The following is a 114,013-nucleotide window of genomic DNA, read 5'->3' on the forward strand; positions in this document are numbered from 1 at the left end:
TTACGCCCATATCGGCTGCATGACTACCGCCACCGACGCTTTTATGCGCGATATCAAACCGTTCTTTGTCGCCGATGCGCTGGCGGACTTCAGCCGCGAAGAGCATTTGATGGCGCTGAAATACGTCGCCGGCCGTTCCGGACGGGTGGTGATGACCGAAGAACTGCTGCCGCTGCCAGCCTCCAAAGCGGCCCTGCGCGCACTAATTCTGCCGCTGCTCGACGAATCCGACGAACCGCTGGATGATGAAAACCTGATCGACTACGGGCTGGATTCGGTGCGTATGATGGCGCTGGCCGCCCGCTGGCGCAAAGTGCACGGCGATATCGACTTCGTGATGCTGGCGAAAAACCCGACCATCGACGCCTGGTGGGCTCTTCTTTCCCGCGAGGTGAAATAATGGCGGCTCTGGATTTTCACGGCCAGACCGTGTGGGTGACCGGCGCAGGTAAAGGCATTGGCTATGCCACCGCGCTGGCTTTCGTCGAGGCCGGGGCCAACGTCACCGGTTTCGACCTTGCCTTTGACGGCGAAAGCTACCCGTTTGCCACCGAAATGCTCGACGTCGCCGATGCCGACCAGGTACGCGACGTTTGCGCGCGTCTGCTCAACGATATCGAACGACTGGACGTGCTGGTGAATGCGGCCGGGATCCTGCGCATGGGGGAGACCGATCAATTGAGCGCGGAGGACTGGCAGCAGACCTTCGCGGTGAACGTCGGCGGCGCGTTTAATCTGTTTCAGCAGACGATGGCGCAGTTCCGCCGTCAGCAGGGCGGGGCGATCGTCACCGTCGCCTCCGATGCCGCGCATACGCCGCGTATCGGCATGAGCGCCTATGGCGCCTCGAAAGCGGCGCTGAAAAGCCTGGCGTTGACCGTCGGGCTTGAGCTGGCAGGCAGCGGCGTGCGTTGTAATCTGGTATCGCCGGGCTCCACCGACACCGATATGCAACGTACCCTGTGGGTCAATGAAGATGCTGAACAGCAGCGGATCCGCGGATTTGGCGAGCAGTTTAAGCTTGGGATCCCGCTGGGCAAAATCGCCCGTCCGCAGGAGATCGCCAATACCATTTTGTTCCTCGCCTCTTCTCACGCCAGCCATATCACGCTGCAGGATATTGTGGTCGATGGCGGCTCGACGCTGGGGGCGTAGATGGCCTGGAAACGAGAGCTCACGCTTGCGGCGCTGAACGCCAGCAGCGAAAACACCATGGTGGCGCATCTTGGCATCGTCTACACCCGGCTGGAAGAGGGGCTACTGGAGGCGGAGATGCCGGTGGATGCGCGCACGCATCAGCCGTTTGGCCTGCTGCACGGCGGCGCTTCCGCGGCGCTGGCGGAGACGCTGGGCTCGATGGCCGGTTGGCTGATGACGGAGGATGGGCAGTGCGTGGTGGGCACCGAGCTTAACGCTACCCACCATCGTCCGGTCTCCAGCGGTAAAGTGCGCGGTGAATGCCGACCGCTGCACCTTGGCCGCCAGAGTCAGAGCTGGGAAATTGTAGTGTATGACGATAAAGGGCGGCGCTGCTGCACCTGTCGTCTGGGTACCGCGGTGCTTGGCTAAGACGCCGCTATTTCCCCGGCTTGCGCTGCGCTGAGCCGGGCTACCAAATCGCACAGAGCTGTAGCCCCGGTAAGCGGTAGCGCCACCGGGGGTTTTGAGGCCGCCACCCGACAAAAAAACGGCACCGTTCACGGCAATCCTTTCATTAATTTTCCTGTCTTAAGTGATCCCGCTAGCAATGTGAGACAAATCTCCGCCGCGGCATGGCATCTGCGCTGTTTCGAAGTTGTTAAATTCTGCGTTGTGTTCTAGAAACAAACTGTAACATCCTGATTACCCTACCGGTGGACCACAACAATGAATAATTCAGGGAAATACCTTATCTGGACACTGCTCTCCGTAATCGGAGCCTTTGCCCTCGGCTATATCGCCCTAAACCGGGGTGAGCAGATAAACGCGCTGTGGATTGTCGTCGCGGCGGTCTGCGTTTATCTGATCGCGTATCGTTTCTACGGCCTGTATATCGCCAAAACCGTCCTCGGCGTTGACCCAACGCGGATGACGCCGGCGGTACGACATAACGACGGTCTCGATTATGTTCCGACCGACAAAAAAGTGCTGTTCGGTCACCATTTTGCCGCGATTGCCGGCGCAGGGCCGCTGGTTGGCCCGGTGCTTGCCGCGCAGATGGGCTACCTGCCGGGGATGATCTGGATCCTCGCCGGCGTGGTGCTGGCCGGCGCCGTGCAGGACTTTATGGTGCTGTTTGTTTCGACCCGTCGCGATGGCCGTTCGCTTGGCGAACTGGTTAAAGAGGAGATGGGGCCGACCGCTGGCGTACTGGCGCTGGTGGCCTGTTTTATGATCATGGTGATCATCCTCGCGGTACTGGCGATGATCGTGGTGAAAGCATTGACCCACAGTCCATGGGGGACATACACCGTCGCCTTTACCATCCCGCTGGCGATCTTTATGGGCATCTATATTCGATACCTGCGCCCGGGGCGCATCGGCGAGGTGTCGGTGATAGGCCTGGTGATGCTGGTGTTCGCGATTATTTCCGGCGGCTGGGTGGCGGAAAGCCCGACCTGGGCGCCGTGGTTTGATTATACCGGCGTACAGCTGACGTGGATTCTGGTGGGTTACGGCTTTGTTGCCGCGGTACTGCCGGTCTGGCTACTGCTGGCGCCGCGCGACTATCTCTCCACGTTCCTGAAAATCGGCACCATCGTTGGGCTGGCGATTGGCATCCTGATTATGCGCCCGACGCTGACTATGCCGGCGCTGACGAAGTTCGTCGACGGTACCGGCCCGGTCTGGACCGGCAACCTGTTCCCGTTCCTGTTTATCACCATCGCCTGCGGCGCGGTTTCTGGTTTCCACGCGCTGATCTCCTCCGGCACCACGCCGAAGATGTTAGCCAACGAAGGCCAGGCCTGCTTTATCGGCTACGGCGGCATGTTGATGGAATCCTTCGTGGCGATTATGGCGCTGGTGGCGGCCTGTATTATCGACCCGGGCGTCTACTTCGCGATGAACGGCCCGATGGCGGTGCTGGCGCCGGCGGGGACGACTGACGTCGTGGCCTCGGCGGCGCAGGTAGTGAGCGGCTGGGGCTTTAGCATTACCCCGGATACGCTGAATCAAATAGCCCATGAGGTCGGCGAACAGTCGATTATTTCACGCGCCGGCGGCGCGCCGACGCTGGCGGTGGGGATGGCTTACATTCTGCACGGCTCGCTGGGCGGGCTGATGGATGTCTCTTTCTGGTACCACTTCGCCATTCTGTTTGAGGCGCTGTTTATCCTGACGGCGGTTGATGCCGGCACCCGCGCGGCGCGATTCATGCTGCAGGATCTGCTGGGCGTGATTAGCCCCGGGTTGAAAAAAACCAGCTCGCTTCCGGCTAACCTGCTGGCGACCGCGCTGTGCGTCCTGGCGTGGGGCTACTTCCTGCATCAGGGGGTGGTTGACCCGCTGGGCGGCATCAATACCCTGTGGCCGCTGTTCGGTATCGCCAACCAGATGCTGGCGGGAATGGCGCTGATGCTGTGCGCGGTGGTACTGTTCAAGATGAAACGCCAGCGCTATGCGTGGGTGGCGCTGCTGCCGACAAGCTGGCTGCTGATTTGTACGCTGACTGCCGGCTGGCAGAAATCGTTTAGCCCGGATACCAAAGTCGGTTTCCTGGCCATCGCCAATAAATTCCAGGCGATGATCGACAGCGGCGCCATTCCGCCGCAGTATACGGAATCGCAGCTGGCGCAGCTGGTGTTTAATAACCGTCTCGATGCCGGGCTGACTATCTTCTTTATGATTGTGGTGGTGGTTCTGGCGCTGTTCTCGATTAAAACCGCGCTGGCGGCGCTGAAAGAGGATAAACCGACGGCGAAAGAGACGCCGTATGAAGCGATGCCCGCGGATGCGCAGACCTTAACGGCGCAGGCGAAGCGCGCGCATTAACCTGTTTGGCCTACCTTTCTTCTCCTCCCTCTCCCTGTGGGAGAGGGCTGGGGTGAGGGGAATAAGCGAGAAACTCATTATGTTCGACACCCTTTCAAAAGCAGGAAAATATTTAGGCCAGGCGGCGAAGATGATGATCGGCGTGCCGGATTACGACAACTACGTCGAACACATGCGGATCACGCATCCGGACCAGACGCCGATGACCTATGAAGAATTCTTCCGCGAGCGCCAGGACGCACGCTACGGCGGTAAGGGCGGGGCAAAGTGCTGCTAGCCTTCTTTCGGTAAATAAAGGCTGATTTGCTCCTGGGTACAGCCGTAAATCGCCGCCAGTTTTTCGCGGGTTCGCTTCTGCGGATGGGAGTTCAGCGCTTCCAGCTGTGACACCGCGGACTTCCTTGATGTACTGAATAGTCATATTCGGTATGTTCCTCATGAAGGTAGGTGGTGGTGGTTCGGCGTTTAACCGCCACTATCGATTTTAGAAAATTGCTTATCTGCCGTTTTTGACCAGACAATCTTCCTCCGTACCTCCACTGTAAGCCCGCTCATATCTGGACATCCAGATGGCTAATATTATTTGGTTTTATCTTATGCTTTTTACGCAGTTGTCAGGCATCGGCAGCTGTGAAAAATTCGTTAAATCAGAATATTAATTGCCCTGGGGAGGGTGATGAGCGTGAATCGCCTTGAGATGCATAACATTAGCCTGGCCTTTTCCGGCTTTCAGGCGCTGAGCAAGGTGAATTTTACCCTTAAGGGCGGAACGGTGCATGCGCTGACCGGCGCCAACGGCGCTGGCAAATCGACGCTGATGGCGGTGTTGTGCGGGACGCACGCCGATTACGAAGGCGAAGTCGCGATCAATAACCAGCCGGTTAGCATTCGTTCGCCGCGCGATGCAAAGCAACTGGGCATCCATCTGGTACAGCAGGAGGTGGATGTTGCGCTGGTTCCGGGGCTGAGCATTGCTGAAAACATCATGCTGGACAGGCTGGCTGAACCGGGTGCGGTTTTTCGCTGGTCGCGGGTGCGTCAGCAGGCGCGCGAAGCGCTGGCGCAGCTTGATATTGCGCTGGATGTTCGACGTTCAATCGATAGCTGTACCCTTGCCGAAAAACAGCAAATTCTGCTGGCTCGCGCACTGTCGCACCATTGCCGCTTTTTGATTCTTGATGAACCCACCGCGCCGTTGGATCAGCACGAAAGCGAACGCTTATTTGCGGTAGTTCGTCGTCTGCAGCAGCAGGGGATCGGCGTGGTCTTTATTTCGCATCGTATTCATGAACTAAAAGCGATTTGCGACACCCTGACGGTACTGCGCGATGGCCGTTTAATCGAAAGCGGCCCGATGGCCGAGCTCAGCGGCGAGCAGATCGTCGAAAAAATGCTCGGCCACGAGTTGAGCGATATTTTTCCGCCTGCGCGTCCGCCGCATGGCGAAGAGGTGCTGCTGCAGGTTGACGGTTTGCATGACGAAGCGCTGTTGCAGGATATCTCGCTACGTCTGCATAAGGGCGAAATTCTCGGTATCGCCGGCTTAGCGGGCGCGGGGAAAACTGAACTTTGCAAAGCCTTATTCGGCGCCAGTAAAAGCCGGGTGCGCTACGGCGAACTAAACGGCCAGCCGTGGCGGCCGCGCGATCCGGGCGATTCCGTCCTCCAGGGGCTAGCGCTGGTGCCGGAAGAGCGGCGCAAAGAGGGGATATTCATCGATGAGGCGATCGCCATGAATCTGGCGGTCAGCGCCGATAACAGCTTTTCGCGCTGGAGCCTGTTCGGCCATCGGCAGGCGTGGCGGTGGGCGCAGGAGGTTATTGCCCGTATCGGCGTGCGCGCCACCGGGCCGGGGCAGACGCTGCGCCGCCTCTCCGGCGGTAATCAGCAAAAAGTGGCCATCGGCAAATGGCTGCGCAGCGGTGCAAACGTGCTGATTTTCGACGAGCCGACGAAAGGGGTGGACGTGAAAGCGAAAACCGATCTGTTTCAGTTGATTGATGGCCTGGCGCGGGAAGGCCGGGGCGTGATTTACGCCTCCGGCGAATTTTCCGAGCTGGTAGGCCTGTGCGATCGCATCTGCGTGCTGTGGGATGGGCGCATTGTGGCGGAAATTCCCGGCGCCGAGGCGCGGGAGGAGACGATTCTTTATTACTCCACCGGAGGAGCGGCAGCGTGAGTAAGGCCCTGGCAGTCAACGCGACGGTATCGGGCCGTCAGCGGTTTTTCGATTTTCTCTATAAATGGGGCATGTTGCTGACAGTGGTACTGCTGGTTGGCGTCTTTGGTTTAGCCTCGGATAACTTTCTTGACCCGTTTAACATCATCAACATTCTGCGCTCCATCGCTATTGTGACGGTGATTGCCATTGGGGTGTCGATTTCGCTCACCATCGGCGGCTTTGATCTGTCGGTGGGGTCGACGGCGTCGCTGGCGAATGCGTTAGTGATTTCGTTGTTTGTCTGGCACGGCCTGAACACCACTGAAGCCATTCTGATCACCCTCGCGCTCTGTACGCTGGTGGGGTTATTCAACGCGTTTCTGATCGTAGTGCTGCGCATTCCTGACATGCTCGCCACGCTTGCCAGCCTGTTTGTGATTCAGGGCGTGGCGATGACCTACAGCTACGGCGGCTCGATCACCGAAAATATGGTGCTGCCGAGCGGCGAGATGGCCGAAGGTACGATCCCGGCTGCGTTTGGCGCGCTGGGGCAGGTACCGACCATCGTCATTATCATGCTGGTGGTAACGCTAATCGCGCAGCTGGCGCTGTCGTTCACCACCCATGGGCGGCGGATGTACGCCATCGGCGGCAACCCGGAGGCGGCGCGACTCTCCGGCCTGCGGATCACGCGCTATAAAGTGGCGGCCTACGTGATTGCCTCGCTGTTGGCCGGGCTGGGCGGCATTCTGCTGGCATCTAGGATTGGTTCTTCCCAGGTGAACGCCGGGGGCGGTTACCTGATGGATGCGGTCGCGGCGGCGTGGATCGGCTTTTCGCTAGCGGGCTCCGGCAAGCCGAATGCGCTGGGTACATTGGTGGGTGCGGTGATCCTCGGCGTGCTTTCCAATGGCCTGGTGATGCTGTCGGTGCCCTATTACGCGATGGACATTATTAAAGGGCTGGTGCTGGCTGGCGCGCTGGCACTGACCTATTTTCAGCGCCGGACCTAACACTTTACAGGGTAAACAAAATGAAAAAGATAGCACTTTCTCTTATGGCGCTGGGCCTGCTGCAGTCGATGGCAGCGCTGGCGCAGACCCCGACGCCGGTTCCGGCGGCGATCGCTGAGCATAACGGCCCGATCCGCATCGCGGTGATTCGCAATCTCGGTTCTGACGATAACACTACCCAGTTTGTCGCCGGGGCGATTCAGGAAGGTAAAAAGCTCGGTTTTAAAGTTAGCGCCTTCCTGAGCAACGGTGATGACGCCAAATTCCAGGACTTCGTCAATCAGGCCATTAGCCAGAAATATGACGGTATTATTCTTTCCCAGGGGCGCGACCCGTACTCGACCGCGCTGGTGAAAAAGGCGGTCGATGCCGGGATCAAAGTCGCGGTGTTCGATACCGCGGTGCAGGGAGCCATCCCCGGCGTGACGGTTAGCCAGCAGGATGACGCCTCGTTGACCGAGCTCTCTTTTGGCCAACTGGTGAAAGATTTCAACGGCAAGGCCAACATTATCAAGCTGTGGGTGGCAGGCTTCCCGCCAATGGAACGCCGGCAGGCGGCCTACCAGACGCTGCTTAAACAAAATCCGGGGATTAAAGAGCTGGAATCTATCGGCGCCGTTTCATCCGACGTGCAGGGTGACACCGCTAACAAAGTCGGCGCGATTCTGGCCAAGTATCCGAAAGGGAAAATCGACGCCATCTGGGGCACCTGGGATGCCTTTAGCCAGGGGGCCTATAAGGCGCTGAAAGAAAACGGACGCAGCGAAATCAAACTCTACAGCATCGATATTTCCAATCAGGATTTACAGCTGATGCGGGAAGCCGGTAGTTCGTGGAAGGTTAGCGTGGCGGTCGACCCGAAACTCATCGGCGCCACCAACGTGCGCTTGATTGCCAATAAGATTGCCGGAGAAAGCACCCCGGCTACCTACGATTTCAAAGCGGCGGCGATCCCGCAGGCGCTGCTGGCGGCACAGCCTGGGGCGGTCAACGTGGCGTCGCTGGGGAAAATAATCCCAGGCTGGGGGCAGACCGAAGATTTTATTGCCCCGTGGTTTGCCACCCTGGAAGCCCAACATAAATAATCACGCGTTTAGCTGTACTGACGCACGCGGGCGATAAGTTCGTCCACGCTATCGATACGTTCGGCGATGACGATCAGCGCTTTGCCGAGCGTAATTGCGTGGCGCAGGCATTCGTGGCGCATGGCCGTGTCCTGAATAGAATCGATATCGGCGACGTGTGAAAGCCCGACGCTGCGGCGTATCAGTTCGGTTCCGCAGAATCCAATAGCATCGAACCAAACCTTTTTGAGGAATACTGAGGCGTAACCGGGGCAGGCCAGCGCGGTATCGCGGGTTTTCTCCGTCGCTAACGCCTGGAAACGCTCGCTAAAGGTGTGCCACAAGGTCTGAATATCGTTGAGCCGCTGTTCGCGCGCGGCGGCGGCATCGCGAATGCCGAGATGACCGGGCAAACCGCAGTAGTTAAGCAGCAAGTTGCCAATGGCGGTGCCGACGTCAAAACCGATTGGGCCGAAATAGCCAAATTCGGCATCGATGGCTTTAAGGCTATTTTCAGCGACGAAGATGGAGCCGCTATGAATATCGCCGTGCAGCAGGGCTTCGGCCTGTGAGAAAAAGCGGTGCTTCAGCGCCGCGACAGCCAGTTTAAGCTGAGCGTCCTCACGCAGGGCGGCAACCTCTTCTTCCAGCTCCGCCGGGTAGTTATTGCGCTCGTGGATCTGATACGGATCGTTAAAAAACAGATCCTCGGTGATCTCGCACATTTCCGGATTAATAAATTGCGCCACCTGCGCTTTTTTCTCATGCGGATGGAGATAGAAATCGCTGGTGTGGAACAGCGTCTGCGCCAGATATTCGCCCAACTGGCTTGCTGCCTGCGGATAGTAGACGTTGCCGATAAGCTCGCCGCGCCAGATACGGTGGTCGGAAAGGTCTTCCATTACCATCACCGCCAGAGCGGGGTCGAAATGAAGAATCTGTACCGTATGCTGCGGGCTGTGCTGATAGTGGGCGACCAGGGTCTGCGCTTCGAGGCGCGCGCGGTCCAGTGTCAGCGGCCAGGATTCGCCGACGCAGCGCACGTAGGGCAGCGCCTGCTTAACAATAATTCGGCTCACGCCCTGAGCATCGAAAATTTTGAACACCAGATTGAGGTTGCCGTCGCCTACCTCCTGCGCCGACACCAGCTCAGACGGATCGTCGAGTCCGCCAAATTGTTGTGCGTAAGCCACCGCATCGCTGGCCGTGAAGGTATGGTATTGCGACATTGCCTCGATCCTCAAAAGTGCTGAATTAAGCCGTTCAGACGTCTATACATCTGGATTTCATCCTGACACAATGTGATACAACAACGCAACAGGGATTTAACGATATGCAGACACTACAGACCACCAGCCTGCGGGTAAACGAAAATCAGCTTTTTATTCTCGATCAACAGGCATTGCCGCAGGAAAAACGCTGGCTGGCGGCGGATAACGTTGCGCTGCTGGTGGACCATATTCATGCTTTGCGGGTGCGCGGCGCACCGTTGATTGGTCTCTCCGCCAGCCTGTTGCTGGCGCTGTTGGCGCAGCGCGGCTTATCCCGCGACGAGCTCGCTCAGGCGCTGGAAACCCTGCGCGCGGCGCGGCCGACGGCGGTCAATCTAATGAATAATCTCGATCGTATGAAGCAGGCGCTGGCGCAGGAAGACTATCCGCAGGCGCTGGAGACTGAAGCGCTGCGTCTGATTGCCGAAGATAAACAGCTGTGCGCCAGCATTGCCGAAGCTGGCAATGCGCTGGTCACGCCGGGTAGCCGTTTATTGACCCACTGTAATACCGGTGGTCTGGCGACGGCGGGGGTTGGCACCGCGCTGGGGGTTATCGCTTTGGCCCATGAACAGGGCAAGGTGGTTAACGTCTGGGTCGATGAGACGCGGCCGCTGCTGCAGGGCGGGCGCCTGACCGCCTGGGAATTGGGGGAGCTGGGCGTGCCGTATCAGCTTATTACCGACTCAATGGCCGCCAGCCTGATGGCGCAGGGGCAGGTTGATGCGGTATGGGTCGGTGCGGATCGTATCGCCGCCAACGGCGACGTGGCGAATAAAATTGGGACCTATTCGCTGGCGGTGCTGGCTCACTATCATCGCATTCCTTTCTACGTGGCGGCGCCGCAAACCACTCTCGATCGCCACTGCCCGAACGGCGCGGCGATCCCGATTGAACAGCGTGCGGCGCAAGAGGTGACCGGCGTAAAAGGCAGCTTTGGCGCCGTACAGTGGGCGCCAGAAAACGCGCCGGTTTACAACCCTGCCTTTGATGTGACGCCAGCGTCGTTAATCAGCGGTTGGGTGCTGGATAGCGGCGTGGTCACGCCACAGCAGGTGGCGGACGGTATATTTGCGCCGCTGGCGTAACGGTTAACATCGATAAGGAACGATTATGTGGCAAGAGCGACTCGCACAACTGGTGACCACCTGTCACTGGATTGGCGCGAAAGGGTGGGCGCCGGCAACCGGCGGCAATATGTCAGTACGCGAGGATGCGCGCTGGTGTTGGTTAAGCGAATCGGGGCGCGATAAGGGCAGCCTGACCCGCGACGATTTTTTGCAGGTGGACATCGCCAGCAATCGCGCGCCGTCGGGACGTAAACCGTCGGCGGAGACCGGGTTGCATACGCTGGTTTATCGTCTGTTTCCGCAAGCGAACGTCGTGCTGCATGTGCATACCGTGCACGCCACGGTGCTCTCACGTCTTGAAACCAGCGATACCCTGCAACTGCAGGGCTATGAAATGCAAAAAACGCTGAGCGGGCAGCATAGCCATCTCGATAGCGTACCGGTGGCGATTTTTGATAACGATCAGGATATTGAGGCGCTGGCGGCGCGGATTGAAGCGTATGCCCGTAGCCATCCTTTACGTTATGGATTTTTGATCCGCGGCCACGGTTTAACCTGTTGGGGCAGGGATGTTAGCGAGGCGCGGCGTCAGCTGGAAGGGCTCGAATTTCTCTTCGAATGCGAGCTGCTGCGCCGCCGCTATGCATAAAGGTTAGGGTAAGCGCGGGTAGGCATCGGCGATAGCATCGCCGGTGAACTGCGCTATCCAGCCTTCCGGATTGTCAAAAATACGAATGGCGGTGAAATTCGGCTCCGAACCCATATCGAACCAGTGTGGGGTATTTGCCGGGACGGAGATCAGATCGTTCTTTTCGCACAGCACCTGAAAGACTTCATCGCCGATATGTAGGCAAAACAGCCCGGCGCCTTCGACAAAGAAGCGCACTTCATCTTCGCCATGGGTATGCTCATTGAGGAATTTTGCCCGCAGCGCCTCTTTCTGCGGATTATCCGCTCGCAGGCTAATGACGTCCCAGCTCTGATAGCCCTTTTCAGCCACCAGTTTATCAATCGCGTGCTGATAGGCCGCAATAACGGTTTCAGCGCTTGGCGCCGGGCCAAGGTTGCGATCGGCCTGCCAGCGCTCGAAGCGCACCCCTTTCGCGCGCAATTGCTGTTGGATCTCATCGGCGTTGCTGCTGTGCCAGCGTGGATGGCTGGCATCGTTAACGGAAAAAATAGTTAATGCGCTCATGAGGGAAGTTGCTCCGGGTCGATGTCGTCAAAACGCTGAACCTGTGGATGATGGCTGGCCGGATCGCGGTCGCCGCGTACCAGCTGCAGAGTGCGGAAACCCGCTTCTTCAGCGGCGTCCAGTTCCTGATGAATATCAGAGAGGAACAGAATGCGCGCCGGGCTATGCCCCAGTTGCTCAGCGATGGTGCGATAGGATTGAACTTCGCGTTTGGCGCCGACCAGGGTATCGAAATAGCCGCTAAAGAGATGAGTAATATCACCTTCGTCGCTGTAGCCAAATAACAATTTCTGCGCGGCGACCGAGCCTGAGGAATATACATATAAATCAATGCCCATTGCCTTCCATTTCTCCAGCGACGGCAAAACATCGGGGTAAAGATGGCCGGTAAAATCACCGTTCTGATAGCCTTCGCGCCAGATAATGCCCTGCAGCGCTTTCAGCGCCGTCGATTTACGATCCTCATCCATGAAGCGGAATAGCGTCTCGATAAGCGCTGCGGTGCTGGCTTCGGGGGCGGCGATTTCCGTACGCAGATTGTCGAGAATGGTACTGACCGGCTCGACATACTGCTGCGCGGTGACAAATGCGGCCAGCCGCTCGCGGGCGTAGGGGAATAAGACGTTATGGACGAAGCGAATGTCGCTGGTGGTGCCTTCAATATCGGTCACGATAGCGCGGATCATGGTATCTCCAGAGTGGATAGTGCGCCGTGCTGCCGGTGGCGTCGGTTTGCCGCCTGCCTGCGGCAAGCGAAATAACGTTAGCATTTAGACGTCTAAGCGTCTTGATTGCCAAATATTAACATCGTGTTATAGTGGCTTCAACAACAGCATTACAATCGGAACGAAGATAATGAGCAATAAGCCACTGATTCCTGAGAGTAAACTCCCTGCATTAGGCACCACCATTTTTACCCAGATGAGCGCGCTGGCGCAGCAGCATCAGGCCATCAATCTATCACAAGGTTTCCCGGATTTTGACGGCCCGCGCTATTTACAGGAACGCCTGGCGTGGCATGTCGCCCAGGGAGCCAACCAGTATGCTCCGATGACCGGCGTACCGGCGCTGCGCGAAGCCATCGCCGATAAAACCGCTGAACTTTATGGCTATCGCCCGGATGCGAATAGCGATGTCACCGTCACCGCGGGGGCGACCGAAGCGCTGTATGCGGCGATCACCGCGCTGGTGAGGGCGGGCGATGAGGCGATCTGCTTTGACCCGAGCTATGACAGCTACGCGCCGGCGGTAGAGCTTTCGGGCGGCGTGCTGAAGCGGATTGCTTTACAGCCGCCGCATTTCCGCGTTGACTGGCAGCAGTTTGCCGCCACGTTAAGCGACCGCACCCGTTTGGTCATTCTTAATACGCCGCATAATCCATCAGCCACCGTCTGGCAGCGGGAAGATTTTGCCGCGCTGTGGCAGGCGATCGCCGGGCGGGAAATTTACGTTATCAGCGACGAAGTGTATGAGCATATCTGTTTTGCAGAGCAGGGGCACGCCAGCGTGCTGGCTCATCCGCAGTTGCGTGAACGGGCGGTAGCGGTCTCTTCTTTCGGTAAAACCTTTCATATGACCGGCTGGAAAGTGGGTTATTGCGTGGCGCCTGCCGCCATCAGCGCCGAGCTGCGTAAAGTGCACCAGTATTTAACCTTTGCCGTTAATACGCCGGCTCAGCTGGCGCTGGCGGATATGCTGCGCGCGCAGCCGGAGCACTACCGCGAGCTGCCTGCGTTTTATCAGAAGCGCCGGGATCTGTTTATTGATGCGCTACGCGACAGCCGGCTGGAGATCCTGCCGTGTGAAGGCACCTACTTTCTGCTGGCGGACTATAGCGCCATTTCTGACCTTGATGACGTCAGCTTCTGTCGCTGGCTGACCACTGACGTCGGCGTGGCGGCGATCCCGCTATCGGTATTCTGCGCCGATCCGTTCCCGCATAAGTTGATTCGCCTGTGCTTCGCTAAGCAGCCGGAAACCCTGCTGGCGGCGGCAGAGCGTCTGCGCAGCCTGTAGCTATTTCACCGTCCACGCCTGGGAAAATTGACGGTCGCCGAACATCTCGGCCAGACCGTTAATTTGCTTCAGGCGCAACACTTCATCGGCATCCATCCCCAACTCTTTACTGATTTTTGCGTTGCTCCAGCCGAGATTGGCCAGCTCGCGGACAATTTCCGACATCGCGTGAATCTGATGGCGTCCGCGGGCCCGATTGTGACGAATAGTGGCGGCCATCAGGGCATCGCGCGGGTGGCTATTCTCCGTCAAACAGGTTACCGGTAAATATCCCTTGAGCCGCTTTTTTAATGACACTTTGCTGCTAACCAGTTCGTGGCGGTGAAAACCGTCAATGATGGTATAACGCTTTGGCTGCTGATGCTGCACCACGATAGGTTGCGTAAAGCCGTTGGCCTCCAGCGAAGTTAACAACAGTCGCTTTTCCGGCGGTGCAAGATTGTTAGGGTTGTAGTCATTGGGAACCACTTCTTCCTCTTTAACCCATAGCACGCAGTCAACCGGCTGGTTGCGAAAAGGGCTATGGCGGTGCAGAGCCTGGCGAAAGCGGTTCAGCGCGTCGATTTTTTCCTCTTCCGGCAGCGCGGCCAGATACTCTTCTATCTGGGTTATTAGTCGTTGTTGCATAACAGTCCCCATTGTTGGCGTTTTTTACTTATGCGCTCGCAGTAGTTTTTATAGCGGGTGGCCTTAGTTGGGCTAAATGAAAGCTGGCGACACCAGTAATCATTGTTTAATAACACTTTGCAGACGCGTCGCCATGAAGGGATATCCCGGGTGCCGATGTCGCTCTCCTGGCTATCGGGGATATCGTCCATTCCCTGTTTTTGATACCAATGCAGATAGACCGCGATTTTGTTGCGATAGTGCTCGGCGGTTTGCCGCGGCATGCTATCCAGCAGAAACAGGGCATAACTCTTCCAGCTGTGGTGCCCGGGTTTATCGAGCTTACGGTGACCATAGAATTTGTTGTCATATCCGGCATAAATACCGCCGCTGTGCACGCCGTTTACGCGCTGGCAGATGGCTGCCCAGCGCTCAGGTTCCAGCACGTGATACAGCCAGAGTCCCTGGCGCTGCTCCGGGCCAAAAGGTTCGCAGATGCGCATATAGCGTAGCGGCACCCCGGCCTGATACATCAGATCGTAAAGGGGGTTATAGGTATGGCCGCTTTTGCTAAACCACGTCCAGATATCGGCGGTTTTCCAGTCATAGATCGGGTAGATGTACCAGGTATGACCGCCCGGCGCCGATGTTGTCCATGGCTTGTCATCGGCAAAGCGCAGCTTGCGCTGCGATGAGATGGTCATAAAACGATTAAGCGATTCATCTGCCCGGATACCCACCATCATTGCCGCCGGGCGGTTTTGCGAAAACCAGTCGGCGAAATCACGAACGAACTCTTCAAAGCTCATTCCGCATCTATAAAACGGAAAATAGCCGGGATCGGTAATAGCGTCAGCGGGCGGCTGGCGTACCCAGTTGACGCCAGGTTCCCAGCATTGCCACTCCGGCGAAAACTGCGTCAGTGAGTTTTGCGTGGTGAGCGGTAGGGCCACCCAATAAAATTTTTCAATAACATCCTGGTATTCGGTGCGAATATTTTCGCAATGCTGAATGGTGCAGGAAAATTGCGCTTCCCAATCAATAAACAGCACGCTGAATTTCTTGCCCATTTGCCGGGCGCAAAGCGCCGCCAGGTGCAGCATAGTGGTGGAGTCTTTTCCACCGGAGAAAGAGATGCAGATGCGTGAAAAATTTTCTAATACCCACTGTATCCGCTGCTGGCTTGCTTGAAGAACGGACTCGGGTAATGGAATTTTTATTAATGACATTACCATTAATCCTTTAATGTGATAGGTACGATTTCACGGATAGTGTAGAACACATTAATGGTAAGGTTAATATATATTAGTAATGTTTCGCCTGGTTCATAAATGGAGGTCCACAATATATTTGTTATGTGAATATATTGTGGGTTTAATTAATCGGTGTTTTTATGTCTGCTGATAAAAGCAGCAAATTTAGGATTGTTAAGTGATGAACGATTGTAAATCATATATGTCTTGATGGGCGGTACGGGGTGTGGCTGAATGATTTCATGAAAATCAAATGAACCTTTAAAGTACTCCAGTACGTGTCTGGCCATATAACCGATAAAATCACTTTGATGAATCATGGTTAAAATAGCTATCAACGAGTTGCTTTGGAACGCAATTCTACGATTGGTAAATATATTTTCATTTTGATTTTGAAATAATTTCACACCTGGATCATTAGAAATATAATAAGTGAATCCTTCCTTCTCAATCGCTTCCTGTGTATTAAGTAACGCCTTTCTTGGGTGATCTTTACGGCAAATCAGAACCACCTCAATTTCCTGAAATGGTTGGCATACGACACTATGATTTGAGATTGGCGTTAGACTATAAACCAGATCCGCTTTTCGATAGGCCATCAAATCATCAGCGCTCTCCGAAGATAAAAGAAGATCGCGGTGTTCAATTTGGAGGTTTGGATCCTGATATAAATCATTGATCAAATCCATTGTACCAGGGGCAACAAACAATTGTGGGCTATAAATAACAAATCTTTTACTTAATTCAGAATGATTGGCAATATTAATCGTTTTTTCTAATTGATTGAGGTTCTGTTCCAGGTGATGATGTAAATTCACCCCAACGATCGTTGGCGTTATCCCCTTACCCGAACGGACAAATAGCGGATCGTTTAATTGATTGCGTAACCGCTGCAGCGACTGACTAACCGCAGAAGGGGTAATAAACAGCGTTTCTGCGGCTTTACTGATACTAAGATGTTGATAAATACACTCGAAGATAACCAACAGGTTTAGATCGAATTTTTTTAAGTCATAAAGGTTGGCCATGCTTAACGTCCTGTTTATGTTGCATCGAGGCGAACGGATTACTATTTCTTTCCGTTATAAATTTGGGGCGATGCCATGAATTATCATTATTATAGCTAAATCTACAATTAATCCCTACTAAATGTATACCAACCAATCGCTTTCCGCCAGATCCTTTTTTGTCCTTAAGACTCTGGCGGAAATACGTTATTTTTTAATGCTGTTTTTCACCCATCATCACCTGCAGTTTCTCTTTATCAGGTAACCCCACTACCTGCTGCAGCATGTTGTCTTTATTCATATAGTAAATAGCCGGGGTGGCATTAGCGCCGAGATCATCCATCAGCTGCTGGTTGACATTCAGTGTCCTCATCAACGCTGCAGGGATATCTGCCGGTACGTTTAGCTTCATTTTGCCGTTGGACTGTTCGTAATCATGCCAGGTTTGCGCCGGGTCTTTGCTGGCCAGAATGGCTGCCGCGGTGGCCGGGCTATCTGGTTTAATCACGCCGACCAATAAGGTGCGCAGCTGCACCTTACCGGATTCAACCCACGGTCGCGCCTGTTGCCAGAACTGTTTACAGTAAGGGCAGAAAGGGTCGGCAAACACATAAAGGACGATGGGCGCCTCTTTTTTGCCTTCCAGTAGCCAATTAGCGGATTCGAGTTTTTTCCACATCGCCTGTCCCGCTGGGGTATAGAGCTCTTTCTGGAAAAGCTGTTCGCTCAGATTGTTGCCTTTTTCGTCGTACATATAGCCGGAAATGGCGTGTTTACCGTCGGGGGTGAGATAGATAGCAACACCCATATCCTGATATTTTCCGAGCCAGCCTTTGACGCCACCGGGAGCTTCAAAGGGCTTAATGATAGTAATACCCTGTTTTTCTATCGCTTTTACGGGGGCGGGGAGGTCTTCGGCATAGCTGCACAACGGCAACAGGCTCAGGAAAAGCAGTCGTTTTAACATGAGTATTCCTTTTAAATCAGAAGCTAATGCGAAGTGGTGGTGAAACCTATCGCAGTCATAGATAAGACCTGCCGGGCGTTTGGTTGCCCTTTAGTTCGGCGAATGATGTAATCCTTCATGCTGTTACATTAAGGTGTAGAGCGCAACATATTGCCAGCCATTCTGGCGCTGAAGCTACCTGCGGGTATTTCAGGTAACGGGGCCGCCTGAGAGGGCGGCCTTTTTACTTTTAGCGAAATGAGGCGAAACACGGGTAAAAACCGCGATCGCGACGGCAGGTTCACAAAGTTGTCTTGTGGCGGTTGTTAGATAACGCTTATTGATTTGATAATGCAAACGCATTGGTCGAGTCAGGAAAAATTCGTTAACTTAGACCTCAACAAAAACACGGAGGAAGTATCGATGTCTTTAATTAATACCAAAATCAAACCTTTCAAAAACCAGGCATTCAAAAACGGTGAATTCATCGAAGTTACCGAAAAAGATACTGAAGGCCGCTGGAGCGTCTTCTTCTTCTACCCGGCTGACTTCACTTTCGTTTGCCCGACTGAACTGGGCGACGTGGCTGACCATTACGAAGAACTGCAGAAACTGGGCGTAGACGTGTACTCTGTATCTACCGACACCCACTTCACCCACAAAGCGTGGCACAGCAGCTCTGACACCATCGCTAAAATCAAATACGCGATGATCGGCGACCCGACTGGCGCCCTGACCCGTAACTTCGACAACATGCGTGAAGATGAAGGTCTGGCTGACCGCGCGACCTTCGTCGTTGACCCGCAGGGTATCATCCAGGCAATCGAAGTTACCGCTGAAGGTATCGGCCGTGATGCGTCTGACCTGCTGCGTAAAATCAAAGCCGCTCAGTACGTTGCTTCCCACCCAGGCGAAGTGTGCCCGGCTAAGTGGAAAGAAGGTGAAGCGACGCTGGCTCCTTCTTTAGATCTGGTTGGTAAGATCTAATTCGTTTTATTCCCGCTAATCAACGGGCGTACCCGCGCCCGTTTTATTCCAACACCATGATGCAAGCGCATTCAGGCTGCCTGATAAAGGCCGCTTGCATGATGATGTTTTAAGCCCAGGAGATAAAAATGCTCGACACCAACATGAAAACCCAGCTCAAGGCCTATCTTGAGAAGCTGACCAAACCTGTTGAGCTGATTGCCACGCTGGATGACAGCGCTAAATCGGCAGAGATCAAGGAACTGTTGGCTGAAATCGCTGAACTGTCAGACAAAGTTACCTTTAAAGAAGACAATACGTTGGCGGTACGTAAGCCATCGTTCCTGATTACTAACCCAGGTTCCAACCAGGGCCCGCGTTTCGCTGGTTCTCCACTGGGACATGAATTCACCTCATTAGTATTGGCGTTGCTGTGGACCGGCGGCCATCCGTCGAAAGAAGCGCAGTCGCTGCTGGAACAGATCCGCAATCTTGACGGTGATTTTGAGTTTGAGACCTACTACTCGCTCTCTTGCCACAACTGCCCGGACGTGGTGCAGGCGCTGAACCTGATGGCGGTGCTTAACCCGCGTATCAAACACACGGCGATTGATGGCGGGACCTTCCAGAATGAAATCACCGATCGCAACGTGATGGGCGTACCGGCGGTGTTTGTGAATGGTCAGGAATTTGGTCAAGGTCGTATGACGCTGACTGAAATCGTTGCCAAAGTGGATACCGGCGCGGAAAAACGTGCGGCGGAAGAGCTTAACAAACGCGATGCTTATGACGTTCTGATTGTGGGTTCCGGCCCGTCTGGCGCCGCGGCGGCGGTATACTCCGCGCGTAAAGGCATTCGTACCGGCCTGATGGGCGAACGCTTCGGCGGGCAGGTACTGGATACCGTAGATATCGAAAACTATATTTCCGTACCGAAAACCGAAGGTCAGAAGTTGGCGGGGGCGCTGAAAGCGCACGTCAGTGAGTATGATGTTGATGTGATTGATTCACAAAGCGCGGCAAAACTGATCCCGGCAGCCGTCGAAGGCGGCCTGCATCAGATTGAAACTGCCTCCGGCGCGGTGCTGAAAGCGCGCAGCGTGATCATCGCGACCGGCGCCAAATGGCGTAACATGAACGTACCGGGTGAAGACCAATACCGCACTAAAGGCGTAACCTACTGCCCGCACTGCGACGGCCCGCTGTTTAAAGGTAAACGCGTGGCGGTGATTGGCGGCGGTAACTCCGGCGTTGAAGCGGCGATTGATCTGGCGGGCGTCGTTGAGCACGTGACGCTACTGGAATTCGCACCAGAAATGAAAGCCGACCAGGTGCTGCAGGACAAAGTACGCAGCCTGAAAAATGTCGATATTATTCTCAACGCCCAGACTACCGAAGTGGTTGGCGACGGTAGCAAGGTGACGGGGCTGCAGTATCGCGATCGCGTCAGCGGCGATGAGCATCATGTCGCGTTAGCCGGTATTTTTGTCCAGATCGGCCTGCTGCCGAACACCAACTGGCTGGAAGGTACGGTTGAGCGTAACCGCATGGGTGAAATCATCATCGATGCCAAATGTGAAACCAACGTGAAGGGCGTGTTTGCGGCCGGTGACTGCACCACCGTACCGTACAAGCAAATTATTATCGCCACTGGCGAAGGCGCGAAAGCTTCTCTGAGCTCATTCGATTATCTGATTCGCACCAAAAGCGCATAAACATAAAAAGTCGTAAGACAATACCTGCATACAGCAAAGAGGCGACCATAGGGTCGCCTCTTTTTTTTTGCTTATTTCACCGTTTCGTTATCTCACGACCATCACCGGAATATGCGCATGACGGATGACGCTTGAGGCGTTTGAACCCAGCAAATGGGTGCTGATCGACGGATTGCGGGAACCAATTACTACCACGTCAGCTTTTATTTCATTGGCCAGTTCATTAACCATGTCGCGTACATTGCCGAAACGTACATGGCTCTTGATGCGTGAAGGGTCGATGCTGAAGTGGCCGACCATGGTCTGCAAGCGGGTTTCCGCTTCATGCTGCAAATGCTCTTCAAAGCGGCGTAGATCGGCGGTAAAACGGCTCATGGTGAAGCTGGATGAGCCGGGTAAGACGTGAAGTAAATGAATAATGCCGTCCTGTTGGGCAAGAAACTCTGCATGGCGGACAGCCTTGTCGCTCAGCTCCATTTCAAAGACATCAACCGGCATAATGATAGTTTTATACATATGCATTTCTCCTTGTTTGTCTGTTTCTATATCAACATATTATACAAGGATATTGTGGCATTCAGGTCGCAAAACTGTATACGCCGTCACGAGATGAGGTAAAACTTTGTCAAACAGGAAGGGAAAACAGAAAGAGGATGGCGAAGCATCCTCTGAATAAAGCGTCAAACGCCTCAGGCAGCGGAGAACTTAGCGGTGGAATTCGCCTGCGGCTTCCGGCTGGTACAGCAGCTCCAGCACTTCCAGATGCGCCGATGCGCCGCCAGGCAACTCCCAGTGAATGGAGGTGCCGACTTTCAGCCCAAGCAGCGCTGCGCCAACCGGCGCCAGAACCGAAAGCTGAGTGGCGCTATCGGTTGCCTGAGCCGGGAAGACCAGAGTCCGCACGCGTTCTTCGCCGCTGGTTAAATCGCGAAAGCGGACTTTGCTGTTCATGCTCACGACGTCGTGTGGCATTGCTTCCGGCGCGAGCATTTGCGCACGATCCAGTTCGTCGTTCAGGGCATCGGCGACCGGCGAATTAGCGTAAGCCGGTTGCTCAAGCAGTCTGTCGATACGTTCAGCATCGAATTCGTTAATAATGATTGCGGGTCTGGTCATTGCATACTCCATGTTATCCAGGAACCTTTTCCGTAAAAGAAAACCCTCGCCGAAAGGGGCAAGGGTTAATGTCCCTTCATCATACTGAGACTTGCCTGATGTTTGAAGTGATTAAGCGCACATTCAGCGCATCATGAGCAAAAGCAGATGAAGTGGGCGCATCGCCCTGTTATCAAGAACCGACTTTGTCCAGAACAAACTGCTTAGCGCAGTTGCCCGGATGCGGCTGCGGCAGGAACGAATCTGCGCCCAACGGAGAATTGATAGCGCCAGCTTTGATGGAAATTTGCATTTCCGTTAAATAAGCCGGGTTGCCGTCGCAGGTTAATTTAAAGGCTTTGACGTTTTGCGCGCCATACGCTTTGGCGACGGCGGCATCAAAATCGCTACGGCTAACGGTTTGTCCGTAGTGTTTTGCCAGAAAATCACCGATTGCGCTTTGCTTCACTTCGCCATTCAGGCGCACCATCGTACCGAAGTAGCTATCCGGATCGAAGCCGAAACAGACGCCATGCTTGGCATACTCATAACGTTCCAGACAAGAGTTCCCGCCAGAACCCGGCATCACGCTATTCAGCTTATTAGCCATTTCCAGCGACAGCCCGGTTTCCGCGGCCTGGCATTTACGTCCGGCTTTGACTTCCGGCATATTGGGGATCGGGCGCGTCGCGCAGCCGTAGCGCATCCAGCGGCGCTCGTCGACGCCGCGTGAGGCGATCGACTTCGGCAGGCCCGGCCATAGGCCGTGTACCGTCAGAAAATCGGCTTTGTTGCGTTCGTCCTGCTGTAGCCGGCACTCCTCGGGCTCATTACGGTTACTATCCAGCATGCTCTGACAAAAACCGGTTTGCCAGGACAGTGCCAGCACGTAACGATCGAAATCACCGTATTTCGTCGCGGTAAGCGGCTCTGCGCCAACCTGCGTTGCGCCGAGTAAAAGGGCAATGGCGACGACATCCTTCCTGAACATTTTTATTCCTGATAGTGGGAGATGATTAATTGCTGGGATTTATTAAAGCATAAAAAAGACGCCTGCTGGCGCCTTTTCACTGTGGTTTGTAGTTTATTGAACCGCGGCGCCGGGGACCAGAATCTCGGTGGCGACGATCACCACTAACAGGCCGACGATAACGGGGACCGAGGTGCGCTTAACGACTTCAAATGGCGAAATCTTCGCCATTCCCGCCACCGCCACCACCACGCCGGAAACCGGTGAAATAGTGCGTCCCAAATTCGACGCCTGCAACATAGGGATCGACAGGTAAGCCGGATTGATGCCGGAAGAGTGGGCAAGCTTCGGGATCATCTCTACGAAGGCATAAAATGGCGCGTTGCCGGAGCCGGTGGTCATCGCCGCCAGCATGGTCAGAATCACCAGCACCAGCATCAGAATGATACTGGCGGAACCGAACGAGGTGGCTATGGAGATAAGTCCGTCGATAAAACCGATAGTGCTCAGACCCTGGGCAAATACGCCGGCCGCGACCAATAGCATGACGACGCTGGCGAAGGCGTCAGCCATACCGCGATAGGCGGCTTCCAGCCCGGCGAAGACCTTTTTAGTGTCAAAACTGCGCAGGAATTCCAGTACCGAAGCCAGCACCATACAGAGCACCAGAATAGTGATGATGTGTAATTCAGGACCCCATTTGCCGTCGAAAATCAGCACCCCGATAATCGGCGTGAAAGGTAGAATAGCGTACAGCGCCGGCGCGGTGGTGGTTATCTCGTTGACGTCGAGCATTTCGTGCGAGGCGTTCTCTTTTTTATCGAGGTAGCGCTGCCAGAAGAAGTGAGCGATGGCCATACAGACGATAGCGGCAATCGAGATAGGCAAGGTGGTTTTGAACGCGAAATCGATTAGCGGCATTTCGGCAGCTTTGGCCGCCAGTACTACGTCACCGGAGGTCGGAGACAGGATCAACGCGGCAGGGGAGGCGCAAATCGCCGCCGCGGCGCCGCGGCTGATGCCGACGTTGACCATTACCGGGAACAGCGTCGCCATCAGCAGCACACCCAGGCCGGTCGCTGAGGAGACCGCCAGCGACATCAGACAGGCGAGGAAGTAGGCGGCAATCATCAACAGATAAGGTGAGTTAATATATCGCAGCGGTTTAGAGGCCAGTTTAACCACCATATCATTGGCGCCGATATGCGTCATATAGGTGGCGAAGCCGCAGAGCATCATAATCATCATGCCGAGGTCGCCGCCGCGGCTCATGAGCAGTATTTTAATATACTCGAAGATGTCGGTCGCGGTGTAACCCGTACTGGCGGCGCTGGCCGGGAGAACCTTATGCCCCATGATGGCGCTGGCGATAAGTAAGACTAAACCGCCGACAAACAGCACCCCTGTCGCGGAATAGCCTTTTATAATGTAGCGGGCGACGCCCACAATAACCACGACCCCGATTAGGATCTCAACAAGCGTAAGCATACTTTACCCCTAAGCCATTAACCCAAAGAATCTGCTGATATCTAAAGCACTACAAAAATTAAGTGAGGGAATGTGCCCAAAAAACGGACAGAACTTGCTGACCCAAATCAATAAACTACTGAGAATTGACTAATCGGAACCTGCGGCGCGGCTAACATCACAAAAGTCGTCTCCCAGGATGCGGTTTTTGCCATCGCGCAATTCAGGATTTTGCCTTATTCCGTTAACAGTCTATTAAGATTACATTTGTTACTTTACTTCGTTTTTAAAATTGAAATCGGTAATAGAGAAGTGTTGAAACTACGTCAATTTACATTGTTTATTCTTGCGCTGTCCGGCCTGCTGCTGTCGTCCGGTTATGCTAACGCCTCGTTCTCGTCAACGCTCCGCGATGGCTACAATACGCTGACGGACAATGTCTCGCAAACCTGGAACGAGCCTGAGCACTACGATCTGTACGTTCCGGCGATCACCTGGCACGCGCGTTTTGCCTATGACAAAGAGAAAACCGATAAGTACAACGAACGCCCGTGGGGGGCGGGATTCGGCGTGTCGCGTTGGGACGATAAAGGAAACTGGCACGGCCTGTATCTGATGGCGTTTAAAGATTCCTTTAATAAGTGGGAGCCGATTGGCGGCTATGGCTGGGAAAAAACCTGGCGTCCGCTGGCCGATGACAACTTCCACCTTGGCCTTGGTTACACCCTTGGCGTAACGGCGCGCGATAACTGGAACTATATCCCGATCCCGGTAGTGCTGCCGCTGGCCTCGATTGGCTACGGCCCGGCGACGTTCCAGATGACCTACATCCCCGGCACTTATAACAACGGCAACGTTTATTTTGCCTGGGCGCGCATTCAGTTTTAATCGTTATAACGTAGTGACAAAAGTGATAAGTTCTTCGTCTTGTTGAAAAACAACGACTAACGTAACTGCCGGCTATAAAGATAGAGACTTTTATCACTTTTTAAGAAAGTTACGCTGGACAAAAGGCATCACAATTGATGTACTGGTATCCGACACAGCATTAGTGTCGTTTTTTAATTTAAAGGTAATTTTGATGTCTAAGATTAAAGGTAACGTTAAGTGGTTTAATGAGTCCAAAGGATTCGGTTTCATTACTCCGGAAGATGGCAGCAAAGATGTATTCGTACACTTCTCTGCAATCCAGTCCAACGGTTTCAAAACTCTGGCTGAAGGTCAGCGCGTAGAGTTCGAAATCACTAACGGTGCCAAAGGCCCTTCTGCTGCAAACGTAATGGCTATCTAACCAACACGTCAGTAGAATATAAAAACCCGCTTATAGCGGGTTTTTTTTTGCCTGTTGTTAACGGGCGGCTGACTGTGAAAATAGCCAGAATGCCGTCGCGGTCATGGTGAAAGAACCAAGCAGGTTGACGAGAACGTTTAGCAACGCCCAGCTGAAACGCCCCTGCTGGAGCAGGAAGACGACTTCTGCGGAAAAGGTGGAGAAGGTCGTCAGGCCGCCGCAGAAACCGGTAGTGATGAGCAACTTCCACATAGGATCGACATGCGTCAGACGATTAAACCACGCCAGCCCGGCACCGATAATAAAGGCGCCCAGCAGGTTAGCGACTAGCGTGCCAATGGGAATCGCATGATGCATGGGGTTAAATTTCATGCCCAGCCACCAGCGCAACACGCTGCCGGTTCCGCCGCCAACAAAAACGGCTAAAAGGAGTTGTAACACGGTCATTTCCTGCTAATACGTTAGATAGAGGGTTGAGTGTAGCGCGATAAACGCGTTTTTGGCTATGGATTCGCAAGTGGGAGAAAGAGATGCGGGTAGCTGCGGGACAATTCGCCGTCACGGCGCAGTGGCAGAAAAATGCGCAGACCTGCGTTGAGCTGATGCATCAGGCGGCAGAATGCGGCGCTTCGTTACTGGTCTTGCCCGAGGCGTTACTGGCGCGAGCCGATAACGACCCGGATATGTCGGTAAAATCCGCGCAGGCGCTGGATGGCGGCTTTATGCAGCAGTTGCTGGCGGAAAGCCGGCGGAATGACTTAACCACGATATTAACGCTACACGTGCCCTCTGCTGAAGGGCGCGCGAGCAATACGCTGGTGGCGATATGCCGAGGGGCGATTTGCGCACAATACCAGAAACTCCATTTGTACGATGCGTTTAATATGCAGGAGTCACGGCTGGTGGATGCCGGCGAGCAAATCCCGCCGTTAATAGAGGTAAATGGGATGCGAATCGGCTTAATGACCTGCTACGATTTACGCTTTCCCGAATTAGCGCTATCGTTAGCGTTAAAGGGGGCTGAAGTGTTGGTGCTTCCGACAGCCTGGGTGCGTGGGCCATTGAAAGAACATCACTGGGCGACGCTGCTGGCGGCAAGGGCGCTGGATACTACCTGCTACATTATTGCGGCAGGCGAGTGTGGAACGCGTAATATCGGCCAGAGCCGGATTATCGACCCGCTCGGTACCACCATTGCTGGCGCCGCAGCCCAGCCGCAGCTGATTTTTGCTGAGATATCCGCAGATTATATTCATCAGGTGCGTGAGAGTTTGCCGGTGCTGCGTAATCGCAGATTTGCGCCACCGCAATTATTGTGACGTTTTTTTAAACAAGGCTTGATTCACCTTGTTACAGATTGCTATTGTGTCGGCGCGTCAAATAGCCGTTAATTGTATGCGTATATGTGTATGATGGCGTATTCGCAGCTTGAGCTTGTATAGAGAAGAAGGTTAGCTATGGGTGAGATTAGTATTACCAAACTGCTGGTAGTCGCAGCGCTGATTATTTTAGTGTTTGGTACCAAAAAATTACGCACGCTGGGTGGAGACCTGGGTTCGGCTATCAAAGGCTTCAAGAAAGCCATGAATGATGACGATGACAGTGCCAAAAAGACCAGCGCTGAGGAAGAAGCGCCGGCACAGAAACTCTCTCATAAAGAGTAATTAATCACGGGCTCCCGATAAGCGGGGGCGCGTCGCGGCCGGGTTTGAAGCTCTGGCGGCAAAGAGGCGGCAGCGTATTCGTTGTCGCCTTTTTTATGGTCGTTATTTGGGATGCGAAAAAGTTGCAACCAGGTGTGACGATAGAAAGGGGCGTTAGCAGGTAAATCTGGCCGCCGCGAACGGCGGCCAAAGAAAGGCAGAGGTTATTTTACTTCCATACCTTTTGCCTGCAGATCGGCATGATAGGAAGAGCGGACGAACGGGCCGCAGGCGGCATGGGTAAAGCCCATCGCCATGGCTTCAGCTTTCATCTCTTCAAACTCTTCCGGGCTAACATAACGCTGTACCGGAAGGTGGTGACGGCTCGGCTGCAGGTACTGACCCAGCGTCAGCATAGTGACGCCATGACGGCGCAGATCGCGCATTACTTCGATGATCTCTTCATTGGTCTCGCCAAGACCCACCATCAGACCCGATTTGGTCGGGATTTCCGGATGCGCTTCTTTAAAGCGCTCCAGCAGCTTCAGCGACCAGTTGTAATCTGCGCCCGGACGTACCTGGCGATACAGGCGCGGTACGTTTTCCAGGTTGTGGTTAAACACATCCGGCGGCGTCACTTTCAGGATATCCAGCGCGCGATCCATACGACCGCGGAAATCCGGCACCAGCGTTTCAATCTTGATGTTCGGGCTCTTTTCGCGGATAGCGCTGATACAGTCGGCGAAATGCTGCGCACCGCCGTCACGAAGATCGTCGCGGTCAACGGAAGTCACCACCACGTAGCGCAGACCCATATCGGCGATGGTTTGCGCCAGTTTTTGCGGCTCATTGGCATCAGGCGTCACCGGACGACCGTGGGCAACATCGCAGAACGGACAACGGCGAGTACAGATAGCGCCGAGGATCATAAAGGTCGCGGTGCCGTGGTTGAAGCACTCGGCAAGGTTCGGGCAAGAGGCTTCTTCGCACACGGAGTGCAGGCCATTCTTACGCATCGCTGCCTTGATCCCCTGAATACGGGACGAGTCAGCCGGAAGTTTGATTTTCATCCATTCCGGTTTTCTGAGCAGAGCTTCACGCTCAGTTGCCACGTTTTTCACCGGGATAAGGGCCATTTTATCGGCGTCGCGGTACTTAACACCGCGTTCCATCACAATGGGTTTACTCATAGCGTGCGTGTTCCAGTTGCGAGTCACGAAGGAAAGCGAATTAATTCAATCAAATGTTGTATTTATCAACTATTTTTGAACTAAGGACAGGCAGTATATCATTGATACGGGGTTGAAAGCAGCCTGGTTACCCGGCAAATTGTAAAATAGTTGTTGTTTTATCCTTTTCCCTCGCGTGCGGTTAGCAGGAATAAGTTTGCACAATAGTGTCGATAATCTCTTTCAGTAACGGCTCCTGGGCGCTTTGTCGGTTGTAATGGAGCGAAATATCAATACGCTGGTCCTGCAGCGGTGGAAAAGGAATCGCTTGTAAATCCCAGATCTTCGCCACCAGCGCGAACATGCTCTCAGGCGTCAGCCCCAGCAAATCGCTATTATTCATCATCGCCGCCTGGGTCAACAGGTTATAGCTGCTAAAACCGCAGCGGCGTTCGCCGATAAATTCATCAAGTTGCCGATGCAGGGTAGGGTAGCGCTGTCCTTCCGGCAGCAATAGCGCAAACTCAAACTGCTGTAGATTTTCCCGCGTCAGCGGAAGAGGCAAAATGGGATGATCTTTCCGGCAGAACATGACGACCGGTTCGGAAAACAGTACCTGGTGTGCAATGGCCAGCCCGCTATGGTTATAGCTGTCGATCAGCAAATCAACCTGCCGCTGGTTGAGCTGGCTGGCGGCATCGGTAATCGCAATGTTGTGCAGTAATACCTGAGGAAACCTCGGTTTCAACGCATTGGCGATCGTTGGCATCACCAGGGCGCCGATGGTTGGAGTGGTAGCGATGGTGAGCACGCGCTGTTGCTGCGAGCTGCTGCCCAAATCCAGCGCATTGAGAAAGGCTTCCATCCCCTGACTAATATACTGATGCAAGTGAGTGGCAAAAGCCGTCGGCGTCACCCCCTGTCCTTTACGAATAAAGAGCGGGTCAGGGAACAGAGCCCGTAATTTATTGATGGACTGGCTGATGGCCGAAGGGGTGATATTTAGCACCCTCGCCGCGTTGACGATGCCTTTATGCACGTACACCGCTTCGAAGATGGTCAGCAGATTAAGATCGATATTACGCAGAATACGAAAAATCTGCCGATCTTCAGGTTGTTCATTGAGTTCCGATGGGGGATGGTTTTCTGCCACTCAGCGTATCCGGTTGTCGGGTGTATAGCGCTATTATAGCGGGCCGTGGCATTGCGGAACGTGATAATTGATTGCAAATATAAAGTATTAATAATGACTTGCGCAATTTACAGGCGCTCTGAGATTTCAGAGCGCGAAGCTTCTTAAGCGGCTACATACTCATGCGGTGGGTTATTCAGCAGCGCCAGCAGGTTGGCGACCAGCCGCGGCGCGACGTTTTCCGTGGTGGCCTGCGGCTGCCACTGGCGCATTTGCGTCATCTCCATACCGGCATAGCCGCACGGGTTAATGCGCAGGAATGGCGTCAAATCCATTGCCACATTCAGCGCCAGGCCGTGGAAAGAACAGCCTTTACGAATACGCAGCCCCAGCGAACAAATTTTCTGTTCACCAACGTAAACCCCAGGCGCATCGGCGCGTGGGTGGGATTCAATCTGATACTCCGCGAGAGTATTGACCACGGTCTGCTCCAGCAGCGTCACTAATTCACGCACGCCGAGTTTACGCCGTTTAAGATTCAGCAATACATACATCACCTGTTGGCCAGGCCCGTGATAGGTCACCTGGCCGCCGCGATCGCTCTGAATGACCGGGATATCGCCTGGTACCAGCACGTGTTCGGCTTTACCGGCCTGACCCTGAGTGAAGACCGGGTGATGTTCTACCAGCCAGATTTCATCCAGCGTCGTGTCGTCACGGCTGTCGGTAAATTCATGCATTGCCTGCGAGATGGGTTCGTAAGGTTGCAGGCCAAGTTGTCGGATAAGAATGGTATTGTGCTGCAAAACAACGTCTCCGCCGAGAGGGATGACTTAAGTGGGGGAGAGTATATCACAGCGAAAGAAAGAGGATTACCCGGCGCTTGAGGCCGGGTAAGGCGAGGGATTACAGCACCATCCGCACGATTTCGATATTGCCCAGCTCTTCGTACAGGGCTTCGACCTGCTCAATGTGGGTAGCGTTAATGGTGATGGAGACCGAGTGGTAGTTACCTTTGCTGCTCGGTTTTACTGACGGAGAGTAATCACCAGGCGCATGGCGCTGTACCACTTCCACCACCTGATCAACCAGCTCAGGCAACGCCTGCCCCATTACTTTGTAAGTAAATGGAGTAGGGAATTCAAGCAGTTCGTTAAGTTTGGTTTTCATGTCAGCTCCGGTGTGACGACTAAAATAATAACTCCCACGTAATGTGGGAGTTATCAGGTTTCTTTGATGAATAGTATATGGGGATAGAAATCACACTTTCAAGTGTTCAATTTTTAACCAAACCAGTGATGGAACATTAACTTAATGTAATCAATGATTTTGCCGAAGAAATTACCTTCCGGAATTTCCTGCAGCACCACTAACGGACGCTGATCGATAGTTTTGCCATCTAACTGGAAGTTGATGGTACCGACCACCTGGTTTTTCTGCAGCGGCGCGTGCAGCTCGGTGTTATTCAACACATAGCTGGCTTTCAGATCTTTCATACGGCCGCGCGGGATAGTCAGATAGACGTCTTTATCTACGCCCAGAGAGGCGCGATCGCTATCCCCGAACCAGGCCGGTTCAGAGGCGAACTCTTTACCTGCTTTAATAGGGTTGACGGTTTCAAAGAAGCGGAAGCCCCAGGTCAGCAGTTTCTTGCTCTCGGACTCACGCCCTTTGTAGGTACGCCCGCCCATCACCGCGGAGATCAGGCGCATCTGGCCTTCGGTAGCAGAGGCAACCAGGTTGTAGCCGGCTTTATCGGTATGGCCGGTTTTAATGCCATCGACGTTGAGGCTGTTATCCCACAGCAGACCGTTACGGTTCAGCTGGCGAATACCGTTAAAGGTGAACTCTTTCTCACGGTAGATGGAATACTCATTCGGTACGTCGCGGATCAACGCCTGGCCGATCAGCGCCATGTCACGCGCGGAGCTGTACTGACCATCGGCATCCAGGCCGTGAACGGTCTGGAAGTGGGTGTTTTTCAGGCCCAACGCGTTAACGTAATTGTTCATCAGGCTGACAAACGCGTCCTGGCTGCCGGCAACGTAGTCGGCCATCGCCACGCAGGCATCGTTACCGGATTGCAGGTTGATGCCGCGGATCAGCTGAGAAACCGGTACCTGCATGCCCGGTTTCAGGAACATCAGGGAAGAACCTTTAAACACCGGGTTACCGGTTGCCCACGCGTCGTTACCTACGGTGACCAGATCGGATTCTTTGAATTTGCCCGCTTTCATGGCCTGGCCAATGACATAGCTGGTCATCATTTTGGTCAGGCTCGCCGGATCGCGACGGGCGTCGGCGTTGTTTTCCGCCAGCACTTTACCTGAGTTGTAATCGATAAGAACCCAGGATTCAGCATCGATCTGCGGAGCGCCTGGGATCATGGTTTTCATATTCAGGTCATCGGCGCGGGCAGCGGTAGACAGTGCCGCAACGGAGAGGGCCGTAACGAGTAAACGAGCGGTGAAAGAGGTCTTCATGGTTAGAACAACGGCATCCGTGATGAAATTAAAAAAAGTGCCTTACTATAACAAATGCGTTTCGCAGCGGCATCCGACATTGCATATGACTTTGTTAACGACTTTTACATATGCGGCGGCGGGAGATACCGCGGCGTTACGTTTAGTTGGCGCGAGTAATAAATGATTGCAGCTGCGCTTCGTTTTGCAGGCGCTGCTGTACCGTCGACGCTTGCGACTTACTGGTAAAGGGACCCAATTGGATTCGCCACACGGCGCCATTTTGCATCACTCGGCCCGGAACGGCGAACTGCTGGCTCAAGCGCTGCTGATATTGCTGGGCGCGAGCCTGGTCGCTAACGGCGCCGACCTGCACGACGAACTCGCCGCTGGTGCTGGCGCTTGGCGCGGCAACAGTCGCGGTTGCTGCTGCGGCCGCGGCAGGCGCAACGCTCCCCTGAATCGAGCCCGGCGCGGTGACTGGAGCGCTGGGTGTTGTCGGCGTCGCGGCGACGGCAGCAGGCGCAGCAGCAGGTTCGCTGCTTTCCAGCACGCCATTATTCAGCGGCGTCGGCGCGCCAAGGAATCCACTATTGCTGACCGGCGCGCCCACGTTATCCTCAGGCTTAAGCGTTGAGTTGCTGATGGCGTGAATGTTTGATTGGTCGGCCGGGGCGATGGCCGCGGAACCATCGCCATCAAGGTTTGGCCGTGAAGGCAGGGCATAGGTTTGTTTGGCGACGGTGGTACACGCCATACCCGGGCCCGACAAAGCGCCGTCCTGAGAGACGATAATAGGATCGATACGAACTTTAGTATTGTTCGAGGTATTCAGGCGGTCGGCGGACGCGCGGGACAGGGAAATGACCCGATCATTGCCGTACGGGCCGCGATCGTTAATGCGCACCACGATCATCCGGCCGTTGGCCAGGTTCGTGATACGCGCGTAGCTCGGGATGGGCAAGGTTGGATGCGCGGCGGTGAGCTGAGTTGGATCGAACGCTTCGCCAGAGGCGGTCAGATTGCTGTTCGGTTCGGCATCATAAATTGCCGCCAGACCGGTCTGGGTGAAGTTAGCCGGATCCTGAACGATTTTATAGCTTTTGCCGTCGCGCTCATAATCCTGATTGGCCGTGGCGTTCAGCGTTTCGAAACGCGGATCGGCGCCGCTAATTTCTACCGTCGGACCATTACAGACGGCCGGCTGCGGGACGCTAACCGTCTTCTGCTGAACGTCTTCACCCGAACATGCCGCCAGCAGCCCTGCTGCTATGCAGATCCCCAGCCATTGCTTACGCATTGCGAACCCCTTAAACGCTTTTCGACAACATTTTTCTGTGGGTATGGATCGACATCACGATACCAAACCCGGCCATCAATACGATCAGGGCTGAGCCCCCGTAGCTGACCAGCGGCAAAGGTACCCCCACCACCGGCAAAATACCACTTACCATACCAATATTTACGAAGACATAAACGAATAAAATCAACATTAAACCGCCCGCCATGACGCGGCCAAAGGTGGTTTGCGCCTGGGCGGCGATCCACAGTCCGCGCATGATAAGCAAAATGTACAATGCCAGCAGGATCAACACCCCGATAAGACCCAGCTCTTCCGCCAACACGGCGAAGATAAAGTCAGTATGGCGCTCCGGCAGGAATTCGAGCTGCGACTGAGTACCATGCAACCATCCTTTACCGCGTAATCCGCCGGAACCAATAGCGATTTTCGACTGAATAATATGATAGCCCGCGCCCAGCGGATCGGTCTCCGGGTCGAGCAGCATCATCACGCGCTGACGCTGGTAGTCGTGCATCAGGAAGAACCATAAAATCGGAATAAAGGCGGCGACCAGCACGACCGCAATACCGATCAAGCGCCAGCTGAGGCCGGAGAGGAACAGAACAAACAGGCCGGAGAGGGCGATCAAAATCGAGGTGCCGAGGTCTGGCTGCGCCGCAACCAGCAGGGTCGGCAGGAAGATCAGGACCAGCGCGATAGCGGTATTCTTCAATGACGGCGGACAGACATCGCGGTTAATAAACCGCGCCACCATCAGCGGCACGGCTATTTTGGCAATCTCCGAGGGCTGAAAGCGCACAATACCGAGATCCAACCAGCGCTGCGCGCCTTTGGAGATGGCGCCGAAGGCGTCTACGGCAACCAGTAAAATAATACAGAAAATATAGAGGTAGGGCGCCCAGCCCTCGTATACCCGCGGCGGGATTTGCGCCATCACGATCATAATCACCACGCCCATGGCGATTTGGCCGATTTTGCGCTCCATCATTCCCACATCCTGGCCGCTGGCGCTCCAGATAACCAGCGCGCTGTAGGTGAGCAGCGCCAGCAGGATGAGCAGCATCGTGGGGTCCAGATGGATTTTATCCCATAGTGATTTTTTGTTCGGATTATCGGTCATTATTGATCCTCCCCCGCCGTCACCGCCGGGCTTTCACTCGGCAGATTGGTGTTGTTATCACCCAGCATGATGTGATCGAGGATCTGGCGCATAATGGTACCGACCGCCGGGCCGGCGCCGCCATTCTCCAGGATCATCGCCACCGCGACCTGGGGGTTGTTGTAAGGCGCAAACGCCGTCATGAGTTTGTGGTCACGCAGACGTTCGGAAATTCGGTGCGCGTTATAGGTTTCGTTGGCTTTCAGGCCGAATACCTGCGCGGTACCGGACTTCGCCGCAATCTTATACGGCGCGCTGGCAAAGTATTTGTGCGCGGTACCGTTGCCGCGGTTAGCAACGCCGTACATCCCGTCTTTGGCGATTTCCCAATAGCCGGAATGAATATCGCCGACCGGCGGTTCATGCGGCTGTACCCACGGTACCTGTTTACCGTCTTCGAGAGTGCTTTGCAGAAGATGGGGCACTTTGACCACGCCGTCGTTTATCAGGATCATCAGCGCTTTGTTCATCTGAATCGGCGTAGCGGTCCAGTAGCCCTGGCCGATACCGACCGGGATGGTATCACCCTGATACCAGGGTTTCTTAAAGCGCTTGAGCTTCCATTCGCGAGTGGGCATGTTGCCGGAGCGTTCTTCCGCCAGGTCAACGCCAGTGTAGTCGCCGTAGCCAAACTTACTCATCCATTCGGAAAGGCGATCGATGCCCATATCATAGGCGACTTGATAGAAATAGGTATCCGCGGACTCTTCCAGCGCTTTGGTGACGTTCAGGTGTCCGTGGCCCCATTTTTTCCAGTCGCGATAGCGTTTTTCCGAACCAGGCAACTGCCACCAGCCGGGGTCGAACAGACTGGTGTTGCGCGTAATCACGCCGGCGCTCAAGGCTGAGACGGCGACGTAGGGTTTCACCGTCGATGCAGGTGGATAAACCCCCTGCGTCGCGCGGTTAACCAGCGGGGTATTCGGATCGTTGAGTAGTCCGGAATAATCTTTGCTGGAGATACCATCAACAAACAGGTTGGGATCGTAGCTCGGGGTTGAAACCAGCGCCAGAATCGCGCCGCTGCGCGGGTCGGTGACCACTACCGCCGCGCGGCTGCCCGCCAGCAGCGTTTCGATATACTGCTGCAGCTTCAAATCAAGGGTTAGGTAGATATCGCGTCCGGCCTGCGGCGGCACTTCTTTAAGCTGGCGAATAACGCGGCCGCGGTTGTTGACTTCAACCTCTTCATAACCGGTTTGCCCGTGCAGCACGTCTTCATAATAGCGCTCGATTCCAAGCTTACCGATGTCATGGGTCGATGCGTAGTTGGCCAGCTTGCCCTCTTTATCCAGGCGATCGACGTCTTTATCGTTGATTTTAGAAACGTAGCCGATAACGTGGGTCAGGGCGGAGTTATAGGGATAGTAGCGGCGCTTGTAGCCTTTGACTTCGACGCCGGGAAAGCGGTACTGGTTTACGGCGAAGCGCGCCACCTGGACTTCATTAAGATTGACCTTCACCGGAATCGAGGTGAAGCGGTGAGAGCGCGCGCGCTCTTTTTTAAAGCCGGCGATATCGTCGTCGGTCAGGTCGACGACGTCGCGCAGCGCATCCAGCGTCTGCTGCACGTTATCGACTTTTTCCGGCATCATCTCTAGCTGATAGATGGTGCGGTTCAGCGCCAGCGGCGTGCCGTTGCGATCGTAGATAATGCCGCGGCTGGGCGGAATAGGGACCAGCTTAATGCGGTTTTCATTGGAACGCGTTTGATAGTCGTTGAAGCGGACAATCTGTACGTTGTAGAGGTTGGCAATCAGCACGCCGGTAAGCAACAAAATGCCCGTAAAAGCGACCAGCGCCCGGCGTACAAACAGCGAGGATTCAGCCGTATAGTCGCGGAAAGAATTCTGTAATTTCATTCGCTGCTTAGTCTACCCAGGTCATCATTACTCACGGTGGTAAGGGTGGTTAGTCGTAATGCTCCACGCACGATACAGGCTCTCAGCGACCAGCACGCGAACTAACGGGTGAGGCAACGTGAGCGTGGAAAGCGACCAACTCTGTTCCGCTGCCGCTTTGCAGGCCGGAGAGAGACCTTCCGGGCCGCCAATGAGTAAACTGACGTCCCGGCCATCCTGCTTCCAGCGTTCCAGTTCTCGCGCCAGCTGCGGCGTATCCCACGGCTTACCGGGAATATCCAGGGTCACGATACGGTTCTTGCCTGCGGCCGCCAGCATCATTTCGCCCTCTTTTTCGAGGATGCGTTTGATATCGGCATTTTTTCCGCGCTTACCGGCAGGGATCTCTACCAGTTCGAACGGCATATCTTTTGGAAAACGGCGCAGATATTCGCTAAAGCCGGTCTGAACCCAGTCCGGCATTTTGGTGCCAACGGCCACCAATTGTAGCTTCACGCATTAACTCCAGAGTTTTTCCAGCTCGTACAGACGACGGCTCTCTTCCTGCATGACGTGAACCATCACGTCTCCCAGATCGACCACGATCCAGTCGGCGGCGGCTTCACCTTCAACGCCCAGCGGCAGCATCCCGGCGGCGCGGGATTCCTGCACCACATGGTCGGCGATGGACATCACGTGGCGCGTAGACGTGCCGGTGCAAATAATCATGCAATCGGTGATGCTGGATTTGCCATGTACATCAATGGCGACGATGTCCTGACCTTTCAGGTCATCAATTTTGTCGATAACAAAATCCTGGAGTGCTTTACCCTGCAAGTGTTCCCCCTGGGTGCGTGAAGAGTGATAACAATAACGAGCCTGACAGTATACCCGAAGTCATGGCAATGTCGGGAGAAAAGTCAGCTTTCAGCCCTTGAAAGCGGGCTATCATCCCATCCCTTGCCGACGAATGCATCGCCATTTTTGTAAAACAATTTCTGCAAGATGCGTATAGCGGGTGTAGCCTGGCTGCGGAGAATAACAGCCTGCATTTGGCTGTCAATGGGCGACGATTAATTCTTATTCCGCGCGCCACCGCGCCTGGCTATTTAATACCCGCAGGGTAGTAAAATCGTGGCGCCGTTCGATAAGGCTCCAGCTACCGTGGGCGAGGGGAAAATGCCACATTGCTGCCGCAGGCATCTGCAATAAAAGTGCGATTAACAGGCTTAAAGCGCCCTGGTGGCCGACGATCAATAGATTATCCCGCTGCTGATATTGCCCGAGGGTGGCGGCAAAAGCCGCGATACGCTGCGCGAAGGCCTGGAAACTTTCGCCGTTGGTCGGCGCAGCATGTTGCCAGTCTTTGCACCAGGCGGCGTAGTTCTGCGGGTCATCTTGTTGCAGATCGCGATGGTGGCGCATTTCCCAATCACCAAAAAACATCTCATTCAACGAAGGAATCACTTGCCGTGGGATTGGCCGTCCAGCGAGCAATAATTCGGCGGTATGCTGGGTTCTCTCCAGCTCGCTGCACAATACCAGCTCGAAAGGCACCGCCCGCAGATAGTCACCCAGCGAGCGGGCCTGCTGGATCCCGCGTTCGGTAAGGGGGGTTGGGGCATGACCGCTATACAGTCCGTCGACATTAGCCTGCGTTTCGCCGTGGCGAACCAGCCATAATTTCATGATGCACTCCGTGGAACTCGCGTAGCGTAACGATATCCCCGTAGCGGGTTCTCAGCAATAGAGCTTCTGCTGGTGAATGTAGTCCAGCACGGCTGCAGGCAGCATATCGGCGCAGGAGACGCCCTGCTGCAGACGCTGGCGAATCAGCGTAGCGGAAATATCGAACCACGGGGTTTCCGCCAGATAGATAGCTCCGGCGGGGCGGTTATGTAACTGCTCGACGTCGTGGGTGAGATGTTTATCGAGCCATTGCTGATCTTCTTCACGCTTCATCGCCAGTGGATATCCCGGGCGGCGGCAGACGATCAGATGGGCGTTATCGAGGATCGTGGCGTAGTTATGCCAGGTGGGGAAGGTCAGCAGCGAATCCTGGCCGATGATAAACGCCAGCGGCCGCTCGGGACCCTGTTCCTGCCGCCACTCCTGCAACGTTTGCGCCGTCCATGAGAGGGTATCGCGTCGCAGCTCGCGCTCGTCGAGGACAAACAGCGGTTTATCCGCAATCGCCAGCTCGAGCATATGTACGCGCTGGGCGCTGGTGGCCTCCGGCTGCGGACGATGCGGCGGGACATTATTGGGGACGATAATCACCCGGTTAAGACCGATCTGGTTAGCCAGAATTTCTACCGGCTTCAGGTGGCCATAATGCACCGGATCGAAGGTGCCGCCGTACATCGCCTGCAACTGAGTCATATCAACCATCAATGAAAACGTCTGCCAGCGCTTTATGGCAGAGCAGTAACGAAAGACTTTCCAGCTCGGGCCATATTGACTGGCCATAATCTTGTTTGAAGGTGAGCTCGGCGCGGGTTAATAACGTGACGGCCTGGCGCAGTTGCTCGGCGCTGAGGCGCGTGAGCGCGTCGCCAACCAGTTGACGGCGGTTCTGCCAAACCCGGTGTTTATCAAACAACGTGCGTAGCGGCGTATGTGCCGACTGGCGCTTCAGGTTCACCAGCAGCAGCAGTTCGCGCTGCAATGTACGCAACAAAATGGCGGGTTCGCAGCCCTCAAGCCTCAACTGCTGCAGGACGTGAAGTACGCGCTTGCTTTTGCCGGCCAGCAGGGCATCGACCCAGTGATACGGCGTGAAGTGGGCGGCATCATTCACCGCCTGTTCAACGCGAGGCAACGTCAGCTTGCCGTCAGGCCACAGCAGCGAGAGCCGCTCCAGCGCCTGCGCTAACGCCAGCAGGTTACCTTCATAGCAGTAGCACAGCAGCTGGCTGGCGGCGTCATCTAATTGCAGCTTGTTCTGTTTAGCGCGGGCGGCCAGCCAGCGCGGTAGCTGCGCATATTCCGGCGTTTGGCAGCTGACCTGTACGGCGCGACTGGCAAGCGCGGTCACCCATGCTGCATTTTCCTGGGCTTTGGTAAGCTTGTTGCCGCGGACAATCAGCAGCAAATCTTCATGCAGCATACCGACCAGCGTGGCAAGCTGTTCGTTAATCGCCGCATTCGGGCCGTTTTCCGGCAGAATAAGCAGAAGCGTCTGGCGACTGGAAAAGAGGCTCAGCGCCTGACTTAAAGAGAAAAGGGCGGGCCAGTCGGTGCTGGCATCGATGGTCGCGGTGTGATGTTCGGTAAAGCCCTGAGCGGCCGCGGCTTCGCGGATCGCATCCTGGCTTTCCTGTAACAGCAATGGATCGCTACCAAGCAATAAATACGCCGCGCGCAGCCCTTCAGTGAGCTGCGCGCGGAGTTGTTCCGGGTACAACCGAATCATCAGTTACCCAGCGTAGTGGAGACGCGGTTGCCAGAGGTCGAGATGGCCGGGGTTCCAGACACCGGCTGCTCAGCCTCTTTGGTGGCTTCGACATCCGCAACATGCACGCTCGGCAATTTGCGGATCAGTTGTTCCGCGGCCTTGTCGTACATCTCTCGAACAATCATGTCCTGCTCGGCATCTTTCGCCAGCGCCGCCTGCGGGTTATCGAAGAACGAACGATAAACCTTGGTATTGATTGGGTAAATGTCATGACCCGGTATCAATACGGTGGCGTTAACGGTCAGCACCATCTGGTATTCAGCAGTACGACCATCCTGGAAAATGGATGCCGTATCTTTCTGAATGGATGAGTTACCCAGACGCAGGGACGGAACGTCCTTACGCAGCGTATCGGCATCGATCAGCTCGACGCCATTCAGACGCAGCTGATTGCGTACCGCACGGCTTAACGGACCATTCGGATCGCTTGACTGGAAAATCATAGTTTTCATTGTGGTTGGAACCTGCGTATTGCTACGCAGATGCCAGCCGCAACCGGCGGTGATTAACACCGCCAGAGATAACAGCATTGTTGCCAGATATCGCACGCTTCCTCCCGCGCTTAGCCAACGACCAGATTGAGCAGTTTGCCCGGAACGTAAATCACTTTACGTAAGGTCACGCCTTCAAGGTATTTTGCGACCAGATGTTCCTGGCCTGCACGTTCACGAACCTGCTCTTCGGTTGCATCTACCGCAACGGTAATTTTACCACGAACTTTACCGTTTACCTGGACGACGACCAGAGTCGTGTTTTCAACCATTGCACTTTCGTCCGCTACCGGCCACGGCGCATTATCGATATCGCCTTCGCCGCCCAGTTCTTGCCACAAGGTGAAGCAGGCATGCGGGGTGAACGGGTTGAGCATACGTACCACGGCCAGCAGAGCCTCACGCATCAGCGCGCGATCCTGTTCGCCTTCCTGCGGCGCTTTCGCCAGTTTGTTCATCAGCTCCATCACCGCGGCAATGGCGGTATTGAAGGTCTGACGGCGGCCGATGTCATCGGTCACTTTGGCAATCGTTTTGTGCACGTCGCGACGCAGCGCTTGCTGATCTTCGCTGAGGCTTGCCACGTCCAGGGCGACAGCCGGACCCTGAGAGGTATGCTCGTAAACCAGTTTCCAGACGCGTTTCAGGAAGCGGTTTGCACCCTCTACGCCGGATTCCTGCCACTCCAGGGTCATTTCAGCCGGAGACGCGAACATCATGAACAGACGTACGGTATCCGCGCCATAACGTTCAACCATAACCTGCGGGTCGATACCGTTGTTCTTCGACTTGGACATTTTGCTCATGCCGGTGTACACCAGCTCACGACCCTGCGGATCGAAGGCTTTGACGATGCGGCCTTTTTCATCACGCTCAACGGTGGCGTCAATCGGTGATACCCAGTTACGCTCGCCGTTTTCGCCGACGTAGTAGAACGCATCGGCCAGTACCATGCCCTGGCACAGCAGCTGTTTGGCTGGCTCATCGGAGTTCACCATACCGGCATCGCGCATCAGCTTGTGGAAGAAGCGGAAATAGAGCAGGTGCATAATGGCGTGTTCGATACCGCCGATATAGATATCCACCGGCAGCCAGTAGTTCGCGGCATTCGGATCCAGCATGCCTTTATCGTACTGCGGGCAGGTATAGCGAGCGTAGTACCAGGAAGACTCCATAAAGGTGTCAAAGGTGTCGGTTTCACGCAGCGCCGGCATGCCGTTAACGGTGGTTTTCGCCCACTCAGGATCGGCTTTGATCGGGCTGGTGATGCCGTCCATAACCACGTCTTCCGGCAGGATAACCGGCAGCTGATCTTCCGGCGTCGGCATCACGGTACCGTCTTCCAGGGTCACCATCGGAATTGGCGCGCCCCAGTAACGCTGGCGGGAAACCCCCCAGTCGCGCAGGCGGTAATTCACTTTGCGCTCGCCAACGCCCATCGCGGCCAGTTTGTCGGCGATGGCGTTAAAGCCCGCTTCGTAATCCAGGCCGCTAAATTCGCCGGAGTTGAACAGCACGCCTTTCTCGGTCAGGGCCTGCTCTGAGAGATCCGGTTCAGAACCGTCGGCGGCGAGGATTACCGGCTTGATGTTCAGGCCGTATTTGCTGGCAAACTCGTAGTCACGCTGGTCGTGACCCGGAACGGCCATCACCGCGCCGGTGCCGTACTCCATCAGCACGAAGTTCGCCGCCCATACCGGGATGGCTTCGCCGGTCAGCGGGTGAATAGCTTTAAAGCCGGTGTCGACGCCTTTTTTCTCCATTGTCGCCATGTCAGCTTCGGCAACTTTGGTGTTACGGCATTCGTCGATAAAGGCGGCCAGCGCCGGATTATTAGCCGCAGCCTGCTGCGCCAGCGGGTGACCCGCAGCGACCGCCAGGTAGGTGCAGCCCATGAAGGTATCCGGGCGGGTGGTGTAGACGGTCAGCTTATCGGCGTAGTCGTTGACGTCAAAGGAGATTTCTACCCCTTCAGAGCGGCCGATCCAGTTGCGCTGCATGGTCTTAACGGTGTCAGGCCAGTGATCCAGATTATCCAGATCGTTGAGCAGTTCGTCGGCGTAGGCGGTGATTTTAATAAACCACTGCGGGATCTCTTTGCGCTCAACTTTGGTGTCGCAGCGCCAGCAGCAGCCGTCGATAACCTGTTCGTTAGCCAGCACGGTCTGATCGTTCGGGCACCAGTTGACCGCGGAGGTTTTCTTGTATACCAGGCCTTTTTTATACAGCTCGGTGAAGAATTTTTGCTCCCAGCGGTAGTATTCCGGGGTGCAGGTCGCAATTTCACGGCTCCAGTCATAGCCGAAGCCCAGCTTTTTCAGCTGGTTTTTCATGTAAGCGATGTTGTCGTAAGTCCACGGAGCCGGCGCGGTGTTGTTTTTCACCGCTGCGCCTTCCGCTGGCAGACCAAACGCATCCCATCCGATCGGCTGCAGGACGTTTTTGCCCAGCATGCGCTGATAGCGCGCGATGACGTCGCCGATGGTGTAGTTACGCACGTGACCCATGTGTAGTCGACCAGAAGGATAAGGAAGCATCGACAGGCAGTAATACTTCTCTTTGCTCTCGTCTTCAGTTACTTCAAATGTACGATTTTCGTCCCAGTGAAGCTGGACTTTCGATTCTATCTCTTCCGGGCGGTATTGCTCTTGCATGGCAGCCAGTGGTCCTGTTTTCAATACAGCTACAAAATGTAGCCAATGGATGTGTTGTTTCAGATCGGCATAGCATAGCCCAAACGTCCACGTCAAAACAGCCTTTCGCACATTAACATCGGCAAAAGCGACGTAGAATTTTTCACGAGTCTGTGGCGCGTCTGGCAATGCAAACCGCTGATAACGTCTATTATTAGAAGCAGTTAATCACACCGGAGGCGAAATGATGAACAAGGTTGCTCAATATTACCGGGAACTGGTCTCCTCGCTCAGTGAACGGCTGCGCAATGGAGAGCGTGACATTGACGCGCTGGTGAAGCAGGCGAGGGAGAAGATAGTCCAGGCCGGCGATCTGACGCAGAGCGAGGTTGAATCACTGATCGCGGCGGTAAAGCGCGATTTAGAAGAGTTCGCCCGCAGCTACGAAGAGAGCCATGAAGATGATAGCGACAGCGTCTTTATGCGGGTGATCAAAGAGAGCCTGTGGCAGGAGCTTGCTGATATTACGGATAAAACGCAGCTTGAATGGCGCGAGGTATTCCAGGATTTGAACCACCATGGCGTCTATCACAGCGGGGAAGTGGTGGGCCTTGGCAACCTGGTATGCGAAAAGTGTCATTACCATCTGGCGGTATACACCCCGGATGTGCTGCCGCGCTGCCCGAAATGCGGGCATGACCAGTTCCAGCGGCGGCCATTTGAACCGTAAACGCTAAAGCAGCGATGCGCATTGCGCTGCGCATCGCTGAGTCATTACAGAACGGTATTGATTTCCGCAATCTTAAAGTATTGATATCCGCCCATCTCGCTGGCGTATTTGTATGAGGAGTTGAGGATCATCTTGTCGGCATAGATAGTGCCGACGTCGCAGGTACTCAATTTTAACCAGCCGCAGCCGCGACCGCCGTTAACTACCTTTTTAGCCGTCATGGTTAAGGTGCCGTTCGCCTGCAGTAAAGAATAGTTGTAAATATTCGCTTTATTCTGCGTATCCAGCAGCAGATCGCCGGTGCTGAAGATGGTGCCTTCATTTACGATATCAAATCTGGATGTGATTGAAATGGTGTCACCTTTTATGGATCCCGTATTGTTGACCGGACCATGATCGGTAGTGATAGTCGCCGCCTTTATCGCGCCATTATTATTCAACCAATAGCTATGGGCGGTAAAAGCGTCTGTCGCTGTCATTTTGCCGTCAGTGCTCTGCGCCAACGTGCCGTCGGTTTGCATATCGATATTTGCGCCGCTAATACTGCCTAAGTTGTAAATCTCACCGGTGTTGAGGGTGCTGTCCTGATTTAACGATTTCACGGCGACATTACTGGTCGCGGCGATGGTTCCGGTATTTTTAAAATTAGTACCAATAAAATTCAGCGCGACGTTTTTACCTTTAATCGTACCGGCATTGGTGAAATTACCTAGCGACGTAGCGGTAATCTGCGCATCCGAGGTGATTTTCGCGCCGGCGTTGTTGGTTATCGCCCCGTTGCTGGCGGCCACCAGACTGGACGTCGCGCTAATCGTTCCGCTGTTCTGGATATTGCCGCTGGCATTGAGCACCAGCTGCTTTGTCGAACTAATCGTGCCCTTGCTGCCGTTGTTGAGAGCGCCATAGGTTGTAATCATGGTCATATTCTTGGTCGCCAGCGTACCGTTATTCGTGAAATTCCCGGAGGCGGCGATGCTGGTAAGGTAACCATTGCTGGCGATGGAGCCATCGTTGGTCAGTAATCCATTGTTGGTGATAGAAAGCGTCGAGTTGGCGGTGATTGACCCTTTGTTACGTACGCCAAAGCCCAAATTGTTGCCGACCATACTGATACTGTTGGCTTTAATGCCGCCCAGGCTACTGATATCAATGCTGTATACCGGACTTATCATTTGCAGGACGGTAGCGCTTTTACCTGCGCTAGTCATGGCGCCCGTGCTGTTGTCGAAGGTGAAGTTACCGCCGCCGACCGTGGCGTTACCTGCGTTGACCATGCCATTGATGGCGACGGCATCAGCCAGCAATGCGGCATAGCTGGTGGTGGCATCCATGCCCTTCTCGCCAATAGTAATTTTGCCATCGGTGATGGTATAGCTGCCGATAGCGCCTTCATCGGTCATATTGACCTGGCCTGTGGTTAATACCGCCTTGTTGGTATTAACGAAACTACAACCAGAGCAGGTAATGCCATTGGGGTTGGCAATCACGACATCAGCTTTTAGTCCGGCGACCTCAATAAAACCATTCAGGGAACTGGCTTTATTTGAGGTGACTTCATTGAGGATCACCGATGCGCCGCCGTTGGTCAGATTATTGTTTTTAGCAATATTGCCAAAAGTCGCGTGATTGATATCACTGTCGCTGTTGTTGAGTATTAATCCATTGCTACCTACGTTAAATTCGCGATACAGATTGTGCGAGACGCCGGAGGCGTTAGGGGCTTCAATATCTACAACCGTTGCTCCTGACAGATGGGTGTAAGTCGTTGGGTCGGCGTACGCTATCGTAGAACTTAACGCCGCTGCTAACGCAACATAGGTTAATTTAAACTTAAACATGAATTTATTCCTTTAAATATGATTGATAATACGTGGGTTTTAATACTTCCATTTCAATGCGAAGCCCAGATTAAGTGAGTCGCTCTGAAAGTTATCCGGTTTACTTAGCGGCGTGCCGATAAAAAGATCATATTGTGTGAACAATAGCTTGCCACGTAATCCGCTAACCGCACCTGAAATAACTTTTCCTTGCCGATATTGTTCACTGCCAGTAATACGACCAATATCTAATCCTAAATAAAATTGCTGTTCCGGGCCGGCGATATCCCAGATGAAATCATTACTCCAGTACCAGCCCTGATTGCCGGAGAGAGTATATTCGCCATCAAATCCACGGACCGTCCAGCGGTTGCCAATATTAAATTGGTTGTCCGAAGAGAGGATGTCCGGGCTATATTGCGCATTAACATGCGGTGCGTAACTAAATTTATCGCCGGTTACATCGAATTTCATCAAAGCCTGTAAATCGGCATGTACGACACGTGAACGCTTACTGAACAGGCCCGCTTTTTCTTCGGGCGTGGCGACGGAGCTTAGCCATGGAAGGCGGCGTTGCAGCCCCAGGCTGGCGGCGACGACTTTTTTATCGAAGTAGCGTTGCTGGCGGAGCGTCAGCTCCCATGTCGGGTTCTGTTTGCGCATCACCCCGAGCTCCTCTCCGCCAAAGTAGTAATGTGATGAGCTTTTGGCGATGCGTAAATCCAGCGACGTTTGCTGTTGACGAGTATGTGACAGGAGCCGCGACAGCGTCGCGCTGTAGTAGCGGTTTTTACTTTTATAGTCCGTTTGCGACCAGGCGCCTTTGAACAATTGCCTATATTGACTCTGCGAACCGTAAAGACTTAATGCCCAATAGCCGAAGGGGATCGAGTAATACAGACTCCCATTCTGGTTGCCGTCATTATGCTGATTAAATTCAATATCGCCGCCGCCGGAGACATAGAATATATCGTTGAGCGTGGTGATATCATAAAGATAGAGCGCGCCGCCGGCCTGATAGCGGCCGCTGGCGCGGCTGCCGGCATCATCCATCCAGGCGCCGACCTGCCACTTTTTATCCAGACGCCGCGTAAGCTGCAGATTGCTTTCCGCCTCTCGCTGTCCCGGCAATATTTGCATATTCGCTGAGCTTCCCGGCAGGCGACGCAGGTTTTCCATCCCCTGTTCGAGATCGGAGAGGCGCAGAATATCTCCCTTGCTGGCGGGGATATTGTTCCAGATGCTGGTGGTTTGCTCACTTGCGGTTGACCAGAGTATTTCACCGATTTTGCCATAAGCCAGCTCGAGCCTTAATGTCCCTTCCGCCAATGATTGTTCCGGGATGGTCACCAATGAAGTGATATAACCCCGGGCGATTAACTCATTTTGTAATGCCATGACGAGATGCTGAATGCCGTTAATCCCCAGACAACGATGCAGAGCCTGAGCTGTAAGGTTGTCCAGAAGCTGATGAGTGAGCTTCGGCTCGGCAGAATCGATATAAATATTATTGATGAGCCTGCAGTTTTCTTCCTCCGGAAAGGTGAGCGTTTGCCGGTCGGTATTAATTTGTGAAGCCTGGGCGGCCTGATGCTGTGGCGTCAGCGCCGCCTGACGCGCTTTATCCTGCTCGTTTTGATTCGTTGTGGCCGAGGCAATGGTGTTGGCAATAGCCTGATGCTGGCATAATAATAAAATTAGTAGAGCGTGAAGCAGATTGTGTTTATTAAACATGAAGCAAGATCCATTTGTTTCATTGAGTGTGTATGCCGTTGTTTAAGCGCGCTCAAGGCGTGGCGTAATTAAGCCCATAGGGTCATCTATAAAAATATTATTTTTATTGTTGATAATGTTATGTAGAGACGTATTCCCTGAGGTCGTTTTTAAAGGGGGGTATGTTAGCGGTGGCGGTAACGCTTAGCCATGCGAAGGAAACTGAATTTTATATGAATTAAACTAATTTAGAATGTGAATTATTAGGCGAGGAGGTTGAATTATTTATTTGCCTGATAGAAGGAAGCTTAAAATAAACCACTAATATATGTATGCAAATACCGCAGGGGAAGAAAGCGCGCACATGACGTGCGCGCTGGGATTTTAGTGCAGGATTTTGGCAAGGAAATCTTTAGCGCGTTCTGATTGTGGGTTGGCAAAGAAGGCTTCTTTATCGACATCTTCGACAATTTTACCTTCATCCATAAAGATGACCCGGTTGGCTACTTTACGGGCAAAGCCCATTTCGTGCGTCACCACCATCATGGTCATACCTTCGTTAGCCAACTCAACCATGACATCCAGCACTTCGTTGATCATCTCCGGGTCAAGCGCTGAAGTCGGCTCATCGAACAGCATCGCAATCGGATCCATGCACAGCGCGCGGGCGATCGCGACACGCTGCTGCTGGCCGCCGGAGAGCTGCGCCGGATATTTTTCCGCATGCGCCGCCAGACCCACGCGTTCCAGCAGCTTAAGTCCCTTTTTACGCGAAGATTCTTTATCGCGATTGAGAACCTTAATCTGCGCCAGCGTCAGGTTGTCGATGATCGACAGGTGCGGGAACAGTTCAAAGTGCTGGAATACCATACCGACGCGGGAACGCAGTTTAGCAAGATTGGTTTTCTTATCGTTAACCTGAGTGCCATCAACGATAATTTCGCCTTGCTGCACCGGCTCAAGGCCGTTAACGGTTTTAATCAGCGTCGATTTACCGGAGCCAGACGGCCCGCAAACTACCACCACTTCGCCTTTTTTCACTTCGGTGGAGCAATCGGTCAGCACCTGAAAGTGACCATACCATTTCGAAATATTTTTCAGGGTAATCATTACACAGTCCTTTTCTTCAACCAGCTGACCAACAGCGATGCGCTGAGACTAAATACAAAATAAACGGCGCCTGCGAACAGGATCATTTCCACCTGGGTTCCGTCGCGTTCGCCGATAGTGGAAGCGGTACGGAAGAAATCGGCCAGGCTCAGGACATACACCAGCGAGGTATCCTGAAACAGGACGATACCCTGGGTTAACAGCAGCGGGACCATTGCGCGGAAGGCCTGCGGCAGAATCACCAGCTTCATCGATTGCCAGTGGGTCATCCCCAGCGCCAGCGCGGCGCTCGACTGACCGCGGGAAATACTCTGGATCCCGGCGCGAATAATTTCCGAATAGTAGGCCGCTTCAAACATTGAAAATGCCACCATCGCCGAAATCAGGCGAATATCGGTTTTCGGCGACAGTCCCAGCACGTTTTGCAGGAAGCCGGGAACAATCAGATAGAACCACAGCAGCACCATCACCAGCGGAATCGAGCGGAAAACGTTAACGTAGGTCTTGGCGAACCACGCCAGCGGCAGGAAGCTCGACAGGCGCATCACCGCCAGAATCGTACCCCAGACGATACCGAATATAATCGCCGTGACGGTGATTTTCAGCGTAATGACCAATCCTGCCAGCAGGTAGGGCATGGAAGGGACAATTGAACTCCAGTCAAAATCGTACATTATTTGCCTCCCATATTGCCCGGCAGACGAACTTTACGTTCAACCACGTACATCACCAGCATAATGACGGCGTTGATGAAGACATAGGCGAGGGTGATCGCGGTAAAGGATTCCCAGGCGTGGGCAGAGTAATCCAGCAGCTTGCCGGCCTGCGCCGCCATATCCGCCAGGCCGATGGTAGAAGCGATGGCCGAGTTTTTTACCAGGTTCATCATTTCCGAGGTCATCGGCGGCACGATAACGCGATAGGCGTTCGGCAGCAGCACGTAGCGATAGGTTTGCGGCAGGGTCAGCCCCATCGCCAGGCCGGCATTTTTTTGCCCGCGCGGCAGAGACTGTATCGCGGCGCGAACCTGTTCGCAGACGCGGGCAGCGGTAAACAGCCCGAGGCACAGCATTGAGGAGACAAAGAACTGGATATTGGGATCCAGCTCTGACTTAAACCACATGCCGATGTTTTCCGGCAGAAATTCCGGAATAACAAGGTACCAGGTGAAAAACTGTACGATCAGTGGAACGTTGCGAAACAGCTCGACGTAGCAGGTGCCGATCCCGGCTAACCAGCGGTTAGGGACGGTACGCAGAATGCCGAACAGCGAGCCGACAAGGAAAGCGATAATCCAGGCGCTAATCGACAGCGCGACGGTAACCTGAAAGCCGCTCCATAACCAGCCTAAGTAAGTCGTGTTGCCGAACGGGGCGGGTTGCAGGAATATTCCCCAGTTCCAGTCTATTGACATAAATAAACTCCAGAAAAAAAAGGGTAGCAGCGCTACCCTCGAAGATTGTTGCCCTGCTTGTTTCGGTATTCGCGGCGGCTGGGGAACGACCAGCCACCGTATAGTCTGTCCGTGCGAAGGCAACAATCGGGAGGGCTACTTAGTCGAGCCCCTGTTTTTTTAATTAGTTAAGAGCTTTGTCATTCGGTGATTTGAACAGCGCCTTCATGTCTTCTGACAGTTCGAAGTTCAGGTTCAGATTTTTCGGCGGAATTGGGTTCTTGAACCACGTGTCGAACCATTTTGCCGCTTCGCCGGAGGTCTGCGCCTGGGCGACGGTGTCATCGACCAGCGTTTTGAACGATGCGTCATCTTTACGCAGCATGCAGCCATAAGCCTCTTTTGACTGCGGCGTACCGACGATTTCCCAGTTATCCGGTTTCTTCGCTTTTGCGCGCTCGCCGGCCAGCAGGGCATCGTCCATCATAAAGGCTACCGCACGGCCGCTTTCCAGAGTACGGAAGGAGTCACCGTGATCTTTCGCGCTGATGATGCGCATGTTCATTTTCTTCTCGTCGTTGAGCTTATGCAGCAGCACTTCCGAGGTGGTACCGGAGGTGACGACCACCGCTTTGTCTTTCAGATCCGGGAAGTCTTTAATCGGGCCACCTTTTTTCACCAGCAGACGAGTGCCGACGACGAAAATGGTATCGGAGAAGGCGGCCTGCTTCTGACGCTCAAGGTTGTTGGTGGTGGAACCACACTCGAAATCATAAGTGCCGTTCTGCAGCAGCGGGATACGGTTCTGCGAGGTGACCGGAATCAGCTTCACCTGCAGATCGGGTTTGTTCAGTTTTTTCTTGATGGCTTCAACGATAGCGTTGGAGTAATCCTGAGAGTAACCCACCACTTTTTGTTGGTTATCGTAATAGGAGAATGGTACTGACGATTCGCGGTGGCCGACGACGATCACCCCGTTTTTGGCGATTTTATCCAGCGTGCTCTGACCTGCGGCCGGGGCGGCATCTTCAGCGTGCGCCAGACCGGCGGTCACTCCCATGACCAGCATTGCGGCGGCCAGTTTACGTAATTGCATATCCAACTCCTTATCCTTAACGCCAGGGACGCTAGTGATACCCATTGTGATTGTGTGTATGTGTTGTTATTCCTGCCGGCACTGCGGTAAGGCGGCGCTTTCGGGAATCGTCTGCAATCTTAAAGTGCAGTATTTGTATGAGCTTGTTAGCATTTAGTTTGGCTTAATGTAAAGATTTTGATGCTTTATTGTTTATTTTTGCGAAGTGCTCCGCACCATTTGTGGGCAAAAATGGGTTGTTGCACCAACCTGGCGCGAAGTGCGAACGCTTTCGGTGCAACCCCGGTACAACCGCGGTCAAAATCGCCTACAGGGATGAAATTAAGCAATGGACGTGCCAGATTGGCGCTGGAGAGCGTAAAGCGGGGAAGACCCGCCGGCGACGAATGCCGCCGGGAGCAGGCCGGGCGGCTGCCCGGCGGAAAAGATTAGCGTCGACGCTGGCGCAGGCTCATCACCAGCGCGGCAAAGCCAAAGAGGGCGGTTAACGCCCACAGCGGCCAGTTGCCGGTACGGGCATATGGCGTCAGACCGGTGGTTGGCGTGACTTTGGTGGTCAACACCGCGCGGGTAAACTGCGGGATCATGTCCTGAATTTCACCTTGAGGGCCAATAACGGCGGTAATACCGTTGTTGGTGCTGCGCAGCAGCGGGCGCGCCAGCTCCAGCGCGCGCATCCGCGCCATCTGGAAGTGCTGCCACGGGCCTATCGACTTACCAAACCACGCATCGTTGGAGATGGTCAGCAGATAATCGGTATCCGGGCGGAAATTATCTCGGACCTGTTCGCCGAGAATAATTTCGTAGCAAATTGCCGCCGTAAGCTTCAGGTTATGCGCCACCAGCTGCGGCTGCACGTAAGGTCCGCGGCTGAACGAGGACATCGGCAAATCGAAGAATGGCGCCAGCGGGCGTAAAATCGACTCCAGCGGTACGAATTCGCCGAACGGCACCAGATGGTTTTTGTTATAGCGATTGCTCGAGTCGTAGCTGTACGGGTTATCTTTACCCAGCGTGATGATGGTGTTGTAGGTATCGTAGCGGTTTTGTTTATTGAGCCGCGCATCGACAATACCGGTAATCAACGAGCTATTTTTTGCCCGCATCAGGTCATCAACCATGCTAAGGAAATGCTGCTGATTGATTTCCAGATCCGGAATCGCCGACTCTGGCCAGATAATCAGCTGCGATTTACCCATATGCGGCTGGGTGAGATCGAGATAGGTTTTCAGGGTGTTTACCAGCTGGTTTTCATCCCATTTCATCGCCTGCGGAATATCGCCCTGCACCAAAGAGACTTCCGTCGCCCGTTCAGGCAGCAGTTGATACCACTGGATATAACGCAGCGGGAAGGGCAGGGCAAACAGCACTATCGCCACCAGCAGCGGTTTCCAGTGACGCTGTACGACTGCCAGCGCCAGCAGGCCGCTGACCATCATCAACAGAAAGTTTATCGCCTCAACGCCCATCACCGGCGCCAGCCCCTTCAGCGGGCCGTCAATCTGGCTATAGCCGAACTGCAGCCACGGGAAACCGGTCAGCACCCAGCCGCGGAGAAATTCGGTAATTTGCCAGATGACAGGCGCGGCGATGGCCAGACGGATCCAGTTGGTTTTCGGCCACAGTCGCGCGAGGATCCCGGCGAACAGACCGGTATACAGCGATAAATAGGCCGCCAGTAAGGCAACGAGGAAAACGTTAACCGGGCCCGGCATGCCGCCGAACTGCGCGATGCTAACGTAAACCCAATTGATGCCGGTACCGAATAGCCCCAGCCCCCAGAAGTAGCCAATCCAGGCGCTTTGTAGCGGGCGACGGTTGAGAGTGAGCGCCTGCAGGCCAAACAGCGAGACAATTGCCGCTGGCCAGAAGTCGTAAGGTGAAAAAGCCAGCGTTCCGCTGGCTCCGAATAACAGCGCCAGCAGCAGACGTACGCGCTGGCGTTCAAGTAAAGAGGCAAATACCATTTAGGTTAATCGTCCCGTTAAATTAGTCTTCCAGCTTCGGCTGCGGCGCATCATCAGGAAGCTTTACATGGACCTGAATAATACGTCTGCTGTCAGCCATTGCGACCTTGAATTGGTAACCATCAATGTCAATCGACTCGCCGCGGGCCGGGAGATGACCAAAGGCCTGCATCACCAGTCCGCCGATGGTATCGACCTCTTCATCGCTGAAGTGGGTACCGTAGGCTTTATTGAAGTCTTCAATCGATGCCAGCGCGCGTACCGTCCAGGTATGACGGCTTAGCTGGCGAAAATCGATATCTTCCTCTTCATCGTATTCGTCTTCGATTTCGCCGACGATAAGCTCAAGAATATCTTCAATAGTCACCAGGCCAGAGACGCCGCCGAACTCGTCGATGACGATCGCCATATGATAACGTTGCGAGCGGAACTCTTTCAGCATGCGGTCAACCCGCTTGCTTTCAGGCACGACAACCGCCGGGCGTAACACTTTTTCCATGCTGAAAGCTTCGGCGTCGCTGCGCATAAACGGCAGCAGATCCTTAGCCATCAGAATCCCTTCAATGTGATCTTTATCTTCGCTAATGACCGGGAAACGCGAGTGGGCGGATTCGATGATGACATCGAGGCATTCGTCCAGCGTCTGGTTGCGTTTCAGGGTAATCATTTGCGAACGCGGGATCATAATATCGCGGACGCGCTGGTCGGCGATATCCATTACCCCTTCGAGCATGTCGCGCGTATCTTCATCGATAAGCTCGTTCTGCCCGGAGTCACGGATCAGCGCCAATAATTCATCACGGTTTTTCGGTTCACCGTGGAAAAGTTGGCTGAGTAAGAGGGAGAAAAATCCCTTTTTGCTGTTTACTGTGTCACTACTGTGTGAATTGTCGTCGCTCATGGCGTCGTATGGGTTCTCGTGTTGATTTAATTGTCGCTCGTCGCGCGTAAACTCAGCGTCGTACGGCATGTTTCGCCTGATGGCGCTACGCTTATCAGGCTTGGGATACGCATGAATGTAGGCCGGATAAGGCGCTCGCGCCGTCATCCGGCAAGTTACTATTCAGCAATCTTCTCGGCAATGTACGGATCCTCATAGCCCAGAGCAAGCATTATCTCTGTTTCGAGGCCTTCCATTTCTTCCGCTTCGTCGTCTTCGATATGATCGTAGCCCAGCAGGTGCAGGCTACCGTGCACGACCATGTGCGCCCAGTGGGCCTCCAGCGGTTTTTCCTGCTCTTTGGCTTCCTGTTCAACCACCTGGCGGCAGATGATCAGATCGCCGAGCAGCGGCATCTCAATGCCCGGCGGGGCTTCGAAGGGGAAGGAGAGGACGTTAGTCGGCTTATCCTTGCCGCGATAGGTCAGGTTCAGCTCGTGGCTTTCGGCGACATCGACCAGGCGAATCGTTAACTCTGACTCTTCCTGGAACTGCGGGATGACGGCATCCACCCAGCGTTGAAAGAGGGCTTCGTCCGGTAGACCGCCGGTGTCTTCGCAGGCCAGCTGTAAATCGAGAATCACCTGACTCATTTTTGCTCCTGTTCCTGGGCTTCGCGTTTGCGCTCGGCGGCCAGTTCTGCTTTACGTTTTTGTTCGGCTTCTTCCCATGCCTCATAGGCATTGACGATGCGGGCGACTACCGGATGGCGCACCACGTCTTCGCTGTGGAAGAAGTTGAAGCTGATTTCATCGACTTCCGCCAGCACTTCAACGGCGTGACGCAGGCCTGATTTGGTATTGCGCGGCAGGTCGATTTGGGTAACGTCGCCGGTGATAACCGCTTTCGAGTTAAAGCCGATACGGGTCAGGAACATCTTCATCTGCTCGATGGTGGTGTTCTGGCTTTCATCGAGAATGATAAAGGCGTCATTCAGCGTACGCCCGCGCATGTAGGCCAGCGGCGCGACTTCAATGACGTTACGCTCAATCAGCTTCTCAACTTTCTCAAAGCCGAGCATCTCGAACAGCGCGTCATACAGCGGGCGCAAATACGGGTCAACCTTCTGGCTTAAGTCGCCCGGCAGGAAGCCGAGCTTCTCGCCTGCTTCGACCGCCGGACGGGTCAGCAGAATACGGCGAATTTCCTGGCGCTCCAGGGCATCTACCGCCGCGGCAACCGCGAGGTAGGTTTTACCGGTACCCGCAGGCCCGACGCCAAAGGTAATGTCGTGGTCGAGGATATTGGCGATGTACTGCGCCTGGTTTGGCGTACGCGGTTTGATGACCCCGCGTTTGGTTTTGATATTGATGGCCTTGCCGTATTCCGGCACGCTCTCGGCGCTTTGCTCGAGCACCCGGGCTTCTTTAATAGCCAGGTGGATTTGTTCCGGTTCAATATCCTGAATCTGGCCGCGCATTGGCGCGGTATCAACATACAGGCTTGTCAGAATATCTGCCGCGGCGTGCACGCAGATGGCGCGGCCGGTCAGTTTAAAATGATTGTCGCGGCGGTTGATCTCAATACCCAACCGGCGCTCCAGCTGTTTGATGTTGTCGTCAAACGGGCCGCACAGCCCTAACAGGCGGGCGTTATCCGCTGGCTCCAGGGTAATTTCACGGGTTTCTATGTTCAAACTGTTCCTCTTATTACGCGTGTTGCCGGAGGGCGTTCGTCATCCGGCCAATAAGGAAATTATTCACGTCACGGGAATATGGCGCAAGCATTGCTGTAGATATAGGGGCGAGGAGGGGAAATACAAGGCCTGTCAGAAGCGACAGGCCTGCGGGGATTACGGCTGATAGATGCCGACGCCCAGATCGTTTTCTTTACGCGTACGCGCAATGACCGATTCCGGCGATTCCACGACGCGCAGCCCCATCTCGTCTTCGGTGCGGACAATTTTGCCGCGCAGTGAGTTAGTGTAGACATCGACGATTTCCACGTCGACGAATTTACCGACCATATCCGGCGTACCTTCGAAGTTCACCACGCGGTTGTTCTCGGTGCGCCCGGAGAGCTCCATCAGGCTCTTACGCGACGTGCCTTCTACCAGAATACGCTGGGTGGTGCCGAGCATGCGGCGGCTCCACGCCATCGCCTGTTGATTAATACGCTCCTGCAGAATGTACAGGCGCTGTTTTTTATCGGCTTCAGAGACATCGTCGACCATATCCGCCGCCGGGGTGCCCGGGCGGGCAGAGAAGATAAAGCTGTAGCTGACGTCAAAGTTAACCTCGGCAATCAGCTTCATGGTTTTTTCGAAGTCTTCCGTCGTTTCGCCCGGGAAGCCGACGATAAAGTCGGAGCTAATCTGAATATCCGGGCGCGCTTCGCGCAGCTTGCGGATAATCGCTTTATATTCCAGCACGGTGTGGGTACGGCCCATCAGGTTCAGCACGCGATCGGAACCGGCCTGCACCGGCAAATGCAGGAAGCTCACCAGCTCAGGGGTATCGCGATAGACCTCGATGATATCGTCAGTAAACTCAATCGGGTGGCTGGTGGTGAAGCGAATACGGTCGATACCGTCGATGGCGGCGACCAGACGCAGCAGATCGGCAAAGTTGCCGGTCGTGCCGTCGTAGTTTTCGCCGCGCCAGGCGTTCACGTTCTGCCCGAGCAGGTTGACTTCACGCACCCCTTGCGCCGCCAGTTGGGCGATTTCAAACAGAATATCGTCGCACGGACGGCTTACTTCTTCACCGCGGGTATAGGGCACCACGCAGTAAGTGCAGTATTTGTTGCAGCCTTCCATGATGGAAACGAAGGCGGTCGGCCCCTCGGCGCGCGGTTCCGGCAGGCGATCGAATTTTTCGATTTCCGGGAAGCTCACGTCGATAACCGGTTTATGGTTGTTGCGCACCGCGTCGATCATCTCCGGCAGGCGGTGCAGCGTCTGCGGGCCAAAAATAATGTCAACGTAATGGGCGCGCTGGCGAATCAGCTTGCCTTCCTGGGAGGCAACGCAGCCGCCGACGCCGATAATCACGCCGGGTTTTTTCTCTTTCAGCAGTTTCCAGCGGCCAAGCTGATGGAACACTTTTTCCTGCGCCTTCTCGCGAATTGAGCAGGTGTTGAGCAGCAGCACGTCCGCTTCTTCGGCCACTTCTGTGAGTTGATACCCATGGGTGGCATCCAGCAGATCGGCCATCTTGGATGAATCGTATTCGTTCATCTGACAGCCCCAGGTTTTAATATGGAGTTTTTTTGTCATCGACTTGCTCATGCTCAATTATAAAGACGGGTATAAGTTAAGAATTAGAATTCGTTTGCAGGGTACGCATTGTAATGCTTTGGTTGCCACCTGACCAGTGCGACCACGATCCCCCGCAAGGCGCAAAAAATCCGGTAAACTTAAGGAAATCAGCTTTAAGGATAATTGCCATGACAATTCATGCAACAGATATCGCCATTGTCGGCGGCGGAATGGTCGGCGGCGCGCTGGCGCTGGGGCTGGCGCAACACGGGTTTTCGGTGACGGTGATAGAAAAACACGCGCCTCCGGCCTTTGATGCCGCTGCGGCGCCGGATGTGCGTATTTCGGCGATCAGCGCGTCGTCGGTCGGCTTGCTCAAAAGCCTCGGCGTCTGGGAGGCGGTGCGCGCTATGCGCGCGCATGCTTATCGTCGTCTTGAAACCTGGGAGTGGGAAAGCGCGCACGTTGACTTTAATGCCGCCGAACTGAAGCTGCCTGAGCTTGGCTATATGGTGGAAAATAACGTGCTACAGCTGGCGCTGTGGCAGGCGCTCGAAGCCCATCCGCAGGTGACCTTGCGGGTTGGCGTGACGTTAAGCGAGCTTAATCGTGAGCCGCAGGGCGTTTCGCTGCGCCTGAGCGATGAGAGCGTTTGCACGGCGCAACTGGCGATCGGCGCAGACGGCGCGAATTCTCAGGTGCGCGAACTGGCCGGCATCGGCGTTCAGGCGTGGCAATATCAACAATCCTGTATGCTAATTAGCGTGCAGTGCGCCGACGATCCCGGTGATAGCACCTGGCAACAGTTTACCCCCAGCGGGCCACGCGCCTTCCTGCCGCTATTCGATAACTGGGCGTCGCTGGTGTGGTACGACACCCCGGCGCGCATCCGCCAGCTGCAGGGGATGTCGATGTCCCAACTGCAGCAGGAAATCAGCGCGCATTTTCCGAAACGTCTGGGCGGCGTGACGCCGATGAGCGCCGGCGCCTTCCCGTTAACCCGCCGTCATGCATTGCAGTACGTGCAACCGGGACTGGCGCTGGTGGGGGACGCTGCGCATACCATTCATCCGCTGGCGGGGCAGGGGGTTAACCTTGGCTATCGCGACGTTGACGCGCTGCTGGATATTTTGGCGGAAGCCCGCGGGCGCGGGGAAGCCTGGTCCAGCTTGCCGGTGCTGAAGCGCTATCAGGCGCGGCGTCGGGCGGATAACTTTATTATGCAATCCGGCATGGATCTGTTCTATGCGGGCTTCAGCAACGATTTAGCGCCGGTACGCGTGTTGCGTAATATTGGCTTGATGGCAGCCGAACGTGCTGGAGTATTAAAGCGCCAGGCATTGAAGTATGCGTTAGGGTTGTAAAGAGGCATTTGCCGATGGGTGCTGCAGACTGAGGTTTTGCAGTACCTACATCGGCAATGTGACTATCCGCAGAAAGCAAAAAAGCTCACCGAAGTGAGCTTTTTTGTGAATAAGTGGCTGGGGTACGAGGATTCGAACCTCGGAATGCCGGAATCAGAATCCGGTGCCTTACCGCTTGGCGATACCCCAACAGGCTGCGTTCACAGAGGAACGTCTTTTGAATTTGGCTGGGGTACGAGGATTCGAACCTCGGAATGCCGGAATCAGAATCCGGTGCCTTACCGCTTGGCGATACCCCAACAAATTTTTACGGATTTACCGATGTTAACCGATAGTCCTGAATATGGTGGCTACGACGGGATTCGAACCTGTGACCCCATCATTATGAGTGATGTGCTCTAACCAGCTGAGCTACGTAGCCAAATTGTCATGCTGTTTCTTCGATGGCTGGGGTACCTGGATTCGAACCAGGGAATGCCGGTATCAAAAACCGGTGCCTTACCGCTTGGCGATACCCCAATACCGTCGCGGCTAACCGCAAATATCGAAGAAATATGGCTGGGGTACCTGGATTCGAACCAGGGAATGCCGGTATCAAAAACCGGTGCCTTACCGCTTGGCGATACCCCATCCGTGCAACGCTTTTTGGTGAATGGTGCGGGAGGCGAGACTTGAACTCGCACACCTTGCGGCGCCAGAACCTAAATCTGGTGCGTCTACCAATTTCGCCACTCCCGCAAAAAAGATGGTGGCTACGACGGGATTCGAACCTGTGACCCCATCATTATGAGTGATGTGCTCTAACCAGCTGAGCTACGTAGCCATCTTTTTTTCGCGTTACCTTATCGGCGTTGCGGGGCGCATTATGCGTATTGGGCCTGCGAGCGTCAACCACTTTTTCAAGGAAAATCGTCGTAATGTGACTGTTTGGTTAGGTTGCGAACAGCATGCTGCAATAATCGGCAAGAATTGATTATTTATCGTTTTTATTTGCCAATTTTGGCATAAAAAAAACGGACCCCGTAGGGTCCGTTGTTCGCCAGAATGGCTTATTTATAAGCTGACTGGTGCACGCCGACCGCGCGTCCTGATGGATCGTTCATGGTTTTGAACGCTTCATCCCACTCGATGGCTTTCGCTGAAGAGCAGGCGACGGACGGGCCGCCGGGTACGCATTCCGCCGCGCTTGGCAGCGGGAACAGCTCTTCGAAGATCTCGCGGTACAGATAGCCTTCTTTAGAGGTCGGCGTGTTGTACGGGAAGCGGAAGCTTGCCGTCTCCAGCTGCTGGTCGCTAATCTGTTTTGCCGCCACTTCTTTCAGCGTATCAATCCAGCTATAGCCCACGCCGTCGGAGAACTGCTCTTTCTGGCGCCAGGCGACGCTGGCTGGCAGATAGGACTCAAAGCATTCGCGCAAAATATGTTTTTCCATTTTGCCGTTGCCGCACATTTTATCCTGCGGGTTGATGCGCATCGCCACATCGAGGAATTTCTTATCGAGGAACGGCACGCGGGCCTCTACCCCCCAGGCAGACATCGCTTTGTTGGCGCGGGCGCAGTCAAACATGTGCAGCGCCTGCAGTTTACGCACCGTTTCTTCATGCAGTTCTTTGGCGTTCGGCGCTTTGTGGAAGTAGAGATAGCCGCCGAAGACTTCATCGGAACCTTCGCCAGAGAGCACCATTTTAATGCCCATGGCTTTAATTTTACGCGACATCAGGTACATCGGCGTCGAGGCGCGAATGGTGGTCACGTCATACGTTTCGATGTGATAGATAACGTCGCGGATCGCATCCAGCCCTTCCTGCACCGTAAAGTGAATTTCGTGATGCACGGTGCCGAGGTGGTTCGCGACTTCTTGCGCCGCTTTCAGGTCAGGGGAGCCTTCGAGGCCGACCGCGAATGAGTGCAGCTGCGGCCACCAGGCTTCGCTACGCTCCTGATCTTCAACGCGGCGGGCGGCGTATTTTTTGGTAATGGCCGAAATCACCGAAGAGTCCAGGCCGCCGGAGAGCAGCACGCCGTAAGGTACGTCGGACATCAGGTGGCTCTTCACCGACTCTTCCAGCGCCTGACGCAGTTCATTTTTATCCGTAACGTTGTCTTTTACCGCGTCGTAGTCGAACCAGTCGCGCTGGTAGTACTGACGAATTTCGCCATCCTGGCTCCACAGGTAGCTACCTGCAGGGAACTCTTTAATGGTGCGGCAGACCGGCACCAGCGCTTTCATTTCGGAGGCGACGTAGAAGTTGCCGTGCTCGTCGTGGCCCATATACAGCGGGATAATACCGATATGGTCGCGGCCAATGAGATAAGCGTCTTTCTCGCTGTCATATAGCGCGAAGGCAAACATCCCCTGCAGTTCATCGAGGAACTCCGGCCCTTTTTCCTGGTACAGCGCGAGGATCACTTCACAGTCTGAACCGGTCTGGAACTGGTAGCGGTCGCCGTATTCAGCGCGCAGCGCCTGGTGGTTGTAGATTTCACCGTTGACCGCCAGCGCATGGGTTTTTTGTTGGTTATAGAGCGGCTGGGCCCCGGCGTTGACGTCGACGATCGACAGACGTTCGTGGGCGAGAATCGCTTTATCGCTGGCATAAACGCCGGACCAGTCCGGTCCGCGGTGGCGCATCAGGCGGGAAAGTTCCAGTGCCTTTTTACGCAGTTCGCCTGCGTCAGTTTTGATATCCAGTACGCCAAAAATAGAACACATAGCCTTCTCCGTTACCCTGTCTTGTAGTGATGTTATGCAGACCTCGTCTCTTGCAAGGTCTTAGTGCGTGTTAAAGAAAATGCCGTAAAGGAGAGTGGGGCGCAAGAGATTTACTGGCAGGAAAGTAAAAAGTGCAATGCTGATTGCCGGATGTTGAAAAATGATTATGTTTAGCTCGGCTTTATTGATGATTGTTTAGTGATAAGCCATTTTCATTAGATGAATCTATTTTTGGCGGCACCAAAAATAAAAAACCACGTCCAGGGACGTGGTTTCGGCTCAAAAAACGTCGATTTCGGCGACCGATGGATAAATCCACGACGGGCGGAACGGCATGCTGTCGATATCATCCAGTGTGGAGACTCCGGAGAGCACCAGAATGGTCTCAAGGCCCGCCTGGAAACCGGCGAGGATATCGGTACGCAGGTTATCGCCGACGATCACCGTTTGCTCGGAGTGGGCCTGCATTTTGTTCAGCGCAGAACGAATAATCCACGGGCTCGGCTTACCGACATAAAACGGTTTACGGCCGGAGATTTTTTCGATTCCCGCACAGAGCGCGCCGCAAGCAGGGTAGTAGCCACGGCCGTGAGTATCCGGGTTGGTGGCGATGAAACGCGCGCCGTTGGCGACGAAGAAAGCCGCTTTATGCATCATTTCCCAGTTAAAGGAGCGGGTTTCGCCAACGATGACGAAATCTGGGTTAACGTCGGTGATGGTGAAGCCGGCCTTATACAGTTCGTGGATGAGCGCGCCTTCGCCAACCACATAGGCTTTTTTACCTTCCTGGCGACGCAGGAAATCAGCGGTGGCCATGGCGGAGGTGTAGAACGCGGTATCCGGCACTTCGATACCGGCGGTGGCGAAACGGTTGGCCAGGTCCTGGCCGGTTTGCGAAGGATAGTTGGTCAGCATCACCAGCGGCATGCCTTTATCCAGGATGCGTTTGATAAATTCAGCGGCGCCGGGAACAGCCACGTTATCGTGCATCAGCACGCCGTCGATATCACAAATTACGTTTTGAATGGTCATGGACAGTCCAACATCATTAACGAAAGGCGAAACTATAAAGCTGGATTAGCTTTCCAGCAAATGCTGTAGCAGGATGCCGTTGAGCATCGCGCGCTTGACCAGCGCGAAGGCGCCGATGGCCGAGCGGTGATCGAGCGTCGAACGTACCACGGGCAGGTTTTTACGAAACGCTTTCAGCGCCTGGCCGTTGATACAACCTTCAATGGCCGGCAGCAGCACCTTTTCCGCCTCGACGATTTCGCCGGCAATCACCACTTTTTGTGGGTTAAACAGATTGATGGCGATGGCGATGGTTTTACCCAGATGACGACCAACGTATTCGATCACTTCACAGGCCAGCGCATCGCCTTTATTTGCCGCTTTGCAGATGGTTTTGATATTACAGTCATCAAGCGTGATACGGCTTTGATAGCCCTGCTCAAGCAGATGACGGACGCGGTGCTCAATGGCGGCGTTCGCGGCGACGGTTTCCAGACAGCCGAAGTTGCCGCAGTGACAGCGCTCGCCTAATGGGTCAACCTGGATATGGCCAATTTCACCGACGTTACCGTTACGGCCGATAAAAATACGCCCGTTGGAAATAATGCCCGCGCCGGTACCGCGGTGTACGCGCACCAGGATGGAGTCTTCGCAATCCTGGCTTGCGCCAAAATAGTGCTCGGCCAATGCCAGACTGCGGATATCGTGGCCGACAAAACAGGTGACGCTAAAGCGTTTTTCCAACGCGCCGACCAGCCCCCAGTTCTCGACCTGAATATGCGGCATATAGCGGATAACGCCGCTTTCCGGATCGACCAGCCCCGGCAAAATGACCGAAATGGCGATAAGCTCGCGGATTTTGCGCTGACAATTTTCAATAAAGGTGGCGATGATATTCAGCAGCGCGTGCTCGAGGGTTTCCTGGGTACGCTCCGGCAGCGGGAAATGCTCTTCTTCCAGCGTCTTACTGCTTAAATCATAGAGGGTCAGAGTGGCGTCATAGCGGCCAAGCCGCACGCCGATGGCGTTGAAATTGCGGGTCTCCGCAATGATAGAGATGGCGCGGCGCCCCCCGGTGGAGGCCTGCTGATCGACTTCTTTGATCAGGCCGCGCTCAATAAGCTGACGCGTAATTTTGGTTACGCTGGCAGGGGCAAGCTGACTTTGTTCCGCTATCTGAATGCGCGAGATGGGACCATGTTGGTCAATCAGCCGATAGACGGCCGCGCTGTTCAGCTGTTTTACCAGATCGACGTTACCAATTTGAGCTTGTCCGCCTGCTGTCATACTTTTACTTACTCAGTGACGACCTCGTTACCATTAACGATGGTCTTGATGATTTTATAATCGCGGCTGAAAGCGGTCAGGTTAGCGACCATACCCGGCGCAATGCTGCCGAGCTGCTTGTCCACGCCAATCGCGCGCGCCGGGTAGAGCGTCGCCATACGCAACACTTCGTCCAGCGCCACGCCGCAATGTTCAACGAGGTTACGTACCCCTTCAATCATGGTCAGCGAAGAGCCGCTGAGGGTGCCGTTTTCATCCACGCACAGACCATTGCGGTAGTATATTGTTTTACCAGCAAAAATGAACTGGTCAATATTAGCTCCTGCCGGCGCGGTGGCGTCAGTCACCAGGCACAGTTTATCGCCTTTCAGGCGTTTAGCGTTACGCACGTTGGCGTAATCGACGTGCATACCGTCGACGATGATACCGCAGTAGACATCCGGCTCGTCGAAAATGGCGCCGGCCAGGCCCGGTTCGCGACCGGTAATATATGGCATGGCATTATAAAGGTGCGTCGCAAAAGTGATACCGGCGCGGAAACCGATTTTCGCCTCTTTCAGCGTAGCATTAGAGTGGCCTGCTGAAACGACGATGCCGGCGGCAACCAGTTTACGGATCACTTCCGGTTCGACGCGTTCAGGGGCCAGCGTCACTTTGGTGATAACGTCGGCGTTGTCGCACAGGAAGTCGACCAGCGCGGCGTCCGGTTTACGCACGTAGTCCGGGTTGTGAGTGCCTTTTTTAACGATATTCAACCACGGCCCTTCCAGATGCAGACCCAGCGCCTGGTTCGGGTGTTTTTGCAGGTATTCGCGCATCACGCGAATGCCTTGCTTCATCAGGTCATCGCTGGAGGTAATCAGCGTCGGCAGGAAGTTGGTGCAGCCGGAACGTTCATTCGCTTTCTGCATAATTTCCAGCGTTTCGACGGTGACCGCATCCGGACTATCGTTGAACTGCACGCCGCCGCAGCCGTTCAGCTGGACGTCGATGAAACCGGGGGCAATAATCGCGCCGTTGACCGAGCGTTGCTCAATTTCAGACGGCAAATCAGCCAGCGGACAGAGACGTTCGATACGGCCATTGGCGATAACAACCGCATGGTCATCGAGAATTTCATGACCGGTGTAAACCCGGCCCTGGGTTAATGCATACATTACGACCCCCGGTATATACGCCCCACCAGCTCAACTCGCATTGTTCTGGTGTGGCATACAAAGAAAAAGATGGTCCCACGCCAGGGCGCGGGACGGACTACATTACAGACCTTTAATATTTTCAGCTTCTAATTCGTTGAAATATTTCAGAGTCTTCACTTTCAGTTCCATCGTGGACGGCTCGTCGCAGACCACAACCGCTTTCGGATGCAGCTGCAGACAGGTGATGGTCCACATGTGGTTGACGTTACCTTCGACCGCCGCCTGCAGCGCCAGCGCTTTCTGATGGCCCAGCACCAGAATCATCACTTCTTCCGCATCCAGCAGAGTACCCACGCCCACGGTCAGCGCATATTTCGGCACCAGATCCACATCGCCGTCGAAGAAGCGGGAGTTGGCCACGCGGGTGTCATGGGTCAGGGTTTTAATACGGGTACGGGACGCCAGAGAAGAGGCCGGTTCGTTAAACGCGATATGACCATCGTTACCTACGCCGCCCATAAACAGGTGGATTTTACCGTAGGAGCGGATTTTTTCTTCATAACGACGGCATTCTGCATCGATATCCGGCGCATTACCATTCAGCAGGTTGATATTTTCAGCTGGAATATCAACATGGTCAAAGAAATTGCGGTGCATGAAGCTATGATAGCTTTCTGGATGCTCTTTCGGCAGGCCGACATACTCATCCATGTTGAAGGTAACAACGTGCTTGAAGCTAACCTGGCCTGCTTTATGCATTTCAACCAGCGCTTTGTAAGCGGTAAGAGGCGTACCACCGGTAGGCAGACCCAGTACGAACGGACGGTCCGCGGTCGGTTTGAACGCGTTAATGCGGTTAACGATATGACGGGCAGCCCATTTACCTACTTGTTCAGCTGTTACCAGGGGGATCAGTCTCATTCTTCACCTCTATAGTTAAATTAGAACCTGGCGGATTGGCGCCAGCATACTATGAAGAGTATTGCAGCAACTGCGCCGACCGGGGTCAATCCGTGTTGATTTTTTGAATGATAAAATAAGTTTTCGATGTTAGCCAGTCAAAGGGAGGGGGGAATACGATATTTGGTGATTATAGTCACAAAAAATACCCGTTTAATTTGCGATACGAATTAATTTTTCACACACTTTGCCGGTAAGTGATAAATCCGACCTTGTTACACAATAAAAAAGTGGCTTTGAAATGAGCCTCATCGGGGTCTCATAGGGGGAATAAGATGAATATTTTAGGTTTCTTTCAGCGGCTGGGTAGGGCGTTACAGCTCCCTATCGCAGTGCTGCCGGTCGCGGCCTTGCTGCTGCGATTCGGGCAACCAGATCTGCTGAACGTACCCTTCATCGCGCAAGCGGGTGGGGCAATCTTTGACAACTTAGCGTTGATCTTCGCCATCGGCGTGGCATCAAGTTGGTCCAAAGATAACGCGGGTTCTGCGGCGCTGGCCGGCGCGGTAGGTTATTTCGTGATGACCAAAGCGATGGTCACCATTAACCCGGAAATTAACATGGGCGTGCTGGCGGGTATCATTACCGGTCTGGTCGCGGGTGCTGTTTATAACCGTTGGGCCGGCATTAAACTGCCAGACTTCCTGAGCTTCTTCGGCGGTAAACGCTTCGTACCTATCGCTACCGGCTTCTTCTGTCTGGTGCTGGCTGCCATCTTCGGCTATGTCTGGCCGCCGGTGCAGCACGCTATTCATGCGGGTGGCGAATGGATCGTGTCTGCGGGCGCGCTGGGTTCCGGTATCTTCGGTTTCATTAACCGTCTGCTGATCCCAACCGGTCTGCATCAGGTGCTGAACACCATCGCCTGGTTCCAGATTGGCGAGTTCACCAACGCCGCGGGCGCGGTCTTCCACGGCGACATCAACCGCTTCTATGCCGGTGACGGTACCGCGGGGATGTTCATGTCCGGCTTCTTCCCGATCATGATGTTCGGTCTGCCGGGCGCTGCGCTGGCGATGTACATGGCTGCGCCGAAAGAGCGTCGTCCGATGGTCGGCGGTATGCTGCTGTCCGTGGCCATCACCGCGTTCCTGACCGGTGTGACCGAGCCGCTGGAATTCCTGTTCATGTTCCTGGCGCCATTGCTGTACCTCCTGCACGCTATCCTGACCGGTATCAGCCTGTTCATCGCAACGGCGCTGGGTATCCATGCGGGCTTCTCCTTCTCCGCGGGCGCTATCGACTACGTGTTGATGTACAGCCTGCCGGCAGCCAGCAAAAACGTCTGGATGCTGCTGGTGATGGGCGTGGTGTTCTTCTTCGTTTACTTCCTGTTGTTCAGCGCGGTTATCCGCATGTTCAACCTGAAAACGCCGGGTCGTGAAGATAAAACCGACGATGTCGTGACTGAAGAAGCTAACAGCAACACCGAAGAAGGTCTGACTCAGCTGGCGACCAACTACATCGCAGCCGTAGGCGGTACCGATAACCTGAAAGCCATTGATGCCTGTATCACCCGTCTGCGTCTGACCGTCGGCGACTCGGCGAAAGTCAACGATGCCGCGTGTAAACGTCTCGGCGCCTCCGGCGTGGTGAAACTGAACAAACAGACTATCCAGGTCATCGTTGGCGCGAAAGCGGAATCCGTTGGCGACGCCATGAAGAAAGTGGTTGCCCGTGGTCCGGTTGCCGCTACCGCCGTCTCGACTGACAGCGCGCCAGCCGCCGCGCCTGCGGTCAAACCGCAGGCGGTTGCAAACGCTAAAACCGTCGAAGCGCTGGTTTCCCCGATTACCGGCGAAGTGGTGGCGCTTGAACAGGTGCCGGATGAAGCCTTCGCCAGCAAAGCCGTCGGTGACGGTGTCGCGGTGAAACCGACCGATAACATCGTTGTCGCGCCGGCGGCCGGTACGGTGGTGAAAATCTTCAACACCAACCACGCATTCTGCCTGGAAACCGATAATGGCGCGGAAATCGTCGTCCATATGGGCATCGATACCGTCGCGCTGGAAGGCAAAGGCTTTAAACGTCTGGTTGAAGAGGGCGCACAGGTGAAAGCCGGCGAGCCGATTCTGGAAATGGATCTGGCGTTCCTCAACGTCAACGCTCGCTCGATGATTAGTCCGGTCGTCTGCAGCAACAGCGATGATTACAGCGCGCTGGTGATTCAGGCAACGGGTAACGTTGTCGCCGGCCAAACGCCGTTGTTCGAGATTAAAGGCAAGTAAGGCTCCTGAGTAGAGTTTTGCCTCAGCGGCGCAGCGAAACCTGCGCCGCTTTTTTTTGCTGCAAATACCCCCATATCCAACAACAGATACGTATTTTGCGTAACTAATAGTTGTCTCTGCGCCCTGCTTGTAAGATCATGTGCCGTTATACGTTGTTTACGCTTTGAGGAACCCGTGATGAGTGAGGCAGAAGCCCGCCCGACTAACTTTATCCGTCAGATCATCGATGAAGATCTGGCTACCGGTAAGCACACCACCGTTCATACCCGCTTCCCGCCGGAACCGAACGGCTACCTGCACATTGGCCATGCAAAATCCATTTGCCTGAACTTCGGCATCGCTCAGGATTACCAAGGTCAATGTAATCTGCGTTTCGATGACACCAACCCGGTGAAAGAAGATATCGAATACGTGGAGTCGATTAAAAACGACGTGCAGTGGTTAGGTTTCCACTGGTCCGGCGATGTCTGCTACTCCTCTGATTACTTCGATCAGCTGCATCAGTATGCGGTTGAACTGATCAACAAAGGTTTGGCCTACGTTGACGAACTGTCCGCAGACGAGATCCGCGAATACCGCGGTACCCTGAAAGAACCGGGTAAAAACAGCCCTTACCGCGATCGCAGCGTGGAAGAGAACCTGGCGCTGTTCGAAAAAATGCGCACCGGCGGCTTTGAAGAGGGTAAAGCTTGCCTGCGCGCGAAGATCGACATGGCGTCGCCGTTCATCGTGATGCGTGACCCGGTGCTGTATCGCATTAAATTTGCGGAACACCATCAGACCGGCAACAAGTGGTGCATCTACCCGATGTACGACTTCACCCACTGCATCAGCGATGCGCTGGAAGGTATCACCCACTCGCTGTGTACCCTGGAGTTCCAGGACAACCGTCGTCTGTACGACTGGGTGCTCGACAACATCAGTATTCCGGTGCATCCGCGTCAGTATGAATTCTCGCGCCTGAATCTCGAATACACCGTGATGTCCAAGCGTAAGCTGAATCAGCTGGTGACCGAGAAACACGTGGAAGGCTGGGATGACCCGCGTATGCCGACTATTTCCGGTCTGCGCCGTCGTGGTTATACCGCTGAATCCATCCGCGAGTTCTGCAAACGCATCGGCGTGACCAAGCAGGACAACACCATTGAGATGGCGTCGCTGGAGTCGTGCATTCGTGAAGATCTTAACGAAAACGCGCCGCGCGCGATGGCGGTAATCGATCCGGTTAAACTGGTTATCGAAAACTATCCGCAGGGCGCAAGTGAAATGGTGGCGATGCCGAACCATCCGAACAAGCCGGAAATGGGTAGCCGCGAGGTACCATTCAGCGCTGAGATCTGGATCGATCGCGCGGACTTCCGCGAAGAAGCCAACAAACAGTACAAGCGTCTGGTGCTGGGTAAAGAGGTGCGTCTGCGCAACGCCTACGTGATTAAAGCGGAACGCGTTGAGAAAGATGCAGAAGGTAATATCACTACCATCTTCTGTACTTACGATGCCGATACCCTGAGCAAAGACCCGGCCGATGGCCGCAAGGTTAAAGGCGTTATCCACTGGGTGAGCGCGGCGCACGCGCTGCCGGTTGAAATTCGCCTCTATGACCGTCTGTTTAGCGTGCCGAACCCGGGCGCGGCGGATGACTTCCTGGCGGTAATGAACCCGGAATCGCTGGTCATCAAGCAAGGTTTCGCGGAGCCGAGCCTGTCGAAAGCGCAGGCGGGTAAAGCATACCAGTTCGAGCGCGAAGGTTACTTCTGCCTCGACAGCCGCTACGCCACCGAGAGCCATCTGGTCTTCAACCGCACCGTTGGCCTGCGTGACACCTGGGCTAAAATCGGCGAGTAATGCTCACCGTCTTCATGAAACGCCGCGCACTGCGGCGTTTTTTTTATTTCAGAATCAGTGAATTAAGAATCGATATTTTTTCGATGCGAATTAATCTTATTAAAACGCAGTAATAATTCCCCATCTCTTCCTGCCTGCGTATTTACATTTAACCGTTTCAGCTTTGACGGATTTTCAATTTTTTTTCGATATAACCATGACTTATCGTTAAAAAAGCTGAGAAGTAAGTCTGTAACAAAACGACATAAATTATGTGCGCTTTGTCATAATCTTAAGCTTTGCTCTGCGAAAGAGATTGATAATTCGCGTCACGAAAAATAGTCTATCCATAGTGGTTTCGCGGACTTTTAACCGCACCGCTTTTAGTACTTTTTTATTTTTTTAGCGAGCTGCCTTTGGCAATCGCAATTTTAAAACGTCAAAGAGGATATGCACATGCGTACGTTTAGTGGCAAACGTAGTACGCTGGCGCTGGCTATTGCCGCCGTCACCGCGATGTCGGGTTGGGTTGTGGCTCCACAGGCCAGCGCAGCAGGCTTTATCGATGATTCTACCTTAACCGGCGGTATCTATTACTGGCAGCGCGAGCGCGACCGTAAAAACGTAGAAACCGACAAATACGAAACTAACCTTTCCCATTCTACCTGGAACGCCAACCTGGATTTCCAGTCCGGCTATGCCGCCGATATGTTTGGTCTGGATATTGCTGCCTTCACCGCGATTGAAATGGCGGAAAACGGCGACAGCGGCCATCCGAACGAAATTGCTTTCTCCTCCAGCAACCGTGCGTACAGCGAAGATTATACCGGCGATAAGAGCGGGATAAGCCTGTATAAAGCGGCAGCAAAATTTAAATTTGGCCCGGCGTGGGCGCGCGCGGGTTATATCCAGCCGACCGGACAAACGCTGCTGGCGCCGCACTGGAGCTTTATGCCGGGTACCTATCAGGGTGCGGAAGCCGGAGCCAACTTCGACTATGGCGATAACGGCGCGCTGAGTTTCTCCTATATGTGGACGAACGAATATAAGGCGCCGTGGCATATCGAGATGGATGATTTCTACCAGAACGATAAGAAAACCAAAGTTGACTATCTTCACTCTCTTGGCGCGAAGTACGATTTTAAAAACGATCTGGTGCTGGAAGCCGCATTTGGACAGGCCCAGGGCTATATCGATCAGTACTTTGCTAAAGCCAGCTACAAATTTGATATCGCGGGTTCGCCGTTGAGCACCAGCTATCAGTTCTACGGTACCCGCGATAAAGTCAGCAACGGCGGCGTCAACGATATCTACGACGGCACCGCGTGGCTGCAGGCGATCACTTTCGGCTATAAAGCGGCCGATGTGCTGGATCTGCGTCTGGAAGGGACCTGGGTGAAAGCCGATGGTCAGCAGGGCTACTTCCTGCAGCGTATGACGCCAACCTATGCCTCCTCTAACGGTCGTCTCGATATCTGGTGGGATAACCGCTCTGACTTTAACGCCAACGGCGAGAAAGCGGTGTTCTTCGGTGCGATGTACGACATGAAGAACTGGGACATGCCGGGCTGGGCGTTTGGCGCATCCTATGTTTACGCCTGGGATGCTAAGCCTGGCAGAATGGCATCTCCGGATGCTTACTACGATCCTAACTATCGTCTGAAAGAATCCGCCTACAGTCTGGATGCTATCTACACCCTGCAGGAAGGCCGCGCGAAAGGAACGATGTTCAAACTGCACTTCACGCAATACGACAACCACTCCGACATCCCTAGCTGGAGCGGCGGTTACGGCAACATCTTCCAGGATGAGCGTGACGTGAAGTTTATGGTTATCGCACCGTTCACCATTTTCTGATGCCTGCGCGGCGGGCGTGAGCCTGCCGCCCCTCCGGGAGAATAATTATGAAAAAGCTGCTGCTCATCGCCATCATGGCATCGGGTTTGGTTGCCTGCGCGCAATCGCCAGCGCCGAAAGAAGATTCCAAATTGAAAGATGCCTATAGCGCCTGTATCAACACGGCGGAAGGTAATCCGGACAAAATTGAAGCCTGTCAGAGCGTGCTCAATGTCCTGAAGGAAGAGAAACCGCATCAGCAGTTTGCGACGCAGGAGAGTGTCAGAGTGCTGGATTATCAGGCCTGTATTCAGGCGACGCGCACCGGTAATGACCAGGCGGTCAAAGCGCGCTGCGATAAAATCTGGCAGGAGATCCGCAGTAATAACACCACTAAGTAAAGCAGACAGTTAAGCGTATACGGGCGGAGCGCACACTCCGCCCGTCGCTATTTTAACGCGGTATTTCCGCTGGTTGATAGCCGCGGCTCAGACGCATGAACAACATGGCGGTGGCGGCGAATCCGCATAGCGCCGCGCACATCAGCCACCAGCCCGGCGCGCTCTTATCGCCGGTGATTTCCACCAGCGCGGTAGAGATAGCCGGCGTCAGGCCGCCGAAGATAGCGGTGGCGAGGCTAAACGCCAGCGAAAAGCCCACGGTGCGAACGTAGACCGGCATCACTTCCGTTAGCGCCGCCACCATTGCGCCGTTATACATACCAAAGAAGAACGAGAACCACAGCAGCACCAGCGTCATGCGGGTGAAGTCCGGCGCGGCGGTGAGCCATTGCATCACCGGCCAGGTGGTCAGCAGCGCCAGGACGGTGATTCCCATCAGCACCGGACGGCGGCCTATTTTGTCTGACAGCGCCCCGCCAATCGGCAACCAGATAAAGTTAGAGATACCGACCAGCATCGTGACCAGCAAGCTGTCGCGCGCGCTCAGATGCAGTACCGCTCTGCCGTAAGTTGGGGTATAGACGGTAATAAAATAAAAGGTGGTGGTGGTCATCGCTACCAGTAAGGTACCTGCGCTGATGATGCGCCAGTTTTTAACAATTGTGGTCAGTATCTCTTTCGTATCGGGACGATGCTTACGCTGAAGAAAGGCTTCGGTCTCCTGCAGCGAACGCCGTAGCACGAAAATCAGCGGGATAATCAGGCAGCCGATAAAGAAGGGAATACGCCAGCCCCATTCTGCAATCTCGTCGTGACCCAGCGTCTCGTTCAGCGCGTAGCCAATCAGCGCCGCCATGACGATGGCCACCTGTTGGCTGGCGGACTGCCAACTGGTATAGAACCCCTTTTTCCCCGGTTTGGCGATTTCCGCCAGATAGACCGACACGCCGCCGAGCTCGACCCCGGCCGAGAATCCTTGCAGCAAACGGCCAATTAATACCAGCACCGGCGCCAGCATGCCGATGGTTTGGTAGCCCGGCACCAGCGCAATCAGTAACGTGCCGCAGCCCATAATCGCCAGGGTGACCATCAGTCCTTTACGGCGCCCGATCCTGTCGATATAGGCGCCCAGCACCACCGCGCCAATGGGGCGCATCAGAAAGCCGGAACCAAATACGGCAAAGGTGAGCATCAACGCCGCAAACTCGCTCTCTGCCGGAAAGAAGGTTCTGGCGATATAGGTGGCATAGAAACCAAACAGAAAGAAGTCGAATTGCTCGAGAAAATTACCGCTGGTTACGCGGAGAATTGCGCCGAAGGTACCGGCGCGCGAGGTTGGTTGGGTCATAGAGTTTGCTCTCCATTGTCTTTATCTTGTTGTTATAGAGGTAAGAGGGAGCGGGTTAGTCGCCTGCGACTGCCGCCTGTTTTCCGCGCCGCTTCTCAATCGCCCACTTGAGTAACGCCGCACAGCGATAAAATCCGTGGGCAAATTTTCCGTAAGGCAGCGTTAAAAACAGCGCCATCACCACCCCGAGATGGATAGCGAGCAGAATGCCCATCCACGAGGTGTCCCGGCCCGCCAGGAGCGCGAGCCCGGTAAAACTGGTCAGCAGCAATAGCAGGATAAAACCACGATCCATCGGTTTTTGCCGCGCGTCGCCGTGCAGCGGCGAGCGGCGCAGGTTCAGCCATAGCAAACCCGCTGGGCCCACCAGTAGCCCGATCCCGCCAAGCGTGCCCAGCAGCACCGGTACGCTGAAGAACGGGTAGGGCGCTTCCCAGCCGGCGAAGTAGTGATAGCCCGTGGCCACAACCGTGGCGGCGAAACAGAGCATAAAACCGTAAAAGGTGAAGTGGTGAAAACGGCGGCGCATCAGGGTGAAGGCGTCATCGGCCTCGTTACAGCCTTTACCGTGTCCGCCGTCGAGATATTTCAAGGTCAGCGCATCATGTGAGGCCCTGGCGATATCAGCCGCCTGCGGTTGGCCCGGCGAGATCTCGCGCCAGAAACGAATCACCCCGCTCATCAGTAAACCGATGGCCAAAATAAAGACTGAACCAAACATCCACGCCAGCAGGTTATGTGGGAAAATCTGGTAGAAATCGCCGGCCAGCGGCGGGTGCAGCAGCGAGCCTTTGAGCCCCATCGCCAGCAGCAGAAACAGGACAAGACCCGCGACCAGCGCCAGCACCGTGGCGATCCCCGCACGGCGATATAAACTGCCGAAAGCGGCGGGCCGGGCGTAATGTTGATAGGTTTCCAGCCGCACTTCCGCCATCGCTTTGGGAACATTAATCGCAAACTCGTGCGGCGGGGCATACTGGCAGGCGTGCAGGCAGGCGCCGCAGTTGTGGCACAGGTTCGCCAGATAGTTAATATCCGCCTTGCCAAAGGACAGACGCTGGGTCATGGCCGGAAATACGGCGCAAAAACCTTCGCAATAGCGGCAGGCGTTACAGACCTGCATCACCCGTTCGACTTCCGCTTCCGGCTCGGTGATGATTTGCGCCTCGATGATCAGCTTTTCAAGCGACTTCATGATGTTTCTCCTGCTGTGCCGCCAGGGCGGCTTGCTGACCGGCAATGCGGCCGAATGTGGTCCCGATCGACATGCCTACGCCGGCGGTATAGCCTTTGCCCAGCACGTTGCCGGCCATCATTTCGCCGGCGACAAACAGATTGCGGCTCGGCTTGCCGGCAAAGTGGACGGCGGCGTGTTGATTGACGTACAGCCCGAGGTAGGTGAAGGTGATCCCTGGACGCAGGGCATAACCATAATAAGGCGGCGTATCGATAGGCCGCGCCCAGTGGGTCTTCGGCGGAGTCAGGCCGGAGGTGGTGCAGTTATCAAGACGGGTATGGTCGAACTGGCCTGGCGTACAGGCGGCATTGTAGCTGGCGATGGTCTGTGACAAACGTTCGCCGTCCAGCCCCAATTGGCGCGCCAGTTCCGCGATGGTATTGGCCTGGGCGCCCGGAAATACCGGCGGCATAAATTGTCCAACGGCTTTGCTGTCGATAATCGAATAGCCGATTTGCCCCGGCTGGTGGGCGACCAGACGGCCCCAGATGGCGTAACGTTTGGGCCAGAAATCTTCCCCTTCATCATAAAAGCGCTCGGCATCGCGGTTCACCACCACCCCCAGCGACACGCAGTCGACGCGGGTACAGATGCCGCCGTCATAGAGCGGCGCCCGGGCGTCAATGGCGACGCAGTGCGACTGTGAAGGATCGCCGATGATATCGGCTCCGGCATCGATCATAAATTTGAGCAGCACTCCCTGATTAAAACGGGTGCCGCGGATGAGAAAGTTGTCTGCAGGCCATTCGCCGCGCTCATTTTGCCCCCAGGCTTCGCGCAGCCACTCGCGGTTAGATTCAAAACCGCCGGCGGCGAGCACGCAGGTTTTAGCGGCGATCCGCTCAGTGCCTGCCAGCGCGGCGACGAATTCGCCATCACGTAATTCAAGCGCCTGTACCGGGGTGTTATAGCGGATCTGTACGCCCATCTGTTCGGCGCTGCGGTAATAGGCATTGACCAGGGCTTTGCCGCCGCCCATAAAAAAGGCGTTAGTGCGGGCGACGTGCAGGGCGCCGGATAACGGCGGTTGAAAGTTAACGCCATGGCGGCGCATCCAGTCCCGACAGTGCGACGAGGTGCGGATCACCAGACGGGCCAGCGCTTCGTTGGTATTGCCGTCGGTAACGCGCAGCAGATCCTGCCAGTATTCTTCTTCCGGATAGCTGTCGACTAAGACATCCTGCGGCGCATCGTGCATACAACGCAGATTACGCGTGTGCTGAGAGTTACCGCCCCGCCATTCCCGCGGCGCGGCTTCCAGCAGCAGTACGGATGCGCCTGCTTCCCGGGCGGTTAAGGCGGCGCATAACGCGGCGTTGCCGCCGCCAATCACCAGTACATCCACCATTATCGGCTCCATTACGCTTTGACTAATTGTTAAATTTGTAATGGAAATGTAAGGTGCAGGGGCGGCAGGCGCTATGGCGTAAAGCTAAAGGGGGGTTTAGTGTGTGTAAAGACTGGCGCCCGGCCAGTTGCCGGATTCAACTAGCTGGCGCATGACTTTTGCCAGCATTACCCGTGCCGCAAGGCCTGCCGGGGTGAGTTCGTCATCGGAAAGACTGACCAGAAAATTCGGTCGGCTAAGTACCGGATTATCGACGCCGATCACTCTTAGCGCCTGGCTGTCGAGATGAGAAATCGCTGCGCCCGGCTGCAGCGTGGCGCCGAGCCCGTCACGAACGGCGCGCATCAGCAGGGCCAGGCCATCGATTTCAGCCACCACGTCAACGTTGATGGCGTGCTCCTGGCAAATAGCTTCCAGTCTGCCGCGCAGGCCATGCCCCTGGCTTGGCATAATCAGCGGGATGGCGGCCAGTTGGTTCGGGGAGATGCTATCGCCGGGCAGCGGCGCCAGCACGTCATGGGCGCCAATCAGGAACAGACGTTCCTCAAGAATGGGTCGGGCGCTCCAGCGCAGGATCTTCTCTTTCTGGAAAACGATGGCTAAATCGAGCTGGCGGGTGTTGATCATCCGTTCCAGATTGCCGGAGAGGCTCTCCACCAGGTGCAGGCGGACGTCGGCGTAGCTTTCGCGCATGGCGTTGATAAAAGGTACGCCCAGTACAGAAGCGGTGCTCGGCGCCATACCGACGCTGACGTGACCGGAAAGGCGCGCCTCGCGCGCGGCGAGAATAGCATCGTCAGCATGACGCAGCGCCAGTTGCGCCTGCGAGTAAAAGGCCAGCCCGGCGCTGGTGGGCATTACGCCGCGCGAAGTCCGTTGCAGCAGGCGGATAGCGAGTTCATTTTCCAGACGCGCCATTTGCTGGCTGAGCGCAGAAACGCCAATATTCAGATCGAGCGCGGCGCGGCCCATACTGCCGGTTTCCACAATGCGGACAAAATAGCGTAGCTGGCGCAGCTCCATATTGACTCTCCGTACAAGGCGTTATGCACTGACAGAATACGCATGCCGGTGGATTTCGCCCATAAAAAAGCCAACCTTCAGGTTGGCTTTTTACGACAAACGAGACGGGAAATTATTTATTCACCGCATCGTGGGCATGTTCATCTTCGCGGCAGTCGCCTTCCGCACAGTGGCCGTACAGGTACAGGCTGTGGTTGGTTAAGCGGATGCCGTGTTGCGCAGCAATTTCACGTTGGCGGGATTCGATAGAATCATCGCTGAACTCGATCACTTTGCCGCAATCGAGGCAAATCAGGTGATCGTGGTGGTGCTGCTGAGTCAGCTCGAATACGGATTTACCGCCTTCGAAGTTGTGACGAGTCACGATGCCTGCATCGTCGAACTGGTTCAGCACGCGGTAAACGGTAGCCAGACCAATCTCTTCACCCATATCGATCAGGCGTTTATATAAATCTTCCGCACTGACGTGATGGTTATCCGGTTCCTGCAACACTTCCAGAATTTTCAGTCGGGGAAGTGTGACTTTCAGGCCAGCCTTCTTTAATGCGATATTGTTGTCAGTCATGCGGAATCTGTCCTGTTGCTAAAGATCGGCTTCCTTCAAAGGGAAGCAATACAGAGAATCACCCGATGTAATGCGTCTCATTATAGAGCTGCAACTCTGAAATGAAAACTGCAACCATCGCGCCTTGTAAGCTGTCAAAAACGAATTACCAGCTACAAACTGTGTCACGTGACCTCGTGGAATCAGAGGACATTGTACAGATATGTGATGAAAAGTTAAAAACTTGTAGCTATTAGTTTGATTGCTTTTATCTATTAATTCAGCGCAGCTTAATAGCTGCGCTGTTTGATTCTTAGGCGTTTTTGATTTCTTCCAGATGCAGCTCTTCGGAAATCTGCTTCACCCACTTCTCAACGCGCTCGTTGGTCAGTTCCGGTTGACGGTCTTCATCAATCGCCAGACCTACGAAGTGATCGTCGTCCGCCAGGCCTTTCGACGCTTCAAAGTGGTAGCCCGCGGTCGGCCAGTGGCCAACGATGGTTGCGCCGCGCGGTTCAATGATGTCACGAATGGTGCCCAGCGCATCGCAGAAGTATTCTGCGTAATCTTCCTGGTCGCCGCAGCCAAAGACGGCTACCAGCTTACCGTTGAAGTCGATCTCTTCCAGCGTCGGGAAGAAGTCGTCCCAGTCGCACTGCGCTTCGCCGTAGTACCAGGTTGGGATGCCGAGCAGCAGAATATCGTGGCTTTCCAGATCTTCTTTGCTGCTCTTGGCAATGTCGTGAACTTCAGCAACGTCTTTACCGAGCTGCTTTTGGATCATTTTTGCAATATTTTCGGTGTTGCCGGTGTCGCTGCCAAAAAAGATGCCGATGATTGCCATGAGTAAAATAACCTCTTGAAACTTAATGATGTGGTAGTGGCATTATGCCTACAGTTAACGGCAATCATAGCAGAACAGGGAAGGGCGCGGAAACAGCAATAACGTCCTGGTGCACACTCTGCTACATGAAAGCGATTTTTTTGCGTTTTTCAGACTTCGCCCTGGTTACGCAGGCAGGCCAGTTGGTGCATCAGCATCTCTTCGATAAGATCGCTGCGGCTCATATTGCGGGCTTCCGCCAGCTCATTAAGCGCGTCGACCGCATCGGCGTTGAGCTTCAACTCAACGCGCTTCAAGCCGCGAACCTTATCGCGTTTGAGCTGATTGCGTTTGTTGATGCGCAGTTGTTCATCGCGCGAAAGCGGATTGGTTTTCGGTCTACCCGGGCGACGCTCATTTGCGAACAAATCTAATGTCGTTCGGTCCGTTTGTTCTTTTGCCATGATTCAGAGTGACTTCGGGGAAACAAGCTGCCGGGCTATAGCCGGCGCAGATAGCGCGCCATAATACATCAGGCGAACCGCTGCGCCAACGACCGCGGGCATTCTGCCGCGCGGTCGGGCGTTTTTTAGCCACTCAGGCTTCAATTGTGCTCAGATAACGGCGAATTGCGCGTAAAACCGCCTCGGGTTTTTCCGCATGCACCCAGTGTCCGGCGCCGGCAATGACGTGGGCGCGGGCCTGCGGGAACTGCGCCAGCAGCGCGTCGCGGTATTCATCGGTGACATAAGGGGAGTTGCCGCCGGGAATAAATTGCGCCGGGTGCGGCCAGGCTGGCACGGTTTCCCAGCCGACAATATGCGGGTATTGATCCCACAGCGCCGGCACGTTGAAGCGCCACGCGCCGTCGACAAAGGATTTCAGCAGAAACTGAATGACGCCTTCTTCCTTTATATGCTCGCGCATCACCTGCGCCGCCTGCTGGCGGGTGCTGGCGGCGGATTCGCTGACCGCGTTAATCGCCGCGAAGATCTCATCATGACGGCGGACGTGATAAGCCACCGGCGCAATATCAATCGCCACCAGCCCGGCGATGCGATCCGGCGCCAGCGCGGTCAGCGCCATCACCGCTTTGCCGCCCATCGAATGGCCGATAAAAGTCGCTTTCTCTATCTGATGATCGTCAAGAGTATCCAACAGATCCTGCGCCATCGCGCGGTAGGTCATCTCCGGCGAACGCGGGGATAAACCGTGGTTTCGCATATCGACCTGCAATATATCGTAGTCGGCGACCAGATCGCGGGCGAGGATCCCAAGATTGTCCAGGCTGCCGAACAGGCCGTGTACCAGGACGATTGGGGATTTATTGTGCGGGTTTTGTGCAGATTGCGCTCGGCTATTTAATTTCATGGCAAAGTTCTTTTTTTCGCTCCGTCGGGTTAGGGTATTATGTTGGACATTCTGCCATTAGGCTGCAAGACCCGGAAGCATTCTGAGTTTTAACGCCATCCTGGTTTGACGCTATTCGCGGTTGGGATTTGTCCTCTATCTGCTGCCTGTTGCGCTGCGGCGTGAAAGACAAAGGATAGTTAATCCCGACGACTTGTATTCAGAAACAAAGAAATCGCACTGGATTAAGATGAAAACAATCGAAGTTGATGATGAGCTCTACCGCTATATTGCCAGCCACACTCAGCATATTGGCGAGAGCGCATCCGACATTTTACGGCGCATGCTGAAATTTTCCGCCGTTTCTCAGCCTGCATCTGGCGCGCCAGCGGCGAAAGCCGCGCCGACGGCTGCTCCTGCGGCGGCGCCAGCCGTCGAAGCGAAGCCGGCCAACCCGGTTAAAGATAAAGTCCGCGCGATGCGCGAGCTGCTGTTATCTGACGAATACGCTGAACAAAAGCGCGCGGTTAACCGCTTCATGCTGGTGTTGACTACGCTTTACTCGTTAGACAGTAAGGCATTTTCAGAAGCCACTGAGTCTCTGCACGGACGCACCCGCGTATACTTCGCCGAAGACTCACGGACGCTGCTGAAAAGCGGTAATCAGACCAAACCGAAACAGGTTCCTGGTACGCCGTGGTGGGTTATCACCAATACTAATACCGGCCGTAAATGCAGCATGATCGAACACATCATGCAATCAATGCAGTTCCCTGCGGAGCTGATTGAAAAGGTTTGCGGCACGATCTAGTTAATTAAACTTTGCACCAGAAGGATCAGGCAATGGCAATCGATAAACGTGCGGGTCAGCCGGCACAACAGAGTGATTTGATTAACGTCGCCCAGCTGACCGCTCAGTACTATGTGCTGAAGCCGGAAGCGGGCAATGCGGAGCATGCGGTTAAATTCGGCACCTCCGGCCATCGCGGTAGCGCAGGGCGCCACAATTTCAATGAGCAGCATATTCTGGCGATTGCGCAGGCGATTGCGGAAAACCGCGCGAAAAACGGCATCACCGGCCCGTGCTACGTGGGTAAGGATACCCACGCTTTATCCGAACCGGCATTTATTTCCGTGCTGGAAGTGCTGGCGGCAAACGGTGTTGATGTGATCGTTCAGGAAAACAACGGCTTCACCCCGACGCCGGCGGTTTCCAACGCGATTCTGGTGCATAACAAAAAAGGCGGGCCGCTGGCGGATGGTATTGTCATTACCCCGTCGCACAACCCGCCGGAAGATGGCGGTATTAAGTACAACCCGCCAAACGGCGGCCCGGCTGATACTAACGTGACGAAAGTGGTAGAGAACCGCGCTAATGAACTGCTGGCTGCTGGTCTGCAGGGCGTGAAACGTATTTCTCTCGACGCCGCGCTGGCTTCCGGCCACGTGAAAGAGCAGGACCTGGTACAGCCGTTTATTGAAGGGCTGGCGGATATCGTCGATATGGCGGCTATCCAGAAAGCGGGCCTGAAACTGGGCGTCGACCCGCTGGGCGGATCCGGTATCGAATACTGGAAACGCATCGGCCAACACTACAAGCTGGATTTGACCATCGTCAACGATCAGGTCGATCAGACGTTCCGCTTTATGCACCTTGATAAAGATGGCGCGATCCGCATGGACTGCTCCTCCGAGTGTGCGATGGCGGGTCTGCTGGCGCTGCGCGATAAGTTCGATCTGGCTTTCGCCAACGATCCGGATTACGACCGTCACGGTATCGTGACCCCGGCTGGCCTGATGAACCCGAACCACTATCTGGCGGTGGCTATCAACTACCTGTTCCAGCATCGTCCGCAGTGGGGCAAAGATGTTGCGGTTGGTAAAACGCTGGTTTCTTCGGCGATGATTGACCGCGTGGTTAACGATCTGGGCCGTAAGCTGGTGGAAGTGCCGGTAGGCTTTAAATGGTTTGTTGACGGTCTGTTCGACGGCAGCTTCGGCTTCGGCGGCGAAGAGAGCGCCGGGGCATCGTTCCTGCGTTTCGACGGCACGCCGTGGTCCACTGATAAAGACGGTATCATCATGTGCCTGCTGGCGGCGGAAATCACCGCGGTGACCGGTAAGAACCCGCAGGAACACTACAACGAGCTGGCGGAACGCTTTGGCGCCCCGAGCTACAACCGTCTGCAGGCATCGGCCACTTCCGCGCAGAAAGCGGCGCTGTCTAAGCTTTCGCCGGAAATGGTGAGCGCCGATACGCTGGCGGGCGATCCGATCACAGCGCGTCTGACCGCGGCGCCGGGCAACGGCGCTTCTATCGGCGGGCTGAAAGTGATGACCGACAACGGCTGGTTCGCGGCCCGTCCGTCAGGCACCGAAGACGCCTACAAAATCTACTGCGAGAGCTTCCTTGGCGAAGAGCATCGCAAGCTGATTGAAAAAGAAGCGGTAGAGATTGTCAGTGAAGTGCTGAAAAACGCCTGATCCTGTTTACCCCGGCGGCGTTAACCGACCGCCGGGGTCATTGATTTGTTCCCTTCAAGGCATAAAGCGATAGCCAATACCGGTTTCGGTCAGCAGATGCTGCGGCCGCGCCGGGTCAGCCTCCAGCTTTTGCCGTAAGTGCCCCATATAAATCCGTAGATAGTGACTGTGTTCGACGGCGTTAGGTCCCCATACCTGATTCAGAAGTTGGCGCTGGGTGAGCACTTTGCCCGGATTGTTCAGCAGCGCCGCCAGCAGGCGAAACTCGATGGGCGTCAGGTGAATTTCTTCACTACCGCGCACGATACGGCGGGCGGGGATGTCGACGCTAATATCGGCAAAACGCACCACCGGCTCATCGGCCTGCGCGCTGCCGTGACGGCGCAGCGCGACGCGTAGCCGCGCCTGCAGTTCACCAATGCCGAACGGTTTACTGAGGTAGTCATCGGCGCCGGCGTCAAGGGCGGCGATCTTGTCATGTTCTTCGCTGCGCGCCGACAGCACGATAATCGGCATCTGGCTCCACTGGCGGACTTCGCGGATAAAATCATTACCGTCGCCGTCCGGCAGGCCAAGATCGAGGATCGCTAAATCCGGTTTGCGGGTGGCGGCTTCGATGAGTCCGCGCTGCAGGGTTTCGGCTTCAAATACGCGCATGCCGTCGGCTTCCAGCGCGGTGCGCAGAAAGCGGCGGATAGCGTGTTCGTCTTCGATGATTAAAACGTTAATCACATTTCCTCGGCTAACTCTTCCAGTTCTGGGGGGGCTTCTCGCGGCAGTGTAACACGGAAACAGGCGCCGCCCTCCGGACGGTTGCTGGCGGTAATGCTGCCGTCGTGCACCTCGACAATGGCCTGGCAAATCGCCAGCCCCAGGCCGACGCCGGGGATGGCCGACTCTTTATTACCGCGGGCGAATTTATCAAAGATAGCCTGTTCCTGGCCTGCCGCGATCCCTGGACCATTATCCCAGACTTCGATGATCAACTGTTGCGTATCCGCTTCGGCATGAATGCCAAGCTGCGCCTGCGCGCCGGCGTATTTATGCGCGTTCTCCAGCAGGTTGATCAGCACCCGTTCAAACAGCGGGCCGTCAACATGGACCAACAGCAGCGGGTCCGGCAGCGACAGTTGGATGCGCTGGCCGCCAAGCCCAGACTCCAGCATACGCAGGGCGCTACCGACGATCTCTTCGAGAGTTAACCACTCTTTGTGCAGATTAAAACCGCCGGACTGAATACGCGCCATATCCAGTAGATTATTCACCAACCGGGTAGTGTTGAGCACGTGCTGGCGAATTTCGTTGGCCTGCGGCGCGTGCTTCGACCCTTCGCTGGCCAGATCGAGGGTCAGGATCTCCGCCTGGCCGAACAGGACCGTCAGCGGCGTCCGCAGATCGTGAGAGAGGGCGGCCAGCAGTGAGTTGCGCAGGCTTTCGCGTTCGCTGGTCAAGCGCGCCTGCTCTTCGCTGGCGGTCAGGGTCAGGCGCTCAAGCGCGCTGGCCACCAGCAGGGTAAAGGTTTCCAGCAGCCGCTGTTGTTCGGGGATCATCAGCTGGCGCAGATTTTCCGGTTCGACCAGCAGCAGCCCCCAAGTGCGGGCGGCGCTTTGTAGCGGCAGAATTTGATACGGCACGCCGGGGAGAGTGTCGGTACCGGCCCCGGCTGGCTGACCTTTATCGAAACTCCAGCGGGCAATCGCATCATCCCACGAGAAAACGCCGGATTGCTGGGTCATCGGCTGCAACTGCCCGTTCTCATCAGGCAGCAGTAGCTGGCTGCGGGCCTGAAAGGTAGAAGTAATAAAGCGTTCGCTGGTGGCGGCGATATCTTCACGGCTGCGGCCGACCGCCAGCGCTTTTGACATTTCATACAGATGGCGGGTACGCCGCTCGCGATAACGCGCCACCCGCGCCTGGTATCGCATCCCGGCGGTCAGGTTGCCGATCACCAGACCAACGGTCAGCATCACGCCGAACGTCAGCAGGTACTGAACGTCGGAAACTGCCAGCGTACCGCGTGGGGCGACAAAAAAGAGATCGAAGCTAATCACGTTGATAAAGGTCGCCAGCACCGATGGCCAGCGGCCATACAGCAGGGCGATTATCACCACGCCCAGTAGATAGAGCATCACCAGGTTGGCGGCTTCAAAGGCCATCAGCCACTGCATGGCGACTACGGTGATAATGGCGCATAGCGCCACGGCCAACAGACAACCCTTCAACTGTTGGCGCCATTTATCAATAGCCGTACGATTGTCATTTGCGCGGGCGGGCAGGGAGGCCGGTTTTTCATCCAGCGCGATCACCACCAGATCGAGGTCCGGGGCGCGACGCGCCAGACGGTCGGCAAACCCGGCTCGTTCCCACCAGCGGCGCTCTCCCTGGCGACCAATCACAATTTTGCCGAGGTTGTGCTCGCGAGCGTAATGCAGCACCGCTTTTTCTTCCGATGGGTCGGAGAGCGTCGCGGTTTCGGCGCCTAACTCTTGCGCTAGCTTCAGCGCGGCGAGGATCGCCCGCCGCCTGGCCTCCGGTAGACGGTGCAGCGCGGGCGTTTCTACATAGACCGCGTGCCAGACGCTACCGAGCCTGGCCGCCAGCCGGGCGGCGGCGCGAACCAGTTTTTCGCTACCGGTATTGTGGCCGATGCATAGCAGAATGGCGTCGCGGGTGTGCCAGACTTTTTCCTGCCCCTGGCGGTCGCGCCAGGCGCGCATTTGTTCATCTACCCGATCGGCGGTACGACGCAGCGCCAGTTCGCGCAGGGCGATCAGATTACCTTTGCGGAAGAAGTTTTCGATGGCGCGTTCGGCCTGGCCGCCGATGTACACCTTGCCCTCATTCAGGCGCTGGCGCAGATCGTCCGGCGGCAAATCCACCAGAACCACATCATCGGCGGCGTCAAAGAAGGGGTCGGGGACGGTTTCGCGTACCTGCACGCCGGTAATACCGCTGACTACATCATTGAGGCTTTCAAGATGCTGGACGTTGACGGTGGTGAAGACGTCGATACCGGCTTCGAGCAGTTCTTCGACGTCCTGCCAGCGCTTCGGGTGGCGCGAACCCGGCGCGTTGCTATGCGCCAGTTCGTCCACCAGGATCAGCGCCGGGCGGCGGGCCAGCGCGGCATCAAGATCAAACTCATGAACGTAGCGTCCGCGGTGGGAAATGCGCTTTTGCGGGAGGGCGCTAAGCCCCTCCAACATGGCGGCGGTATCTTTGCGGCCGTGGGTTTCCGCCACGCCGATCAGAATATCCAGCCCCTGAGCGCGCAGCCGCTGCGCTTCCGCCAGCATTGCCCAGGTCTTACCCACCCCGGCGCAGGCGCCGAAAAACACCTTCAGCTTGCCGCGATGCGGCGCAGCGGTTTGTTGCAGCAGACGGTCGGGGTCCGGACGCAGCGGCTCGTCACTCATTGATTAATCCTTTAGGGCATCCAGCGCCATGTTCAGTTGCAGTATATTTACCACAGGTTGACCGAGAAAACTGAGCAACGGTTTTTGCGTCGCCTGGTCCACTAACTGTTTCACCTGCGCATCGCTGAGGTTGCGCGCTTTGGCGACGCGCGGTACCTGCCACAGCGCCGCGGCTGGGGTCAGATTGTTATCCAGTCCGCTGGCCGACGCGGTAACCAACTCGACCGGCACCGTCGGGCTCGCTTGCGGGTTAGCGGCGCGTAATGCCTGTACCCGTTCGCTTATCGCTTTATCCAGCGCCGGATTGCTGACCGCCAGATTACTGCCGCCGGAGGCCAGCGGATTATCCGCCACCTCTGCCGTCGCGGAAGGGCGGCCGTGGAAATAACCGGCGGCGGTAAAGTTCTGCCCGATCAGAGCGGAGCCGCGCACCTCGCCGTCGAGATGGATCAGCGAGCCGTTAGCCTGCTGCGGGAACCACCACTGCCCTAAGGCGGTAGTCAGTAACGGATACAGGCCGCCGGTGAGCAGGGTTAACAGAATAAATAGCACAAGTGCCGGACGAATCAATGACATGGTAATTTCCTCACACCAGACCGGTCAGGGTCAGCAACAGGTCGATAGCTTTAATACCGACAAAAGGCACGATCAGCCCGCCGAGGCCGTAAACCCACAGGTTGCGGCGCAGCATCGCCGACGCCGACAGCGGACGATAGCTCACGCCCTTCAGCGCTAAAGGGATCAGGCAGACGATAATCAGGGCGTTAAAAATAACCGCGCTCATGATCGCCGAAGAGGGCGAGTGCAGATGCATCACATTCAGCATCGCCAGTTGCGGATAGGCGGCGGCGAAGGCGGCCGGAATAATCGCGAAATACTTGGCGACGTCGTTGGCGATACTGAATGTGGTTAACGACCCTCGGGTCATCAGCATCTGTTTACCGATATGCACCACTTCAATCAGCTTGGTCGGGTTCGAGTCGAGATCCACCATGTTGCCCGCCTCTTTCGCTGCCTGGGTGCCGGAGTTCATCGCGACCGCCACATCAGCCTGCGCCAGCGCCGGAGCGTCGTTGGTGCCGTCGCCGGTCATCGCCACCAGCCGTCCTTCCGACTGATACTGGCGAATCAGCGCCAGCTTGGCTTCCGGCGTTGCTTCGGCCAGAAAATCATCAACCCCCGCTTCGGCGGCGATGGCGGCGGCGGTCAGGCGGTTATCACCGGTGATCATCACCGTTTTAATGCCCATTTTGCGCAGCTGGGCGAAACGCTCTTTAATGCCGCCTTTGACGATATCTTTGAGCGAAATAATCCCCAGCACGCGTTCGCCCTCGGCGACGACCAGCGGCGTGGCCCCCTGGCGGGCGACCTCTTCTACCTGCTTATCGACATCGGCCGGGAAGTGGCCGCCGTTAGCTTCGATATGGCGGCGAATCGCGTCCACCGATCCTTTACGGATCATGCGTTGGTCGATGTTAATACCGCTCATACGGGTCTGGGCAGTGAAGGGGACAAATGTGGCGTGCAGCGACTGCAGATCGCGTTCGCGCAGATTAAAGCGCTGTTTCGCCAGCACCACGATGCTGCGGCCTTCCGGCGTTTCATCCGCCAGCGACGATAGCTGGGCGGCATCGGCCAGCACGCGCTCTTCGACGCCGCGAGCCGGCAGAAAAGCTGAGGCCTGACGGTTGCCGAGGGTGATGGTGCCGGTTTTATCCAGCAGCAGTACGTCGACATCGCCGGCGGCTTCCACCGCGCGCCCGCTGGTGGCGATAACGTTGGCGCCGAGCATCCGGCTCATCCCGGCGACGCCGATAGCGGAGAGCAGGCCGCCGATGGTGGTTGGGATCAGGCACACCAGCAGCGCCACCAGTACGGTCACGCTAACCGCATTACCGCTCCACGCCGAGAAGGGCCAGATGGTGGCGGTGGCCAGCAGGAACACCAGCGTCAGGGCGATTAACAGGATCGTCAATGCGATTTCGTTCGGCGTTTTACGGCGCTGCGCGCCTTCAACCATGGCGATCATCCGGTCGAGGAAGGTTTCACCCGGATTGACGCTGCAGCGGATCACCAGCCAGTCAGAGAGGATCCGGGTGCCGCCGGTGACCGAGGCGAAATCGCCGCCGGACTCGCGGATAACCGGCGCGGATTCCCCGGTGATGGCGCTTTCATCTACCGAAGCGCCGCCTTCGATCACTTCGCCGTCGCAGGGGATAATGTCGCCGGCTTCCACCAGTACGATATCGCCTTTGCGTAACTCTTCCGCCGGGACGTGATCCATCGGGGCATCGTGCTGCGGCGCGCGCAGCTTACGGGCGAAAGCGGTTTTTTTCACCCCTTTCAGGCTGTTGGCCTGCGCTTTGCTTCGTCCTTCGGCCATCGCTTCGGCGAAGTTGGCGAACAGCACGGTAAACCACAACCACAGACTCACGGCTGCGGTAAAGCCGGCGTGACCCGTAAGATATCCCCCGGCCATGGCCATCGCCAGCAGGGTGGTCAGCACGCTGCCAATCCAGACGATAAACATCACCGGGTTACGCCACTGCACCGAAGGGCTGAGTTTTTTCACGGCATCCAGCAGCGCCTGACGCACCAGCGTCGGCTCCAGCAGGGCTAATTGTTTGCGACTCATAACAGGCTGCTCCGCATCGCTTAAAGTAAAGAGAAGTGTTCCGCCACCGGGCCGAGCGCCAGTGCGGGGATAAAGGTGAGGGCGCCGACCAGCAGGACGGTACCGATCAGCAGGCCGATAAACAGCGCATCGTGGGTGGCGAGCGTGCCGGAACTGGCGGGCTGAATTTTCTTGTTCACCAGCGACCCGGCAATCGCCATCACCGGGACGATCACCCCGAAGCGGCCCACCAGCATGCAGAACGCCAGCAGCAGGTTCCAGAAGGTCGTGCCGGCGCTTAAGCCGCCGAAGGCGCTGCCGTTGTTGTTGGCCGCCGAGGTGACCGCGTACAACACTTCGCTAAAGCCGTGCGGGCCCGGATTCAACATGGCGCTGCGACCGGCTTCGGTCATCATCGCCAACGCGGTGCCGAGCAGTACCAGCGTTGGGGTCACCAGAATCGCCAGCGCGATCATTTTCATTTCGCGCACGTCGATTTTCTTGCCGAGATATTCCGGCGTGCGGCCAATCATCAGCCCGGCGATAAATACCGCCAGCATGACGAACAGCAGCATGCCGTACAGCCCGGAGCCCACGCCGCCGAAGACCACCTCGCCAATTTGCATCAGCCACATCGGCACCATGCCGCCCAGCGCGGTGAAGGAATCATGCATCGCGTTGACCGCGCCGCAGGAGGCGGCGGTGGTGACTACCGCAAACAGGCTACTGGCGAGAATGCCAAAGCGGCTCTCTTTCCCTTCCATATTCAGGCTGCTGTCGGCGCCAAGGCTGAGCAGGTGCGGATTTCCGCGAGTTTCCGCCCACATCACCACCGCCACGCAGACCACGAAAATCAGCGCCATTGCCCACAGGATTGCGCGTCCCTGACGGCGATCGCCGACCGCTTCGCCAAAGGCAAAACACAGCGCCGCCGGGATCAGGAAGATCGCCAGCATCTGCACCAGGTTGGTTAACGCCGTCGGGTTCTCAAACGGATGCGATGAGTTGGCGTTAAAGAAACCGCCGCCGTTGGTACCGAGCATTTTGATCGCTTCCTGCGAGGCGACTGGTCCCATCGGCAGCCACTGGCGAACGCCTTCCAGGCTGGTGAACGGCTGATAAGCCTGCAGGTTCTGCGGCACGCCCTGTTGCACAAAGAACAGCGCGATCAGCAGAGAAAGAGGCAGTAGCAGCCACAGCGTAATGCGGGTCAGGTCGACCCAGGCGTTGCCGAGGGTGCTGACTTTCTGTCGCGCCCAGGCGCGGGTCAGCACGAAGATAACCGCAATACCGGTCGCGGCCGACAGGAAGTTTTGCACCGCCAGACCTACCATCTGGCTGAGATAGCTCATGGTGGTTTCCCCGGCGTAGGCCTGCCAGTTGGTGTTGCTGACGAAGCTTACCGCGGTATTCAACGCTAAATCCCAGGACAGATTGGGGAAGTGCTGCGGATTGAACGGCAGCCAACCCTGACACATCAGCAGCGCCATCAGCGCCGCGAGACCAATCGCGTTAAACAGCACAATGGCGATCAAGTACTGCCGCCAGTCCATCTCCTGGCTGCGAATCCCCGCCAGCCGCCAGATACCGCGCTCAACGCCGGCAAGCCCCGGGAGCGGGAGGTCGTTGATCATTCGCGCCAGCAGCGAACCGAGCGGCCGCGCCAGTACCAGCAGTACCAGCAGGAAGCTGGCGATAAGTAAGAACCCTTGCGCGGCCATCAGAACGCCTCCGCATGTATCAGGGCATAGACCAGATACGCCAGCAGCAGGAATACCAGCGTTACGCCAGCAATGATGCCTGTAGTCACTTTCCACCTCCGGGTGTGTCTCTTATTGATATACCGAGAGGGTAGGAATTTCGGCGCAAAGATTTCGCAAAAATCGCCGCGGGCGGTGTAAAAAAAGTATAAAAATGGCTAAAGGCACAATTTAACTAATGGTTAGTATTAATTTAACTTTTTTGTAACTCAGTTACGCCGTGAATGTAAATTAAGTATAAATAAGTGCTTTTTAGTGGTCGGATGAGTAGTAAAATTACAACCAGCGCGGTACTATTTGTGCAGACAAACATTGTGACATTTACCGGCGCTGCTTGCCGGCCTGACAAAGGGGAGAGAAATTATGGCGTTGTACAAAGCTTATCCTGCTCACATTATCCTGATGCGTCGCGCTTTCGCCGTCGTGGCCGGGGTTGCTGCGCTGCCGGTGATGCTGTTCTGGAAAGATCGCGCCCGTTACTACAGCTGGCTGCATCGCGTATGGGCGAAAACCAGTGAACAGCCGGTATGGATGGCGCAGGCGGAAAAAGCCGCGCACGACTTCTACTAATCCGCGCCGCTGCGACGAATATAAAAACCGCCGGTTGACGACCGGCGGTTTTTTTTCGTCCGCTGTCTACACTTAGCTTTCACGCGCCGTGGCAGAATTGGCAGGTGCTTATTTTGTCGCAGCGCGCTATTTTGCCGGCCTGAGTGATGAGTTTTGCTTACGGAGAGTGAGGAGTTTTATGGCCACCCATCTGGTCTGGTTTCGCATGGATTTACGCCTTCATGATAATCTGGCGCTGGCCGCCGCCTGCCGCGACCCGCAGGCGCGGGTGCTGGCGCTCTATATCGCCACGCCAGAGCAATGGCGCCAGCATCATATGGCGCCGCGCCAGGCGGCCTTTATCGCCAGCCATTTACGTAGCCTCCACGCGGCGTTGGCGGAACGCGGTATCCCGCTGCAGGTTGAAGAGGCGAACGATTTCGCCGCCAGCATCGAGCTGCTGACGCGCATCTGTAAACAGCACCAGGTTAGCCATCTATTTTATAACTATCAGTATGAGTTTAATGAGCGCCAGCGCGACGCCGACGTCGAGAAAACCCTGACAGAAGTCACCTGCCAGGGGTTTGACGACAGCGTACTGTTGCCGCCGGGCAGCGTGATGACCGGCAACCGTGAGATGTATAAAGTCTTTACGCCGTTTAAAAATGCGTTTATCCGCCGCCTGCGTGAAGGGCTGCCGGAGTGCGTGGCGGCGCCGAAAGCACGCCAGTCAGCCGCCGGGCAGGCGCCGCCGCTGCCTGAGATCAACTATCCGCAAACGGCATTTGACACCGATCTGTTCGCGGCAGATGAAAAAACGGCGTTGACTCGATTGCGCGCGTTTTGCCAGCAGCCGGCGGCGGATTACGATCAGCAGCGCGATTTTCCGGCAATAGAAGGAACCAGCAGGCTATCGCCGTGTCTCGCGGTAGGCGTACTGTCGCCGCGCCAGTGCCTGCATCGCTTGTTACGGGAGCAGCCCGGCGCGCTGGATGGCGAAGCGGGCGCAAGCTGGCTGAACGAGATTATCTGGCGCGAGTTCTATCGTCATCTGATGGTTTACTACCCGAAACTGTGTAAAGGCCGGCCCTTTGTCGCCTGGACCGACAAGGTCGCCTGGCGCAGCAATGAGGATGAACTGCAGGCCTGGCAACAGGGGCAAACCGGTTTCCCCATCGTCGATGCCGCCATGCGGCAGCTTAACGCCACCGGCTGGATGCACAATCGCCTGCGGATGATTGTCGCCAGCTTCCTGGCGAAAGACCTGCGCCTCGACTGGCGGCACGGAGAGCGCTATTTCATGAGCCAACTGATCGACGGCGATTTGGCGGCCAACAACGGCGGCTGGCAGTGGGCGGCCTCGACCGGTACCGATGCAGCCCCTTATTTTCGTATTTTCAATCCGACGACCCAGGGCGAGAAATTTGATAAGCAGGGCGAGTTTATTCGCCGCTGGCTGCCGGAACTGGCTGAAGTGCCAGAGAAAGCGCTGCATCAGCCGTGGCTGTGGGCGGATAAACAGGGGGTAACGCTGAGGTATCCGCGCCCGCTGGTTGACCATAAGCAGGCGCGGCTGGAGACGCTGGCGGCCTGGGAAGCCGCCAGATAGTTTCTATTCTACCGCCAGTTGGCGGGTTTTGACCTTCACGGAGTGATACAGCCAGATGACCAGCACCAGGCCAACGCAGGCCAGCGCGCCCCAGGTGATCTGGCTGAAGACGTCGATGTAGGCTTCAATCGAATAGTTAACCGCGCCCGCGGCATTAAACGACGCCTGCGATGTCTGGTCGGCGATGACGCCGGCCAGATAGTTGGCGATCGCCCCGGAAAGCAGCATATAGATACCGGTCAGCACTCCGGTGACGCCGGGGATTTCGATCCGGGTGATTTGCGACATCGCTACCGGGTCGATAAACAGTTCGGCGAAACCCATCACCGCCAGCCCTAGAACCATTAGCGGCATGGAGGAGTGGCCATACGCGGCCGACCAGCGGGCGCTTAAGGTCAGAATGCAAAACCCGGCGCTCATTAGCCCGAGACCGAGGGCGAATTTCCCCCAGATACGCACGGTACGGTTGCCCTTGATGTTTTCTTTGACCAGCCATGCCAGCACCATACCGCAGAGCATCACCGCGAAGGCGTTAACCGACTGGAACATCGCGGTTGGTACTTCATAGCTCATGACGTGGCGGTTCACGAAACGGTCGATATAGAGGCTGATGGAGCTGCCGCCCTGCTGGGCAAAGGCCCAGAACAGCAGGCTAAAACCGGTGAGGACGATAATCAGACGCAGCTCTTTACGCTGTTTGTCGTTCTCCGCGCGCAGGTAAATACGCGCCAGTACCGCCAGGCCAATCACCGTCGCCACAATCAGCGCATACACCGACCACTCCTGCCAGAACAAGACGGTAATTAGCAGCGGCGTCGCCACCAGCAATACCAGCAGCCAGCCCCAGTTCGGCAGGAGGAAGGTCCGGGCGCGCAGCGCCTCGCGGTTAACGCCGGTGGTGTGGCGGAAGTGGCGACCGCCGCAAAGGAAGATCACCAGTCCAGCAATCATACCGACTGCCGCCAGCGCAAAGCCCATCGCCCAACTGTACTCTTCCTGCACGTAGCCGCAGGCGATAGGCGCGATGATCGAACCAATATTTCCCGCGGCGTACATCAGCGAGAAGCCGCCATCGCGGCGCGGATCGGTCGGCTCGTACAGTTCGCCAAGCAGGCAGCTGACGTTGGATTTAAACAGCCCGTAACCGCAAACGATAATCGCCAGCGATAAATAGAGGAAGGTGGGGGCGATTTCGCTGGCGCCGAGCACCAGGTGACCGATAGCCATGAGTAGCGCGCCGAGCATCACCGCCATGCGGTTGCCGAGCAGTTTGTCGGCGAGGAAGCCGCCGAGAATAGGGGTGACATAGACCAGGGAGCAGTAGGCGCTAAACAGGGTATAGGCGTGATTATCGTCGTACTTGAGCTGGTTGGTGAGGTACAGGATTAACAGCGCCCGCATGCCGTAAAAACTGAAGTATTCCCAAATTTGCAGCGCAACGACGTAGTAAATCGCCCGTGGCTGTGAAGTTTGTTTGTTCATGTAACGTTCATTTCCTGGCCGTAAAACGAAAGTCGATCTTTCTGCATGAATAGCGTTTGTGTGGTGTTATTCATGGCCTAAATGGCTTTCTGGTTATTTAATATGCTTTATAAGTGCATAAATATACACTAATGCGCGGTGAGGGGAAGAGGCAATTTGGGCGATTATGCGAATGGCTGAAATGGACCCTTTGGCGTCGCTATCGACGACTCGGGCGGATGTGGTTATGTTATAGGTTTGTACAAACAGATTTTCTGATGGAGCGGCAATGAAAAATAGCGAACTGGAACAATTAATTAACGAAAAACTGAATAGCGCGGCCATCAGTGATTACGCCCCGAATGGCCTGCAGGTGGAAGGGCGGGAGACGGTGCGGAAAATCGTCACCGGCGTCACCGCCAGCCAGGCGCTGCTCGATGAAGCCGTGCGTCTGCAGGCGGATGCGGTGATTGTGCATCACGGTTACTTCTGGAAAGGCGAATCGCCGGTGATCCGCGGCATGAAGCGCAATCGCCTGAAAACGCTGTTGGCCAACGATATCAATCTTTATGGCTGGCATTTACCGCTGGATGCGCATCCGGAGCTGGGCAATAACGCCCAACTGGCGCAGCTGCTGGGGATCAATGTGATGGGGGAAATCGAACCATTGGTGCCCTGGGGCGAGCTGTCTATGCCGGTATCCGGGCTGGAACTGGCATCGTGGATTGAAGCGCGATTAGGGCGTAAACCGCTGTGGTGCGGCGATACCGGGCCGGACAAAGTTACCCGCGTCGCCTGGTGTACCGGCGGCGGCCAGAGCTTTATCGATAGCGCGGCCCGCTTTGGCGTCGATGCCTTTATTACCGGCGAAGTGTCTGAGCAGACGATTCATTCCGCCCGTGAGCAGGGGTTGCATTTTTATGCCGCCGGCCATCATGCCACCGAGCGCGGCGGTATTCGCGCCCTGAGCGAGTGGCTGACGGAAAATACCGACCTAGACGTCACCTTTATTGATATCCCTAACCCGGCCTGATGAGAGAGAAAAAAGTGCAGCGAGCGCGTTGTTATCTATTAGGTGAAACGGCGGTGGTCCTGGAGCTTGAGCCTCCGGTGACCCTGGAGAGCCAAAAACGTATCTGGGGCCTGACGCAGCGGTTGACCGATCGCGAAGAGGTGATTGAAGTGATCCCGGGGATGAACAACATCACCGTTGTGCTGCGTCGTCCGCAGGAGATGGCGTGGGAGGCGATTGACAAGCTGCAGCGCTGGTGGGAAGAGAGCGATGCGTTGGAGCCGGAATCCCGTGAGATAAGTATCCCGGTTATCTATGGCGGTGAAGCGGGGCCAGATCTTGGCGACGTCGCGCGCCATAGCGGGTTGAGCGAAAAACAGGTGGTCGAACTGCACTCTTCGGTGGAGTATGTGGTGTGGTTTCTGGGGTTCCAGCCGGGATTTCCGTACTTTGGCGGCCTGCCGGAGCAGTTGGCCATGCCGCGTCGCGCCGAGCCGCGCGTACTGGTACCGGCGGGATCCGTCGGTATCGGCGGATCGCAAACCGGTATTTATCCGCTGGCGACGCCGGGCGGCTGGCAGCTGCTGGGGCGCACGCCGCTGGCATTATTCGATCCAAAGCGTGAAGAACCGGTGCTACTACGTTCTGGCGATCGCGTACGCTTTGTGCCGCAGAAGGAGGGGGTATGTTGAAATTTATCCGCGCCGGCATGTACACCTCGGTACAGGATGGCGGCCGGGAAGGCCAGCGGCAGTGGGGGATTAGCCGCTGCGGCGCGCTGGATAAACCGGCGATGACCATTGCCAATCTGCTGGTGGGAAATGCGCCGGAGGCGGCGGCGCTGGAGATTACGCTGGGTCAGATCGATGTGCAGTTTACCCGCCACTGCTGGTTCGCGTTGACCGGCGCCGCCTGTGAAGCGACGCTCGACGGCGCGCCGGTCTGGCTGGGCTGGCGAATGGAAGCAAAGGCCGGGCAGCGGCTGGTGCTGAAAAATCCTCAGCATGGGATCCGCAGCTACCTGGCGGTGGCGGGCGGCATCGACGTACCTGAAGTTTTAGGTTCCCGCTCTACCGATCTGAAAGTTGGCATCGGCGGAATCGAAGGGCGCCGATTGCAGGATGGCGATCAATTGAAGATTGGGAAATCCTCCCGCCGCTTTAGTGCCTCGCGCGGCGTTAAACAGCTACCGACCGGTAATATCATTCGTGCGCTGCCGGGGCCGGAGTATCACGAATTCGACAGCGTGTCGCAGGAGTCGTTCTGGCGTTCGCCGTGGCGGCTTAGCCCGCAGAGCAACCGTATGGGCTACCGCCTGCAGGGTCAGCCGCTCAAGCGCACAACCGACCGTGAAATGCTCTCCCATGGCCTACTGCCTGGGGTGGTACAGGTGCCGCATAACGGCCAGCCGATCGTGTTGATGAACGATGCGCAGACCACCGGCGGCTATCCGCGTATAGCCTGCATTATTGAAGCCGATATGTACCAACTGGCGCAAATTCCGCTGGGTCAGCCGATCCATTTCGTCCCCTGTTCGCTGGAAGAAGCGCTGAAAGCGCGCGCCGACCAGCAGCGTTACCTTGAACAACTGGCCTGGAGATTGAGCGATGAAAATTGATTTAAATGCCGACCTCGGTGAAGGCTGCGCCAGCGATAGCGCGCTGCTGCAGCTGGTCTCTTCCGCCAATATCGCCTGCGGCTTTCACGCCGGCGATGCGCTGCTTATGCAGCAGTGCGTGCGCGAGGCGCTGAAAAACGGCGTCGCTATTGGCGCACACCCGAGCTTCCCGGACCGGGAAAATTTCGGTCGAACCGCAATGCAGTTACCGCCAGAAACGGTCTACGCCCAGGTGCTGTACCAAATTGGCGCGCTGGCGGCGATTGTGCATGCCCAGGGCGGCGAGCTGCGGCACGTTAAACCGCACGGCATGTTGTACAACCAGGCGGCGAAAGAGCCACCGCTGGCCGATGCCATCGCCCGTGCGGTGCGCGATGCCGACGCCGGGTTGGTGCTGGTCGGGCTGGCGGGGAGCGAGCTTATTCGCGCCGGACAGCATTATCAGCTGACGACACGTCAGGAAGTCTTCGCCGATCGCGGCTATCTCGCCGACGGTAGCCTGGTGCCGCGTAGCCAGCCGGGCGCGCTGATAGAGAGCGAAGAGCAGGCGCTGGCGCAAACGCTGGAAATGGTGCAACACAATCGGGTGCGCAGCCTGAGCGGCGAATGGGCGCATGTGAAGGCAGAAACGGTCTGCCTGCATGGCGATGGCGCTCATGCGCTCGATTTCGCCCGACGCTTGCGCGCTGCTTTCGCAGGGCGCAATATCGACGTCAGCGCGGACATCGATTAATAGTCCGCCTTAGTATTTTAATAATAATTAAATCAAATAACTAACAACACTCACAACTGAACAGGACGTTATTATGCAAGAGGCGATATCCCTCTGGCCGCTGATCGGCATTGCCGTGATTGTGGTCGGTTTTCTATTACGCTTTAACCCGGTGCTGGTGGTGATTATCTCCGGGATCGTCACCGGCGTGGCGGCGCATATGCCAATAGCCACTATTCTGGAGAAACTGGGCGAGGGCTTCCTTAATACCCGTAATCTGCCGTTTATTCTGCTGTTGCCGCTGGCGGTGATCGGGCTGCTGGAGCGCCATGGTCTGAAAGAGCGGGCGCAGGCGTGGATTGCGAAGATCCATAGCGCGACCGCCGGACGTCTGCTGATCGTCTATCTGTTTGTGCGCGAAGCCACCGCCGCCCTGGGCTTGACCAGCCTCGGCGGACATCCGCAAATGGTGCGCCCGCTGCTGGCGCCGATGGCGGAGGGGGCGGCGGAAAAGCGCTTTGGTCCGCTGCCGGGTCATGTGCGCTACCGCCTGCGCGCGATGTCGGCGGCGACCGACAACGTTGGCCTGTTCTTCGGTGAAGATATTTTTGTCGCCTTTGGCGCGATCATCTTCATGCACAACTTTATGCTGGAGTCGGGCGGGATCCAGACGGAACCGTTGCATATTGCCCTGTGGGGGATCCCGACGGCTATCTGCGCCTTCCTGATCCACGCCGCGCGCCTGTGGCGCCTCGATCGCCATCTCCAGCGCGAGTTGGACCGCGTTAACGCCGGGCAGGCGAAAGGCGGTGCGGCATGAACTTCCAGCAAACGTATTTATACTGGCTGGCCGGCGCGGTACTGCTGGTCGTGGCTATCATGTCCTGGCGCGACAAAAGCAATCCGCGGCGCCTGACAACCGGCCTGTTCTGGGGCCTGTACGGGCTGGTGTTCTTGCTCGGCGACTGGACGTATCAACTGGTGGGCGATAAGCGTACGGTGAACATCGCCGTCGGCGGCTTGGTGGTTGTACTGGCGCTAATCGCTGGTTTTGGCGGCGTGCGCCTCGGCAGCTACCATCAGCGTACCCAGGAAGAGAAAACCGCCAGCGCGAAACGCCTCGGCAACAAACTTTTCTATCCGGCGCTGGCGATTCCGGTCGTCACCGTTATTGGCGTTCTGCTGTTTAACAATCTGCCTTCATGGCAGGTGGCGCTCTTCGGGCCGGGCAACCACGCGACGCTGATTACCCTGTTCTCGATGACCGTCGGTACGCTGATTGGCCTGGCGATGGCGATTCGTATGACGCATGAAACGGTGGCGCAACCGATGCAGGAAGCGCGCCGTTTGCTGGATTCCGTCGGCTGGGCCTTTATCCTGCCGCAAATCCTCGCGGTGCTGGGGCTGCTATTTACCGCGGCGGGCGTCGGAACCAGCATTTCATGGCTGACCGAGCACTATCTGGCGGTAGATAACCGCTTTATCGCCGTGGCCGTGTACGCCATCGGCATGGCGGTGCTGACGATGGTGATGGGTAACGCCTTTGCCGCTTTCCCGATCGTGACCGCCGGGGTTGGCATTCCGATTTTAGTTCTGCAGCACGGCGGTAATCCGGCGGTAATGGCGGCGATTGGTATGTTTTCCGGCTACTGCGGCACGCTGATGACGCCGATGGCGGCGAACTTTAATATCGTACCGGCGGCGCTGCTCGAACTGCCGGATAAAAACGCGGTGATTAAAGCCCAGGTACCGACCGGTATCCTGCTGCTGATCGTCAACGTATTCTTACTCTATTTCCTGATGTTCCTGTAAGGAGGGATGATGGCTGGCGTATTAATTACCGGTTTTGAGCCGTTCGGCGGCGAAACGGTTAATCCTTCATGGGAAGTGGTTAAGCAGCTTGATGGCATGATTATTCGCGGGCAGCAGGTGGTGGCTAAACAGTTACCCTGCGTGTTCGGCGAGGCGCTGACGGCGCTGAAGGCCGCGCTGGAAACCTATCAACCGCAGCTAACGATTGCCGTCGGGCAGGCCGGAGGCCGTGTCGATATTACCGTCGAACGTGTGGCTATCAACGTCGATGATGCGCGGATCCCCGACAATAAAGGCCAGCAGCCGATCGATGAGCCGATCGTCGCTGACGGCCCCGTGGCATGCTTCAGTACGCTACCGATCAAAGCGATCGTTAGCGCGCTGCGCCAGCAGGGGATCCCGGCCTCGGTGTCGCAAACCGCGGGCACTTTTGTCTGCAATCACGTGATGTATGGTTTGCTGCATCAGCTGCAGGGCAAAGCCGGGCAGAAGGGCGGTTTTATCCATATTCCTTATCTACCTGAACAGGCGGCGGCCCATCCGGGGCAGGCGAGTATGTCGGTCGAGACGGTACGCGCGGCGCTGGAAACGGCGATTACCGTCGCTCTTGAACAGGATGACGACGTCAAAATTGGCGGCGGCGCCACGCACTAACAGAAGGACGATACTATGCCTGAAGGCCCGGAGATCCGCCGCGCGGCGGATACCCTGGAGGCGGCTATCAAAGGCGAACCGTTAACCGAAGCCTGGTTCGCCTTTCCACAGTTGCAACCCTATCAAAGCCAGCTGATTGGCCAACGGGTGACCCATATCGCCACCCGCGGCAAGGCCCTGTTAACCCACTTCTCCGGTGGATTGACGCTGTATAGCCATAACCAGCTGTATGGGGTCTGGCGCGTGGTGGATGCCGGCGTTGAGCCGCAATCGAACCGCGTACTGCGCGTCAGACTGCAGACCGCACGCAAGGCGATTTTGCTCTATAGCGCCTCGGAGATTGAGATGCTGACGGCGCAACAGCTGGCCGATCATCCGTTTTTACAACGGGTCGGGCCGGATGTGCTGGATATGACGTTAACCGCCGGGCAGGTCAGAGAGCGCCTGTTGTCGGCGAAATTTCGCAATCGCCAGTTTTCCGGCCTGTTGCTGGACCAGGCGTTTCTCGCCGGGCTCGGTAACTATCTGCGGGTGGAGATCCTGTGGCAGGTAGGGCTGACCGGGCAGCATAAGGCCGCCGAGCTCAATGACACGCAGCTCGATGCGCTGGCGCACGCGCTGCTGGATATCCCGCGCCTTTCTTACCGCACCCGCGGCCAGGTGGATGAAAACAAACATCATGGCGCGCTATTCCGCTTTAAGGTTTTCCATCGCGAGGGGGAGGCCTGCGAACGTTGCGGCAGCATCATTGAGAAAACGATGCTGTCATCGCGACCCTTTTACTGGTGCCCTGGCTGCCAGCACTAACGCCAGTTGTTGAGCGATTAAAATTTTTTTGTACGCTTAAATAAAAAAAATCGGGGAAGGTCCCCGATTTTTTTTGCTAACCCCAAAAGGGGTGAAATTACTTCTTGAGATCGGACTTGAAATCGCGCTTCTGGTAGCCGGTATACAGCTGACGCGGACGGGCAATTTTCATACCGTCGCTGTGCATTTCGTTCCAGTGGGCAATCCAGCCGACGGTACGCGCCATCGCGAAGATGACGGTAAACATCGAGGATGGAATACCCATCGCTTTCAGGATGATGCCGGAGTAGAAATCGACGTTCGGATACAGTTTCTTCTCGATGAAGTACGGGTCATTGAGCGCGATGTGCTCAAGTTCCATCGCCACTTCTAGCAGATCGTCCTTGGTGCCCAGCTCTTTCAGTACTTCGTGGCAGGTTTCACGCATTACGGTGGCGCGCGGATCGTAGTTCTTGTACACGCGATGGCCGAAGCCCATCAGGCGGAAAGAGTCATTCTTGTCTTTCGCGCGGCGCACGAATTCCGGAATGTGTTCAACGGAGCTGATCTCTTCCAGCATTTTCAGCGCGGCTTCGTTGGCGCCGCCGTGCGCCGGTCCCCACAGGGAGGCGATACCCGCAGCGATACAGGCGAACGGGTTAGCGCCGGAAGAGCCAGCGGTACGGACGGTAGAGGTTGATGCGTTCTGTTCGTGGTCAGCGTGCAGGATCAGGATACGGTCCATTGCGCGTTCCAACACCGGGTTAACCTCATAGGTTTCGCACGGCGTGGAGAACATCATATTCAGGAAGTTACCCGCGTAGGAGAGATCGTTGCGCGGATACACGAAAGGCTGGCCGATAGAATATTTGTAACACATTGCTGCCATGGTCGGCATTTTAGACAGCAGACGATAGGCGGCGATTTCACGGTGACGTGGGTTATTTACGTCCAGGGAGTCGTGATAGAACGCCGCCAGCGCGCCGGTAATACCGCACATCACCGCCATCGGGTGAGAGTCGCGACGGAACGCGTGGAACAGACGGGTAATCTGCTCGTGGATCATGGTGTGGCGGGTAACGGTAGTTTTGAATTCGTCGTACTGCTGTTGAGTCGGTTTTTCGCCGTTCAACAGGATGTAGCACACTTCAAGATAATTTGACTCGGTAGCCAGCTGATCGATCGGGAAACCGCGGTGGAGCAGGATCCCTTCATCGCCGTCGATAAAAGTAATTTTAGATTCACACGAGGCTGTTGAAGTGAAACCGGGGTCGAAGGTGAAGACACCTTTTGAACCAAGACTACGAATATCAATAACATCCTGACCGAGCGTGCCTTTTAGCACATCAAGTTCAATAGCAGTGTCACCACCCAGGGTGATTTTTGCTTTAGCATCAGACATTTATGGTCTCCTTAGCGCCTTTTATTGCTTAAGACTGCCGGGTGGTGGATTTGCATTCGGCCCGAACCTGACTACGTTACCAGATTGTTATGTTGCTCACAGCTCTGTGTCGCGAAAATTGCAGGGTACAGAGCGCAGGCGCTTGATGGTACGTCTTCAGCCCGGGAGTGAAACGGCAGCAAATCAGCGTTTTAGCAGCCCGAATATTAAAACCTGTATACCACTAATAACTGTCCTGATTACATCGGTCAATACCATCACACTGTTACATAACTTATTCTCAGGTGAAAGAGTGACCCCATAACTTTTGGGCATTATTGCATTAATCTAGTAATGGTTGTAACAAGAATGTTTAATATTTGTCAAATCAGGTGATTAAAATTTAAAATAATGTTGTAATCGTGACCTTGATCACTGTTCCGGACAAAACCCGACAAACTATATGTAGGTTAATTGTAATGATTTTGTGAACGGCCTATACTGCCGCCAGGTCTCCGGAACACCCTGCAATCCCGAGCCACCCAGCGTTGTTTGGTCACGCTTTTACTCCTGGAAAGGGGTTTTAACATGACTTCTGGTTATAGAAAGGACGCTGTCTGACCCGCAAGCAGACCGGAGGAAGGAAACAATAAGAACAGCATGTGGGCGTTATTCATGGTAAGAAATGTGAAAAAACAAAGACCTGTCAATCTGGATCTACAAACGATTCGATTCCCAATCACGGCGATAGCGTCCATTCTCCATCGCGTATCCGGTGTGATCACTTTTGTGGCGGTCGGTATTCTGCTTTGGTTGCTGGGCACCAGCCTTTCCTCTCCGGAGGGCTTCCTGACGGCCGCTTCCATCATGAATAGCTTCTTCGTGAAGTTCATCATGTGGGGCATCCTCACCGCGCTGGCTTATCACGCCGTTGTCGGTATCCGCCATCTGCTGATGGACTTTGGCTATCTGGAAGAAACCCTCGAAGCAGGGACACGCTCCGCCAAAATTTCTTTTGTTATTACTGTCGTGCTTTCACTTCTCGCAGGAGTCCTCGTATGGTAAGCAACGCCTCAGCACTGGGACGCAACGGCGTACATGACTTTATTCTGGTCCGTGCTACCGCCATCGTTCTGACCCTCTACATCATCTACATGGTTGGCTTCTTCGCCACCTCCGGTGAGATCTCCTGGGAAATCTGGACCGGATTCTTCTCCTCCGCGTTCACCAAAGTCTTTACCCTGCTGGCTCTCGTTTCCATCCTGATTCACGCCTGGATCGGTATGTGGCAGGTGTTGACGGACTACGTTAAACCACTGGCCGTGCGCTTAGTTCTGCAACTGATTATCGTTGTGGCGCTGGTGGCTTACGTTCTTTATGGATTTGTTGTGGTGTGGGGTGTGTAATGAAATTGCCAGTCAGAGAATTTGATGCAGTTGTAATTGGTGCCGGCGGCGCAGGTATGCGCGCGGCGCTGCAGATTTCCCAGAGCGGACAGACCTGTGCGCTGCTCTCTAAAGTTTTCCCTACCCGTTCCCATACCGTTTCCGCGCAGGGTGGCATCACCGTTGCGCTCGGTAATACCCATGAAGATAACTGGGAATGGCACATGTACGACACCGTGAAAGGGTCGGACTATATCGGCGACCAGGACGCCATCGAATATATGTGTAAGACCGGCCCGGAAGCGATTCTTGAGCTGGAACATATGGGCCTGCCGTTCTCCCGTCTTGATGACGGCCGTATTTATCAGCGTCCGTTTGGCGGCCAGTCGAAAAACTTCGGCGGCGAGCAGGCGGCACGTACCGCGGCGGCGGCCGACCGTACCGGTCACGCGCTGCTGCACACCCTGTATCAACAGAACCTGAAAAACCACACCACTATCTTCTCCGAATGGTATGCCCTCGATCTGGTGAAAAACCAGGACGGCGCGGTGGTCGGTTGTACCGCTCTGTGCATCGAAACCGGTGAAGTAGTGTACTTCAAAGCCCGCGCTACCGTGCTGGCGACCGGCGGCGCAGGCCGTATTTATCAATCCACCACCAACGCCCACATCAACACCGGCGACGGCGTCGGTATGGCTCTGCGCGCGGGCGTTCCGGTGCAGGATATGGAAATGTGGCAGTTCCACCCGACCGGTATCGCCGGGGCAGGGGTGCTGGTCACCGAAGGTTGCCGCGGCGAAGGCGGTTACCTGCTGAACAAACACGGCGAGCGCTTCATGGAGCGTTATGCGCCGAACGCGAAAGACCTGGCGGGTCGTGACGTGGTGGCGCGTTCTATCATGATCGAAATCCGCGAAGGCCGCGGCTGCGATGGTCCGTGGGGCCCGCACGCCAAGCTGAAACTGGATCACCTGGGTAAAGAAGTGCTGGAATCCCGTCTGCCGGGCATTCTTGAACTGTCTCGTACCTTTGCCCACGTTGACCCGGTTAAAGAACCGATTCCGGTTATCCCAACCTGCCACTACATGATGGGCGGTATTCCGACCAAAGTGACCGGCCAGGCGCTGACCGTGAACGAGAAGGGCGAAGATGTGGTGATTCCGGGCCTGTTCGCTGTTGGCGAAATCGCCTGCGTATCGGTACACGGCGCCAACCGTCTGGGCGGCAACTCGCTGCTGGACCTGGTGGTCTTCGGCCGCGCGGCGGGTCTGCATCTGCAGGAATCCATCGCCGAGCAGGGCGCGCTGCGTGCTGCCAGCGAGTCCGATGTCGAAGCTTCCCTGGATCGCCTCAACCGTTGGAACAACACCCGTTCCGGCGAAGACCCGGTTGCTATCCGCAAAGCGCTGCAGGAATGTATGCAGCATAACTTCTCGGTCTTCCGTGAAGGCGACGCGATGCATAAAGGTCTGGAACAGCTGAAAGAGATCCGCGAGCGTCTGAAAAATGCGCGCCTGGACGACACTTCCAGCGAGTTCAACACCCAGCGCGTTGAGTGCCTGGAGCTGGATAACCTGATGGAAACGGCGTATTCCACGGCGGTATCCGCTAACTTCCGTACCGAAAGCCGCGGCGCGCATAGCCGCTTCGACTTCCCGGAACGTGATGATGAAAACTGGCTGTGCCATTCCCTGTATCTGCCAGAGTCGGAATCCATGACGCGTCGAGCGGTCAACATGGAACCGAAACTGCGTCCGGCATTCCCGCCGAAGATTCGTACTTATTAATGCGGAGACAGGAATATGAAACTCGAGTTTTCAATTTATCGCTATAACCCGGATGTTGACGACGCTCCGCATATGCAGGATTACACCCTCGACGCGGAAGAAGGTCGCGACATGATGCTGCTGGATGCGCTTATCCAGCTGAAAGAAAAAGATCCGTCGCTGTCGTTCCGCCGCTCCTGCCGTGAAGGGGTGTGCGGTTCCGATGGTCTGAACATGAACGGTAAAAATGGTCTGGCGTGCATCACGCCGATCTCCGCGCTGAACCAGCCGGGTAAGAAAATTGTTATTCGTCCGCTGCCTGGATTGCCGGTTATCCGCGATTTGGTGGTAGACATGGGGCAATTCTACGCACAATATGAGAAGATCAAGCCTTACTTATTGAATAATGGGCAAAATCCTCCGGCTCGCGAGCATCTGCAGATGCCTGAGCAGCGCGAGAAACTCGATGGTCTGTACGAGTGTATTCTGTGCGCATGTTGTTCGACTTCTTGTCCGTCGTTCTGGTGGAACCCGGACAAGTTCATCGGCCCGGCAGGCCTTCTGGCCGCGTATCGCTTCCTGATCGACAGTCGCGATACCGAAACCAGCGAGCGTCTGGAAGGTCTGAGCGATGCTTTCAGCGTATTCCGCTGTCACAGCATCATGAACTGCGTCAGTGTTTGTCCTAAGGGATTGAACCCAACGCGCGCCATCGGCCATATTAAGTCGATGCTGCTGCAGCGCAGCGCGTAAGCAACACGGTCTGTCCCGGATGGCGCGTGCGCTTATCCGGGCTACCAAAGCAGTAGCCCCGGCAAGCCTTAGCGCCGCCGGGGATATAGCAGGAAACCTCTAAAAACTGCCCCTGATAGTTAGACAGTTTTTAAAGGTTCCTTAGCGGATAGAAACCACAACTCGTCCGCAACAAGTGAACCCCGGCACGTGCACTCGGTGTGCGTGGTAGTTTCTACGGCGAAATAAGCATAAAAATGCTTAAGGGATCACGATGCAGAACGGCGCAATGAAAGCCTGGCTGGACTCTTCTTACCTCTCTGGTTCGAACCAGAGCTGGATAGAACAGCTCTATGAAGACTTCTTAACCGATCCTGACTCTGTTGACGCCAACTGGCGTTCGATGTTCCAGCAGTTACCTGGCACCGGAGTTAAACCGGATCAATTTCATTCGAAAACACGTGATTATTTCCGTCGACTGGCGAAGGATGCCTCACGTTACACTTCTTCGATATCCGACCCTGATACCAATGTGAAGCAGGTTAAAGTCCTGCAGCTCATCAACGCATACCGTTTCCGCGGTCACCAGCAGGCGAATCTCGATCCGCTGGGACTGTGGCAGCAAGAGAGAGTGGCGGATCTCGATCCGGCTTACCACGATCTCACCGAGGCCGATTTCCAGGAAAGCTATAACGTAGGTTCTTTCGCCATCGGAAAAGATACGATGAAGCTGGGCGACCTGATTGCGGCGCTTAAGCAAACCTACTGCGGCTCCATCGGCGCGGAATACATGCATATCACCTCTACTGAAGAAAAACGCTGGATCCAGCAGCGTATTGAGTCAGTAGCTGGTAAAGCGAGCTTCACCGCGGAAGAGAAAAAGCGCTTCCTGAGCGAACTGACCGCCGCGGAAGGCCTGGAGCGCTACCTCGGCGCCAAATTCCCGGGCGCGAAACGCTTCTCGCTGGAAGGCGGCGATGCGTTAATCCCGATGCTCAAAGAGATCATCCGTCACGCCGGTAAGAGCGGCACCCGTGAAGTGGTGCTGGGCATGGCGCACCGTGGTCGTCTGAACGTACTGGTTAACGTGCTGGGTAAAAAACCGCAGGATCTGTTCGACGAATTCGCGGGCAAACATAAAGAACACCTCGGCACCGGCGACGTGAAGTACCACATGGGCTTCTCTTCCGATATGGAAACCGAAGGCGGCCTGGTTCACCTGGCGCTGGCGTTTAACCCGTCGCACCTGGAAATCGTAAGCCCGGTGGTTATCGGCTCCGTACGCGCCCGTCTGGATCGTCTGGACGAGCCGAGCAGCAACAAAGTTCTGCCAATCACCATCCACGGCGACGCCGCGGTAGCCGGCCAGGGCGTGGTTCAGGAAACCCTGAACATGTCCAAAGCGCGCGGTTACGAAGTGGGCGGTACCGTTCGCATCGTTATCAACAACCAGGTTGGCTTCACCACGTCCAACCCGCTGGATGCGCGTTCTACGCCTTACTGCACCGATATCGGTAAGATGGTTCAGGCGCCGATTTTCCACGTTAACGCGGATGACCCGGAAGCGGTCGCTTTCGTTACCCGTCTGGCGCTGGATTTCCGTAATACCTTTAAACGCGATGTCTTCATTGACTTGGTGTGCTACCGCCGTCACGGCCACAACGAAGCCGACGAGCCGAGCGCAACCCAGCCGCTGATGTACCAGAAAATCAAAAAGCATCCGACTCCGCGCAAAATCTATGCTGACAAGCTGGAGCAGGACAAAGTCGCGACGCTGGAAGACGCTACCGAACAGGTTAACCTCTACCGCGATGCGCTGGATGCCGGCGATTGCGTGGTAGCGGAATGGCGTCCGATGAACATGCACTCCTTTACCTGGTCTCCGTACCTCAACCATGAGTGGGACGAGAGCTATCCGGATAAAGTTGAGCCAAAACGTCTGCAAGAGCTGGCCAAACGCATCAGCACGGTACCGGAAAGCGTTGAGATGCAGTCTCGCGTAGCGAAAATCTACGGCGACCGTCAGTTGATGGCGGCGGGCGAGAAGCTGTTCGACTGGGGCGCGGCGGAAAACCTGGCGTACGCCACCCTGGTTGACGAAGGTATTCCGGTTCGTCTGTCCGGCGAAGACTCCGGTCGCGGCACCTTCTTCCACCGTCATGCGGTTATCCATAACCAGAGCAACGGTTCTACCTATACGCCGCTGCAGAACGTACACAATGGCCAGGGCCAGTTCCGCGTCTGGGACTCCGTGCTGTCTGAAGAAGCGGTACTGGCATTCGAATACGGTTACGCCACCGCGGAACCACGCACCCTGACCATCTGGGAAGCGCAGTTCGGCGACTTCGCCAACGGCGCGCAGGTGGTGATTGACCAGTTCATCAGCTCCGGCGAGCAGAAATGGGGCCGGATGTGCGGCCTGGTGATGCTGCTGCCGCACGGCTACGAAGGGCAGGGCCCGGAGCACTCCTCCGCGCGTCTGGAACGCTATCTGCAGCTGTGCGCTGAGCAGAACATGCAGGTTTGCGTACCGTCCACTCCGGCACAGGTTTACCACATGCTGCGTCGTCAGGCGCTGCGCGGTATGCGCCGTCCGCTGGTGGTCATGTCGCCGAAATCTCTGCTGCGCCACCCGCTGGCGGTTTCCAGCATGGACGAACTGGCGAACGGCACCTTTATGCCGGCGATTGGCGAAATCGACGAGCTCGATCCGCAAGCCGTGAAACGCGTCGTACTGTGCTCTGGTAAGGTTTACTACGACCTGCTGGAACAGCGCCGTAAAAACGAGCAAAAAGATGTCGCCATCGTGCGTATCGAACAGCTCTATCCGTTCCCGCATCAGGCGGTGCAGGAAGCGCTGAAAGCTTATTCGCACGTCCACGATTTTGTCTGGTGCCAGGAAGAGCCGCTCAACCAGGGCGCATGGTACTGCAGCCAGCACCACCTTCGTGAAGTAGTTCCATTTGGGGCCTCTCTGCGTTATGCAGGCCGCCCGGCCTCCGCCTCTCCGGCGGTAGGGTATATGTCCGTTCACCAGAAACAGCAACAAGATCTGGTCAATGACGCGCTGAACGTCGATTAATTAAAGGATACACAATGAGTAGCGTAGATATTCTGGTTCCCGACCTTCCTGAGTCCGTAGCTGACGCAACCGTCGCCACCTGGCACAAAAAACCGGGCGACGCGGTAGTCCGCGACGAAGTTCTGGTCGAAATCGAAACTGACAAAGTGGTACTGGAAGTACCGGCATCAGCGGACGGCATTCTGGATGCAGTACTGGAAGACGAAGGCGCCACCGTGCTGTCTCGTCAGATTCTGGGCCGCCTGCGTGAAGGCAACAGCGCCGGTAAAGCCGCTGATGCGAAAGCTGATACTAAAGAGTCCACCCCGGCTCAGCGTCAGCAAGCGTCTCTGGAAGAGCAAAGCAACGACGCGCTTAGCCCGGCTATCCGTCGTCTGCTGGCTGAACACAGCCTCGACGCGGCGGCGATTAAAGGCACCGGCGTTGGCGGCCGTCTGACCCGCGAAGACGTTGAGAAGCATCTGGCGAGCGCGCCGGCGAAAGCTGAAGCGAAAGCGCCAGCCGCTGCTGCGGCGCCGGTTGCGCAACTGGGCCACCGCTCTGAAAAACGCGTACCGATGACCCGTCTGCGTAAACGCGTTGCCGAGCGTCTGCTGGAAGCGAAAAACTCTACCGCCATGCTGACCACGTTCAACGAAGTCAACATGAAGCCGATTATGGATCTGCGTAAGCAGTACGGCGAAGCGTTCGAAAAACGTCACGGTATCCGTCTGGGCTTCATGTCCTTCTACGTGAAAGCGGTGGTTGAAGCGCTGAAACGCTACCCGGAAGTGAATGCTTCTATCGATGGCGACGACGTGGTTTATCACAACTACTTCGACGTAAGTATGGCGGTTTCTACGCCGCGCGGCCTGGTGACTCCGGTTCTGCGTGACGTTGACCTGCTGGGCATGGCGGATATCGAAAAGAATATTAAAGAGCTGGCAGTGAAAGGCCGTGACGGCAAGCTGACCGTAGATGACCTGACCGGCGGTAACTTCACCATTACCAACGGCGGCGTATTCGGTTCTCTGATGTCCACGCCGATCATCAACCCACCGCAGAGCGCCATCCTGGGTATGCATGCCATTAAAGACCGTCCGATGGCGGTGAATGGCAAGGTAGAAATTCTGCCGATGATGTACCTGGCGCTCTCCTACGACCACCGTCTGATCGATGGACGTGAATCGGTAGGCTTCCTGGTAGCGATTAAAGAGCTGCTGGAAGATCCGACTCGTCTGCTGCTGGACGTGTAGTAGTCACAATGGCCCGGTGCGTCTGCCCGGGCCAATAAAAACATCATCGGCCTGCAATTGTGTCGGCTACATGATAACGATTACCTGAAGGATGGACTGAACACATGAACTTACATGAATATCAGGCAAAACAACTTTTTGCCCGCTATGGCTTACCGGCGCCGGTGGGTTATGCCTGTACTACTCCGCGTGAAGCAGAAGAAGCCGCTTCAAAAATCGGCGCGGGTCCGTGGGTAGTGAAATGTCAGGTTCACGCTGGTGGCCGCGGTAAAGCGGGCGGTGTGAAAGTAGTTAAGAGCAAAGAAGAGATTCGCGCTTTTGCTGAGCATTGGCTGGGCAAACGCCTGGTGACTTACCAAACAGATGCTAACGGCCAGCCGGTAAACCAGATCCTGGTTGAAGCGGCGACCGATATTGATAAAGAGCTGTATCTGGGCGCGGTTGTTGACCGTAGCTCCCGTCGCGTGGTGTTCATGGCGTCTACCGAAGGCGGCGTGGAAATCGAAAAAGTAGCGGAAGAAACCCCGCACCTGATCCACAAGATCGCCATCGATCCGCTGGCGGGCCCGATGCCTTACCAGGGTCGCGAACTGGCGTTCAAACTGGGTCTGGAAGGTAAACAGGTTCAGCAGTTCACCAAGATCTTCATGGGTCTGGCGACCATCTTCCTGGAGCGCGATCTGGCGCTGATCGAAATCAACCCGCTGGTTATCACCAAGCAGGGCGACCTGATCTGCCTCGACGGTAAACTGGGCGCTGACGGCAACGCGCTGTTCCGCCAGCCGGATCTGCGTGAAATGCGCGACCAGTCTCAGGAAGATCCGCGCGAAGCTCAGGCGGCGCAGTGGGAACTGAACTACGTTGCCCTCGACGGCAACATCGGTTGCATGGTTAACGGCGCAGGCCTGGCGATGGGTACCATGGACATCGTTAAGCTGCACGGCGGCGAACCGGCTAACTTCCTCGACGTTGGCGGCGGCGCGACCAAAGAGCGCGTGACCGAAGCGTTTAAAATCATCCTCTCTGACGACAACGTTAAAGCGGTTCTGGTTAACATCTTCGGCGGTATCGTACGTTGCGACCTGATCGCTGACGGCATCATCGGCGCGGTTGAAGAAGTGGGTGTTAACGTACCGGTTGTTGTACGTCTCGAAGGTAACAACGCCGAACTGGGCGCGAAAAAACTGGCTGACAGTGGCCTGAATATTATTGCAGCGAAAAGTCTGACGGACGCAGCACAGCAGGTTGTTGCCGCAGTGGAGGGGAAATAATGTCAGTTTTAATTAATAAAGACACCAAGGTTATCTGCCAGGGCTTTACCGGTAGCCAGGGTACATTCCACTCTGAACAAGCGATCGCTTACGGCACTCAGATGGTTGGCGGCGTAACGCCAGGTAAAGGCGGCACCACCCACCTGGGCCTGCCGGTATTTAACACCGTGCGCGAAGCCGTTGAAGCCACCGGCGCGACTGCGACCGTCATCTACGTTCCGGCGCCGTTCTGCAAAGACTCCATTCTGGAAGCTATCGACGCGGGCATTAAGCTGATCATCACCATCACCGAAGGTATCCCGACCCTGGATATGCTGACCGTGAAAGTGAAGCTGGACGAAGCTGGCGTTCGCATGATCGGCCCGAACTGCCCGGGCGTTATCACTCCGGGCGAATGCAAAATCGGCATCATGCCTGGTCACATTCACAAGCCGGGTAAAGTGGGCATCGTTTCCCGTTCCGGTACCCTGACCTATGAAGCGGTTAAGCAGACCACCGACTACGGCTTCGGCCAGTCTACCTGCGTCGGTATCGGCGGCGACCCGATCCCGGGCTCCAACTTCATCGATATCCTGAAAATGTTCCAGGAAGACCCGCAGACCGAAGCGATCGTCATGATCGGTGAAATCGGCGGCAGCGCGGAAGAAGAAGCGGCAGCTTACATTAAAGAGCACGTGACTAAGCCGGTTGTCGGCTACATCGCGGGCGTTACCGCGCCGAAAGGCAAGCGTATGGGCCACGCCGGCGCCATCATCGCTGGCGGTAAAGGTACTGCTGATGAGAAATTTGCTGCGCTGGAAGCGGCCGGTGTGAAAACCGTTCGCAGCCTGGCGGATATCGGCGAAGCGCTGAAAGCAATCATCAAGTAAACCCTCACTGCTCCTCAGGAGCAGACTAATGTCCGATTTCGACATGGTTGGCCACCGTCAGGTGGCCTTTTTTTTGCCTTGTCGTCATGCCGCAGGCTCTCCCTTGCGTTAAAAAACGCTATTGTATTGATTTGATGAATATTATTGGGAATAATCACTCGCCGCTTTCCGGGGGAGGGGAGATGGTTAATTTTATGTGAAAATAAACAGAAAAACGCAGACGTTATTTTTTGCATTTCGATTGGGAAAAATAGTGTGACCGGTCTAACATTATTAGGATCGCATCATTTCTTACCTTAAATTGGTCAAAGTTAAAATTATATTACCTATAATTCTCATCTCTCTCTTTTTAGTAACCGCTAGCGGCAGACTTTAAACACATTTTTAACATCAATTTCACTGTTATTCTTTATTGCGCCACATAATTAACATGGGCGGGAAAAATTGATTTATATCAATGCTTAATACTTGGAAAAAATCCCCAAAAAACGTTAAATTGTCGCAAATCAAATTGGCCTATTCAGGGCATTTTCGCTATATATTGATCACCGTCGAAAAATGTAAAGCTGGAACAATAAAATCCTATTTATTGTAAGGTTATTGCGGCGTAATATATTAGAGAATCATTTGGTTTTTTCGTTAACGTATTTGTAACCTTTGCGAGGGCTCTGTTTCATCGCCAGATGAGCAGTAACGTACCAGGGAGCAAATAATTTTGTATTGGGGCATGCGTATGAACCTGAATTTTGGGTTCGTTCTCGGAGTCTTCATGCGATGAGCAAGGAGTCATGATGTTAGATATAGTCGAACTGTCGCGCTTACAGTTTGCCTTGACCGCGATGTACCACTTCCTTTTTGTGCCGCTAACGCTCGGTATGGCGTTCCTGCTGGCCATCATGGAAACGGTCTACGTCCTTTCCGGCAAACAGATTTATAAAGATATGACCAAGTTCTGGGGCAAGTTGTTTGGTATCAACTTCGCTCTGGGTGTCGCAACCGGTTTGACCATGGAGTTCCAGTTCGGGACTAACTGGTCTTACTATTCTCACTATGTGGGCGATATCTTCGGTGCGCCGCTAGCCATTGAAGGTCTGATGGCCTTCTTCCTCGAATCTACCTTTGTAGGTCTGTTCTTCTTCGGTTGGGATCGTCTGGGCAAAGTTCAGCACATGGCGGTGACCTGGCTGGTCGCGCTGGGGTCTAACCTTTCCGCGCTGTGGATCCTTGTGGCCAACGGCTGGATGCAGAACCCGATCGCATCGGATTTCAACTTTGAAACCATGCGTATGGAGATGGTCAGCTTCTCCGAGCTGGTCCTGAACCCGGTTGCTCAGGTTAAATTCGTCCACACCGTGGCCTCCGGCTATGTGACTGGCGCGATGTTCATCCTTGCCATCAGCTCCTGGTACATGCTTAAAGGCCGTGATTTCGCCTTTGCTAAGCGCTCCTTCGCGATTGCTGCAAGCTTTGGTATGGCCGCTATCCTCTCCGTTATCGTCCTCGGCGATGAGTCCGGTTACGAAATGGGTGACGTGCAGAAAACCAAACTGGCGGCGATTGAAGCGGAATGGGAAACTCAGCCGGCGCCGGCTGCCTTTACCCTGTTTGGTATTCCCGACCAGGAAGCGCAAACCAACCACTTCTCCATCCAGATCCCTTACGCGCTGGGTATCATCGCTACCCGCTCGGTGGATAAGCCGGTTATCGGCCTGAAAGATCTGATGGCGCAGCATGAAGAGCGTATCCGTAACGGGATGAAAGCCTATGCGCTGCTGGAACAGCTGCGCGCCGGTTCCACCGATCAGGCGGTACGCGATCGGTTCAATGATGTTAAGAAAGACCTCGGTTATGGCCTGCTGCTCAAGCGCTATACCCCGAACGTCGCTGACGCCACGGAAGAGCAGATCGCTAAAGCGACCAAAGACTCTATTCCGAGCGTAGCGCCGCTGTACTTCGCCTTCCGTATCATGGTGGCGTGCGGCGTACTGATGCTGTTGATTATCGGCGCCTCTTTCTGGACCGTGATTCGCAACCGCATTGGCGAGAAAAAATGGCTGCTGCGCGCCGCGTTCTTCGGTCTGCCGCTGCCGTGGATTGCCGTTGAAGCGGGCTGGTTTGTTGCCGAGTATGGCCGTCAGCCGTGGGCGATTGGTGAAGTGCTGCCTACAGCGGTGGCGAACTCATCGCTGACCGCGGGCGATCTGATCTTCTCGATGTTGCTGATCTGCGGTCTGTATACGCTGTTCCTGGTGGCTGAACTGTTCCTGATGTTCAAGTTTGCCCGCAAAGGACCGAGCAGCCTGAAAACGGGTCGCTATCACTTTGAACAGTCCTCCGCGGCTATTCAGTCGGCACGCTAAGACAGGAGTCGTCAAATGATCGATTATGAAGTATTGCGTTTAATCTGGTGGCTACTGATCGGCATTCTGCTGATTGGCTTTGCCGTCGCCGACGGTTTCGACATGGGGGTGGGCATGCTCACCCGTTTCCTCGGTCGTAATGACACCGAGCGTCGAATCATGATCAACTCCATCGCCCCGCACTGGGACGGAAACCAGGTGTGGCTCATCACCGCCGGCGGCGCGCTGTTTGCTGCCTGGCCGATGGTATACGCCGCCGCGTTCTCCGGTTTCTACGTGGCGATGATTCTGGTGCTGGCGTCTTTATTCTTCCGTCCGGTGGGCTTTGACTACCGTTCCAAGATTGAAGATACCCGCTGGCGCAACATGTGGGACTGGGGCATCTTCGTGGGGAGCTTTGTGCCGCCGCTGGTTATCGGCGTGGCTTTCGGCAACCTGCTGCAGGGCGTACCGTTCCATATCGATGAGTATCTGCGTCTGTACTACACCGGCAACTTCTTCCAGCTGCTGAATCCGTTTGGCCTGCTGGCGGGTATCGTCAGCGTGGCGATGATCCTGACGCAGGGCGCGACCTACCTGCAGATGCGTACCGTAGGCGAACTGCATCTGCGCACTCGCACCGTCTCCACGGTGGCGGCGCTGGTGACGCTGGTCTGCTTCGCGCTGGCGGGCGTT

At 55.5% G+C, this 114,013-nt stretch carries 105 protein-coding genes, 7 tRNA genes and 2 pseudogenes (2 of these 114 only partly in view); 45 read left to right on the forward strand and 69 right to left on the reverse strand.

The window, feature by feature from the left end; genetic code table 11:
* The 5 genes from entB to ACSEMK_RS01600 form a co-directional block, all read left to right on the forward strand.
* A protein-coding gene (gene entB, locus ACSEMK_RS01580; RefSeq protein WP_015367768.1) for an enterobactin biosynthesis bifunctional isochorismatase/aryl carrier protein EntB crosses the window boundary here: on the forward strand, window positions 1–400 show its final stretch. The gene continues 452 nt to the left of window position 1, outside the view; 400 of the gene's 852 nt are visible here — the last part of the coding sequence; its start codon lies off the left edge, out of view; its stop codon occupies window positions 398–400.
* The gene (gene entA / locus ACSEMK_RS01585) at window positions 400–1,155 is read left to right on the forward strand and encodes a 2,3-dihydro-2,3-dihydroxybenzoate dehydrogenase EntA (protein WP_316424404.1); all 756 of its coding nucleotides are present in this window, start codon (window positions 400–402) and stop codon (window positions 1,153–1,155) included. Before entB ends, entA begins: the two co-directional genes overlap by 1 nt.
* Window positions 1,156–1,569, forward strand: coding sequence for a proofreading thioesterase EntH (gene entH, locus ACSEMK_RS01590; RefSeq protein ID WP_316424405.1), 414 nt, complete (start codon window positions 1,156–1,158; stop codon window positions 1,567–1,569).
* Between the two features lie 297 nt (window positions 1,570–1,866).
* The gene (gene cstA, locus ACSEMK_RS01595) at window positions 1,867–3,972 is read left to right on the forward strand and encodes a pyruvate/proton symporter CstA (protein ID WP_430914394.1); all 2,106 of its coding nucleotides are present in this window, start codon (window positions 1,867–1,869) and stop codon (window positions 3,970–3,972) included.
* 79 nt (window positions 3,973–4,051) lie between these two features.
* A complete protein-coding gene (locus ACSEMK_RS01600) occupies window positions 4,052–4,249 on the forward strand; it encodes a YbdD/YjiX family protein (RefSeq protein WP_002893903.1) in 198 nt (65 codons plus the stop codon).
* On the opposite strand, the pseudogene ACSEMK_RS01605 reads toward ACSEMK_RS01600, so the two are convergent.
* Together ACSEMK_RS01605 and ACSEMK_RS01610 are read right to left on the reverse strand one after the other, a co-directional pair.
* A pseudogene (locus ACSEMK_RS01605) lies at window positions 4,246–4,371 on the reverse strand (helix-turn-helix domain-containing protein); the annotation flags it as partial. The gene ACSEMK_RS01600 and the pseudogene ACSEMK_RS01605 sit on opposite strands and share 4 nt — an antisense overlap.
* A pseudogene (locus tag ACSEMK_RS01610) lies at window positions 4,341–4,451 on the reverse strand (hypothetical protein); the annotation flags it as partial. The pseudogenes ACSEMK_RS01605 and ACSEMK_RS01610, both read right to left, overlap by 31 nt.
* Window positions 4,452–4,648: 197 nt before the next feature.
* Between ACSEMK_RS01610 and ACSEMK_RS01615 the strand changes: the two are divergent.
* The 3 genes from ACSEMK_RS01615 to ACSEMK_RS01625 are packed head-to-tail and all read left to right on the forward strand — an operon-like array spanning window position 4,649 to window position 8,231.
* The gene (locus tag ACSEMK_RS01615; protein WP_430914393.1) at window positions 4,649–6,151 is read left to right on the forward strand and encodes a sugar ABC transporter ATP-binding protein; all 1,503 of its coding nucleotides are present in this window, start codon (window positions 4,649–4,651) and stop codon (window positions 6,149–6,151) included.
* Window positions 6,148–7,146, forward strand: a complete 999-nt coding sequence (locus ACSEMK_RS01620) for an ABC transporter permease (RefSeq protein WP_032714059.1) — start codon at window positions 6,148–6,150, stop codon at window positions 7,144–7,146. Before ACSEMK_RS01615 ends, ACSEMK_RS01620 begins: the two co-directional genes overlap by 4 nt.
* Before the next feature lie 20 nt (window positions 7,147–7,166).
* Window positions 7,167–8,231, forward strand: a complete 1,065-nt coding sequence (locus ACSEMK_RS01625; RefSeq protein ID WP_430914392.1) for a sugar ABC transporter substrate-binding protein — start codon at window positions 7,167–7,169, stop codon at window positions 8,229–8,231.
* An 8-nt stretch (window positions 8,232–8,239) separates the two neighbouring features.
* Here the strand turns inward: ACSEMK_RS01625 and mtnK are convergent, their stop codons facing one another.
* Window positions 8,240–9,439, reverse strand: a complete 1,200-nt coding sequence (gene mtnK, locus ACSEMK_RS01630) for an S-methyl-5-thioribose kinase (protein WP_395226561.1) — start codon at window positions 9,437–9,439, stop codon at window positions 8,240–8,242.
* 104 nt (window positions 9,440–9,543) lie between these two features.
* On the opposite strand from mtnK, the gene mtnA reads away from it, so the two are divergent.
* Window positions 9,544–10,569 (forward strand): S-methyl-5-thioribose-1-phosphate isomerase, encoded by a 1,026-nt coding sequence (gene mtnA / locus ACSEMK_RS01635; RefSeq protein ID WP_430914391.1) that lies wholly within the window; start codon window positions 9,544–9,546, stop codon window positions 10,567–10,569.
* 25 nt (window positions 10,570–10,594) lie between these two features.
* Entirely contained in the window at window positions 10,595–11,200 is a 606-nt protein-coding gene (locus ACSEMK_RS01640; RefSeq protein WP_087860255.1) for a methylthioribulose 1-phosphate dehydratase, read from the forward strand.
* A 3-nt stretch (window positions 11,201–11,203) separates the two neighbouring features.
* Here ACSEMK_RS01640 and ACSEMK_RS01645 read toward each other — a convergent pair whose 3' ends face one another.
* Both ACSEMK_RS01645 and mtnC read right to left on the reverse strand, forming a co-directional pair.
* Window positions 11,204–11,746 (reverse strand): 1,2-dihydroxy-3-keto-5-methylthiopentene dioxygenase, encoded by a 543-nt coding sequence (locus tag ACSEMK_RS01645; protein WP_113373842.1) that lies wholly within the window; start codon window positions 11,744–11,746, stop codon window positions 11,204–11,206.
* Entirely contained in the window at window positions 11,743–12,432 is a 690-nt protein-coding gene (gene mtnC / locus ACSEMK_RS01650) for an acireductone synthase (RefSeq protein WP_430914476.1), read from the reverse strand. Before mtnC ends, ACSEMK_RS01645 begins: the two co-directional genes overlap by 4 nt.
* A gap of 184 nt (window positions 12,433–12,616) precedes the next feature.
* Between mtnC and ACSEMK_RS01655 the strand changes: the two genes are divergently transcribed.
* Entirely contained in the window at window positions 12,617–13,762 is a 1,146-nt protein-coding gene (locus tag ACSEMK_RS01655) for a pyridoxal phosphate-dependent aminotransferase (protein WP_430914475.1), read from the forward strand.
* Here ACSEMK_RS01655 and ACSEMK_RS01660 read toward each other — a convergent pair whose 3' ends face one another.
* The 4 genes from ACSEMK_RS01660 to dsbG all read right to left on the reverse strand — a co-directional run bounded on the left by ACSEMK_RS01660 (window position 13,763) and on the right by dsbG (window position 17,595).
* Window positions 13,763–14,389, reverse strand: coding sequence for an IbrB-like domain-containing protein (locus tag ACSEMK_RS01660; protein WP_087860251.1), 627 nt, complete (start codon window positions 14,387–14,389; stop codon window positions 13,763–13,765). It lies immediately after the preceding gene.
* Window positions 14,374–15,597: a phosphoadenosine phosphosulfate reductase gene (locus ACSEMK_RS01665; protein ID WP_087860250.1), complete on the reverse strand. Its 1,224-nt coding sequence runs from the start codon at window positions 15,595–15,597 to the stop codon at window positions 14,374–14,376. The genes ACSEMK_RS01660 and ACSEMK_RS01665 overlap by 16 nt, the downstream gene beginning before the upstream one ends.
* Before the next feature lie 149 nt (window positions 15,598–15,746).
* Window positions 15,747–16,649 carry a DNA-binding transcriptional repressor CitR gene (citR, locus tag ACSEMK_RS01670; RefSeq protein ID WP_087860249.1) on the reverse strand — a complete coding sequence of 301 codons (903 nt, stop codon included), beginning with the start codon at window positions 16,647–16,649 and terminating at the stop codon, window positions 15,747–15,749.
* A 193-nt stretch (window positions 16,650–16,842) separates the two neighbouring features.
* A complete protein-coding gene (gene dsbG, locus ACSEMK_RS01675) occupies window positions 16,843–17,595 on the reverse strand; it encodes a thiol:disulfide interchange protein DsbG (RefSeq protein ID WP_430914390.1) in 753 nt (250 codons plus the stop codon).
* Between the two features lie 402 nt (window positions 17,596–17,997).
* On the opposite strand from dsbG, the gene ahpC reads away from it, so the two are divergent.
* A complete protein-coding gene (gene ahpC, locus ACSEMK_RS01680) occupies window positions 17,998–18,561 on the forward strand; it encodes an alkyl hydroperoxide reductase subunit C (protein ID WP_004859485.1) in 564 nt (187 codons plus the stop codon).
* Window positions 18,562–18,689: 128 nt separating this feature from the next.
* A complete protein-coding gene (gene ahpF / locus ACSEMK_RS01685; RefSeq protein ID WP_015367747.1) occupies window positions 18,690–20,255 on the forward strand; it encodes an alkyl hydroperoxide reductase subunit F in 1,566 nt (521 codons plus the stop codon).
* An 87-nt stretch (window positions 20,256–20,342) separates the two neighbouring features.
* Here ahpF and uspG read toward each other — a convergent pair whose 3' ends face one another.
* From uspG to dcuC, 4 genes are all read right to left on the reverse strand, one after another.
* On the reverse strand, window positions 20,343–20,771 hold the full coding sequence (uspG, locus tag ACSEMK_RS01690; RefSeq protein WP_015367746.1) for a universal stress protein UspG: 429 nt from the start codon (window positions 20,769–20,771) through the stop codon (window positions 20,343–20,345).
* Window positions 20,772–20,960: 189 nt separating this feature from the next.
* Window positions 20,961–21,371 (reverse strand): nucleoside diphosphate kinase regulator, encoded by a 411-nt coding sequence (gene rnk / locus ACSEMK_RS01695; RefSeq protein WP_015367745.1) that lies wholly within the window; start codon window positions 21,369–21,371, stop codon window positions 20,961–20,963.
* A gap of 172 nt (window positions 21,372–21,543) precedes the next feature.
* Window positions 21,544–22,341 carry a ribonuclease I gene (gene rna, locus ACSEMK_RS01700; protein WP_087860247.1) on the reverse strand — a complete coding sequence of 266 codons (798 nt, stop codon included), beginning with the start codon at window positions 22,339–22,341 and terminating at the stop codon, window positions 21,544–21,546.
* A 93-nt stretch (window positions 22,342–22,434) separates the two neighbouring features.
* The gene (gene dcuC, locus ACSEMK_RS01705) at window positions 22,435–23,808 is read right to left on the reverse strand and encodes an anaerobic C4-dicarboxylate transporter DcuC (protein ID WP_087860246.1); all 1,374 of its coding nucleotides are present in this window, start codon (window positions 23,806–23,808) and stop codon (window positions 22,435–22,437) included.
* A gap of 291 nt (window positions 23,809–24,099) precedes the next feature.
* On the opposite strand from dcuC, the gene pagP reads away from it, so the two are divergent.
* Complete coding sequence (pagP, locus tag ACSEMK_RS01710; protein ID WP_162750180.1) at window positions 24,100–24,675, forward strand: lipid IV(A) palmitoyltransferase PagP; 576 nt, start codon at window positions 24,100–24,102, stop codon at window positions 24,673–24,675.
* A gap of 193 nt (window positions 24,676–24,868) precedes the next feature.
* The gene (gene cspE, locus ACSEMK_RS01715) at window positions 24,869–25,078 is read left to right on the forward strand and encodes a transcription antiterminator/RNA stability regulator CspE (RefSeq protein WP_012542460.1); all 210 of its coding nucleotides are present in this window, start codon (window positions 24,869–24,871) and stop codon (window positions 25,076–25,078) included.
* A gap of 57 nt (window positions 25,079–25,135) precedes the next feature.
* On the opposite strand, the gene crcB is transcribed toward cspE, so the two are convergent.
* Entirely contained in the window at window positions 25,136–25,519 is a 384-nt protein-coding gene (crcB, locus tag ACSEMK_RS01720) for a fluoride efflux transporter CrcB (RefSeq protein ID WP_087860424.1), read from the reverse strand.
* A gap of 89 nt (window positions 25,520–25,608) precedes the next feature.
* On the opposite strand from crcB, the gene ACSEMK_RS01725 reads away from it, so the two are divergent.
* Together ACSEMK_RS01725 and tatE are read left to right on the forward strand one after the other, a co-directional pair.
* Window positions 25,609–26,397: a deaminated glutathione amidase gene (locus tag ACSEMK_RS01725; protein ID WP_411325853.1), complete on the forward strand. Its 789-nt coding sequence runs from the start codon at window positions 25,609–25,611 to the stop codon at window positions 26,395–26,397.
* A gap of 138 nt (window positions 26,398–26,535) precedes the next feature.
* Window positions 26,536–26,742: a twin-arginine translocase subunit TatE gene (tatE, locus tag ACSEMK_RS01730; RefSeq protein WP_045381457.1), complete on the forward strand. Its 207-nt coding sequence runs from the start codon at window positions 26,536–26,538 to the stop codon at window positions 26,740–26,742.
* Window positions 26,743–26,945: 203 nt separating this feature from the next.
* On the opposite strand, the gene lipA is transcribed toward tatE, so the two are convergent.
* From lipA to leuS, 15 genes are all read right to left on the reverse strand, one after another.
* Window positions 26,946–27,911, reverse strand: a complete 966-nt coding sequence (gene lipA / locus ACSEMK_RS01735; protein ID WP_015367739.1) for a lipoyl synthase — start codon at window positions 27,909–27,911, stop codon at window positions 26,946–26,948.
* Between the two features lie 181 nt (window positions 27,912–28,092).
* Window positions 28,093–29,043, reverse strand: coding sequence for a YbeF family transcriptional regulator (locus ACSEMK_RS01740; protein ID WP_087860244.1), 951 nt, complete (start codon window positions 29,041–29,043; stop codon window positions 28,093–28,095).
* Between the two features lie 143 nt (window positions 29,044–29,186).
* The gene (gene lipB / locus ACSEMK_RS01745) at window positions 29,187–29,828 is read right to left on the reverse strand and encodes a lipoyl(octanoyl) transferase LipB (protein ID WP_087860243.1); all 642 of its coding nucleotides are present in this window, start codon (window positions 29,826–29,828) and stop codon (window positions 29,187–29,189) included.
* Between the two features lie 100 nt (window positions 29,829–29,928).
* Entirely contained in the window at window positions 29,929–30,192 is a 264-nt protein-coding gene (gene ybeD / locus ACSEMK_RS01750; protein WP_015367736.1) for a DUF493 family protein YbeD, read from the reverse strand.
* 113 nt (window positions 30,193–30,305) lie between these two features.
* Complete coding sequence (gene dacA / locus ACSEMK_RS01755) at window positions 30,306–31,505, reverse strand: D-alanyl-D-alanine carboxypeptidase DacA (RefSeq protein ID WP_015367735.1); 1,200 nt, start codon at window positions 31,503–31,505, stop codon at window positions 30,306–30,308.
* A 142-nt stretch (window positions 31,506–31,647) separates the two neighbouring features.
* Window positions 31,648–32,784, reverse strand: a complete 1,137-nt coding sequence (gene rlpA, locus ACSEMK_RS01760) for an endolytic peptidoglycan transglycosylase RlpA (protein WP_113373846.1) — start codon at window positions 32,782–32,784, stop codon at window positions 31,648–31,650.
* Between the two features lie 10 nt (window positions 32,785–32,794).
* Window positions 32,795–33,907: a peptidoglycan glycosyltransferase MrdB gene (gene mrdB / locus ACSEMK_RS01765; RefSeq protein ID WP_008805635.1), complete on the reverse strand. Its 1,113-nt coding sequence runs from the start codon at window positions 33,905–33,907 to the stop codon at window positions 32,795–32,797.
* Window positions 33,907–35,808, reverse strand: coding sequence for a peptidoglycan DD-transpeptidase MrdA (mrdA, locus tag ACSEMK_RS01770; RefSeq protein WP_015367733.1), 1,902 nt, complete (start codon window positions 35,806–35,808; stop codon window positions 33,907–33,909). Before mrdA ends, mrdB begins: the two co-directional genes overlap by 1 nt.
* Window positions 35,809–35,835: 27 nt before the next feature.
* Window positions 35,836–36,303: a 23S rRNA (pseudouridine(1915)-N(3))-methyltransferase RlmH gene (gene rlmH / locus ACSEMK_RS01775; protein WP_015367732.1), complete on the reverse strand. Its 468-nt coding sequence runs from the start codon at window positions 36,301–36,303 to the stop codon at window positions 35,836–35,838.
* 3 nt (window positions 36,304–36,306) lie between these two features.
* On the reverse strand, window positions 36,307–36,624 hold the full coding sequence (gene rsfS / locus ACSEMK_RS01780) for a ribosome silencing factor (protein ID WP_002894623.1): 318 nt from the start codon (window positions 36,622–36,624) through the stop codon (window positions 36,307–36,309).
* Window positions 36,625–36,867: 243 nt separating this feature from the next.
* Window positions 36,868–37,476, reverse strand: coding sequence for an adenosylcobalamin/alpha-ribazole phosphatase (locus tag ACSEMK_RS01785; RefSeq protein ID WP_213317388.1), 609 nt, complete (start codon window positions 37,474–37,476; stop codon window positions 36,868–36,870).
* A 51-nt stretch (window positions 37,477–37,527) separates the two neighbouring features.
* Window positions 37,528–38,178: a nicotinate-nucleotide adenylyltransferase gene (gene nadD / locus ACSEMK_RS01790; RefSeq protein ID WP_162750181.1), complete on the reverse strand. Its 651-nt coding sequence runs from the start codon at window positions 38,176–38,178 to the stop codon at window positions 37,528–37,530.
* Complete coding sequence (holA, locus tag ACSEMK_RS01795; RefSeq protein ID WP_113373848.1) at window positions 38,171–39,202, reverse strand: DNA polymerase III subunit delta; 1,032 nt, start codon at window positions 39,200–39,202, stop codon at window positions 38,171–38,173. Before holA ends, nadD begins: the two co-directional genes overlap by 8 nt.
* Window positions 39,202–39,792, reverse strand: coding sequence for an LPS assembly lipoprotein LptE (lptE, locus tag ACSEMK_RS01800; RefSeq protein ID WP_430914389.1), 591 nt, complete (start codon window positions 39,790–39,792; stop codon window positions 39,202–39,204). Before lptE ends, holA begins: the two co-directional genes overlap by 1 nt.
* A 14-nt stretch (window positions 39,793–39,806) precedes the next feature.
* Window positions 39,807–42,389: a leucine--tRNA ligase gene (leuS, locus tag ACSEMK_RS01805; protein WP_430914388.1), complete on the reverse strand. Its 2,583-nt coding sequence runs from the start codon at window positions 42,387–42,389 to the stop codon at window positions 39,807–39,809.
* Window positions 42,390–42,615: 226 nt separating this feature from the next.
* Between leuS and ACSEMK_RS01810 the strand changes: the two genes are divergently transcribed.
* A complete protein-coding gene (locus tag ACSEMK_RS01810) occupies window positions 42,616–43,098 on the forward strand; it encodes a zinc ribbon-containing protein (protein ID WP_087860422.1) in 483 nt (160 codons plus the stop codon).
* A 44-nt stretch (window positions 43,099–43,142) separates the two neighbouring features.
* Here ACSEMK_RS01810 and ACSEMK_RS01815 read toward each other — a convergent pair whose 3' ends face one another.
* The 11 genes from ACSEMK_RS01815 to miaB all read right to left on the reverse strand — a co-directional run bounded on the left by ACSEMK_RS01815 (window position 43,143) and on the right by miaB (window position 56,351).
* Window positions 43,143–44,936, reverse strand: a complete 1,794-nt coding sequence (locus ACSEMK_RS01815; protein WP_430914387.1) for a filamentous hemagglutinin N-terminal domain-containing protein — start codon at window positions 44,934–44,936, stop codon at window positions 43,143–43,145.
* A 39-nt stretch (window positions 44,937–44,975) separates the two neighbouring features.
* Window positions 44,976–46,649, reverse strand: coding sequence for a ShlB/FhaC/HecB family hemolysin secretion/activation protein (locus ACSEMK_RS01820; RefSeq protein ID WP_430914386.1), 1,674 nt, complete (start codon window positions 46,647–46,649; stop codon window positions 44,976–44,978).
* 363 nt (window positions 46,650–47,012) lie between these two features.
* Entirely contained in the window at window positions 47,013–47,738 is a 726-nt protein-coding gene (locus tag ACSEMK_RS01825; protein ID WP_015367722.1) for an amino acid ABC transporter ATP-binding protein, read from the reverse strand.
* The gene (gene gltK / locus ACSEMK_RS01830) at window positions 47,738–48,412 is read right to left on the reverse strand and encodes a glutamate/aspartate ABC transporter permease GltK (RefSeq protein WP_045381494.1); all 675 of its coding nucleotides are present in this window, start codon (window positions 48,410–48,412) and stop codon (window positions 47,738–47,740) included. The genes ACSEMK_RS01825 and gltK overlap by 1 nt, the downstream gene beginning before the upstream one ends.
* Entirely contained in the window at window positions 48,412–49,152 is a 741-nt protein-coding gene (locus ACSEMK_RS01835; RefSeq protein WP_087860236.1) for an amino acid ABC transporter permease, read from the reverse strand. Before ACSEMK_RS01835 ends, gltK begins: the two co-directional genes overlap by 1 nt.
* 163 nt (window positions 49,153–49,315) lie before the next feature.
* Window positions 49,316–50,227, reverse strand: a complete 912-nt coding sequence (locus tag ACSEMK_RS01840; RefSeq protein ID WP_087860235.1) for an amino acid ABC transporter substrate-binding protein — start codon at window positions 50,225–50,227, stop codon at window positions 49,316–49,318.
* 428 nt (window positions 50,228–50,655) lie between these two features.
* Window positions 50,656–52,194 (reverse strand): apolipoprotein N-acyltransferase, encoded by a 1,539-nt coding sequence (gene lnt / locus ACSEMK_RS01845; protein WP_430914385.1) that lies wholly within the window; start codon window positions 52,192–52,194, stop codon window positions 50,656–50,658.
* Window positions 52,195–52,216: 22 nt separating this feature from the next.
* Window positions 52,217–53,095: a CNNM family magnesium/cobalt transport protein CorC gene (corC, locus tag ACSEMK_RS01850; protein ID WP_015704743.1), complete on the reverse strand. Its 879-nt coding sequence runs from the start codon at window positions 53,093–53,095 to the stop codon at window positions 52,217–52,219.
* 158 nt (window positions 53,096–53,253) lie between these two features.
* Entirely contained in the window at window positions 53,254–53,727 is a 474-nt protein-coding gene (gene ybeY / locus ACSEMK_RS01855) for an rRNA maturation RNase YbeY (RefSeq protein WP_087860233.1), read from the reverse strand.
* Window positions 53,724–54,770, reverse strand: a complete 1,047-nt coding sequence (locus tag ACSEMK_RS01860; protein WP_087860232.1) for a PhoH family protein — start codon at window positions 54,768–54,770, stop codon at window positions 53,724–53,726. The genes ybeY and ACSEMK_RS01860 overlap by 4 nt, the downstream gene beginning before the upstream one ends.
* Before the next feature lie 156 nt (window positions 54,771–54,926).
* Window positions 54,927–56,351: a tRNA (N6-isopentenyl adenosine(37)-C2)-methylthiotransferase MiaB gene (gene miaB, locus ACSEMK_RS01865; protein WP_045381508.1), complete on the reverse strand. Its 1,425-nt coding sequence runs from the start codon at window positions 56,349–56,351 to the stop codon at window positions 54,927–54,929.
* 170 nt (window positions 56,352–56,521) lie between these two features.
* On the opposite strand from miaB, the gene ubiF reads away from it, so the two are divergent.
* On the forward strand, window positions 56,522–57,697 hold the full coding sequence (gene ubiF / locus ACSEMK_RS01870; protein WP_113373854.1) for a 3-demethoxyubiquinol 3-hydroxylase: 1,176 nt from the start codon (window positions 56,522–56,524) through the stop codon (window positions 57,695–57,697).
* Window positions 57,698–57,811: 114 nt separating this feature from the next.
* Here ubiF and ACSEMK_RS01875 read toward each other — a convergent pair.
* From ACSEMK_RS01875 to nagB, 12 genes are all read right to left on the reverse strand, one after another.
* A tRNA-Gln gene (locus ACSEMK_RS01875) sits at window positions 57,812–57,886 on the reverse strand.
* A 35-nt stretch (window positions 57,887–57,921) separates the two neighbouring features.
* Window positions 57,922–57,996, reverse strand: a tRNA-Gln gene (locus ACSEMK_RS01880).
* A 45-nt stretch (window positions 57,997–58,041) separates the two neighbouring features.
* Window positions 58,042–58,118: transfer RNA gene (locus tag ACSEMK_RS01885), tRNA-Met, on the reverse strand.
* Between the two features lie 23 nt (window positions 58,119–58,141).
* A tRNA-Gln gene (locus ACSEMK_RS01890) sits at window positions 58,142–58,216 on the reverse strand.
* 36 nt (window positions 58,217–58,252) lie between these two features.
* Window positions 58,253–58,327, reverse strand: a tRNA-Gln gene (locus ACSEMK_RS01895).
* Window positions 58,328–58,350: 23 nt separating this feature from the next.
* A tRNA-Leu gene (locus ACSEMK_RS01900) sits at window positions 58,351–58,435 on the reverse strand.
* 8 nt (window positions 58,436–58,443) lie between these two features.
* Window positions 58,444–58,520: transfer RNA gene (locus tag ACSEMK_RS01905), tRNA-Met, on the reverse strand.
* A 226-nt stretch (window positions 58,521–58,746) separates the two neighbouring features.
* A complete protein-coding gene (gene asnB, locus ACSEMK_RS01910) occupies window positions 58,747–60,411 on the reverse strand; it encodes an asparagine synthase B (protein WP_015367711.1) in 1,665 nt (554 codons plus the stop codon).
* Between the two features lie 279 nt (window positions 60,412–60,690).
* Window positions 60,691–61,443, reverse strand: a complete 753-nt coding sequence (locus tag ACSEMK_RS01915) for an HAD-IIA family hydrolase (RefSeq protein ID WP_045392984.1) — start codon at window positions 61,441–61,443, stop codon at window positions 60,691–60,693.
* A 45-nt stretch (window positions 61,444–61,488) separates the two neighbouring features.
* The gene (gene nagC, locus ACSEMK_RS01920; RefSeq protein WP_087860229.1) at window positions 61,489–62,709 is read right to left on the reverse strand and encodes a DNA-binding transcriptional regulator NagC; all 1,221 of its coding nucleotides are present in this window, start codon (window positions 62,707–62,709) and stop codon (window positions 61,489–61,491) included.
* 8 nt (window positions 62,710–62,717) lie between these two features.
* A complete protein-coding gene (gene nagA, locus ACSEMK_RS01925; RefSeq protein ID WP_015367708.1) occupies window positions 62,718–63,866 on the reverse strand; it encodes an N-acetylglucosamine-6-phosphate deacetylase in 1,149 nt (382 codons plus the stop codon).
* Between the two features lie 102 nt (window positions 63,867–63,968).
* Window positions 63,969–64,769, reverse strand: coding sequence for a glucosamine-6-phosphate deaminase (gene nagB, locus ACSEMK_RS01930; RefSeq protein ID WP_015367707.1), 801 nt, complete (start codon window positions 64,767–64,769; stop codon window positions 63,969–63,971).
* A gap of 314 nt (window positions 64,770–65,083) precedes the next feature.
* Between nagB and nagE the strand changes: the two genes are divergently transcribed.
* The 4 genes from nagE to chiQ all read left to right on the forward strand — a co-directional run bounded on the left by nagE (window position 65,084) and on the right by chiQ (window position 71,097).
* The gene (gene nagE / locus ACSEMK_RS01935) at window positions 65,084–67,036 is read left to right on the forward strand and encodes a PTS N-acetyl glucosamine transporter subunit IIABC (protein ID WP_430914383.1); all 1,953 of its coding nucleotides are present in this window, start codon (window positions 65,084–65,086) and stop codon (window positions 67,034–67,036) included.
* 177 nt (window positions 67,037–67,213) lie between these two features.
* Entirely contained in the window at window positions 67,214–68,881 is a 1,668-nt protein-coding gene (gene glnS, locus ACSEMK_RS01940) for a glutamine--tRNA ligase (protein ID WP_045381516.1), read from the forward strand.
* A gap of 435 nt (window positions 68,882–69,316) precedes the next feature.
* Window positions 69,317–70,717, forward strand: coding sequence for a chitoporin ChiP (gene chiP, locus ACSEMK_RS01945; protein WP_045392987.1), 1,401 nt, complete (start codon window positions 69,317–69,319; stop codon window positions 70,715–70,717).
* 47 nt (window positions 70,718–70,764) lie between these two features.
* On the forward strand, window positions 70,765–71,097 hold the full coding sequence (gene chiQ / locus ACSEMK_RS01950) for a ChiQ/YbfN family lipoprotein (RefSeq protein WP_113373857.1): 333 nt from the start codon (window positions 70,765–70,767) through the stop codon (window positions 71,095–71,097).
* A gap of 52 nt (window positions 71,098–71,149) precedes the next feature.
* Here the strand turns inward: chiQ and ACSEMK_RS01955 are convergent, their stop codons facing one another.
* From ACSEMK_RS01955 to ybfF, 8 genes are all read right to left on the reverse strand, one after another.
* On the reverse strand, window positions 71,150–72,445 hold the full coding sequence (locus tag ACSEMK_RS01955) for an MFS transporter (RefSeq protein ID WP_213794485.1): 1,296 nt from the start codon (window positions 72,443–72,445) through the stop codon (window positions 71,150–71,152).
* A 55-nt stretch (window positions 72,446–72,500) separates the two neighbouring features.
* Window positions 72,501–73,640: a tricarballylate utilization 4Fe-4S protein TcuB gene (tcuB, locus tag ACSEMK_RS01960; protein ID WP_113373859.1), complete on the reverse strand. Its 1,140-nt coding sequence runs from the start codon at window positions 73,638–73,640 to the stop codon at window positions 72,501–72,503.
* Entirely contained in the window at window positions 73,627–75,030 is a 1,404-nt protein-coding gene (gene tcuA, locus ACSEMK_RS01965) for an FAD-dependent tricarballylate dehydrogenase TcuA (protein WP_045392998.1), read from the reverse strand. Before tcuA ends, tcuB begins: the two co-directional genes overlap by 14 nt.
* A 96-nt stretch (window positions 75,031–75,126) precedes the next feature.
* The gene (gene tcuR, locus ACSEMK_RS01970; protein ID WP_430914382.1) at window positions 75,127–76,053 is read right to left on the reverse strand and encodes a tricarballylate utilization LysR family transcriptional regulator TcuR; all 927 of its coding nucleotides are present in this window, start codon (window positions 76,051–76,053) and stop codon (window positions 75,127–75,129) included.
* 112 nt (window positions 76,054–76,165) lie between these two features.
* Window positions 76,166–76,618 carry a ferric iron uptake transcriptional regulator gene (gene fur / locus ACSEMK_RS01975; protein ID WP_015367698.1) on the reverse strand — a complete coding sequence of 151 codons (453 nt, stop codon included), beginning with the start codon at window positions 76,616–76,618 and terminating at the stop codon, window positions 76,166–76,168.
* A 292-nt stretch (window positions 76,619–76,910) separates the two neighbouring features.
* Window positions 76,911–77,441, reverse strand: a complete 531-nt coding sequence (fldA, locus tag ACSEMK_RS01980; protein WP_015367697.1) for a flavodoxin FldA — start codon at window positions 77,439–77,441, stop codon at window positions 76,911–76,913.
* A gap of 149 nt (window positions 77,442–77,590) precedes the next feature.
* Complete coding sequence (ybfE, locus tag ACSEMK_RS01985) at window positions 77,591–77,884, reverse strand: LexA regulated protein (RefSeq protein ID WP_015367696.1); 294 nt, start codon at window positions 77,882–77,884, stop codon at window positions 77,591–77,593.
* 133 nt (window positions 77,885–78,017) lie between these two features.
* Window positions 78,018–78,791, reverse strand: coding sequence for an esterase (ybfF, locus tag ACSEMK_RS01990; RefSeq protein WP_113373861.1), 774 nt, complete (start codon window positions 78,789–78,791; stop codon window positions 78,018–78,020).
* A gap of 229 nt (window positions 78,792–79,020) precedes the next feature.
* Here ybfF and seqA point away from each other — a divergent pair, with 229 nt between their 5' ends.
* Both seqA and pgm read left to right on the forward strand, forming a co-directional pair.
* Window positions 79,021–79,581 carry a replication initiation negative regulator SeqA gene (gene seqA / locus ACSEMK_RS01995; RefSeq protein WP_213317403.1) on the forward strand — a complete coding sequence of 187 codons (561 nt, stop codon included), beginning with the start codon at window positions 79,021–79,023 and terminating at the stop codon, window positions 79,579–79,581.
* A gap of 32 nt (window positions 79,582–79,613) precedes the next feature.
* Window positions 79,614–81,254, forward strand: a complete 1,641-nt coding sequence (gene pgm / locus ACSEMK_RS02000) for a phosphoglucomutase (alpha-D-glucose-1,6-bisphosphate-dependent) (protein ID WP_087860223.1) — start codon at window positions 79,614–79,616, stop codon at window positions 81,252–81,254.
* Between the two features lie 54 nt (window positions 81,255–81,308).
* Here the strand turns inward: pgm and kdpE are convergent, their stop codons facing one another.
* The 6 genes from kdpE to kdpF are packed head-to-tail and all read right to left on the reverse strand — an operon-like array spanning window position 81,309 to window position 89,094.
* Complete coding sequence (gene kdpE / locus ACSEMK_RS02005) at window positions 81,309–81,986, reverse strand: two-component system response regulator KdpE (protein WP_101704229.1); 678 nt, start codon at window positions 81,984–81,986, stop codon at window positions 81,309–81,311.
* Window positions 81,983–84,670, reverse strand: a complete 2,688-nt coding sequence (gene kdpD, locus ACSEMK_RS02010; RefSeq protein ID WP_430914380.1) for a two-component system sensor histidine kinase KdpD — start codon at window positions 84,668–84,670, stop codon at window positions 81,983–81,985. The genes kdpE and kdpD overlap by 4 nt, the downstream gene beginning before the upstream one ends.
* A gap of 3 nt (window positions 84,671–84,673) precedes the next feature.
* On the reverse strand, window positions 84,674–85,246 hold the full coding sequence (kdpC, locus tag ACSEMK_RS02015; protein ID WP_087860219.1) for a potassium-transporting ATPase subunit KdpC: 573 nt from the start codon (window positions 85,244–85,246) through the stop codon (window positions 84,674–84,676).
* Window positions 85,247–85,256: 10 nt separating this feature from the next.
* The gene (gene kdpB / locus ACSEMK_RS02020) at window positions 85,257–87,305 is read right to left on the reverse strand and encodes a potassium-transporting ATPase subunit KdpB (protein ID WP_015704756.1); all 2,049 of its coding nucleotides are present in this window, start codon (window positions 87,303–87,305) and stop codon (window positions 85,257–85,259) included.
* Window positions 87,306–87,325: 20 nt separating this feature from the next.
* Window positions 87,326–89,005, reverse strand: a complete 1,680-nt coding sequence (gene kdpA, locus ACSEMK_RS02025) for a potassium-transporting ATPase subunit KdpA (RefSeq protein ID WP_113373866.1) — start codon at window positions 89,003–89,005, stop codon at window positions 87,326–87,328.
* Window positions 89,005–89,094, reverse strand: a complete 90-nt coding sequence (gene kdpF / locus ACSEMK_RS02030) for a K(+)-transporting ATPase subunit F (RefSeq protein WP_020079348.1) — start codon at window positions 89,092–89,094, stop codon at window positions 89,005–89,007. Before kdpF ends, kdpA begins: the two co-directional genes overlap by 1 nt.
* Before the next feature lie 313 nt (window positions 89,095–89,407).
* Here kdpF and ACSEMK_RS02035 point away from each other — a divergent pair, with 313 nt between their 5' ends.
* On the forward strand, window positions 89,408–89,614 hold the full coding sequence (locus tag ACSEMK_RS02035) for a DUF2517 family protein (RefSeq protein WP_015367687.1): 207 nt from the start codon (window positions 89,408–89,410) through the stop codon (window positions 89,612–89,614).
* 178 nt (window positions 89,615–89,792) lie between these two features.
* Window positions 89,793–91,202 (forward strand): deoxyribodipyrimidine photo-lyase, encoded by a 1,410-nt coding sequence (gene phrB / locus ACSEMK_RS02040; RefSeq protein WP_430914379.1) that lies wholly within the window; start codon window positions 89,793–89,795, stop codon window positions 91,200–91,202.
* Window positions 91,203–91,205: 3 nt separating this feature from the next.
* Here the strand turns inward: phrB and dtpD are convergent, their stop codons facing one another.
* The gene (dtpD, locus tag ACSEMK_RS02045; protein WP_430914378.1) at window positions 91,206–92,684 is read right to left on the reverse strand and encodes a dipeptide permease DtpD; all 1,479 of its coding nucleotides are present in this window, start codon (window positions 92,682–92,684) and stop codon (window positions 91,206–91,208) included.
* Between the two features lie 268 nt (window positions 92,685–92,952).
* Here dtpD and ybgI point away from each other — a divergent pair, with 268 nt between their 5' ends.
* The 8 genes from ybgI to nei all read left to right on the forward strand — a co-directional run bounded on the left by ybgI (window position 92,953) and on the right by nei (window position 99,278).
* Window positions 92,953–93,696, forward strand: a complete 744-nt coding sequence (gene ybgI / locus ACSEMK_RS02050) for a radiation resistance protein YbgI (RefSeq protein ID WP_032707631.1) — start codon at window positions 92,953–92,955, stop codon at window positions 93,694–93,696.
* A 14-nt stretch (window positions 93,697–93,710) separates the two neighbouring features.
* On the forward strand, window positions 93,711–94,367 hold the full coding sequence (gene pxpB, locus ACSEMK_RS02055; RefSeq protein ID WP_113373925.1) for a 5-oxoprolinase subunit PxpB: 657 nt from the start codon (window positions 93,711–93,713) through the stop codon (window positions 94,365–94,367).
* Window positions 94,361–95,293 carry a 5-oxoprolinase subunit PxpC gene (gene pxpC, locus ACSEMK_RS02060; protein ID WP_087860215.1) on the forward strand — a complete coding sequence of 311 codons (933 nt, stop codon included), beginning with the start codon at window positions 94,361–94,363 and terminating at the stop codon, window positions 95,291–95,293. The genes pxpB and pxpC overlap by 7 nt, the downstream gene beginning before the upstream one ends.
* Entirely contained in the window at window positions 95,283–96,026 is a 744-nt protein-coding gene (pxpA, locus tag ACSEMK_RS02065; RefSeq protein ID WP_087860213.1) for a 5-oxoprolinase subunit PxpA, read from the forward strand. Before pxpC ends, pxpA begins: the two co-directional genes overlap by 11 nt.
* A 73-nt stretch (window positions 96,027–96,099) precedes the next feature.
* A complete protein-coding gene (locus ACSEMK_RS02070; RefSeq protein ID WP_045366367.1) occupies window positions 96,100–96,825 on the forward strand; it encodes a DUF969 domain-containing protein in 726 nt (241 codons plus the stop codon).
* On the forward strand, window positions 96,822–97,817 hold the full coding sequence (locus ACSEMK_RS02075; protein WP_213317413.1) for a DUF979 domain-containing protein: 996 nt from the start codon (window positions 96,822–96,824) through the stop codon (window positions 97,815–97,817). Before ACSEMK_RS02070 ends, ACSEMK_RS02075 begins: the two co-directional genes overlap by 4 nt.
* Window positions 97,818–97,826: 9 nt before the next feature.
* Complete coding sequence (pcp, locus tag ACSEMK_RS02080; RefSeq protein ID WP_430914377.1) at window positions 97,827–98,471, forward strand: pyroglutamyl-peptidase I; 645 nt, start codon at window positions 97,827–97,829, stop codon at window positions 98,469–98,471.
* Between the two features lie 15 nt (window positions 98,472–98,486).
* Complete coding sequence (gene nei / locus ACSEMK_RS02085) at window positions 98,487–99,278, forward strand: endonuclease VIII (protein ID WP_325899210.1); 792 nt, start codon at window positions 98,487–98,489, stop codon at window positions 99,276–99,278.
* A 97-nt stretch (window positions 99,279–99,375) separates the two neighbouring features.
* Here nei and gltA read toward each other — a convergent pair whose 3' ends face one another.
* Together gltA and ACSEMK_RS02095 are read right to left on the reverse strand one after the other, a co-directional pair.
* Complete coding sequence (gene gltA, locus ACSEMK_RS02090) at window positions 99,376–100,659, reverse strand: citrate synthase (protein ID WP_015367676.1); 1,284 nt, start codon at window positions 100,657–100,659, stop codon at window positions 99,376–99,378.
* A 183-nt stretch (window positions 100,660–100,842) separates the two neighbouring features.
* Window positions 100,843–100,974: a hypothetical protein gene (locus tag ACSEMK_RS02095; protein WP_418268990.1), complete on the reverse strand. Its 132-nt coding sequence runs from the start codon at window positions 100,972–100,974 to the stop codon at window positions 100,843–100,845.
* Window positions 100,975–101,298: 324 nt separating this feature from the next.
* Here ACSEMK_RS02095 and sdhC point away from each other — a divergent pair, with 324 nt between their 5' ends.
* The 10 genes from sdhC to cydB all read left to right on the forward strand — a co-directional run.
* Window positions 101,299–101,703 (forward strand): succinate dehydrogenase cytochrome b556 subunit, encoded by a 405-nt coding sequence (gene sdhC, locus ACSEMK_RS02100; protein WP_020079340.1) that lies wholly within the window; start codon window positions 101,299–101,301, stop codon window positions 101,701–101,703.
* Window positions 101,697–102,044: a succinate dehydrogenase membrane anchor subunit gene (gene sdhD / locus ACSEMK_RS02105; protein ID WP_015367674.1), complete on the forward strand. Its 348-nt coding sequence runs from the start codon at window positions 101,697–101,699 to the stop codon at window positions 102,042–102,044. Before sdhC ends, sdhD begins: the two co-directional genes overlap by 7 nt.
* Entirely contained in the window at window positions 102,044–103,810 is a 1,767-nt protein-coding gene (gene sdhA, locus ACSEMK_RS02110; protein ID WP_032707635.1) for a succinate dehydrogenase flavoprotein subunit, read from the forward strand. Before sdhD ends, sdhA begins: the two co-directional genes overlap by 1 nt.
* Window positions 103,811–103,825: 15 nt before the next feature.
* On the forward strand, window positions 103,826–104,542 hold the full coding sequence (gene sdhB, locus ACSEMK_RS02115; RefSeq protein WP_020079339.1) for a succinate dehydrogenase iron-sulfur subunit SdhB: 717 nt from the start codon (window positions 103,826–103,828) through the stop codon (window positions 104,540–104,542).
* Window positions 104,543–104,795: 253 nt separating this feature from the next.
* Window positions 104,796–107,603, forward strand: coding sequence for a 2-oxoglutarate dehydrogenase E1 component (sucA, locus tag ACSEMK_RS02120; protein ID WP_045381571.1), 2,808 nt, complete (start codon window positions 104,796–104,798; stop codon window positions 107,601–107,603).
* A gap of 14 nt (window positions 107,604–107,617) precedes the next feature.
* A complete protein-coding gene (gene odhB, locus ACSEMK_RS02125) occupies window positions 107,618–108,838 on the forward strand; it encodes a 2-oxoglutarate dehydrogenase complex dihydrolipoyllysine-residue succinyltransferase (protein ID WP_020079338.1) in 1,221 nt (406 codons plus the stop codon).
* Window positions 108,839–108,942: 104 nt separating this feature from the next.
* The gene (sucC, locus tag ACSEMK_RS02130; RefSeq protein WP_015367670.1) at window positions 108,943–110,109 is read left to right on the forward strand and encodes an ADP-forming succinate--CoA ligase subunit beta; all 1,167 of its coding nucleotides are present in this window, start codon (window positions 108,943–108,945) and stop codon (window positions 110,107–110,109) included.
* Window positions 110,109–110,978, forward strand: a complete 870-nt coding sequence (gene sucD, locus ACSEMK_RS02135; protein ID WP_015367669.1) for a succinate--CoA ligase subunit alpha — start codon at window positions 110,109–110,111, stop codon at window positions 110,976–110,978. Before sucC ends, sucD begins: the two co-directional genes overlap by 1 nt.
* 791 nt (window positions 110,979–111,769) lie before the next feature.
* Window positions 111,770–113,338: a cytochrome ubiquinol oxidase subunit I gene (gene cydA, locus ACSEMK_RS02140; protein ID WP_015367666.1), complete on the forward strand. Its 1,569-nt coding sequence runs from the start codon at window positions 111,770–111,772 to the stop codon at window positions 113,336–113,338.
* Between the two features lie 15 nt (window positions 113,339–113,353).
* Window positions 113,354–114,013, forward strand: partial view of a cytochrome d ubiquinol oxidase subunit II gene (cydB, locus tag ACSEMK_RS02145; protein ID WP_015367665.1) — the 5' portion only. Its footprint extends 480 nt past the window's final position; 660 of the gene's 1,140 nt are visible here — the first part of the coding sequence; it begins with the start codon at window positions 113,354–113,356; its stop codon lies beyond the right edge, outside the window.

It is taken from the genome of Klebsiella sp. K-3, from assembly GCF_051207495.1.
Taxonomy (GTDB): Bacteria; Pseudomonadota; Gammaproteobacteria; order Enterobacterales; family Enterobacteriaceae; genus Klebsiella; species Klebsiella aerogenes.

What these genes read in the sequence shown, in the direction of transcription:
- entA (WP_316424404.1), top strand. Translation starts at nt 400, where the DNA reads ATGGCGGCTCTGGATTTTCACGGCCAGACCGTGTGGGTGACCGGCGCA.
- entH (WP_316424405.1), top strand. Translation starts at nt 1,156, where the DNA reads ATGGCCTGGAAACGAGAGCTCACGCTTGCGGCGCTGAACGCCAGCAGC.
- cstA (WP_430914394.1), top strand. Translation starts at nt 1,867, where the DNA reads ATGAATAATTCAGGGAAATACCTTATCTGGACACTGCTCTCCGTAATC.
- ACSEMK_RS01600 (WP_002893903.1), top strand. Translation starts at nt 4,052, where the DNA reads ATGTTCGACACCCTTTCAAAAGCAGGAAAATATTTAGGCCAGGCGGCG.
- ACSEMK_RS01615 (WP_430914393.1), top strand. Translation starts at nt 4,649, where the DNA reads ATGAGCGTGAATCGCCTTGAGATGCATAACATTAGCCTGGCCTTTTCC.
- ACSEMK_RS01625 (WP_430914392.1), top strand. Translation starts at nt 7,167, where the DNA reads ATGAAAAAGATAGCACTTTCTCTTATGGCGCTGGGCCTGCTGCAGTCG.
- mtnK (WP_395226561.1), bottom strand. Translation starts at nt 9,439, where the DNA reads ATGTCGCAATACCATACCTTCACGGCCAGCGATGCGGTGGCTTACGCA.
- mtnA (WP_430914391.1), top strand. Translation starts at nt 9,544, where the DNA reads ATGCAGACACTACAGACCACCAGCCTGCGGGTAAACGAAAATCAGCTT.
- ACSEMK_RS01640 (WP_087860255.1), top strand. Translation starts at nt 10,595, where the DNA reads ATGTGGCAAGAGCGACTCGCACAACTGGTGACCACCTGTCACTGGATT.
- ACSEMK_RS01645 (WP_113373842.1), bottom strand. Translation starts at nt 11,746, where the DNA reads ATGAGCGCATTAACTATTTTTTCCGTTAACGATGCCAGCCATCCACGC.
- mtnC (WP_430914476.1), bottom strand. Translation starts at nt 12,432, where the DNA reads ATGATCCGCGCTATCGTGACCGATATTGAAGGCACCACCAGCGACATT.
- ACSEMK_RS01660 (WP_087860251.1), bottom strand. Translation starts at nt 14,389, where the DNA reads ATGCAACAACGACTAATAACCCAGATAGAAGAGTATCTGGCCGCGCTG.
- ACSEMK_RS01665 (WP_087860250.1), bottom strand. Translation starts at nt 15,597, where the DNA reads ATGTCATTAATAAAAATTCCATTACCCGAGTCCGTTCTTCAAGCAAGC.
- citR (WP_087860249.1), bottom strand. Translation starts at nt 16,649, where the DNA reads ATGGCCAACCTTTATGACTTAAAAAAATTCGATCTAAACCTGTTGGTT.
- dsbG (WP_430914390.1), bottom strand. Translation starts at nt 17,595, where the DNA reads ATGTTAAAACGACTGCTTTTCCTGAGCCTGTTGCCGTTGTGCAGCTAT.
- ahpC (WP_004859485.1), top strand. Translation starts at nt 17,998, where the DNA reads ATGTCTTTAATTAATACCAAAATCAAACCTTTCAAAAACCAGGCATTC.
- ahpF (WP_015367747.1), top strand. Translation starts at nt 18,690, where the DNA reads ATGCTCGACACCAACATGAAAACCCAGCTCAAGGCCTATCTTGAGAAG.
- uspG (WP_015367746.1), bottom strand. Translation starts at nt 20,771, where the DNA reads ATGTATAAAACTATCATTATGCCGGTTGATGTCTTTGAAATGGAGCTG.
- rnk (WP_015367745.1), bottom strand. Translation starts at nt 21,371, where the DNA reads ATGACCAGACCCGCAATCATTATTAACGAATTCGATGCTGAACGTATC.
- rna (WP_087860247.1), bottom strand. Translation starts at nt 22,341, where the DNA reads ATGTTCAGGAAGGATGTCGTCGCCATTGCCCTTTTACTCGGCGCAACG.
- dcuC (WP_087860246.1), bottom strand. Translation starts at nt 23,808, where the DNA reads ATGCTTACGCTTGTTGAGATCCTAATCGGGGTCGTGGTTATTGTGGGC.
- cspE (WP_012542460.1), top strand. Translation starts at nt 24,869, where the DNA reads ATGTCTAAGATTAAAGGTAACGTTAAGTGGTTTAATGAGTCCAAAGGA.
- ACSEMK_RS01725 (WP_411325853.1), top strand. Translation starts at nt 25,609, where the DNA reads ATGCGGGTAGCTGCGGGACAATTCGCCGTCACGGCGCAGTGGCAGAAA.
- tatE (WP_045381457.1), top strand. Translation starts at nt 26,536, where the DNA reads ATGGGTGAGATTAGTATTACCAAACTGCTGGTAGTCGCAGCGCTGATT.
- lipA (WP_015367739.1), bottom strand. Translation starts at nt 27,911, where the DNA reads ATGAGTAAACCCATTGTGATGGAACGCGGTGTTAAGTACCGCGACGCC.
- ybeD (WP_015367736.1), bottom strand. Translation starts at nt 30,192, where the DNA reads ATGAAAACCAAACTTAACGAACTGCTTGAATTCCCTACTCCATTTACT.
- dacA (WP_015367735.1), bottom strand. Translation starts at nt 31,505, where the DNA reads ATGAAGACCTCTTTCACCGCTCGTTTACTCGTTACGGCCCTCTCCGTT.
- rlpA (WP_113373846.1), bottom strand. Translation starts at nt 32,784, where the DNA reads ATGCGTAAGCAATGGCTGGGGATCTGCATAGCAGCAGGGCTGCTGGCG.
- mrdB (WP_008805635.1), bottom strand. Translation starts at nt 33,907, where the DNA reads ATGACCGATAATCCGAACAAAAAATCACTATGGGATAAAATCCATCTG.
- mrdA (WP_015367733.1), bottom strand. Translation starts at nt 35,808, where the DNA reads ATGAAATTACAGAATTCTTTCCGCGACTATACGGCTGAATCCTCGCTG.
- ACSEMK_RS01785 (WP_213317388.1), bottom strand. Translation starts at nt 37,476, where the DNA reads ATGAAATTATGGCTGGTTCGCCACGGCGAAACGCAGGCTAATGTCGAC.
- nadD (WP_162750181.1), bottom strand. Translation starts at nt 38,178, where the DNA reads ATGGTTGATATGACTCAGTTGCAGGCGATGTACGGCGGCACCTTCGAT.
- holA (WP_113373848.1), bottom strand. Translation starts at nt 39,202, where the DNA reads ATGATTCGGTTGTACCCGGAACAACTCCGCGCGCAGCTCACTGAAGGG.
- leuS (WP_430914388.1), bottom strand. Translation starts at nt 42,389, where the DNA reads ATGCAAGAGCAATACCGCCCGGAAGAGATAGAATCGAAAGTCCAGCTT.
- ACSEMK_RS01810 (WP_087860422.1), top strand. Translation starts at nt 42,616, where the DNA reads ATGAACAAGGTTGCTCAATATTACCGGGAACTGGTCTCCTCGCTCAGT.
- ACSEMK_RS01815 (WP_430914387.1), bottom strand. Translation starts at nt 44,936, where the DNA reads ATGTTTAAGTTTAAATTAACCTATGTTGCGTTAGCAGCGGCGTTAAGT.
- ACSEMK_RS01820 (WP_430914386.1), bottom strand. Translation starts at nt 46,649, where the DNA reads ATGTTTAATAAACACAATCTGCTTCACGCTCTACTAATTTTATTATTA.
- ACSEMK_RS01825 (WP_015367722.1), bottom strand. Translation starts at nt 47,738, where the DNA reads ATGATTACCCTGAAAAATATTTCGAAATGGTATGGTCACTTTCAGGTG.
- gltK (WP_045381494.1), bottom strand. Translation starts at nt 48,412, where the DNA reads ATGTACGATTTTGACTGGAGTTCAATTGTCCCTTCCATGCCCTACCTG.
- ACSEMK_RS01835 (WP_087860236.1), bottom strand. Translation starts at nt 49,152, where the DNA reads ATGTCAATAGACTGGAACTGGGGAATATTCCTGCAACCCGCCCCGTTC.
- ACSEMK_RS01840 (WP_087860235.1), bottom strand. Translation starts at nt 50,227, where the DNA reads ATGCAATTACGTAAACTGGCCGCCGCAATGCTGGTCATGGGAGTGACC.
- lnt (WP_430914385.1), bottom strand. Translation starts at nt 52,194, where the DNA reads ATGGTATTTGCCTCTTTACTTGAACGCCAGCGCGTACGTCTGCTGCTG.
- corC (WP_015704743.1), bottom strand. Translation starts at nt 53,095, where the DNA reads ATGAGCGACGACAATTCACACAGTAGTGACACAGTAAACAGCAAAAAG.
- ybeY (WP_087860233.1), bottom strand. Translation starts at nt 53,727, where the DNA reads ATGAGTCAGGTGATTCTCGATTTACAGCTGGCCTGCGAAGACACCGGC.
- miaB (WP_045381508.1), bottom strand. Translation starts at nt 56,351, where the DNA reads ATGACAAAAAAACTCCATATTAAAACCTGGGGCTGTCAGATGAACGAA.
- ubiF (WP_113373854.1), top strand. Translation starts at nt 56,522, where the DNA reads ATGACAATTCATGCAACAGATATCGCCATTGTCGGCGGCGGAATGGTC.
- asnB (WP_015367711.1), bottom strand. Translation starts at nt 60,411, where the DNA reads ATGTGTTCTATTTTTGGCGTACTGGATATCAAAACTGACGCAGGCGAA.
- ACSEMK_RS01915 (WP_045392984.1), bottom strand. Translation starts at nt 61,443, where the DNA reads ATGACCATTCAAAACGTAATTTGTGATATCGACGGCGTGCTGATGCAC.
- nagC (WP_087860229.1), bottom strand. Translation starts at nt 62,709, where the DNA reads ATGACAGCAGGCGGACAAGCTCAAATTGGTAACGTCGATCTGGTAAAA.
- nagA (WP_015367708.1), bottom strand. Translation starts at nt 63,866, where the DNA reads ATGTATGCATTAACCCAGGGCCGGGTTTACACCGGTCATGAAATTCTC.
- nagB (WP_015367707.1), bottom strand. Translation starts at nt 64,769, where the DNA reads ATGAGACTGATCCCCCTGGTAACAGCTGAACAAGTAGGTAAATGGGCT.
- nagE (WP_430914383.1), top strand. Translation starts at nt 65,084, where the DNA reads ATGAATATTTTAGGTTTCTTTCAGCGGCTGGGTAGGGCGTTACAGCTC.
- glnS (WP_045381516.1), top strand. Translation starts at nt 67,214, where the DNA reads ATGAGTGAGGCAGAAGCCCGCCCGACTAACTTTATCCGTCAGATCATC.
- chiP (WP_045392987.1), top strand. Translation starts at nt 69,317, where the DNA reads ATGCGTACGTTTAGTGGCAAACGTAGTACGCTGGCGCTGGCTATTGCC.
- chiQ (WP_113373857.1), top strand. Translation starts at nt 70,765, where the DNA reads ATGAAAAAGCTGCTGCTCATCGCCATCATGGCATCGGGTTTGGTTGCC.
- ACSEMK_RS01955 (WP_213794485.1), bottom strand. Translation starts at nt 72,445, where the DNA reads ATGACCCAACCAACCTCGCGCGCCGGTACCTTCGGCGCAATTCTCCGC.
- tcuB (WP_113373859.1), bottom strand. Translation starts at nt 73,640, where the DNA reads ATGAAGTCGCTTGAAAAGCTGATCATCGAGGCGCAAATCATCACCGAG.
- tcuA (WP_045392998.1), bottom strand. Translation starts at nt 75,030, where the DNA reads ATGGTGGATGTACTGGTGATTGGCGGCGGCAACGCCGCGTTATGCGCC.
- tcuR (WP_430914382.1), bottom strand. Translation starts at nt 76,053, where the DNA reads ATGGAGCTGCGCCAGCTACGCTATTTTGTCCGCATTGTGGAAACCGGC.
- fur (WP_015367698.1), bottom strand. Translation starts at nt 76,618, where the DNA reads ATGACTGACAACAATATCGCATTAAAGAAGGCTGGCCTGAAAGTCACA.
- fldA (WP_015367697.1), bottom strand. Translation starts at nt 77,441, where the DNA reads ATGGCAATCATCGGCATCTTTTTTGGCAGCGACACCGGCAACACCGAA.
- ybfE (WP_015367696.1), bottom strand. Translation starts at nt 77,884, where the DNA reads ATGGCAAAAGAACAAACGGACCGAACGACATTAGATTTGTTCGCAAAT.
- ybfF (WP_113373861.1), bottom strand. Translation starts at nt 78,791, where the DNA reads ATGAAATTAAATAGCCGAGCGCAATCTGCACAAAACCCGCACAATAAA.
- seqA (WP_213317403.1), top strand. Translation starts at nt 79,021, where the DNA reads ATGAAAACAATCGAAGTTGATGATGAGCTCTACCGCTATATTGCCAGC.
- pgm (WP_087860223.1), top strand. Translation starts at nt 79,614, where the DNA reads ATGGCAATCGATAAACGTGCGGGTCAGCCGGCACAACAGAGTGATTTG.
- kdpD (WP_430914380.1), bottom strand. Translation starts at nt 84,670, where the DNA reads ATGAGTGACGAGCCGCTGCGTCCGGACCCCGACCGTCTGCTGCAACAA.
- kdpC (WP_087860219.1), bottom strand. Translation starts at nt 85,246, where the DNA reads ATGTCATTGATTCGTCCGGCACTTGTGCTATTTATTCTGTTAACCCTG.
- kdpB (WP_015704756.1), bottom strand. Translation starts at nt 87,305, where the DNA reads ATGAGTCGCAAACAATTAGCCCTGCTGGAGCCGACGCTGGTGCGTCAG.
- kdpA (WP_113373866.1), bottom strand. Translation starts at nt 89,005, where the DNA reads ATGGCCGCGCAAGGGTTCTTACTTATCGCCAGCTTCCTGCTGGTACTG.
- ACSEMK_RS02035 (WP_015367687.1), top strand. Translation starts at nt 89,408, where the DNA reads ATGGCGTTGTACAAAGCTTATCCTGCTCACATTATCCTGATGCGTCGC.
- phrB (WP_430914379.1), top strand. Translation starts at nt 89,793, where the DNA reads ATGGCCACCCATCTGGTCTGGTTTCGCATGGATTTACGCCTTCATGAT.
- dtpD (WP_430914378.1), bottom strand. Translation starts at nt 92,684, where the DNA reads ATGAACAAACAAACTTCACAGCCACGGGCGATTTACTACGTCGTTGCG.
- ybgI (WP_032707631.1), top strand. Translation starts at nt 92,953, where the DNA reads ATGAAAAATAGCGAACTGGAACAATTAATTAACGAAAAACTGAATAGC.
- pxpC (WP_087860215.1), top strand. Translation starts at nt 94,361, where the DNA reads ATGTTGAAATTTATCCGCGCCGGCATGTACACCTCGGTACAGGATGGC.
- pxpA (WP_087860213.1), top strand. Translation starts at nt 95,283, where the DNA reads ATGAAAATTGATTTAAATGCCGACCTCGGTGAAGGCTGCGCCAGCGAT.
- ACSEMK_RS02070 (WP_045366367.1), top strand. Translation starts at nt 96,100, where the DNA reads ATGCAAGAGGCGATATCCCTCTGGCCGCTGATCGGCATTGCCGTGATT.
- ACSEMK_RS02075 (WP_213317413.1), top strand. Translation starts at nt 96,822, where the DNA reads ATGAACTTCCAGCAAACGTATTTATACTGGCTGGCCGGCGCGGTACTG.
- pcp (WP_430914377.1), top strand. Translation starts at nt 97,827, where the DNA reads ATGGCTGGCGTATTAATTACCGGTTTTGAGCCGTTCGGCGGCGAAACG.
- nei (WP_325899210.1), top strand. Translation starts at nt 98,487, where the DNA reads ATGCCTGAAGGCCCGGAGATCCGCCGCGCGGCGGATACCCTGGAGGCG.
- gltA (WP_015367676.1), bottom strand. Translation starts at nt 100,659, where the DNA reads ATGTCTGATGCTAAAGCAAAAATCACCCTGGGTGGTGACACTGCTATT.
- ACSEMK_RS02095 (WP_418268990.1), bottom strand. Translation starts at nt 100,974, where the DNA reads ATGCCCAAAAGTTATGGGGTCACTCTTTCACCTGAGAATAAGTTATGT.
- sdhC (WP_020079340.1), top strand. Translation starts at nt 101,299, where the DNA reads ATGTGGGCGTTATTCATGGTAAGAAATGTGAAAAAACAAAGACCTGTC.
- sdhD (WP_015367674.1), top strand. Translation starts at nt 101,697, where the DNA reads ATGGTAAGCAACGCCTCAGCACTGGGACGCAACGGCGTACATGACTTT.
- sdhA (WP_032707635.1), top strand. Translation starts at nt 102,044, where the DNA reads ATGAAATTGCCAGTCAGAGAATTTGATGCAGTTGTAATTGGTGCCGGC.
- sdhB (WP_020079339.1), top strand. Translation starts at nt 103,826, where the DNA reads ATGAAACTCGAGTTTTCAATTTATCGCTATAACCCGGATGTTGACGAC.
- sucA (WP_045381571.1), top strand. Translation starts at nt 104,796, where the DNA reads ATGCAGAACGGCGCAATGAAAGCCTGGCTGGACTCTTCTTACCTCTCT.
- odhB (WP_020079338.1), top strand. Translation starts at nt 107,618, where the DNA reads ATGAGTAGCGTAGATATTCTGGTTCCCGACCTTCCTGAGTCCGTAGCT.
- sucC (WP_015367670.1), top strand. Translation starts at nt 108,943, where the DNA reads ATGAACTTACATGAATATCAGGCAAAACAACTTTTTGCCCGCTATGGC.
- sucD (WP_015367669.1), top strand. Translation starts at nt 110,109, where the DNA reads ATGTCAGTTTTAATTAATAAAGACACCAAGGTTATCTGCCAGGGCTTT.
- cydA (WP_015367666.1), top strand. Translation starts at nt 111,770, where the DNA reads ATGTTAGATATAGTCGAACTGTCGCGCTTACAGTTTGCCTTGACCGCG.